The sequence below is a fragment of the Vibrio sp. JZG120 genome, assembly GCF_053890955.1.
Window position 1 is genome coordinate 230,687 of sequence record NZ_JBSRRK010000008.1, and the last position, 90,681, is coordinate 321,367.

A 90,681-nucleotide genomic window follows, 5' to 3' on the forward strand; every position below is an offset into this window, starting at 1 on the left:
GCTTACTTTTCGGAGTGATGCTCTCTCCCGAGCATAAGCAAACACGGTGTCAGAACTAACGTTAGCAAAGTCGCAAACGCCAAACCACCCGCGACAGCAGTCGCAAGCTGAGACCACCATTGAGTGCTTGGCGCGCCAAATTCCACTTTTTGGTTAACTAAGTCGATGTTCATTTCTAGCACCATTGGCAATAAGCCTAGTATGGTGGTCACCGTCGTGAGTAAAACGGGTCTTAAACGCTGCACACCTGTACGCAAGATCGCCTCAGATTTCTCTAAGCCACGTTTACGCATCTGATTATAAGTATCGATTAATACGATGTTGTTATTCACAACAATACCTGCAAGCGCAATCACCCCTATTCCCGACATGATGATGCCAAATGGCTTTTGGAAAATAAGCAATCCAGCAAAGACCCCAACGGTAGAAAACAACACAGCACTGAGGATTAAGAAAGCTTGATAAAAGCTATTAAACTGCGTAATTAAAATCAGAGCCATCACACCAAGCGCGACAATAAAAGCATTTTGTAAGAATGCTGATGAGTTTTCCTGCTCTTCATTTTGACCCCGAATCTTATATTCAATGCCTTCCGGTAAGTCGAGCTGTTCCATTCCAGCGGCAATCTTCGGTAGCTCAAGAGCCAAATTGTAACCTTCCACCATATCCGCTTTAATATTGATAACTCGATGACCGTCGACCCGACGAATGGTGTCTTGCTTATGATCTGGTTTGATTTGAGCAAAATTCGTAACCGGTACCAGACCAGCTGCCGTTTTCACTCTCAGTTGGTCAAATCGACCAATATCGCGCTTATCTTGTGGATAGCGTACCAAAATATCGACTTCTTCATCCGCATCATCGGGCAAATAATCGCCTATTTTCAAACCGTTTGTAACAAACTGAACAGTATTCCCGACTAAGGTCGCATCCGCTGCAAAGCGAGAGGCGTCATCTCGCTGGATATCAATTTGCCAATCAATCCCTTCCTTATTAGTGGTATCACTCAAATTGGTCAGTGCAGGATTACCATCAGCCCAGTGTCGGACTTGTTTGGCCGCTTCATCTAACGCACTAACACTCAAGTTTCGCGATGACACTTCAATCACGAGATCATGCTCAACAGGCGGTCCTGCGTCCGGGAATTTATACTCAAGTTCAACACCATAAAAGCGATCTGTGGTCTCTTTTAGCTCTTCAATAATGGTTTTCACTTTGCGTCGATACTGCCAATCCACAGGTGTTATCTGAATCTGTCCGATTTCATCCCCATTATCACTGGAGCCTGTACGCGTGTAGACACTTTCAAACTCGTCATGACCGAGCATCACCTTCTCTATTTCGCGCATAACCACATCTTTTTCGTGAATAGACAGGTCACCATAAGAACGAACTTTAACGGTAAAAAAGGCTGGGTCCACTTCAGGGAAAAACTCTGCACCCAAGCCAGCCTTGTTGTAAGTGAAGCCGACACCTGCCGCTAGCAGTATCGCGCTGAGTAATACTTTCCATGGATGACGAATCGCTACCGACAGAGTCTGGTAATAAAGTTTGGTAATGCCTGTCGCTTTTTCAAAGTTGCCGTTATGCAGCTCAACCATTTCTCGCTGAGCTTTCTGATTGACTACTTGAGGCTTGCCAATGATCCCACCGATGACAGGAACGAACAGTAAAGCCATCATCAGCGAAGCGGCCAAAGTAGCAATTAAAGTAAGTGGTAAGTACTTCATGAACTCACCAGTAATGTCTGGCCAGAAAAGTAACGGAGCAAACGCAGCCAATGTGGTTGCTGTGGATGCGGTAATAGGCCAGGCCATTCGCTTTGCTGCATCTCGATAGGCTTCTTTACGAGGTGTACCCTCTTGCATGCGCCTATCCGCAAACTCTGTCACCACAATGGCACCATCCACCAACATGCCCACCGCCATAATTAAAGCAAACAGTACGACGATATTGACCGTAAGCCCAAATACCGATAACACCAACAACCCAGTCAAGAACGATCCCGGAATAGAAATCCCTACGAGAAGCGCGGTCCTAACCCCCAATATGGCAATAATGACGATCACTACGAGGATAATTGCGGATAAGATATTGTTTTGTAGATCACTGAGCATCAATTTGACATCGTCGGATTGATCCCAAGTGTATTTAACTTGCAAATTACTTGGCCACTCCGCTCGCAGTTGTCCTTGAGCAATCACCTCTTTGACTAACGCTACGGTTTCAATAATGTTCTCGCCCGCACGCTTTTTCACGTCAAGCACAATGGCAGGCTCACCATCTAAACGAGCAAAACTTTCAGGGTCGCGAAATGCACGTCGTACTGTCGCCACATCGCCAAAGGTGATCACCTCTTTGCCATTCACTTTGATTGGCAGTTCAAGCACATCTTTCAGTGAATCAAACACCGATGGGACTTTTACCGAAAAGCGTCCATACCCAGTATCGACAAATCCCGCTGCAACCACTCGGTTATTCAAGGCGATTAAATTATAAATATCCGCTTGATCGAGACCGTAGCTTTCCATCAATAGCGGATCGACAACTATTTCCACGATGTCTTCGCGATCCCCTGCGATTTCAACCTCAAGAACCTGACGGAAACTCTCCAAACGATCACGTAGCGTTCTGGCAATCTGTACAATGGTCCGCTCTGGTACGGTGCCATATAGAACAACAGTCAAAACAGGCTCTTCAGATGCAAACGTGACTTCATTTACCGTTGGCTCATCACTGTCCTCTGGTAATTTTGGCTTCGCAAGGTCAACGGCGTCTCGGACATCTGCCATCGCTTTATCAAGATCCACTCCAACACTAAATTCCAGCGTTACCGAAGCATGACCTTCTGATGCCACAGAGGTCATCTCTTTTACGCCTTCAATAGAGCGCAACTCTTGCTCTATTGGGCGAACTAATAAACGCTCGGCATCGACGGGAGAAATGCCTTGATGCCCAACAGAAACGTAGATAATAGGAATGGTAATATCAGGGCTCGATTCCTTGGGGATTGTGACGTAAGTAATGACACCGGCAATTAAGATCATCACCAGTAATGTCAGCATGGTGCGAGCGCGGGATAACGCAGCATCAATCAGAGTGTACATAAGTGCTCCTTACTGCTCACTAGCCGCTTCAACAACTACGTCATCAACTTTGTTGGCCAGCACCTGATCGCCATCGCGTACAAACCCTTGCCCCAGCACGATAATATCGGCTCGTTCTCCTAACCCAGAGAGCCAAACGCCATCATCTTCGGCCTTAACGAGCTGAATCGGAACAAATTCAACATGCTCATTACGCAGTGTTTTAACACCTAAATTACCTTCTTCATCGAGTGCTAGCATTGCAGCCGTAATCTTTACCGCCAACACTTCACTCAACGGCAGCTGTACTTCAGCGCTCATACCGGCCGGAATTCTTGCGTCTTGGTTATCAATTTCGATTTCAATTGGAAAGGTGTTAGTAGAAGCAGAAGAAACACGCCCAATGTAGCGTACCCGACCTTGATAATGCTGTTGGTTAATGGTTCTTACATCGGCTTGTAGGCCTTCCTTAAGGTATTGTATATGCCGCTCACTGACATCGGCTTCAATCACCAAAGTGTCCAAATCAATGACCGTCGCAATAGGATCGCCAATCCCTACAAAGTCGCCTAACTCAACAAAGTGGTGATCAACAATGCCATCGAATGGTGCTTTCACCTCGGTATTTCTTAATGCCGTTTGCACGTTGCTCAAATTCGCTCGAGCATCCACCAATGCCGCTTGTGCTGTCGCAAACGCAACTTCGCCCTGTAGTCCGCGACTTTTTAGCGATTTAGCTGCATTAAACTCTTTCTCTTTAACCAACAGCATCGCCTGAGCCCGCTTGAGCTGAATACCAAGATCACGCTTGTCGATGCTTGCGATTACTTGCCCCTGCTTGACTGTTTGACCTTTTTCTATACTGAGGCTGACTATTTTACCGGCGACTTCAGCGCCAAGGCGCGCTTGACGATTGGGTGCAGTCCGCCCATACAGTTCGATGGTTTTACTTGTGGGTTCAGCAATAAAGGTGTCGAACATCACCTTTGCAAGTGGCGTGGTGTTCGTTGAAGAGGATGAAGAATTGAGATTATCATCTTGTGCTTTCAGTTGACCGATTGCCAGCCATGCAACAAGAAGCAATATGAGGATAAGAGATACTAGCCACGGGCGCTCGACAATGCGACGTCCGAAAGACGATCCAGACATATAAAGTCCTTTTTATTATTTCTCTGCATATTCTGCGAGAGCGACTTTACGTGACATCCTTCTACGTAAAGTTCAGGCAGCCACTGGCTGCCTGATTGGTGTTAATTACACACTGAACGATGCACCACAACCACATGTTGTCGTTGCATTTGGGTTGTTTACAAAGAAGCGCGCTCCTTCTAACCCTTCTGTGTAGTCAACAATGCCGCCAACGAGATATTGCAGACTCATAGGGTCTACAACCAGTGTTACACCACTGTTTACGATTGTCGTATCGCCTTCGTTTACATTTTCATCAAAAGTAAAGCCGTATTGGAAGCCGCTACAGCCGCCACCAGTAATGTATACGCGCAGTTTCAATGCTGGGTTTTCTTCTTCAGCAATCAATGCTTTAACGCGAGATGCTGCTGCGTCAGAAAAAGATAATGGTACGTTTACTTCGCTCACGAAGACCTCTCTCACTCGTGTAATGCGTCAAGCCTGAAACAAGACGTCAAATTTGTGCTAATTGAGACGATTATCCAATACCTGACAAACTCGTTCAAGTATTCACCGCCGATTCTTTATAACAGATGCGGATATATAAGATTACACTGCGAAACAACACATAAATTAAGCAAAACGTTTCTAACTTGATTATAGCTAGGTACAATGCGCTCCACTTGGTCCGAGCAATCAAAAGAGGATAACCCCATGACCAAATCATCAGAGCTGTATCAAAAAGCTCAGCAAACCATCCCTGGCGGTGTCAATTCACCAGTTCGTGCATTCAACGGCGTTGGCGGCTCTCCGCTATTTATCGAACGAGCAGACGGTCCACTGATTTTTGATGCCGATGGTAAAGCGTACATTGATTACGTTGGCTCTTGGGGTCCAATGATTCTTGGCCACAACCACGCGGTTATCCGCGAAGCCGTCATTGACGCAGCGCAACGCGGCCTTAGCTTCGGCGCACCAACTGAACTTGAAATCGCGATGGCAGAGTTAGTTTCTGAACTTGTTCCATCAATGGAGCAAATCCGCATGGTAAGTTCTGGTACAGAAGCGACTATGAGCGCGATTCGCCTTGCACGTGGCTTCACTGGTCGCGACAAGATCATGAAGTTTGAAGGTTGTTACCATGGTCACGCAGACAGCTTACTAGTAAAAGCGGGCTCTGGTGCACTGACCCTTGGTCAACCAAGCTCTCCTGGCGTTCCAGCAGATTTTGCTAAGCACACGCTAACAGCAACATTCAACGACCTAGATTCTGTACGCGAGCTATTCGCTGCTAACAAAGGCGAAATCGCTTGTATCATCGTTGAGCCAGTTGCAGGCAACATGAACTGTATCCCACCAGTGGAAGGCTTCCACGAAGGTCTACGTGAAATCTGTGATCAAGAAGGCGCCCTACTGATTTTTGATGAAGTAATGACAGGCTTCCGCGTGGCACTTGGTGGCGCACAAGCGCACTACAACATCAAGCCAGACCTAACGACACTGGGTAAAGTGATCGGTGGTGGTATGCCAGTGGGTGCTTTTGGTGGTCGTAAAGAAGTAATGCAATACGTTGCGCCAACGGGTCCGGTTTACCAAGCGGGTACGCTTTCTGGCAACCCTGTCGCAATGGCTGCAGGCTATGCATGTTTGAACCTTCTAAAAGAAGAAGGCAACGAAAAACGCCTAGCTTCAAAAACCAAACAACTAGCAGATGGCTTTAAGTCTCTAGCAGAGAAACACGGTATTCCTCTGGTTGTGAACCAAGTGGGCGGCATGTTTGGCTTCTTCTTCACTGACCAAGAAAAAGTGACTTGCTACGAAGACGTAACGAAGTGCGATGTGGAACGCTTCAAGCGCTTCTTCCACTTAATGCTCAAACACGGTGTCTACCTAGCGCCTTCAGCGTTCGAAGCGAGCTTTACTTCCCTTGCTCACGGTTCAAAAGAAATCGATGCCACGCTAGAAGCGGCTGACCGCTGTTTTGCAACTCTTGCAGAAGAAGCAAAATAATCGCTTAAAAGCTGCGGTAACTAATTTAAAAAAGGACCATCACGGTCCTTTTTTATTGCCAATTCAATATAACCAATACTGCTAAAACACCAATAACAATGCCAAACCACGGTATTCGTTTGGCTTTTTTCTCGGTTTGACACTTTTTATCACCGTTGCAACAACCCATAGTTCATCTCTTGATTGATAACCGACTGATTTGTGGTCATTATAACAAGGTATATTGCTCTGCTCTAATTCGGCATTGTCATAAGCTTGAAAGAGTTAAGAGTGCAAAGTAATAAAGGTTCAACGCCATCTTTGAAGGCGCAAACCGTAAACGTCACCTGTAAGTTGGACTAATCTCATGCCAAATAATGTAAAAATAACGTCGAGTCACCGAGTGCTAATGGTCGCTTTACTCGCCGCTGCTTTTGCTTGCTACTTATTGGTTGAGCCATACATCAATTCCATTGTGATGGCTTTTATCATTTCTTTGCTCATGTTTCCGGTACACGAATGGTTTGAGCGGAAAATTCCCAAGCACCCCAATATGGCCGCGCTGCTGTCATGTGTCGTCTTGACGTTTATTATCGTTATCCCACTGCTATTTGTGTTTGCAGCCATTGTTCAACAAGGCTCTGTTTTTTCACAAAATACGTACAACTGGGTCACTAATGGCGGCATCCAAGATATATTCCAACATCCTTTCGTTATCAAAGGTTTAGCTATAGTTAATGAGTACTTACCTTTCGATAAAATCGAGCCAAAAGCCATTGCGGAAAAAATTGGTCAATTTGCCACATCGTTTGGCTCTAACCTAGTTGCTATCAGTGCCAAAATTTTAGGAGACGCCACCAACTTCCTAATGAATTTTTTCCTGATGCTGTTTGTGCTGTTTTTTCTACTTCGTGATCACGACAAAATTATCTCTGCGATTCGTCATATTCTGCCACTCTCACGTAGCCAGGAAGACCGTATATTGACAGAGATCGAGCAGGTTTCTAAATCAGCCGTGATGGGCTCATTCCTAACGGCTATTGCTCAGGGTCTGGCTGGCGGTATCGGTATGTGGCTCGCTGGCTTCCCTGGGTTATTTTGGGGAACGATGATGGGCTTTGCATCATTCATTCCAGTGGTCGGAACCGCACTAATCTGGATTCCTGCAGCGGCCTACTTGTTCTTAACAGGCGATATGACTTGGGCTATCTTCTTGACGGTGTGGAGTGTGGTCGTCGTTGGTTCTATTGATAACCTGTTGCGTCCGCTGCTAATGCAAGGCAGCGCAGGCATGAACACCTTAATGATTTTCTTCTCGTTACTGGGTGGTCTGCACCTGTTTGGTTTGATTGGTCTTATCTACGGTCCACTGATTTTTGCCGTGACAATGGTACTGTTTAATATCTACGAAGAAGAATTCAAAGACTTCCTCAACCAGCAAGACAACAGCTAGTCACAGCTTAATCACTTCAAGCTTGGGGCAGATTGTGCGAAAATCTGCCCCAATTATTTCTGATGAACCCAATTTATGTCTGCTTATATCGCTCCTAGCCAAATAGCTCAGCGTCAGCTCGAGTACTTCAACGGAAAACATGTTTTAGTTGCAGGTGAAGTCGAAGATCTCTTTCCACTTGAACTGACCAAACACTGTGAATCTGTGGAAGTCTTCACTTCAAACTACAGCTTCTACCGTCAAATTCGCACTCATAACAAGGTTAAAAGCCATTTTGGTTCTGAGTTTAATACTGAGACACAAGCAGACATGGTGCTTTTGTACTGGCCTAAAGCCAAAGCCGAAGCCGAATACCTTCTGGCGATGTTGATGGCGAAACTAGGCGTGAACACTGAAATTGTAGTGGTTGGCGAAAACCGCTCAGGTGTTAAAAGCATCGAGAAGATGTTCAAAGAGTATGGCCCGGTCAATAAATACGATTCCGCTCGTCGCTGTTCATTTTACTGGGGCACTTGCCTCAATGAACCAAAGCCGTTCAATCAAGCAGACTGGTTTAAAACCTATACGGTCACACTTGGTGAGCAATCACTGACTGTTAAGAGCTTGCCTGGAGTATTCAGTCATGGCGAATTCGATTTAGGTAGCCGCCTATTACTCGAAACCCTACCTACTCTATCAGGTAAAGTCCTCGACTTTGGATGTGGTGCTGGGGTGTTAGGTGCTTTCATGGCAAAAGCCAATCCGGAAATTGCGATTGAGATGTGTGACATTAACGCGTATGCCATCACATCGAGTCAAGCCACACTAAAAGCCAATGGATTAACCGGCCATGTATTCGCCTCTGATATTTACTCAGACACTGCCGACGATTATCGTTTTATCATTAGTAACCCACCTTTCCACAGTGGTTTGGATACGAACTACAACGCAGCAGAAACACTCTTGGGTCAGGCTCCAAAGTATCTCGATAACCATGGTGAAATGATCATTGTCGCGAATAGCTTCTTAAAATATCCACCAATTATTGAGCGAGCGTTTAATAATTGCGAGACGCTAAATAAGACCAATAAGTTTTCTATCTACTACGCGAAAAAGTCATAATCTTCCCTCGCGCAGGTACAAACCTGTGCGATTTTTTCTCAAAAACTCAACACTCATAAGAAAAACTGCGTCACCCTGCACGCTTTACAACTAACTTTCTTGTCAAAGAAAAAAAACTCGTTAATTTTGTTAATTCTATCTAGTTGAACATCTTATCCGTTTTTAACGAGAACCTCGGCAGCGAAGTACATTTTAGAACTGCCCTTTATGAGTTGTAATCTTATCCATGTTTAAATTCTACAAAAAACAGAAATTTAAGCGCCTTCAGAGTACACTGATGACCGCATTTCTGGTGCTCAGTATCACACCTCTTACTATTACTGCGATCTTTTTCCTACAGTCCCACAGTAAAGATCTGCAAGAACAAAGCACCTCACACTTGTTGTCTGTTCGAGATACAAAACAACAGCAAATTATCGACTACTTTGAGGCGCGGGAAACCGAAGTCATGGGCTTTGTGCGCTCTGAACTGGCTTACGCCAGTGGTGGTCGATTCTACGGTCTCGTCAATGCTTTTAGTCGTTTAGGTAATGACATTGAAGAATCTCGTAAAAATGCCCAACAGCGCTACATTGAAGGCAGCGGAGATCAAATCAAAACGTCAACGTTACCCGAGTCTTCCAACTATGTCGGAAGTGAACGTTACCGACTCTTACATAAACGTTACCACTGGGCCTACTTGGAGCTCCTCAAGCGCTCTGATTTTAATGATATTTTGCTGGTCGATATCAACGGTAATGTCACCTACTCGATCAACAAAGACGATAACTACGGAACAAACTTATTATCAGGCCCCTACAAAGACTCAGCACTTGGCAAAACCTTCAAGCGTCTAGCTGATGACGTCACTGAACGCCGTAAGGTGAATGAAGACTACACCCCTGTGATTGTGTCTGATTTCGAACTGGAAGGTGGTAAACAAGTCGCTTGGTTAGGTGCTCCAATTGTTCAGCAAGGCTACCTACACAGCTATGCTATGTTCCGCTTACCAAATAATGGCATCACGAAGTTAGTCGCAGACGCCAACCGAGAGTCATCCATTAACACCTTACTGGTTGGAAATGATCACCAACCTCGCACAATTAACACCAAGCAAGATGACATTAAGAACAGCTTAGAAGTGATCGATAAAGCACTCTCTGGTGCATTTGGCGTCGGCACTTACACGAACGGTTTAGGTGAAGAGATCATCGCTGCTTATGCACCGATTGAGACGCGTGGTGTTATTTGGGCACTCGTCGTGCAATTACCAGAAAACGAAGCTTTCGCTCGTATTCATCAACTCGAAAAACTGTTTGTTATCGCCATGCTGATCGCCATCATTCTAGTGGTAATCGCTTCCCATTATTTATCAAACTTTATTACTTCTCCGTTGCTGAAGTTAACTTGGGCTGCCGAAAAAGTGTCTGCCGGAGATCTTGATGACACCACCTTTAATACGGTTCGCAAAGATGAAATTGGCCGTCTTGCGCTGAGTTTTGAACGAATGCAACGCTCTATTCGAGAGAAAATTCAAACCATTAAGAAGCAAAATGAAGAGCTCGAGAGCAACATCCAGATCATTCAAAAACAAAATGATGAACTGCAATTGGCCGACAAACTTAAAGATGAGTTCTTAGCCACCACTTCTCATGAACTCCGCACACCATTGCACGGCATGGTCGGAATCGCTGAGACTTTAGCGTCCGGCGCTAACGGTGCTATTCCTGCTAGCCAAAAATATCAGCTTGATATCATCATTAAAAGTGGGCAACGTCTCGCAAACCTTGTTGATGACTTATTGGATTATCATAAAATGCGTTACGGAAGCATGGATATCCAGAAGTCAGCGGTGAGTTTAGCCAGTGCAACGCGACTGGTACTAGAGCTTTCCAGCCATTTACTCGGAAATAAAACCATCCGTATCATCAACCAAGTACCAGCGGATTTGAAAGCGGTGTCTGCCGATCCTCAACGCCTTGAACAAGTGTTATATAACCTGATCGGTAATGCGATTAAGTACACCTCAGAAGGTAAAATCGTTATCTCCGCCAATGTGGTTGATGATCATGTTCGTGTGCAAGTTGTGGATACTGGGCAAGGTATTCCCGCAGAACATCTTGAACATATTTTCGAGCCACTTATCCAAGCAGGACAAGACGCAAGTCGCTATCGTCAAGGTGCGGGGCTCGGGCTTTCGATTAGCCGTCAATTGATTGAGTTGATGGGTGGCTCGTTATACGTCAGCAGCCAGCCTATGGTCGGCACCACCTTCAGTTTCACGTTACCACTTGCCAGTGAAGAAGAGATCCAAACAACTCAAACCCTTGCAGCACACGGACACTTCCAGATTCCTGAAATCGATGTAGAGAACAATGAAGACTTATCACTGCCAGAGAATCCAGACGGCCCGTTACTGTATGTCGCTGACGATGAGCCAGTAAACCTGCGTGTGCTTGAGAGCTTCTTACGTTTAGAGGGCTATCGCGTACGTACCGTCTCTGATGGACCAGAAACATTAGCACTCGTTGAGCAGGAAAAACCGGAACTCCTATTATTGGATATCATGATGCCAGGCATGAGCGGCTATCAAGTCTGTAGTGAATTACGTGAAACTTATGACCATGCCGAGCTACCTATCATTATGCTCACCGCGCTTAGTCAAACAGAAGATCGTGTACGAGGCTTTGAAGCAGGAGCCAACGACTATTTATCTAAGCCATTCAATAAACAAGAGCTAGCTGCGCGCATCCAAGCGCACTTAACGGCAAGCCAAGCTGAAATGCGCCACATGGAGAATAAGATACTTGAATCTGAACTTCGCCAACGAGCGGCTGTAGAGGCAAGCTTATTAGAAACTCAAGGGCGATTGTTGGAACAACTGGAATCGGCTCCTGAAGCGATTATCTGTTTGCGTGAAGATAAACGTATCCGGTTTGCTAATGAAGCTGCTTGCAAGCTATTCAAGCGTAACTTAGAACAATTAAAACGTTCATCTGCCGATGAGTTGATTGCACCTAAATATCTGACCGTCAAACAACCTCATTACTGTGGCAAGATTGATATCTATATTGAAGATATTCGTCAAAACATCGAAGCAGACATTCTTAAACTACCTGAAGGCTCAGGCTTAGATGTCATGTATATCTTTAATGTTGGCGGAGGAGCCAATGCCGCTCGCATACACAACCTAGAAACCGCAGTAGAGGTGCTTTCAAGTTATGCTTTTGATGGCGATAAAGACCAGCTGCAGAAGCTGAAAGAACTCGGTGGAGAGTTTACACGCCTTGCAGACAAAGCGCTTGGTAACAAAAAAGACAAACAAGAGCTAATGCGAGAAATTCTGGTCGACGCAATGACACATGCCTTAGAGTATTGGGAGTCAGTCACTGGTGAAAGTAAATTCGCATTTGCCGAACAAAGTGGCTTATGGCGCGTTTATCTTGACCGTAGCACTCTGCAAACACGCACTTTGGATAAATACATGCGTATAGAAACGCTGCCGAAAACGCCACGTTGGAGAACAGTATTGAGCTCGATAGAATTCATCCTTGAACACTGTAAAGAACAGAGTCCTGAGCGTGCGTACATCGAAGCTCAACGAGATAAACTACAGCGACTGTTGACCAGCTAATACCTATCAAAAAAACTAGCCCAGCGCATACGCTGGGCTTTTTATTATCCAAGCCTTCTCTTTCTCTAAAGACGAACAATACAGCGACTCTCTACCGTTACCACATTAAGATGCCGAATAAGCCTCTGGACAAAGTTGTCCATGGTAGGCATTCCAAACATACGCTTCTATCGATATAACCTACCCAAACTAGGTTGAGTCGAGCGAATAAAACACTTCATTTTCATAATAAAAAAAGAGCAATAAATGAGAGAAAACTGTCGATAAAAGAGACTATTTTTCAGATAACAAACGGTTTTTAACCAACAATTGACAGAGATTGCGAACTCAATCACAACAGAACGGCAGATTAATTTTTAGCTAATTAATTAACACATTTTCTGCATGTGAGCGAGATCTCCGAACCAGGAAGGGAATCATAAGGCTTTTATTTTAAAAAGATTACAGGTTAGCAACCACTAACACTTACTATTAACAAGGATATAAACTGCGACGCATATCAACGTTTATTTTTTGGTCTATCTCTAGTCAAAATTAGCCAAAATAACGTTTATAACGGAGAGTGACGATATTTTAACGTTTTTAACGAGAATCGAGTTTGATTATTTTCTGGATAAGGTGTTTTCTTACTCCTGCCTAAGGCCTACAGGCCACTCTTGGCGAAACTCAATGTTGTAATGAGTAATGCATAAACAAGAGGTAGGTCTTGGAGAGTGTTTATCAATTGATGACATTCAATTCCATTTAGTGAAATGAAAGCAAATAGTAAGGAACAGCTATGCTTGCCAATATTAAAAAAACAGCACTAGCAACAGCAATTATTGCAACGGCTACTACAGGTTTTGCATCGGTAGCTACTGCGGCTGAACGCAGTGAACTGACTATCCACCCTAAAGAGTTTACAACTTTCGTTCGTAACTTTAACCCTTTCTTGGGTGCAACTAACCTGCACACAACAACCGACTTTATTTACGAGCCGCTCGTTGTTTTTAACGAAATGCACGGTAACACGCCAGTATTTCGTCTAGCAGAAAACTTTACCATGGCTGATGACCTAATGAGCGTGACTTTCGATATTCGTAAGGGCGTACAATGGTCTGACGGCAAAGCGTTTACCGCTGATGACGTAGTTTATTCTTTCAACCTAGTTAAAGAGAAGCCAGAGCTAGACCAATCTGGTATCAACTCTTGGGTTACTGGCGTAGAGAAAGTTAACGACTACAAAGTTAAATTCCGTCTAAGCGAAGCAAACTCAAACGTTCCTTACGAAATTGCGAAAGTACCAGTTGTACCTAAGCACGTATGGAGCAAAGTGAAAGATCCAGCAACATTCACAAACGAAAATCCTGTAGGTAGTGGTCCATTTACCGAAATCGACACTTTTACACCGCAACTATACATTCAGTGTGAGAACCCGAATTACTGGGATGCTGATAACCTAGATGTAGACTGTCTACGAGTGCCACAAATCGCTAACAACGACCAATTCTTGGGCAAAATCGTTAACGGCGAAATGGACTGGACGTCTTCATTCGTACCAGACATCGACCGCACTTACGCTGCAGCAAGTCCGAATCACCACTACTGGTACCCACCAGCGGGTACTCAAGCGTTTGTAGTGAACTTCAAAAACCCAGACGCGGCGAAAAACGAAGCACTTACTAACGTTGACTTCCGTCGTGCGTTCTCTATGGCGCTAGACCGTCAAACGATTATCGACATTGCATTCTACGGTGGCGGTACAGTAAATGACTTCGCTTCAGGTCTAGGCTACGCATTCGAAGCTTGGTCTGACGAAGAGACGCACAACAAGTACAAAGGTTACAACACATACAACGCCGAAGGTGCGAAAAAGCTTCTTGCTAAAGCAGGCTTCAAAGATGTAAACAAAGATGGCTTTGTAGATACACCATCAGGCAAGTCTTTCGAGCTTCTCATTCAATCGCCAAACGGTTGGACTGACTTTAACAACACTGTACAACTAGCTGTTGAGCAACTAGCAGAAGTAGGCATCAAAGCACGTGCTCGTACTCCAGATTTCTCGGTATACAACCAAGCAATGCTAGAAGGTACATACGACGTTGCTTACACCAACTACTTCCACGGTGCGGATCCACACTTGTACTGGGACAGCGGCTACAACTCGAAGCTACAGTCTGGTGACGGTATGCCTCGCTTTGCAATGCACTTCTACAAGAACGATAAGTTAGACGGTCTTCTTAACAGCTTCTACAAAACCGCTGATAAGCAAGAACAGCTAGAAATCGCTCATGGTATCCAGAAGATCATTGCTCAGGACCAAGTAACCATTCCTGTGCTATCTGGCGCGTACATGTATCAATACAACACAACTCGCTTCACTGGTTGGTGGAACGAAGAAAATCCTAAGGGCCGTCCAAACATTTGGGCTGGTATCCCAGAGCGTCTACTTCACGTACTGGACCTAAAACCAGTTAAATAAGTAGAAGTTCATTTCAAGCGGCATACATCCCGTGTGCCGCCTATAAAAATCCCTTGTTAACGAAACCAAGATGTGGCGCTCGTCGTCAGGGGATTTTTCGCTCTAAATTTCGCTAAGAGCGACCTGAAACCAGAAACAGGGAAAAAATCTGGGTGAGTAAGGTGTGAGTTATGGGTTATTTTTTAAGACGTTTGTCGTTCTATCTTGTCGCGCTCTTAGTTGCAGCGACGTTAAACTTTATTATTCCGCGAGCAATGCCTGGTGACCCAGTTACCATGATGTTTGCTAACGCTTCTGTACAGGTGACACCAGAACGAATCGCAGCAATGAAAGAACTGCTCGGTTTCGTTGATGGGCCGATTTACATTCAGTACTTTTCGTACATTAAAAACATTCTAAGTTGGGAGCTAGGTACATCAATCCAGTTCTACCCTCTTTCAGTTAACTCTTTACTAGGTAGTGCATTTGGCTGGTCTCTCTTCCTAGCTGGTACTGCGGTTGTACTTTCTTTCTCAATCGCTTCTGTACTCGGCATTTTTGCCGCATGGAAGCGTGGTAGTAAGTACGATGCATTCGTAACGCCTGGTACATTGATCATTCAAGCTATCCCACAGATGGTTATCGCAATGTTAGCGCTGTTTACCTTTGCGATTGGCCTAAAATGGTTCCCATCTGGCTATGCTTACACGCCAGGTACTATCCCTGATTGGTCAAGCTGGGAGTTCATCAAAAACGTGGGTTACCACGCAGTACTGCCTCTATTCTGTGCAACCATCGTTCAGATCGGCGGCTTCCTCGTCAATATGCGTAACAACATGATCAACCTTCTCGCCGAAGACTACATCACGATGGCGAAAGGCAAAGGGCTGAGCGAGAACCGTGTCGTCTTCAATTACGCCGCACGTAACGCGCTACTTCCAAGTGTAACCGCGCTATCTATGTCTTTGGGTATGGCCATTGGTGGTCAATTGATCATCGAGATGATTTTCAACTACCCAGGTTTAGGCACCGTGCTACTTAACGCAATTCACGCTCGTGACTACCAAGTACTTCAAGGTCAGTTAATTATCATGACGATGTTCATGCTGTGCTTCAACTTAATGGCTGACATGCTGTACATGATTCTAGACCCTCGCCTACGTACGGGAGGCAAATAATCATGAAAGAACTATTCAAACTTATTTTAGGTAACTCATTCGCTCGAATCGGTCTTGGTATTGTTACCGTATTCGTATTCGTTGCGATCGCAGCTCCTTTACTTACGAAACATGCGCCAGACAAGCGAACCGGTAATCCACACGAATACCCTAGCTTTGTCGTAAAACAAGCGCAAAATAATCCTGATGGCTGGGTAGCTAAAAATCTAGCAGATGATCGTCGTACGCTGATTATGTCGAAAAAGGCTGATCACGTTCTGGGGACTTCACGTATGGGTCGTGATATTTGGTCACAAGTGGCTTACGGTGCTCGCGTATCGCTGGGTGTCGGCTTTGGTGCTGGCATCATCGTATGTTTCCTAGCAACGGTCATTGGTATCTCGGCAGGTTACTTCGGCGGCAAAGTGGATGACATATTGAGTGCAGCGATGAACATCATGCTGGTAATCCCTCAATACCCATTGCTCTTTGTACTGGCAGCCTTTATTGGCGAAGCAGGTCCACTCACCATTGCCTTGATTATCGCTGGTACCTCTTGGGCGTGGGGCGCACGTGTTGTCCGTTCTCAAACCATGGCTCTGCGCGAGAAAGAGTTTGTGAAAGCCGCTGAAGTATTGGGCGAGTCTTCATTCCGCATCATCTTCGTTGAAATTTTACCAAACCTAATCCCGATTGTCGGTGCAAGCTTCATCGGCTCAGTAATGCTCGCTATCAATACTGAGGCTGTAATCTCGTTCTTGGGCCTGGGCGATGCCAACACCATCAGTTGGGGCATCATGCTTTACAACGTGCAAACCTCATCAGCAATGTTGATTGGCGCATGGTGGGAAGTATTAGCACCTTGTATCGCCTTAACTCTTTTGGTGACTGGTCTTGCTCTACTTAACTTTGCCGTTGATGAAATTGCTAACCCACAGCTTCGTTCTCACAAAGGCATGAAACGCTGGAAGAAACTGGCAGAGAAAGACAAGAAAGAGCGCGCGCCTGAAATGGCACCACAAAATGCACTATGGAGCGGAGATAAATAATCATGACTGCACCACTAATTTCTATCCGTAACCTATGCGTAGATTACATCACAGATGCGGGCGATGTCCGCGCCTGTAACAACGTTAGCTTTGACATTGCGCCTGGTGAAGTCTTTGGCCTGGCTGGTGAATCTGGCTGTGGTAAATCCACAGTTGCTTTCTCGCTCATGCGTCTTCATAAGCCGCCAGCATTCATCACTGGTGGTGAGGTCATCTTCAACGGTGAAGACATCATTAAGTACAGCGATGAACGTATGCAATCATTCCGCTGGAGCGAGATGTCGATGGTGTTCCAAAGTGCAATGAACGCATTAAATCCGGTGCTTACGATGGAAGAGCAGTTTTGCGATGTCATCATGCGCCACACCAACATGACACGTGAACAAGCGAAAAAGCGCGCCGAAGGATTGTTGGAAATCGTTGATATTCACCCAAGCCGCTTGAATGACTACCCACACCAATTTTCTGGTGGTATGCGCCAGCGCTTAGTCATTGCGATTGCTCTGGCTCTCAATCCAAAAATGATCATCATGGATGAGCCAACGACGGCACTCGATGTTGTGGTTCAGCGTGAAATCCTACAAAAGATCTATGCACTAAAAGAAGAGTTCGGCTTCTCGATCCTTTTCATTACCCACGACTTGTCACTCATGGTCGAGTTCTCGGATCGAATCGGCATTATGTACTCCGGTGAGTTAATTGAAGTCGCCCCTTCTAAGCAAATTCTGGAAAGTCCTTACCACCCTTACACTAAAGGTTTGGGTAGCTCTTTCCCTCCACTAACTGGTCCTAAAACCAAATTAACTGGTATTCCAGGCAACCCTTTGAACCTATTAGAGATTCCTCAAGGCTGCCGCTTCCAAGCCCGCTGCGACCGCGTCCACGAAGCTTGTACACGAGTACCAACTCAGCTGCGTCAAATTGAACCTGGTCGTTTTTCAAATTGCCACTTATACGGCGACACGATTGCTCAAGCTAAGGTTTAACAACAAAAAATAACGCTAGCTAAGAACAAAATTACACTGGAGAGAATTATGAGCAAACAACTCGGCGAACTGCTGATTGAGGGTAAACATGTCGTTAAGGACTTCCCGTTAAATAGTAACTCAATCAAGCAGTCAAAAATGCGCGCGATCAACGACGTGTCATTCAAGATGTACAAGAGCCGCGGTTTGTCAGTAGTAGGTGAATCAGGCTCTGGTAAATCTACTACCGCTAAAATGATTGCAAAAATGTACGCACCTACCGAGGGTGTAATCGAATACAGAGGTCGTGATATCCAAGATATTACCTCTCGACATGACTTGATGACATACCGTGAAGGCGTACAAATGGTATGGCAGGACCCATTTGGCTCACTAAACCCTACACACAATATCTTTCACCACATTGCTCGCCCGTTGCTAATCCATAAAAAGATTGCACCAGGCAACAAAAAGGAACTGGAAGAGCGTGTGTATGACCTACTAGAACAAGTTGGTCTGATTCCGCCAAAAGAAACCGCGCAAAAGTTCCCACATCAGCTGTCTGGCGGCCAGCGTCAACGTGTAAACCTAGCTCGTAATATCGCTGTAGGTGCAGAAGTGGTATTGGCAGATGAGCCAACATCAATGCTGGACGTGTCAATTCGTGCTGGTGTTCTTAACTTGATGGAAGAGATGAAGTTCGAGAAACAAATGTCTCTGCTTTACATCACTCACGACATCGCAACGGCGCGTTACATTGCTGAAGATCTCGCGGTTATGTACGTAGGTCACATGGTTGAATGGGGGGATACTGAGGAAATCATTCACGATCCTCAACACCCATATACGCAACTGTTGGTATCTGCTGTGCCTGATCCATCGAAGTCTATTCACGAGAAGCTGAAAGGCAACAAAGGGGAAATCCCACTTTGGACACCGGATTCAGTCGGCTGCCCATTTGCAGGACGCTGCGTACACGCAACCGATAAATGTCGCGAACGACTACCAGGCGTCACTCAGCTTTCTGAGAACCACTTTGTTCGCTGTTACTTATTTGAAGATTAATTATAACGAGGGTCAGGTTCAGCCTGACCCATTCCTGTTTTATCGTTTCCCGGAGACATTGAATGCTGCTACTGACTAACCACATTGGTTATGAACATCTGGGCCCAAAGAAAGCCATTGTCCAGACCGAACAACCACACTTGTCTTCTTACACTGCTCAATTGATTTGTGCCACTAGCGAGCAAACCGTGGCAACTTTTGCGGTTGAAGAACAAGGTAAAGTGGCGAACTGGCATCAGGGCTATTTCTACCTCATCGACTTTTCATCTTTCACAGATTCAGGCGACTATTTCCTGCAAGTGGAAGATACGCGCTCTTCCTCTTTCACCATTGGCGAACATATTCTGTTGGATCAAACTTTGTCGGATGTGATCCACTACTTCAAATCACAACGTTGTGGTGGAATTTTCGATCAACAAGATCGACAAGTTCCAGTGCTCAACGCCAACCAAACGGTTGATGTACACGGAGGCTGGTACGACGCATCTGGAGACGTTAGCAAATATTTAAGTCATCTTTCATACGCTAATTATTTGAACCCTCAACAAACCCCAATGGTGGTTTGGAACATCCTAAAAGGGCTTTCATTGCTTGAAGGAAGCGAAGACATTGCAGCCTTCACACGTACACGTCTTATTGAAGAAGCCCTGTTCGGTGCAGACTTCCTTGTTCGTATGCAAAACGAAAAAGGCTTCTTCTACATGACGGTCTTTGATAAGTGGAGCAAAGATACTGCGCAACGAGAAATCTGTGCCTACGAAACGCAACTTGGTCACAAATTTGACGACTACCAAGCAGGCTTTCGACAAGGCGGCGGTGTAACCATCGCAGCGCTGGCCGCGGCGTCGCGTTTAGGTGTTCACGGCGAATACGATCAACAAAAATACCGCAACGCTGCTGAAAATGGTTACTGGCACTTAAAAGAGCACAATACGCAGTACCTCAATGATGGTGAAGAAAACATTATCGACGAATACTGTGCGCTACTAGCTAGTGTAGAACTGTTTAAAGCCACCAAAGAAACTCGCTACTTGGAAGAGAGCCGTTTATGGGCACAGCGCTTAGTTGCCCGCCAAATGAGCGACGAGCAGATTCAACACTTTTGGTCAGCAAACCAAGACGGCAGTCGTCCATACTTTCACGCTGCCGAAGCAGGTCTACCCGTTATTGCCCTATGCGAATACCTAGCAATTGAAGACGACTCCGTACAGACAGAATCGGTAAAACGCATCGTTAACCGAGCGTGCGAGTTTGAGATCAATATATCGAATAAAGTGACCAACCCATTCGGTTACCCTCGCCAATATGTTAAAGGCGTAAATGAGTCAAAACGCGATGCATTTTTTGTCGCACACAACAATGAATCCGGCTATTGGTGGCAAGGCGAGAATGCTCGATTGGGCTCACTCGCGACCATGGCGTATCTCGCTCAACCGCATATAACGTCGCAAGAAATACAGCAACAACTTTCCGTGTTTGCTCAAGATGCATTGAACTGGATTGTAGGCTTAAACCCATATGACATGTGCATGCTTGACGGCCACGGTCGTAACAACCCTGATTACCTTCCTAAATATGGTTTCTTCAATGCTAAAGGCGGTGTGTGTAACGGAATCACTGGCGGCTTTGAAGACGAGGAAGACATCGCATTTAACCCACCAGCACAAAAAGACGACATGTTACAAAACTGGCGCTGGGGCGAACAATGGATCCCGCATGGCGCTTGGTACTTACTCGCGATAATGAGTCAAGCTCAGCATATTTCTCAGTTGGCAACCTCTAAAAATATTAAGGAACAATAATCATGGGGATGTATTTTGTAGGTATCGATGGTGGCGGCACGTCATGTCGGGCCAGGATTAAAGATTCACAAGGTAATTTTCTTGGCGAGGCCAAAAGCGGCAGTGCCAACATCATGCTAGGTGCTGAAATAGCAATGGCTTCGATTCTTGAATCCATCACTTCGGCTGCCGAGCAAGGCGGCCTGACACAACAAGATTTCGCATCGATGCATGTCGGCTTAGCCCTTGCAGGTGCTGAGCACAAAGCATCTTGGCAAGCCTTCATGTCTCTTCCTCATCCGTTTGCCAGTATGACTCTTAATACTGATGCTTACGGCGCGTGCGTTGGTGCACACAATGGCGAAGATGGCGCAATCATGATCGCAGGAACGGGCTCTTGTGGCATCTATCTTAAAGGATTGGAGCAGCACGTTGTCGGTGGTCGTGAATTCCCTATTTCGGATCAAGGTGGCGGCGCAGTGATGGGGCTTCACCTAGTTCAACAAGTTTTGTTAGCAGAAGATGGCATCAGAGAGAAAACGCCTCTAGCACAACACGTCATGGCGCATTTCGAAAATGACGTTGATAACGTGGTGGCTTGGTCTAAACAAGCGCTTCCTCGTGATTATGGGCAGTTTTCTCCTGCAATTTTCCAACATGCAGAACAAGGTGATGCACTGGCAATTGAGATGCTGAAGCAAACTGCAGCTGATATAGAAATGTTTCTCGTGGCATTAAACAAGCGCGGCGCAACGCGTATTTGTTTAATGGGCAGCATTGCTGAACGTATTTTACGTTGGCTTTCGCCACCCGTTCAGCAATGGGTTGTTGAACCACAGTTTGACGCGATTGAAGGCGCAATTATGTTTGCAGGTAAGCCTGAACACAACCTTTACTCGCTCAATGCGGCGTAGGAGTAGATATGGAATATCGTGTTGATCTCGTCGTCCTATCAGAGCAAAAGCAAAACTGCCGTTTTGGACTGACGTTTCATAATTTAAGCGATCAAGATCTCCACAATTGGAGCCTGATTTTTGCTTTTGATCGCTACATTCTGCCGGATAGTATTTCGAATGGTCAGCTCAAGCAAATTGGCAGCTATTGCACTCTCAAACCAGAAGGGTTGGTGCTGGCAGCTAACCATCATTTTTACTGCGAGTTCAGTATTGGTTCGAACCCATTCCGTTACTATTCTGATGGATTCAATGAAGCCTTGGTCAACTTTGAAGTCAACGGCAACCTTCAGCGAGCTCAAGTCGATGTCACGCCGATCGTATTGGCTTCACCGTACCGTGAACGTAGTGAGATCCCTTCCAGCTTGACGCATGCGCAGCCTTTATTGCCAAAACCAAACCATATAGAAGTCAGCGATCATTGCTTTAGCTTTAATCATCAAGCTGGCGTTGCAGTTTATTCAAACCTAGCCAATTCAGCTAAAGAGTGGTTACTTGAAGAGCTTAAGCGCATTCATCAATTTGAGTTCACATCAGACAATGGCAGTCAGATCATCTTCAAAGGCAACCCAACCTTGGATGAAGGCGCTTACAAACTGAAGGCAGCAGAAGAGTCGATCAAAATTGAAGCAGGATCTTCGTCTGGCTTTACCCATGCTTGTGCAACGTTATTGCAACTGATCAAAGTCGGCGATCAACCGAATTCCATGGAAGTGGTTTGCTGTTCAATCAAAGACCGACCACGTTTTCGTTACCGCGGTATGATGCTAGATTGTGCTCGCCATTTTCACTCCGTTGAGCAAGTCAAACGTTTGATCAACCAGTTGGCTCACTACAAGTTCAATACATTCCATTGGCACCTTACCGATGATGAAGGTTGGCGAATTGAGATCAAATCATTGCCTCAACTAACCGATATTGGCGCATGGCGTGGGTTGGATGAAACCAATGAGCCACAGTACACGCACCTTGCTGAGCGTTACGGCGGTTTTTACACTCAAGAAGACATCAAAGACGTGGTTGCCTTTGCTTCTAAACGAGGCATCACTGTAATCCCTGAAATCGATGTACCAGGCCACTGCCGTGCTGCCATCAAGTCGTTACCACACCTATTGGTTGAAGCAGAAGACACCACCGAATACCGCAGTATTCAGCATTACAACGACAACGTCATTAACCCTGCTCTTCCGGGTAGCTATGAGTTTATCGACAAAGTGTTGGAAGAAGTCTCCGCGTTGTTCCCTGCGCCTTATGTTCATATCGGTGCGGATGAAGTACCTAACGGGGTTTGGTCAAAAAGCCCTGCGTGCCAAGCACTAATGGAGCAACAAGGTTACAGCGACTACAAAGAGTTACAAGGGCACTTCTTGCGTCATGCCGAAGACAAACTACGCAAACTTGGCAAGCGCATGCTGGGCTGGGAAGAAGCACAGCATGGCGACAAAGTCAGCAAAGACACAGTGATCTATTCGTGGTTAAGCGAAGAGGCGGCCTTGAACTGCGCGCGCCAAGGTTTCGATGTGGTGCTACAACCAGCACAAACCACCTACCTAGATATGACACAAGACTACGCACCAGAAGAACCGGGCGTGGATTGGGCTAACCCGTTGCCGCTAGAAAAAGCTTACAACTATGAACCACTCGCTGAAGTGCCAGCCGACGATCCAATACGTAAACGCATTTGGGGCATTCAAACAGCATTGTGGTGCGAAATCATTAACAACCAGTCTCGTATGGACTACATGGTCTTCCCGCGCTTAACCGCAATGGCAGAAGCATGCTGGACAGACAAACAACACCGAGATTGGACCGACTATTTATCACGTTTGAAAGGACACCTACCTCTGCTTGATTTGCAGGGAGTGAATTACCGTAAACCGTGGAAGTAATACAGAGCTGATGTAGAAGCATCACGCTTGAAGAGTTTTTAAATTTTGGCTGCAGATGCAGCTTTGTAAAAAGGAAATACACAAATGAAATACGGCTATTTCGATAACGAGAATCGTGAATACGTCATTACTCGCCCTGATGTACCTGCTCCTTGGACCAACTACCTAGGTACAGAAAAATTCTGTACCGTTATCTCGCACAACGCGGGTGGCTACTCGTTCTACAACTCTCCAGAATACAACCGTGTTACTAAATTCCGTCCAAACGCGACATTCGATCGCCCAGGACACTACGTTTACCTACGTGATGATGAGACGGGTGATTACTGGTCAATCTCTTGGCAACCAGTTGCGAAAAGCCTAGACGAAGCGAACTACGAAGTTCGTCATGGTTTATCGTACTCTAAATTCAAGTGTGAATACAGCGGTATTAGCGCAACCAAAACGCTCTTTGTACCAAAAGGCGAAGACGCGGAAATTTGGGATGTGGTCATCAAGAACACCTCTGACAAACCGCGTACGATCAGCGCATTCTCATTTGTTGAGTTCTCATTCAGCCACATTCAATCTGATAACCAAAACCACCAGATGTCTCTCTACTCTGCGGGTACGTCATACAACGAAGGCATGATTGAATACGACCTGTACTACAACACGAACGATTTCGAAGGCTTCTACTACCTAGCGTCAACGTTTGACCCAGATTCGTACGACGGTCAACGTGATAGCTTCCTAGGTCTATACCGCGACGAAGCAAACCCACTAGCAGTAGAGCAAGGTAAGTGTTTTAACACCGCGCAAACGTGTTACAACCACTGTGGCTCTCTGCACAAGCAGTTTACTATCCAACCAGGTGAAGAAGTTCGTTTTGCTTACATTCTAGGTATCGGTAAAGGCAACGGTGAACGTCTGCGCACTAAATACCAAGACCTGGCTGAAGTAGACAATGCATTTGCTGGTATCAAAGCACACTGGGATGAGCGTTGTGGCAAGTTCCAAGTGAAATCGCCAAACGAAGGCCTAGACACGATGATCAACGCTTGGACGCTGTACCAAGCAGAAACGTGTGTGGTTTGGTCTCGCTTTGCTTCGTTCATCGAAGTCGGTGGCCGTACTGGCCTTGGTTACCGCGATACGGCGCAAGACGCAATTTCCGTTCCTCACGCGAACCCGAAAATGACTCGTAAGCGCATCGTTGATCTACTGCGTGGTCAAGTAAAAGCGGGTTACGGCCTACACCTATTCGATCCTGATTGGTTCGATCCTGAAAAAGCAGATGTTAAACCATCTAAGTCTCCAACAGTTGTTCCTACTCCGTCCGATGAAGATAAGATCCACGGTATTGAAGACACTTGCTCTGATGATCACCTATGGCTAGTACCAACCATCTGTAAATACGTGATGGAAACCGGTGAGCACAGCTTCTTCGACGAAGTGATTCCTTACGCGGATGGCGGTGATGCAACCGTGTATGACCACATGAAAGCTGCGCTAGACTTCTCAGCTGAATACGTGGGTCAAACGGGCATCTGTAAAGGTCTACGTGCAGACTGGAACGACTGTCTAAACCTAGGAGGTGGTGAATCTTCAATGGTGTCGTTCCTACACTTCTGGGCACTGCAAGAGTTCATCGACCTAGCGAAATACCTAGGTAAAGAAGCCGACGTTGAAAAATACACGGAAATGGCAGCAAACGTGCGTGAAGCGTGTGAAACACACCTTTGGGACGACGAAGGCGGTTGGTACATCCGTGGTCTGACGAAAAATGGCGACAAGATCGGTACTGCACAACAAGCAGAAGGTCGAGTACACCTAGAGTCAAACACGCTTGCGGTACTTTCTGGTGCGGTATCTCAAGAGCGCGGCGAAAAAGCGATGGACGCAGTCGACGAGAACCTCTTCTCTGAATACGGCCTTCACCTAAACTCACCATCTTTTGCAACACCGAATGATGATATCGGCTTCGTAACTCGCGTTTACCAAGGCGTAAAAGAGAACGGTGCAATCTTCTCGCATCCAAACCCATGGGCTTGGGTAGCTGAAGCGAAACTGGGTCGTGGTGACCGTGCAATGAAATTCTACGATGCACTAAACCCATACAACCAGAACGACATCATCGAAAAACGTATTGCAGAACCATACTCATACGTTCAGTTCATTATGGGTCGTGACCACCAAGACCACGGTCGTGCAAACCACCCATGGTTAACAGGTACATCTGGCTGGGCTTACTTCGCTGTTACCAACTTTATCCTTGGTGTGCGTACAGGCTTCGATGGCCTGACTATCGATCCATGTATCCCAACTAACTGGCCTGGTTTCGAAGTGACTCGTCAATGGCTAGGTGCAACGTACAACATAAAAGTGGTGAACCCTGATTCAGTAAGCAAAGGCGTTAAGTCAATTACTGTGAACGGTGAAGCAGTAAATGGTGCATCTGTACCAGTTCAAGCGGAAGGTTCCGTCAACGAAGTGATCGTAACACTAGGTTAATCGCTTCAAAACGTCCCAATGCACTTTTGCTATTTAGCTTGTGCATTGGGTTCGCTAGCAAAATTTTAAGGCGCGGCGCCTTGCCGCCCTTATTGAGGTTCGAATCATGATCAAATTTGGTACAGGCGGCTGGCGCGCATTCATCGGTGAAGAATTCACTAAAGATAATGTTCGTTTGGTTGCTCAAGCAGTTGCAAACATTACGAATAACGAATCTGTTGCTGATCGCGGCTTTGTCATTGGCTATGACCGACGCTTTCTGTCTGACAAAGCTGGCCGTTGGTTTGCCGAAGTTTTAGCAGCAAACGGCATCGTCGTTAGCTTTATCGATAAGTTTGTTCCAACGCCTATCGTAATGTTTAAAGCGAAGGAAATGGGCTGCGCTTACTCGGCATGTATTACGGCATCGCACAACCCGGCCGATTACAACGGCATTAAAGTCTTCATTGAAGGCGGTCGTGATGCAGATGAAATCATCACCCAGAAAATCGAATCACAAATCAATACGCTCACTGCACAAGATGTAAAAAGTGTCGATTTTGAACAAGCGGTTGAAGATAAGCTGATTCAAATTATCAACCCGATGAACGAATTCGTAGATTCGATCATTAACTTTATTGATATCGAGTCGATCAAAAAAGCCAACCTACGCGTTTTGATTGACCCGATGTTCGGTGTCGCAAAAAATGCGCTGCAAACCGTATTAATCAACGGCCGCTGTGACGTTGATGTGATTAACGATGGAAAAAACCCAGACTTCGGTGGGTTAATGCCTTCGCCAAGTGCTGCAACACTCTACCGTTTGATGCACCTAGTAAAAGAGCAAGGTTACGATATTGGCATCGGTACCGATGGCGATGCGGACCGTCTTGGTATTATTGACGAAAAAGGTAACTTCATTCATCCGAATGAAGTCCTGATTCTACTTTATTATTACTTATTGGAGTACAAAGGTTGGACAGGTTCCGTGGTACGTAACATCGCGACGACTCATCTTCTCGATAAAATTGCTGAAGACCACGGTGAAAAATGCTTTGAGGTACCAGTAGGCTTTAAGCACATCAGTTCTCAAATGGAAGCGGATGACTCACTGATTGGTGGGGAAAGCTCTGGCGGCCTAACCATTCGCGGCCACATCAAAGGTAAAGATGGCGTCTTCGCGTCTAGCTTGTTAGTTGAAATGATTTCAGTAACCGGCAAGAAGCTGTCTGAGTTGCTAGATGAAATCTACGGTAAGTACGGCTATGCCTACATGGCAGAAGGTGATTGCAAGTTCAAACCGGCGCAAAAAGAGGTACTGTTCAACAAAATTTATATTGAAAAGCAGTTGCCTGAGTTTGAGTTTGAAATCGAAAAAGTCAGCTATGAAGATGGTGCGAAAGTCTACTTCAAGAACGGCGGTTGGATCATCGCCCGCTTCTCTGGTACTGAGCCATTACTACGTATTTTTGCAGAAATGCAAGATAAGGACACTGCGGAACGTGTTCTTCAACAGTTTAAAGACTTCTTATCTTTATAACTGACCTTGTGCCCGCTTCGGAGCACTTCGGCTACGCTTGTCATGTAATTCAAGCTGTCGCTAAGGGGGAGAATACTTGCCCGGCATTACTGCCGGGCTTTTTTATTGTGTGTAGGAAGGAATAAGAGAAGTAGTAAAGGTACCCAGTAACGTTATGCGAATGCCAGCACGCCCTGCGTTTCAATTTTCACAGCAACAGACTCACCAATATTTAATGCCTGCGATGCAGTAGCCAACAAACGGTCGCCATTCGCATCAATCACGTAACGGCAATGGTCGCCCATAAAGTGCTGCTCCAGCACCGTTACTGAGCTCTCTTCATCGGATTGAATTTGCACATGTTGCGGCCTTAGCAACAAAGAGCATTCAGACTGCACTGGGATCTCTTGTTGGGCTGTGGCTTCAACCACACCCAAGTGGGTTTCATATTCTGAATCCGAAACTCGTTTAGCGGCAAGATAGCTACCACCACCTAAGAAATCCGCAACAAACTTACTTGAAGGCTGGTAGTAAAGCTCAGATGCCGTACCATACTGCTCGATAACACCATTGTTCATCACTGCCATTTTATCCGCGAAGGCAAAAGCCTCTTCACGGCTATGCGTAACAAAAATGGCAGTCACGCCTTGCGCCTTAAAAATCTTACGGATCTCACTTATCAGCTCATGGCGAACTTGCGTATCAATATTAGAGAACGGCTCATCCAGCAACAATAAGTCTGGGCTGTAAGCTAATGAGCGAGCAATCGCAACACGCTGCTGCTGTCCACCAGACAATTGATGAGGATAACGATCGCCATAGCCTTGCAAATGCACGAGCTCGAGCATCTCTTGGACTTTGCCATTTTTCTCTTTTGTCGAGTAATGCTTTAAGCCAAAGGTAATATTTTGCTCCACCGTCAAGTGAGGAAAAAGCGCATAATCTTGGAAAATCATCCCGATATTACGCTGTTCTGGTGGCAACCAGTTCTCCCCATCGTCAATCGTGACGCAATTTAAGCTCATTTCGCCTGACGTTAATGGTAATAGCCCTGCAACGGCTTTTAATAGTGTTGTTTTTCCGCAACCACTTGCACCTAGTAAACAGACAATTTGCCCTTGTTCCACCTCAAGAGACAATGATTCGAGTACGGTTTGATCATCATATTGGCAAGTCAGGTTTTTAATTGATAATGCGCAGCTCATCAGTGATTTTGCTCCAGTGAACGGTTAACAACAACAAGCGGGATCAACCCAACAAGAACCAACAGAACCGCAGGCAAAGCGGCCAATTCTAAATGCTCATCCGAGGCGAAGTTATAAACGTATGTGGCTAGTGTTTCAAAGTTAAATGGACGAAGTAATAGAGCCGCATTGAGCTCTTTCATCGACTCGATAAACACTAACAGAGCCGCAATCAGTGCACCACGTTTAACCAGCGGAAAGTGCACACGCCACAGCATGGCATTAGGCTTACAACCCATGGTGCGAGACGCCATATCTAACGAAGGCGAAATTTTATTTAAATTACTTTCGATACTACCAATCGCCACCGCTGAAAAGCGCACAACCATGGCAAAAACCAGGGCGAACATGGAGCCAGAAAAAATAAGTCCCGGTCTTCCCCACTCCATGGCTTTAGCAAGGTCGTTGACGCGGTGATCCATAAACAGTACTGCGACCATCACACCAATCGCTAATACGGTTCCTGGCACTGCATACCCCATCGAAGAAAGACGCATAAATGCCAAGCTTTCGCGCTTGCCATTAACGCGATGGGTAAAGTTAACGATCAGTGCGACAGCAACACCAATAATGGCGGCAATAACCGACACGACCAAACTATTCCATGCGTATTCACGAAACTCGGGGGTCCAACTCTGCGCAAAGTAAGTTATCGCATAATCAATCAGCTGTAGTAATGGCAAAATAAACGCGACCGAAACCAAGCCCCAACACCAAACCAGCGCGGTCCACTTTTTCCAGCCCGTCAACTCATAACGAAAATCTTCGTGACTGTTAAATTGGCTTTGAAAAAGCTTTTGTTTACGACGACTGTAGCGTTCGGCACTGAGAAGCAGTACTACAATGACGAGCATCATGGCAGAAATCTTGGCTGCAGCATTAAGATTAGAGTACCCCAACCAAGTATCGTAGACCGCTGTGGTTAACGTATTCACAGCGAAGTAACTTACAGTACCAAAGTCACCGATAGTCTCCATTGCGACCAATGATAACCCCACTGCGATAGAAGGTCTTACTAACGGCATCGAGATGCGCCAAAAGCTTTCCCATGGAGAGCATTTGAGCAAACGCGCGCTTTGCAACAAAGAGACATTTTGCTCCATAAATGCAGCTCGACACAGCAAATACACATAAGGGTACAGCACTAAAGCCAACACAAAGGTCGCGCCAGGCAAGGTGCGAATATCAGGGAACCAATACTCGCCAGGTCCCCATCCGGTTACATCACGCAAAAAGATCTGAATCGGTCCTGCAAAATCAAACCAATCAGTAAAAATATAACCAATGATATAACCTGGCATCGCAAGAGGTAGCACCAATGCCCACTGCAACCATTTTTCGGTCGGCAGTTTACACATGGCCATTATCCAAGCGCTTGGTATACCAAGAATTAAGGACAACACCATTACGCCAATAGTGAGCGCAACCGTGTTAAAAATATAAGTCGGCATGACTGTCGCCATTAAATGGGCAAACAAATCATCCGTTTCACCAATTGCGGTGTAGAAGATCGCTAAGATCGGCAAAACCAGTAACAGAGTTATTACCCCACTACTGGTTTTCCATAAAGAGTGTTTATCTTTCATCGCCTAATTACTGCAAGGCTGTATGAAATACAAATGCTGTTGCAAATACATCTCATATCCTTTAATCAAATGGGGGTACTGTTATACCCCCACAAGGAATTAAAGGTCAAATTTCACTTCGTCTAATAGCTTAATTGCCGCTTCGTGATTGGCTGCAATATCGTCTAGAGAAAGCTTGTCTGCTTTAAAGTCACCCCAAGATTCCACAAGTCCAGAACGCTTCACGCCTTCTTTAACAGGGTACTCGTAGTTAACTTCTGCATACATCTGCTGCGCTTTGTCACCCGTTAGGAATTCCATTAGCTTCACAGCATTGTCTTTGTTTGGAGAGTACTTCGCCATCGCCATACCAGAGATGTTTACGTGAGTACCTGTAGTCTCTTGGTTAGGGAAGTTGATGTAAACTGCATCTGCCCAAGCTTTTTGCTCTTTGTCGTTAACCATTTTACCTAGGTAGTAGCTGTTACCTAGAGAAACATCACATAGACCTTCTTTGATCGCTTTAACTTGTGCACGATCGTTGCCTTGTGGTTTGCGAGCAAGGTTTGCTTTCACGCCTTCCAACCACTCTTTGGTTTCTGCTTCGCCATTGTGAGCAATCATTGCTGAAACTAGAGAAACGTTGTACGGGTGCTTACCGCTACGAGTACAAATTTTACCTTTGAACTCTGGCTTAGCTAGATCTGCATAGTTGAAATCTGCGCCTAGTTTACCTACGCGATCACGTGAAGAGTAAACACTACGTGAGCGTAGAGTTAGGGCAAACCACTCATTCTCTTTATCTTGGTATTGAGCTGGTACGTTTTCTTCAATGATTTTGCTATCTACTTTCTGAACTAAACCTTTGTTTGTCAGTTCAGCTAGACGACTGATGTCTGTCGTAAGGATAACGTCAGCTGGGCTGTACTCGCCTTCTTGAGCTAGCTTTTCTGCTAAGCCTTTTTTAGCAAATTTTACGTTTACTTTGATGCCAGTTTCTTTAGTGAACTCGTTGAACATAGGTTCAACTAGGAAAGGTTGACGGTAAGAGTAGACGTTCACTTCTTCAGCAGCCATTGCTGTTGGAGCTAAGGTTGCGCAAGTTAATGCTGAAAGAGTTAGCAGTTTTTTCATTGTTTAATCCTTTACCATGCTAATGATAACGTTTATCAGTTGCGTTATTATATGTATGTTCAATAAGAAGACAATGACAAATATTAAAAAACCTGCTCATCGGAGCAGGTTTTTATATGTTGAGAGTGTAACTATTTATTACAGGCTATTGATTACTTCACAGTGACAAATTCTGGGTACGCACCGACGCCACAATCATGCATGTCCATACCTTCCATTTCTTCATCTTCCGTGACGCGAATTCCAACGGTTGCTTTCAAGATAGCCCACACCACTAGGCTAGCACCAAATACCCAAGCAAAGATAACGACAGCACCTAAAAGCTGTGCACCGAATGTAGCATCGCCGTTGCTTAGAGGCACAACCATCAAACCAAAGAAGCCACAAACACCGTGCACTGAAATCGCACCGACTGGGTCATCAATTTTTAGTTTATCTAGGCCAATGATGCTGAATACGACTAGCGCGCCAGATACTGCACCAATAGCAACTGCATATAATGGCGATGGTGATAGAGGATCTGCGGTGATAGCAACCAAGCCAGCTAGCGCACCATTGAGAATCATCGTTAAATCCGCTTTGCCCCAAGTCGTTTTACATACAAATAGCGCCGCAATAGCACCTGCAGCAGCTGCTGCGTTGGTGTTTAGGAAGATCTGACCTACCGCTGTTGCGTTCTCAAAGTCTGAAACCATCAACTGAGAACCACCGTTAAACCCAAACCAACCAAACCAAAGGATGAAAGTACCTAATGTTGCCAAAGGCATGTTTGAACCTGGAATCGGGTAGATTTCACCGTTTTTTCCATATTTACCTTTACGAGCACCAAGCAATAACACACCTGCGAGAGCTGCAGAAGCACCAGCCATATGTACGATACCTGAACCCGCAAAGTCGCTAAATCCAGCTTCTGCTAGGAAACCACCGCCCCATGTCCAATAACCTTCTATTGGGTAGATAAATGCGGTCAAAATAGCAGAGAAAACCAAGAAAGACCAAAGCTTCATACGTTCAGCCACCGCACCAGAAACGACAGACATTGCCGTTGCAACGAAGACGACTTGGAAGAAGAAATCAGACTCTAGAGAGTGATCAGCCCCTTCTCCTTGGGTACCAATCAGCGCACCAAATGAAGGTAACCAGCCTCCTTCTCCGTTGTCGACATACATGATGTTGTAACCAACGATTAGAAACATCGTACATGCAATTGCGTACAAACAGATGTTCTTCGTAAGAATTTCTGTTGTGTTCTTAGAGCGCACAAGGCCAGCCTCTAGCATCGCAAAACCAGCTGCCATCCACATTACCAACGCACCGGAAATGAGGAAGAAAAAGGTGTCAAGTGCGTAACGTAACTCGGTTACTGTTGTTGTTAATTCCATAATAAGTTTCTCCAATCCCTTGAATTCTTAAAGTGCTTCTGCGTCCATTTCGCCCGTTCGGATACGCACCGCTTGGTTCAGGTCGTAGACAAAAATTTTACCGTCACCAATCTTTCCTGTTTGCGCAGCTTTTGTAATCGCTTCAACCACTCGCTCAACATTATCCGCGTGAGTAGCGATTTCAATTTTCACTTTTGGTAGGAAATCGACCTGATACTCAGCGCCGCGATACAGTTCCGTGTGGCCTTTTTGACGACCAAACCCTTTAACTTCTGATACCGTCATCCCTTCGATACCGACGTTAGCCAATGCTTCTCGCACATCGTCTAATTTAAACGGCTTAATAATGGCATTGATTATTTTCATTCAATTCTCTCCGAAGCTTTCACCCTGAAACACTTCTAATAATCCAATCTACGTGCCAAGTTTTTAAGTCATTGAATAATAAAAACTAACGTCAATTTACATATCTATAAACAAAAAGGGCGCACCATATCGGTGCGCCCTTTTCACAAATTTAAAGCAACAGAAGGAAAGTTACCCAAAACTGTGCACTAAATGTTCAAAAAGTCTTTCCATCGCTCGATAAGAATCATGAAGTCCTCTATTCCACAGCTTGCTGTACTTTCTGCATTGTAGAAATCGAATTCACTTTCCATCTCAACATCATGGTCATGGGCCAATGCGTTTTCTTGCACTAGGACTTCATCGCCCTGAATCATCAAGCTAATTTCTGTACCTGTTAGGTTATGCTCTTGAGAAGGCGCTGAAAATGACTGCTCAATTAGCTTTTCAACCTGAGCAATCTTCATAGGATCTTTGCCAATTTCTTCTTGTAGCCAGCGCCCAACAATCTCATGCCCCATGCTGCATTTTACGTAGTACTCGCCCATCAACGTGTTACGGATGAATTCAAATTCCATCGAGATTGCCTTTTCGTATCAATTTGGTGCGGAGTATAGCGAATTGCGCCCATAAAAAAAGCACCTCGTTTGAGGTGCTTTTTAATTGTGCAGTTAAACTTATGCAGGCTCTTGGAAGATCACTTCATCCGCTTTCTTGGTGTACTGATCCATTTTATGGAAGTTCAAGTAGCGGTAAGTATCTGTAGCGGTTGCATCAATTTGCTTCGCATACTCCAAGTACTCTTCTTTAGTTGGAATCTTACCAAGGATTGCACCTACGGCAGCTAGTTCCGCAGACGAAAGGTAAACATTCGCACCAGTACCTAGACGGTTCGGGAAGTTACGCGTTGAGGTAGACATCACTGTTGATTTGTCTGCAACACGCGCTTGGTTACCCATACACAGTGAACATCCTGGTGTTTCGATTCGAACCCCAGCACGGCCAAAGATACCGTAATAACCCTCTTCCGTTAGCTGATCCTTGTCCATCTTCGTTGGCGGAGCGATCCATAGACGAGTTGCAAGCTGTCCGTTGAACTTATCTAGCAGCTTACCAGCAGCGCGGAAGTGACCGATGTTAGTCATACAAGAACCGATGAACACTTCATCAATCGCTGTGCCTTGTACTTCAGACAACAAGCGAGCGTCATCCGGATCATTCGGTGCACATAGTACTGGCTCATTGATTTCAGCCATATCGATTTCAATTACATGTGCATATTCAGCGTCTTTATCCGCTTGCATCAGCTCAGGATTTGCTAGCCACTCTTCCATCGCTGTAATACGACGTTCGATAGTACGGCGGTCACCGTAACCTTCAGAGATCATCCACTTCAGCATTACAATGTTAGAGTTTAGGTACTCTTCGATCGACTCTTGCGACAGTTTCACAGTACAACCTGCCGCAGAACGCTCAGCAGAAGCATCAGAAAGCTCAAATGCTTGCTCAACTGTTAGCGTTTCTAGGCCTTCAATCTCAAGGATACGGCCAGAGAATTCGTTGATCTTGCCCGCTTTCTCTACTGTTAGTAGACCTTGCTGAATCGCGTAGTAAGGGATGGCATGAACAAGGTCACGTAGTGTGATACCCGGTTGCATTTCACCTTTAAAGCGAACCAAGATTGACTCAGGCATATCTAGTGGCATAACGCCTGTCGCAGCAGCAAAGGCAACCAACCCCGAACCTGCTGGGAATGAAATACCTAGCGGGAAACGAGTATGTGAGTCACCACCCGTACCGACTGTATCCGGCAGTAGCATACGGTTTAGCCATGAGTGGATAATACCGTCACCCGGGCGAAGAGATACACCACCGCGGTTCATGATAAAGTCCGGAAGTGTGTGGTGCGTGTTTACGTCTACTGGTTTTGGATACGCAGAGGTGTGACAGAAAGACTGCATGACAAGATCAGCAGAGAAGCCCAAACACGCCAAGTCTTTAAGTTCATCACGAGTCATAGGGCCGGTAGTATCTTGCGAACCTACTGTCGTCATCTTCGGCTCACAGTAGGTACCAGGGCGAATGCCTTCTACGCCACACGCTTTACCAACCATTTTCTGTGCAAGCGTGTAACCCTTGCCAGAATCTGCGATTTCACCAGGTTTACGGAATACATCAGAAGGCTCAAGACCTAGCGATTGACGCGCTTTGTCTGTCAAACCACGACCGATGATCAATGGGATACGACCACCAGCACGAACTTCATCAATCAGTACTTCCGTTTTCAGCGAGAACTCAGCTAAAACTTCACCTGTTTCGTGATTACAAACTTTACCTTCATATGGGTAAACATCGATAACATCGCCCATGTTGAGCTTAGTTACGTCGACTTCGATTGGTAGTGCGCCCGCATCTTCCATTGTGTTGAAGAAGATAGGTGCAATTTTACCACCAAGCACATAACCACCAGCACGTTTGTTTGGAACGTAAGGGATATCATCTCCCATAAACCAAAGTACTGAGTTGGTTGCAGATTTACGTGAAGAACCAGTACCAACAACATCACCAACGTAAACCAATTGGTGACCTTTTTCTTTCAATTCTTCAATTTGCTTGATCGGACCAATATTGCCCGGTTGATCAGGATTGATGCCTTCACGCTCGTTCTTCAGCATCGCAAGTGCGTGCACTGGGATATCAGGACGAGACCAAGCATCAGGTGCAGGTGAAAGGTCATCCGTGTTCGTTTCACCTGTTACTTTAAATACAGTTAGAGTGACTTTTTCTTCAAGCTTAGGCTTAGAAAGGAACCACTCAGCATCAGCCCATGACTGAAGCACTTTCTGTGCATGCGCATTGCCTGCTTTTGCTTTCTCTTCTACATCATAGAAAGCATCAAACATCAGCAGCGTATGAGACAGCGCTTCTACAGCAATCTCTGCCAGTGCTTCGTCATCCAATAGCTCAACTAGCGGTGCGATGTTGTAACCACCTTGCATAGTGCCTAGCAGTTCAGCCGCTTTTTCACGGCTCACAAGTGGTGATTTAACTTCACCTGTTGCTACAGCGGTTAGGAAACCCGCTTTTACATAAGCGGCTTCATCTACACCTGGTGGGATGCGGTTTTCAAGTAGGTCAAGAATGACTTCTTCTTCACCTTGCGGGGGATTTTTCAGAAGTTCTACAAGTCCAGCAACTTGTTCTGCGTCTAGCGGTTTAGGAACAACTCCTTCAGCAGCACGCTCTTCGACGTGTTTACGGTAGGCTTCAAGCACGACTTTTTCCTCTCATTGCGGTTCCTCCTCTATTATTACTATTGTTAAAGTAAAGGAGTGAACATCCTTGGAAACTTGGCTCTCCATTGCCCTTGTTTTCATTCAATTATGATTGAGAAACAGCGCCGTAGAGGCCAAACTGTGGGCAAAATAATAGCAAATTTAACCTTAAATTAAAATCTTATCATTTTGACCAACATAGCAACTTACGACTAAAGTTCTGCTAATTTTGACCAAATATGCCAAGTTTTTGCTTTCTTATACCCGGTTAATTAAACGACGTTCCTACGATCAAATACACAGCATCCATATCCTGCTCAGTACGACCATAAGCCAACATAATTGGCCCGATTGGTGAGTCAACACCAAAGAAAATAGAGCCAGCATTGTAAAGTGGCGCTTCATTCAGCTTCAGATCATTATCTGACCACACTCCACCGTATTCCACTGATGCACCTAGGTAGACTGGCGCTTCAAATAGTCCAAAGTCATTATCAAACCATTTGTATCGGTACACCAAGCTACTAAAAAACAGGTTCTGTCCAATCAAGCTATTTCTTGGGATGCCAGATAGGTTTAAAAAGCCGCCTAACTCTCTCGGATCAAGTGGAACCGATGAATTTTTACTTTCTACAAAGCTATATTCTGCATGTCCGACTAAAGTATGACGCTGATGACTGACCGCACCTTTAAATCGCGCGGAGATTTCATACACGGTATCTTCAATCATCTTTTCCGTATCGAGTAGAGTGATACCTTCCGGACTCTTGTCATGGGATACGAAATATTCAAGATCGACCAGCAGTCCGCGAGTAGGAAATGCAAAATCATCAAGCGTATCGAGTCGATAGCTCGCAAATATACCTTTGCGCTCGAAGTCTAGCTGCCCTGCCGAGGCCAAGGTAGACAGCTCAATATCTCCTGTAGAGTAACGAGCACCAAGGCGCAACTCTTGCCATAACGTAGGTTGAATGCCAATCGCCAGTTCTGAAGCAAAGTCATTATAGGAAACGGGTAAGAAGTCGTTAACTGAGCTGAGGTCCGGGTTTTCAAACTCGCTAAAAGGTAAGTTTCTATCTTCACTGCTGTATCCAACACGGCCAGCAACAAAAAGCGTTTGGCTAGATAAAACAGGCGAATACAACTCAGCCTCTATCAGCTTATCCGTGCCCATTTCTACGTTGAACGCCAACTCTGCACCATGCGAGTTTAAATTAGTAAAATTGGTCGACATACCGATGCCGTATTGGCTATCCGTATCGAAGTCATCTTCAAGGAAAAATCGAAAGTTAACGTAATTCGGCCCCCACGACTTTTCGTTAACATCAAAAACCAACAATGTCTTACCATCAACATCTTCAAAGTGGTAAGTGATTAACTCAAAACGATCCAACGCATAGAGATTTTCAACGGCTTTTTCTATTTCAGCCGTTGGAATACGACGACCTGTTTTCAATTGAATACGGTTAGTAAGTAATACATCACTGTAGTGGGTGTTATTCACTATCACAATGTCATCAACAATGCGTTTATCACCGTAAACCAGCGTCTTACGTACCTCTTGCTTGTGATCAATGTACTTTTGGTATTCTGCGTTCGATAAACTTAGACCAAGCAGCTTATCTTCAAGCTGCTTGGTAATATCGTAGCCCGCTTGAAAAGCCCAAGGCATTTTGTCGAACTCGACCGTTTCCATGGTGCCCACATTGGGACGAATATAAATATCTTGTGGTTCAAGCTCGTCCACTTGCTGTTGCGTACTGCGACGAACTAGGTAATTAGAAAGTTGATCCGCTACAGTAAACAGCCCGGTAAACTCATCTTCGGTTTTGTAGTCGGTGCTAATATCGACAGCAATAACGACATCAGCCCCCATGGCGCGAGCCACATCGACAGGCATGTTATTGACCACGCCGCCATCGACAAGCATATGGCCATTGAGCTTATAGGGAGGAAGCGCTCCTGGTACAGACATGCTAGCCATCATGGCGTCCACAAGGTAGCCATTGCCAAGAACCACTTCCTCTAGCGCAAGAATATCTGTCGCCACAGAGCGATAAGGAATGGCAAGATCATCAAAAGAATCGAATCGCCCTAAGTTCCCTGTAGTCCCACGCAATACGCGCAACATGTTCTGGCCTTGCACGACACCCGTTGGGGCACGAACCTCACCAAATCTTAAGCCGAGGTCAGTGTTAATTTGATAGCGGTCTTCATACTCTTTATCACGAACTCGGCGTTGACTACGGTCGACACGATCTCGATAACCACTGCTCCAATCGACGGTGTAGATAAAACTTTCAATTTCATCAGCGCTCATCCCCGTTGCATAGAGACCACCAACATAAGCGCCCATACTGGTGCCCGTTACGATATCGACCGGGATCTGCATCTCTTCTAACGCTTTGAGGACGCCGATATGCGCAGCGCCTTTTGCTCCGCCACCGGCGAGCACAACTGCCACCTTTGGACGAGGCTCCACGTCATCCGTTTTTGCTAGAGAGTTTGCGAGGGAAACTGAAGGAGTGGTGATCAAAAAGGCACTAACCCAAAGCGCGAAATGGCGAGTCGACGGGCTTGATAACAGCTTTTTGAACATTCACTTCTTCCTTTGTTGAATTTCTTATCAAGTAGGGCGTGCTAGCAGCACCGCACTAACACGCCCTAATATGTACTAAGAATTGACCAGAGAGACAAGCTAATGTTGTTGATTTGGCGATGCTACCAATCAAATAAGCTGTTAAGCCAGTTTGATTTCTTCTCACACTGCTGCTTTATTTGACCCGTTTTATCCCAAACTGGCAGTTTATAATCACTACGACAGTTCATTTCTAAACCACCATCTGATGTCGGCTTAAATCCTAACGTGGTGATCTCTCTTGGCCATGGAAGCTCTAAACGCTCAGGAATGCGTTGCTTCAAATACTCTGCGTACACTCGTAATGCACCGCTCGATCCCGTTAGATGAACCGGTTTGTTATCGTCGCGGCCTAGCCAAATTGTCGTCACTTCACGGCCATCAACACCGACAAACCAGCTATCGCGGTTATCGTTACTGGTACCCGTTTTTCCTGCCAGTGCAGCCCAACCAAACTGGCTTTGTAAGAAGCGGCCTGTACCTTGAGCAACCCCCTGTTTCATCGCGTAGGTCGTTAGCCATGCTGCTTGCTCATCCACGGCTCTTGATGAACGAGGCAAGGATTGATAAAGCACATTACCTTCCATATCCATCACTGAACGCAGAGCGGTCAGTTTCGCACGTTTGCCTGAGTTCGTCAGTGTCTGATACATCTGCGCGACTTCAAACGGCGTCAAAGAAAACGAGCCCAAAAACATCGAAGGCACTGGGCGGATTTCGTCTTTGTTGACGCCCAAACGCTCTAAAGTATCGGATACTTCTGGGATACCAAGCGCCATGCCTAAGCGCACCGTTGGCACGTTGAGTGACTTCGCTAAAGCAATGTAGAGTGGCACATCACCACGGTATTTTCGGTCGTAGTTGCGCGGTGTCCATACATTACCTTTACTGCTTTTCAGGCTTAGCGGCGTGTCGTGCAGCGTCGTGCCTAGGTTATATTTTTCCGGCTGTTCTAGAGCCGTCAAGTAAATCGCTGGTTTAACTAGAGAACCAATTGGACGACTGGCATTGAGCGCGCGGTTAAAACCTTCATAACCAACACGTTTACCGCCAACCATGGCACGGATTTCACCACTATGACGATCAACCGCAACAGCGGCAGCTTCCAATTCTTTACCGCCTCGTTTAGCTAGCTCCGGGATCTTTTTCGCGATGGCTTGCTCCATTTTGCTTTGCGATACCGGATCCAGAGACGTAAACACGCGCAGCCCGGTTTCCGCTTTAAATCGCTCCCCCACTTTTTCTTTCAATTCAATGCTCAATTGTTGGAAATAAGCGGGCTGACGGCTCGCAATACGTGGTTTGCTCTGCGTATCAAGCGAACGACTGACGGCTTGCTCATACTGCTCAGATGTCAGCATGTTTTGCTGCATTAACAAACGTAATACAAGATCGCGGCGCTCTTTCGTGCGCTCAGGGTAACGAATTGGATTGTAATAAGATGGTCCTTTTACCATCCCAACTAACATCGCCAGTTGATCGATTCGCAGCTCTTGGATCGGTTGTCCAAAGTAATAACGCGATGCCAAGCCAAACCCGTGGATCGCTTCACCACCGCTTTGCCCCAAGTACACTTCGTTAAGGTAGGCTTCCAAAATACGATCTTTGCTGTAACGGTAATCCAAAATTAACGCGATATACGCTTCTCTAACTTTGCGCCACAGCGTTTTATCACGGGTCAAAAACAGGTTTTTCGCCAACTGCTGAGTTAGCGTACTACCACCTTGAACAGTACGACCCGCTTTAATGTTTGCAACCATTGCTCGTGCAATCGCGAGTGGAGACACCCCATCGTGTTGATAAAAATTCCGGTCTTCGGTCGCAAGCAGTGCATCAACTAAAATTTCTGGGAACTGATCACGACGCAAGAACAGACGCTGCTCATCTTGATCTTTCTCCAGCATCCCCAACATCTTCGGTTCTAAGCGTAAGTAACCAAGATCACCTCGGGACTCTAAAGACTGAATGCGCTGTAAACCAGAATCTGAAAAATGGAGCATCACGTGACGATCCGGTTCAGGACCATCGGCAAATTCAAATGGACGACGGATCAGCTCAATACGAGTGGAAGAAGAAGAGTACTCACCAGGATAGCGAGGCTGACTTACCTTACGGTAATTCAGTACATCCAGCTCGTTGCGCAGTTCTTGAATGGTGATATTTTCACCCGGATTTAAGTTCAAGATGCGAGCATAAACCACCGTTGGCAGTTCAAACAGCTGGCCTTCAAAGCGCTCTTTCACGACACTATCTAAATAAATACCCACAAACAGCAAAACAGCGGCAAGCGCAACACCGGCTTTCCAGCTAAATGACCACAAAACTTTCAGCCACGAACGTTTCTCGTTAGCCGGCTTTTTACTCGGTGTGCGTCGAGTCGGTTTTGTCGTTCCTTTATTGGTTGTACTTTTCTTCGCTGGCGCTTTTTTCGCGCTAGGCTTCTTGCTGTTAGTCATTATTCAATTGTCTTTTTGTTTTCGTAGTTGCTACATGATTGGCAGGATCATCTGGCCAAACGTGTTTTGGGTAGCGCCCTTTCATCTCTTTTTGAACGTCTTTATAGCTTCCGTTCCAGAAAGCCGCCAAGTCAGACGTCACTTGCAGCGGACGTTGTGCCGGCGAAAGCAGTTCAAGCACCAAACGCTTACGACCAAGCGCTACCGTAGGGGAGCCACTCTCACCAAATACCTCTTGCATACGCACCGATAATTTCGGCTCATGGCCATACTGGTAACGGATACGCTTCTTTGAACCTGTAGGCAGTTGGTAATGCTCTGGTAACCATTCATCCAGTTGTTGATTGATTGGCCACCCTAATCGAGCGTTCAGCGCTTCGACCAAGTCTATCTTGCTCAAATCGTTAACCGAACTGACGGACGTCATGTACGGCTCTAACCACTCTTCTAATGAATCCAACAAACTGGCTTCATCAAACATTGGCCATGATTGCTCGGGTAACCATTCCACCGCACAACGAACCCGAGCCAACAAGCTCTCCGCTGCCGGTGTCCAGTTTAGACTCTGTAAGCCCTGGCGGCGGACATACGTGAGTAAAGCTTGTGTCATTTTTTCTTTGCCAGGGCTTGGCAAAAGCTCGCGTTCAACCACCAGCTGACCGAGTTTTGTTTGTCGCTCAGCCATTAGACGCCCTCTTTTTTCATCCCAGTCTACAACTTCTTCAGACGAAAATAGCGCTTCAAAGGTCGCTCGCAATATATTGACATCCAATTCACATGCCGAATGAATTTGACTGGAGTTAGAATGAGAACGCATTAAGTCAACGGCAACCAAATACTCACAGCCACCTAGCATGTCTTCCAGACGACATTCTGCACCATGACCATTAGCCAAAGTAAATCGCCCAAATTGATTTGTGCGCTGCTGCGCAATGCGATCTGGAAATGCCAAACTTAACACCAGCGGTAATGCTTCTTCATCCACGCCTTTCAGGTCAAATACCGTATCCAATTTGTACGCTAGAGATTGAGCACGCTTGAACAACAGCGACTTTTTTGGATGAGTACCAACAAGCCAACGATGCAAGCTATGAGCGATATTGGTAACGTTTCTCTCTGGCTCTTCAATCAGTGCGACCGCCGCCAAAGCAGCATTTAACATCTTATCACTGTAAGATTGCGCTTTAATTAGCATCGCAGCCGCACGAGGCTCGACGCCTAGTTCATGCGCCTGTTTTCCTTCGGACGTTAATTGCCCTTTTTCCGTCAGTAGTCCCAATGACACCAATAGCTGCTTCGCTTGTTCCAATGACGCATTAGCGGGAACATCAAGCCACTTGAGATCGTGGATATCACTCGCTCCCCAAAATGCGAGCTCCATAACTAAACTCGCCAAATCGGAATGCAAAATTTCGGGTTGAGAAACCTGCGGCTGTTGCTTGAACTGGCTTTCAGAATAGAGGCGAACGCAAATGCCCTCTTCTATTCGTCCCGCTCGTCCTGCACGCTGAATCGCTGAAGACTGTGCAATGCGTGTTTGCTCTAAGCGTGTTAAACCGTTTTTCAAATCAAACCGGGCAATACGCTCTAACCCAGAATCAACCACAAGGCGAATGCCTTCAATCGTCAGTGAAGTTTCTGCGATGTTGGTCGCGAGTACGACTTTACGCTTGCCGTGTTCTGCCGGCGTGATGGCTTTTTGTTGCTCAGTAAAGCTCAGTTGCCCATAAAGCGGACACACTTCAATATCATCCGCCAAATGAGATAAACGTTCTTCGACTTGTTTAATGGCCCCAACGCCCGGTAGGAAAGCCAACAAAGAGCCGGATTCTTTGTTCATAAGACTTTCTATTGTTTTTGTCATACTCGTAGGTAAATGATCATTCACACCTAACGGTTGGTAACGCATTTCTACGTCGAAACTGCGTCCTTCTGATTCAATGTAACTGGCTTCCGGCAACAACGACTGTAAGGCTTGTTGATCAAGCGTTGCCGACATTACCACCAGCTTGAGATCGTCTCGCAATGCCTCTTGAACTTCTAAACTGAATGCCAAAGCGGTATCGGCATGAATGCTGCGTTCATGAAACTCATCAAAGATCAGCAGATCAACACCATCCAGTTCAGGGTCAGTTTGAATCATCCTAGTCATGATCCCTTCAGTCACGATCTCCAACTGCGTTGCAGAACTTACCTTTGCCTCGCCACGAACTCGATAACCCACGCGTTGACCAACTTGTTCTCCCAATTGCTCAGCAAGATAACGGGCAATGTTACGCGCCGCGAGTCGTCTTGGTTCGAGCATGATGATTTTTCCAACAACCGAATGGTTTAAGAGGAGCTGTAAAGGGAAGTAGGTCGACTTACCGGCACCAGGCGCCGCTTTTAAGATCACTTGATGTTGATTTTTGACCGCCGTCAGCAACTCAGGCATCACGGCTTCAATCGGCAATTGTGACAAAGGAAATACCTTATGGTGTAATGGTGGCAACATTGTACATAAAAAAATTTTTGTCTAAATAAGCAAATGCATTTCACACCCGCTTTAGAGTCCGCCACTCTACTCAAACGCTATAAACGCTTTCTCGCCGATATCGAGCTCGATACTGGTGAAGTTCGTACTATACACTGCGCAAACACTGGCGCTATGACAGGTTGTGCGACACCGGGAAACAAAGTTTGGTTTTCCACTTCCGACAACCCGAAACGAAAATATCCCAATAGTTGGGAGTTGAGTGAAACCGAACAAGGCCACCGCATTTGTATCAATACCGCGCGCGCCAACCAATTAGCCGTTGAGGCTATTGAAAATAATGTCATTTCAGAGCTTTGTGGTTATGACACACTTCAAACTGAGGTGAAATACGGTAATGAAAATAGCCGAATTGATATCTTGCTCAGCGCAGACAACAAGCCAAAGTGCTATATAGAAGTGAAAAGCGTCACTCTTCTTGATGAGACCGACTCTACTGGACAAGGATACTTCCCAGATGCGGTCACGACTCGGGGACAAAAGCACCTGAGAGAGCTCACAGAAATGGCACAAAATGGAAGTAGAGCCATACTTTTATTCACTGTTTTACATTCAGGTATTGAAAAAGTATCCGCGGCGCACCATATAGACGCGAAATATTCACTATTACTCAAACAAGCACAAGACGCTGGAGTGGAAGTTCTCTGCTACAAAGCTGAACTGAGCGATACTGGAATGAAGCTGATTTCCGCTATTGATTTTATCAATTAAGAGAAAAAATGATGTCGTCTTCACATTGACGATAACTTTGCGATTCAGTATTTGCTTGCACCGCCTCTTTTTGCTATAGATACCCGCCTTAAATTGACTGCGTAGCAGTTGACTAGGTGTAAGTAGGAGATGCTGTATGCCAGAATCAAAGAAGAAAACGATAGGCATCCTAGCCATTGCCGGCGTGGAGCCATATCAGGAAAAACCTGGTGAAGAGTACATGTCACCAGAGCAGGTTGAACACTTTACGAAAATCTTAACAGCTTGGCGCGACCAGCTGAGAGCTGAAGTGGATCGTACCGTTCACCACATGCAGGACGAAGCAGCAAACTTCCCAGATCCAGTTGACCGCGCCTCTCAAGAGGAAGAGTTCAGCCTAGAACTGCGTAACCGCGACCGCGAACGCCGTTTGATCAAGAAGATTGAAAAGACTTTGGATAAAATCAAAGAAGACGATTTTGGCTTCTGTGAGTCTTGTGGCGTAGAGATTGGCGTTCGCCGTCTTGAAGCACGTCCAACCGCTGACCTATGTATTGACTGTAAAACACTTGCAGAAATCAAAGAGAAGCAAATGCAAGGTTAATCAACCAAGCATTATGATTATTGAAGGGAGCTCAGGCTCCCTTTTTGTTTTGACTACCTTTGCATCCCATTTGTTTACTAAATTCGAGATACACGCATGACACGCTATGTAGGTCGATTCGCCCCATCTCCTTCTGGTCCTTTACATTTTGGTTCACTGATTGCCGCTCTTGGCAGCTATTTTCAAGCGAAAGCACACAACGGAACTTGGTTAGTACGTATTGAGGACTTGGACCCACCAAGAGAAATGCCAGGTGCGGCGCAACTTATCCTAGATGCGCTCAAAGCCTATCAGCTGCATTGGGATGGAGAGGTGGTATACCAGAGTGAACGTCATGACCTTTACCAAGCCCAAATAAACACATGGCTCGAAAATGGTGAAGCCTATTATTGCCAATGTACTCGAAAGCAAATTAAAGAGCATGGCGGGTTTTATCCTGGCACTTGCCGCGATAAAAACTTGAAAGACGGCGCGATTCGCCTAAAAATGACCAAGCCTGTCGCTCATTTCTTCGATCAGAAGCGTGGAACAATTAAGATTCCAGAGCAACTCGTTAATGAAGATTTCATTATTAAACGTCGAGATGGATTATTTGCTTATAATCTTGCGGTAGTATTGGACGACATCGACCAAGGCGTCACCGAAGTCGTGCGTGGTGCAGATTTAATCGAGCCAACAGGGCGTCAAATCAGTCTGTACCAGATACTTGGGCAGCCTGAAGTCAGCTACTTGCATTTACCATTGGCGATGGACAACAACGGCAATAAACTGTCGAAACAAAATCACGCGACGGCTATTGATATAGAGACACCAAAGCCTACTCTATTACGCGCCATGACATTTTTGGGCTTCGAGATACCGGAAGCCATAAAAGCGGCCAACATAGAAGAGATTCTTCATTGGGGCTGCGAAAACTGGCGCTTGGAACAGCTTCCAACAGAGATCGAGATCACACCGTGATTCTCAAATGGCATTGTGTAGGCTATCATTAGCCGCAAATTAGGCCCTAGAGGCGCAAAAACTAACCAAAGCAAGATTGGACTAAACCCAGTTATTGCCAGATGCACATGAATACAAACGACTATACACCAAGCGAACCTGCCACTATTCCAGAGCTCGCTCTCAATGTAATAACTCGTGAAGAGCACAACATTTCGCGTAAGCAGATCAGTGATAATGCACTGAAGGTACTGTACCGCCTAAATGGTGCTGGTTTCGATGCTTTTCTTGTGGGTGGCGGGGTTCGAGACTTACTGCTTGGACAGAAACCAAAAGATTTTGACATTGCGACCAACGCAACGCCGGAACAGATCAAACAGCTATTTCGTAACTGCCGTTTGATTGGTCGCCGCTTCCGCTTGGCTCATATTATGTTTGGCCGAGACATCATTGAAGTAGCGACATTCCGCGGTCACCACCAAGAGCAAAAGAATAAGAGCATCTCTCAGCAATCGAAAGAAGGAATGCTGCTGCGGGACAATGTCTACGGCACCATCGATGAAGATGCTGAGCGCCGTGATTTCACGATTAACTCGATGTACTACAACATCGCGGATTACTCGATTCACGACTACGCACGTGGTATTGAGGATTTAGAAGATCGCCTCATTCGACTGATTGGCGATCCAGAAACACGCTACCGTGAAGATCCAGTACGTATGTTGCGTGCAGTTCGCTTCGCAGTAAAACTGGACTTTGATATTGAAGAAGACACCGCGGCACCAATCGAACACATGGCACCGTTGCTCGGTGACATTCCGTCAGCGCGTCTTTTTGAAGAGTCACTCAAATTATTGCAATCCGGTCATGGCTTAGAAACCTACCACCTACTGCGTGAGTACAACTTATTCCAACAGCTCTTCCCGACGATTGCAGCGCACTTTACAGAAGATTACTCCTCTCACACAGAGCAAATGTTGGATCTCGTGTTGGATTCTACTGACATGCGCATCGAAGATGGTAAACGTATCAACCCTGCATTTATGTTTGCTGCGATGTTGTGGTACCCACTGTGTGCGAAAGCCGATAAGCTGATGGAAGAGCGCAACCTAGGCCATTACGACGCCATTATGGAAGCGAGTAACATCATTCTTGATGAACAAGTTCGTACAATTGCCATTCCAAGACGCCATACCGCAACCATTCGCGAGATTTGGCAGCTGCAGCTTCGTCTTCCACGACGCAACGGTAAACGTGCATTCCGCCTGATGGAGCTCAATAAATTTAGAGCTGGCTTTGATTTTCTTGAAATGCGCGGTGAAATTGAAGGTGGTGACACTCAGAAGCTTGCCAAGTGGTGGGAAACTTTCCAAAATGCAGGCCGAGAAATGCGTCAAGCAATGGCTGCCGACCTAGACGGTCAATCACCGAAGAGTGGTCAGCGCCGCCGTAAAACCTATCGCAAGAAAAAGAGTAAGCCTAAGTCATGATCACAGCGTACATTGCGGTAGGCAGTAACTTGGCTGATCCTGTCAGCCAAGCGAAGCAAGCGATTGAAGCGTTAAAAACGCTGCCTAAATCAGAATTTGTTCAGGCTTCTTCGCTATACAGCAGCACGCCAATGGGACCACAAAACCAACCGGATTACATTAATGCGGTTGTGTCGATTAACACCAGTTTGACGCCTCTTGAATTACTCGATTGCACACAAGCCATTGAGCAAGAACAAGGGCGTGTCCGTAAAGACGAACGTTGGGGACCAAGAACCTTGGACCTCGACATTGTGCTTTATGGCAATGAGGTGATTAATTCCGAGAGGCTGATCGTTCCTCATTATGGAATGAAAGAGCGTGAATTCGTACTCTACCCTCTTGCGGAAATTGCACCAAGTTTACAACTCCCCGATGGGACCGAGGTCTCTGAACTACTGGAACAAGTAGATAGAAACGGCCTCAGTATCTGGCAGTCATAGCCAACTCCTAGTAAGGATAAAACCATGAAAAAAATGACCATCAACGACCTAATCAAGTGGAAGCAAGAAGGTCGTAAATTTGCTACTTCAACCGCTTATGATGCGAGCTTTGCCCAACTGTTTGAAAGCCAAGAAATGCCAGTACTTCTTGTTGGTGATTCTCTAGGTATGGTTTTGCAAGGTCACAACGATACTCTGCCAGTAACGGTCGATGATATCGCTTACCATACTCGTTGCGTACGCGCAGGTAGCCCAAATTGTTTGTTGATGGCTGACATGCCATTCATGAGCTACACCACGCCAGAGCAAGCTTGCGAAAATGCGGCTACACTGATGCGTGCTGGTGCCAATATGGTGAAAATTGAAGGTGGTGACTGGCTAGTCGACACTGTAAAAATGCTCACTGAACGCTCGGTTCCAGTTTGTGCTCACCTTGGTTTAACTCCTCAAGCCGTGAATATTTTTGGTGGTTACAAAGTCCAAGGTCGCGATCAAGAAAAAGCGGACCGCATGGTGAAAGATGCGTTAGCACTGCAAGAAGCAGGCGCTCAAATCGTCTTACTAGAGTGCGTGCCTGCTGAGCTTGCTGAGCGTATTACGCAAGTGCTCGACGTCCCTGTTATCGGTATTGGAGCTGGTAACGTGACAGATGGTCAAATTCTCGTGATGCATGATATGTTCGGTATCTCTGCCAACTACATGCCGAAATTCTCCAAAAACTTTCTTGCTGAAACAGGTGATATGCGCAAAGCCGTTGCTAAATACATTGAAGATGTAGCCAACGGTGTATTCCCAGACGACGCTCATACCATTGCCTAGAGGATAAATGCATGCAAACTTTTGCGGAAATCTCAGCAGTTCGTGAACACCTTAAAACCTTTAAACGTGAAGGTCGTAAAATTGCGTTTGTCCCAACCATGGGCAACCTTCACGAAGGTCACTTAACTTTAGTGCGTAAAGCACGCGAATACGCTGATATCGTTGTCGTAAGCATCTTTGTTAATCCGATGCAGTTTGATCGTGCAGACGATTTAAATAATTACCCGCGTACGCTAGAGGAAGACTTAAGCAAGTTAACCTCTGAAGGGGTCGATGTGGTATTTACGCCGACACCAGAAGTTATCTATCCTGAAGGGCTTGATAAACAAACGTTTGTTGATGTTCCGGGTCTATCGACTATTTTAGAAGGGGCTTCACGCCCTGGTCATTTCCGTGGCGTCACAACCATCGTAAACAAGCTATTTAACATCGTTCAGCCAGATGTGGCCTGTTTTGGTGAGAAAGATTTCCAACAACTTGCGGTTATCCGCAAGATGGTTGTCGATCTTGCGATGGACATTGAAATCATTGGTGTACCAACCGTACGTGAAATGGACGGTTTAGCTATGAGCTCTCGCAATGGCTTACTCACGCTGGATGAGCGTCAGCGTGCGCCAGTACTTGCTCGTACAATGCGTTGGATCAGCAGTGCCATTCGCGGTGGCCGTGATGACTACGCATCGATCATCGAAGATGCGAGCGACCAACTTCGAGCTGCAGGTTTGCACCCTGATGAGATCTTCATTCGTGATGCTCGTACTTTACAAGTGATCACGCCAGAAACGACACAAGCCGTCATTCTGATGTCTGCGTTCTTAGGCAAAGCGCGTCTTATCGATAACCAAACGGTAGATATGGTTGTCGAAGCGAAGGAAGAAGCAGAGTCTAGTAATACAAACTCAGAGAGCGCAGAGTAAGCTCTGAGCCATCAAGACGTAAAAAGGTCGACTCTTAGTCGACCTTTTTTATTTTCTACGTATAGACGCAATCTAACCCTTCAGGGCGTGTTTTAAACCGCTTGTGCAGCCACATCCACGCTGGAATATCACGTTTTATCATTTTCTCAAGCTCTTGGTTCAAGATACTTGCCGCTTTAATCGCATTACGCCTCTCGAAACGCTCACTGATATCTTTCCCAATATACAACGTGTAATGGTGATTCTTGCTCACTGTGACGCCAGATATGACCGCGCACTTTGTTGCGTCTATAAGCACACTAGAGCCCATGGTACTCGCGGCTTGTTCAACAGCAAAGAACGGCGCAAAAACAGAATGGCTGACGCCATAATCATGGTCGGGCAAATACCAAAGTCGATGACCATTTTTCAGAACTTTGAGCATTGATTTAACGTCTTTTCGATCAATCATTTGATGCCCAAAACGAGTTCGACCTCGATGTTGAATAAACTCATAAGCAGGATTCGAATTTGGGCGATAAACGCCATAACCTTTGGCAAACTGGCTAAAAATACGAGCGGTTATCTCCAAGTTTAAATGGTGACTGCACACCACCAACACACCACGGCCATTCTTTTCCTCAGCGAGTAAACGATCTTTTCCAACAATAGAGGTTATCCGACGTATCCGCCAATCTGGCCAAAACCAGGCTATGCCCGTTTCGATGATCGCCATTCCCGTATATTGAAAGTTTTTTCGTACTACGTCCTTACATTGCCAATCCGTAAAATCAGGGAAACACAGCTGGAGATTACGCAGAGCGATCTTGTGTCGGCGCTTCATTACATGCATCGCAATACAGCCGATGCTTCTACCTAAGATTCGCAATACTATGTATGGCAGTACATTAACAAGAATCGCTAAAGATCCAAATGCCAGCCATACAGACCAATATTTGGGCTTAAGTAACTGATAGGAGAAAGGCGGCGGCGGGACAATATTCATAGGATCACTCATTTATTACAAATGATTGAAACCTAACATGATAAAAACCGAAAGATTGTATGGGAGTGTATTGTTATGCATGCCAAAGAGCAGCATGATTCGCTGCTCTTTGTTGTGTGGGAGAGTCTTAGCTTCTTAGCCCAATACCTTTCGTTACTAAGTAATGAGCAACGGCATACAACGCTAACACAAACACCGCAAGCACACTGAATGAAGTGACAATACCCACATCCGATACGCCTAAAAAACCATAACGGAACGCATTCACCATGTAGACGATTGGGTTAATCTTAGAGACACCTTGCCAAAATTCAGGCAGTAAGCTGATGGAATAAAAAACACCACCCAAGTAGGTTAACGGGGTCAACACAAATGTAGGAATGATCGAAATATCATCAAACGTTTTTGCATAGACCGCATTGATCAGCCCGCCTAGAGCAAATACAACGGATGTCATGAAGACGGTCGCAACAATAATGCCCCAGTGTTCAACTTGCAGATCCACAAACAATAGAGACACACAGGTAACAATAGCGCCTACTAACAAACCTCGAGTCACACCGCCCATTACGTACCCAGCAATGATCACGTAATTTGGCACTGGTGCCACCAGCAGCTCTTCAATGTTCTTCTGTAGTTTTGCACTAAAGAACGAAGACGCCACATTCGAGTATGAATTGGTGATCACCGACATCATGATCAAACCTGGAACTATGTACTCCATGTAGCTAAAGCCGCTCATCTCACCGATTCGAGAGCCAATAAGATTACCGAAAATGATGAAATACAGTGTCATTGTGATTGCAGGCGGAACTAAAGTTTGCACCCAAATGCGCGTAAAACGGGTGATCTCTTTGCTCAGCAAGCTACGAAATGCCGTCCAATATAAACCGTACATTTACTTACTCCCTTCTCTTACAATGCTGACAAACAACTCTTCCAGTCGGTTGGCTTTGTTACGCATTGAAAGAACTTTAATACCATGCTCTGTTAACTGACTGAACACTGAATTCAATCCTTGGCTTTTATCTAGCTCTATCTCTAAAGAGCCATCAACAATACTTTGTCGATTGACGCCTTCAAGCTCAGGCACCTCGCCTTCAGATTCAATGTCTAGGATAAATGTCTCGACGCTTAACTTACCTAGCAACGCCTTCATGGTGGTGTTTTCGATCAACTCACCTCGGTTAATAATGCCGATATTTCGACACAGCATCTCCGCTTCTTCTAGGTAGTGCGTCGTCAAAATAATCGTAATCCCTTGCTCTTGGTTGATCTCTTTCAGAAATTCCCACATTGAGCGGCGTAGTTCAATGTCCACCCCAGCCGTTGGCTCATCCAAAATGAGCAACTGCGGCTCGTGCATCAAAGCTCGGGCGATCATCAAACGGCGCTTCATCCCGCCAGATAAATTACGGGCACGCTCTTTACGTTTTTCCCATAAATCGAGTTTTTTCAGGTACTTTTCAGCTCGTTCTTTGGCTAATACTTTAGACACACCGTAATAGCCCGCTTGCTGCATCACGATTTGTTCAACAGTTTCAAACTGATTGAAGTTGAACTCTTGTGGCACCAAGCCTAAATTCTGTTTGGCCAACTCAAGGTCGGTATCAATGTCATAACCGAAAACTTTCGTCGTCCCAGAAGTTTTGTTCACTAAGGAAGAGATGATGCCGATCGTGGTCGATTTTCCTGCACCATTGGGACCTAGAAGCGCGTAGAAGTCACCCTTTTTCACTTGGAGACTAATACCTTTTAACGCCTCAAAGCCACCTGCATACGTCTTGCGCAACTGTTCAATTTCTAATGCGTACATAAGGTCGTGATTGCCGTTTGTTTGTGATTACTAATACCGACTCGATGTTTATCAGCGGTTTACTACGAAATCGCCTTGGGTATTGTACTGGAGGTCCATCAGTTTATCGTTGAATAACGATGATTACAATTAAACCTTTCGATAATATTGGAAATATAGTCCCTATCAACGTAAAGGTTATCTACAAGTAAGGAAAAGTTAGGGAATAAAAAACGCAACAGAGCGCTGTTGCGTTTTTAACGATCAGAGTGATTACGCCGTTATACGCTGATACTGGTCCGCCTCGACATGAGCTACCGCCGCATTTAATGCTTCATAACGGAATTGGTACATATTGTCATTCGGGACAAGATCAATAACGTGGAACTTTTCTAGCTGTTCTCGCGTGCGCTCATTTGGACACAACAAATACACGGCACAATTAGCATCGAGCGCATCTTTAATCGCGTTTTCTAACGCTAAACCGACAGTAACATCAATCATAGGTACATCGGTAAGATCGAGAATCATCACATCATAATCCGAAATACTGGAGTGCTGGCGTGAAATTGCCTTAGAAACACTGAAGATCATTGGACCCGAAAGATAAAAGAACAGTACTTTGCCATTGGCGCGATCAAGCAAGCCACGCTCGCTGTCAGTTAGCGGCACATCGTCTTCATCCGCGTCACTGATCGCTTTCACTTGTCTCGCCTGTTCTCGGCTCAGACGCTCAATGATAATAATGTTGGAAATAAAGACGCCCAAGCCCACGGCAACGATAAGATCAACGAACACTGTGAGCAACATAACGCCATACATTACCGCCATTCCGGAAAAGCTAACCTTGTGTGCTCGTTGAATAAAACTCCAATCCAAAATGTTAAAGCCGACATATACTGCAATGCCAGCCAACACAGCCATTGGGATCGGCTCCGTTAATCCACCCGCAACCAATACGACCAATGCAAGCATAAGTGCACGAATCACACCGGACAATGGCGAACGAGCCCCAACTTGAATGTTAGTCACCGTGCCCATCGTTGCGCCCGCGCCAGGTAGTGCACCGAACAAGCCTGAGATCATGTTGGCAAGGCCTTGGCCTCGCAGTTCTTTGTCTGAGTCGTGCTCTTTACGAGTCAAGGAGTCACCGATAACCGCCGTTAACAAAGTATCGATACAACCTAAGGTGCCGAGCACCAATGCATCAATAACCATCTCAACAAACATATCTGGATCAATATGAGGTGCAACGAGAGAAGGCAATCCTGCCGGGATTTCACCGATACGACGAATGTCTTCCGTATCGAAGAACATCACAGACAATAAAGTCACCACAACCAACGCCACGAGTTGCGCTGGTACATATTTTCGATATTGCTTAGGGAAGAAAAAGAGAATCCCCAAAGTCAGTAGACCTAAAAACAGTTCACTGAACTTGAGGTTAGAAATGGTCTCCGGCAAAGCAGATAATGTTCCGAGCACTCCTCCAGAAGGAGCAGCATGCCCCATCAAAGGTGATAGCTGCAAAATGATAAGAATCACGCCAATCCCTGACATAAAGCCCGAAATCACGCTATAAGGCATCAAGGTAACGTATTTACCCAGTTTTAACGTCCCTAATAGGATTTGGAACGCACCAGCCATCATAACAACCGTGAAGGTCATGGCCATGCCCGTTTCTGGATACTTCGCCATCATACTGGTTAACACAGCGGTCATGATTACCGTCATTGGCCCTGTTGGTTCTGATATTAACGTATTAGAACCACCAAACAACGAAGCAAACAAACCGACCATTATTGCGCCCCAGAGGCCTGCTTCTGCCCCTGCACCGGATGCAACACCGAACGCTAACGCCAAAGGAAGAGAGATAATCGCTGTGGTTACCCCGCCAAATACATCCCCTTTGAAATTAATATCTTCAAAACGACTACCGAACACTGCTGATTTCCCTGCATTCAATTTTAAAAAGTAAAATGTCATTACTTTAACGAGCCAGGCGAAAATTTAAACCATAAATAGATTAAGGCTAAATTCACACCACAAATAATTAGGCCTAATTTTACGTTTTTATTGATGAAAACTAGTCAGATGAGTCCTGTCTGACGAATATTTAACGAGATCGAAATTGTAACATTGTGTATAGTTACAACACTGATCGCTTGCATGTTCATATAAGCGGCAGCGCTTTTGTCTTTTAAGGGAAGTAGTTTGCAAGATGCCGGAAATTAAACAGTTATTTGAAAACAATTCAAAATGGTCTCAAGAGATCAAATCTGATCGACCTGAATACTTCGCAAAACTCGCAGAGGGTCAAAAGCCCGATTTTCTTTGGATTGGCTGTTCTGATAGCCGTGTCCCTGCCGAGCGACTAACCGGACTATACTCGGGTGAACTATTCGTTCATCGGAATGTTGCAAACCAAGTCATCCATACTGATCTCAACTGTCTGTCCGTCGTTCAATACGCCGTAGACGTTCTTAAGGTTAAGCACATCATTGTCTGTGGACACTATGGCTGTGGTGGCGTAAACGCTGCCATTGATAACCCTAAGCTAGGTCTTATTAATAATTGGCTGTTACATATCAGAGATATCTATTTCAAACACCGCACTTACCTAGATCAAATGCCGCAGCAAGATCGAGCAGATAAACTAGGCGAGCTTAATGTCGCAGAGCAAGTGTACAACTTGGGTAACTCAACCATCCTGCAAAACGCTTGGGAGCGTGGGCAAGATGTTGAAATTCATGGCGTGGTATACGGAATTGAAGATGGTCGTTTAGAGTACTTAGGCATTCGTTCTAACTCTAAGGAAACCGTAGAAGCGTCTTATCAGAAAGCCCTTTCGACGATTCTAAATACAGACAATAAGCTGCTTTGTCGCTAAGCTACATCTAAGAGTTGAACAAAAAACGCCCATCTGAGATGGGCGTTTTTTTATATTTTTAATGCTGCTCTCAATGATTATTCTTGAGGTACAACTTTACCGATGTATGGTAAGTGGCGGTATTTCTGCGCGTAATCAATACCCACACCAACGACAAACTCATCTGGGATTTCGAAACCAATCCAATCCACAGGAACATTCACTTCGCGACGAGATGGCTTATCTAGGAGCGTACAAATCGCGATAGACTTCGGCTCACGCAGCGATAAGATCTCACGGATTTTATTTAGTGTGTTACCTGTATCAATGATGTCTTCAACAAGCAAAATGTCTTTGCCTTTGATGTCATCATCCAAATCTTTCAAGATACGAACGTCACGTGAACTTTCCATTGTGTTGCCGTAGCTTGACGCAGTCATAAAATCAACTTGGTGAGTCAGTTCGATAGCACGTGCCAAGTCTGCCATAAATACAAATGAGCCACGCAATAAGCCTACCAACACAAGATCTTCACTACCTTGATAACGCTCTGTAATTTGTTTGCCTAATTCACGAACTCGTTCCTGAACTTCTTGCTCAGAAATCATGACTTCTATTGTATGTTTCATACTGTGCTCAATCTAATTTGTGGGTTGAGGTAAGTCGCACGCAAACGATCACCTAATCTTACGGCGTGTAGTGTATCACCACGTTCATTGGGTTGAAAGTCACATCCTGTTGCCAAAAAATCTTGGAAGAAGGTCTTAGTTTTATAAAGTTCATAGCTAATTTTATCAATAATAATGACATTACTGTATATAAATTGTTCTACAGATGTTGACCTTGTTGATATGCACCATTACACTCATCATTGCTTTAAGCAACTATTAAAATAATCAATTAGGGGGTTACCCCCAATATCAACTCAAATGGCAAGGAAAATGGATATGGACTCAATTGCAAAGAGACCTAGAACTAGGCTTTCCCCGATTAAGCGTAAGCAACAGTTAATGGAAATCGCATTGGAAGTGTTTGCGCGCCGCGGCATCGGTCGTGGTGGTCACGCAGATATCGCAGAAATTGCTCAAGTTTCTGTGGCGACCGTTTTTAACTACTTCCCGACTCGTGAAGACTTAGTGGATGAAGTACTCAACCACGTCGTACGTCAGTTCTCGAACTTCCTATCGGATAACATTGACTTAGACTTACACGCACGTGAAAACATCGCCAATATTACTAATGCAATGATCGAGCTTGTCAGTCAAGACTGTCACTGGCTAAAAGTTTGGTTCGAGTGGAGTGCTTCAACACGTGACGAAGTATGGCCATTGTTTGTTTCAACTAACCGTACTAACCAGTTGCTGGTACAAAACATGTTCATTAAAGCGATTGAACGTGGCGAAGTGTGTGACCAGCACGATTCAGAACACTTGGCAAACTTGTTCCACGGTATTTGTTACTCACTGTTTGTCCAAGCGAACCGTGCAAAAAGTGAAGCGGAACTTAAGCACCTTGTTAGTTCATACTTAGACATGCTTTGCATTTACAACCGTGAACACTAAAGCTTAACTCGCAATATATGTCAGCCCACCGTTTGGTGGGCTTTTTATTGTCTGCTGTCAGCCGAGCACACGTTTATATTCCTACCTAACAAACATAAAAAAACCGCTGCAATGCAGCGGTTTCTATCATTAAGTCAGAAAAAGCTTACTTCTTCTTAACTGCTTTTTTGTTTGGCAGGTCAGTGATTGAACCTTCAAATACTTCAGCAGCTAGACCTACAGACTCGTGTAGAGTTGGGTGAGCGTGGATAGTCAGAGCGATATCTTCTGCATCACAGCCCATCTCAATTGCAAGGCCGATTTCACCAAGTAGTTCACCACCGTTAGTACCAACGATAGCACCACCGATTACGCGATGAGTTTCTTTGTCGAAGATTAGCTTAGTCATACCGTCTGCACAGTCAGATGCGATTGCACGACCTGATGCTGCCCAAGGGAATGTTGCCACTTCGTACTTGATGCCTTCTTCTTTCGCTTCTTTCTCAGTCTTACCAACCCAAGCCACTTCTGGCTCAGTGTACGCGATTGAAGGAATAACTTTAGGGTCGAAGTAGTGCTTCTTACCAGAGATAACTTCAGCAGCTACGTGACCTTCATGCACACCTTTGTGAGCAAGCATTGGTTGACCAACGATATCACCGATCGCGAAGATGTGAGGAACGTTAGTACGCATTTGCTTATCAACGTTGATGAAGCCACGCTCGTCAATTTCTAGACCCGCTTTTTCACCGTCGATTAGCTTACCATTTGGTACACGACCGATAGCAACTAGAACCGCATCGTAACGCTCAGCTTCAGCTGGCGCTTTCTTGCCTTCCATTGAAACGTAGATACCGTCTTCTTTTGCTTCAACTGCTGTTACTTTCGTTTCTAGCATTAGCTTGAACTTGTCTTTGATACGCTTAGTAAATACTTTCACGATATCTTTGTCTGCTGCAGGAATTACCTGGTCAAACATTTCAACAACTTCAACTTTAGAACCTAGAGAGTGGTAAACCGTACCCATTTCTAGACCGATGATACCACCACCCATGATAAGTAGTTTTTCTGGCACTTCTTTTAATTCAAGAGCGTCAGTAGAGTCCCAAATACGTGGGTCTTCATGCGGGATAAATGGCAGTTTGATTGGACGAGAACCAGCCGCAACGATTGCGTTGTCAAAGTTAACAACTGTTGGCTCACCTTCGCCTTCTACAAGGATAGAGTTAGGGCCAGTGAACTTACCGTAACCGTTAACTACTGTTACGTTACGCATCTTAGCCATGCCGCTTAGGCCGCCAGTTAGTTGGTTAACAACTTTTTCTTTCCAGATGCGGATTTTGCTGATGTCTGTTTGAGGCTCACCGAACACAACGCCGTGGTCAGCCATCGCTTTCGCTTCTTCAATTACTTTAGAAACGTGAAGCAGTGCTTTAGATGGGATACAACCCACGTTCAGACATACACCGCCAAGCGTGCTGTAACGTTCAACTAGTACAGTTTCAAGACCTAAATCCGCACAACGGAATGCAGCGGAGTAACCAGCAGGACCAGAACCAAGTACAACAACTTGGGCTTTAATTTCTTTGCTCATTTTGACCTCTTGTAGTCATTATCCCTAACAGGCTGAGTGGGTATCGATTTTTTATGTTTAAGAGAGATTTGTTTTAAACAGTTATTTTCAGACCGCTAACAGTTTACAGAGATGTTAATGGTGTGAAAAGTAAATCAATTTAGCCTGTGAGCTAGACAACAATTCGATTGTGAAAACCCTGAACGAAGCAAGGCTGATAACCAAATTGTCGGTAATTATGATTAGCAGAGGCGGCTAAGTTGCCGCCTCTCATTCATCTAATTTCTATTACAGAACTAGACGACGAATGTCAGATAGACATGAGTTTAGGTAAGTGATGAAGCGCGCACCTTCAGCACCATCGATCACACGGTGGTCGTATGATAGAGATAATGGAAGTTGTAGACGCGGTTCGAACTCTTTACCGTTCCATACCGGTTTCATTTCTGACTTAGACACACCTAGGATACCAACTTCTGGCGCGTTTACGATTGGAGTAAACGCCGTACCGCCGATACCGCCTAGGCTAGAGATAGTGAAACAGCCACCTTGCATGTCAGCAGCAGTTAGCTTGCCTGCACGTGCTTTCTTAGAAACAGCCATTAGCTCTTCAGATAGCTCGTAGATGCCTTTCTTGTTCACGTCTTTAAATACAGGAACAACTAGACCGTTTGGTGTATCTACCGCGATACCAACATTCACGTATTTCTTCAGAATTAGGCTCTCACCGTCTTCTGATAGAGAAGAGTTGAACGCTGGGAACGCTTCAAGCGCTTTAGCTACCGCTTTCATGATGAACACAAGTGGCGTGATCTTCATGCCAGTGTCTTTCTTCGCTTCAATCGCGTTTTGCTCTTTACGGAATGCTTCAAGAGCCGTGATGTCTGCGTTATCCCACTGTGTAACGTGCGGGATCATTACCCAGTTACGGTGTAGGTTTGCACCAGAGATCTTCTTAATACGAGATAGCGGTTGAACTTCTGTCTCACCAAACTTGCTGAAGTCCACTTTTGGCCATGGTAGCAGACCAAGAGCCGCGCCGTCGCCTTTGCCTGATGCTGCTGCACCTGCGCCAGACTCAAGACGCTTAAGTGCATCTTTCACGTAAGCTTGAACGTCTTCTTTTAGGATACGGCTCTTACGACCAGAACCTTTAACCTTAGAAAGATTAACGCCAAATTCACGCGCTAGACGACGAACAACTGGAGACGCGTGAGCGTACTCATCGTTTTCTTTGAAATCGCCAGTCGCTGCTGGAGCTGCTGCCGCTGGAGCTTCTGCTTTAGGAGCTGGAGCTGCAGGTGCTGCTGCTTGAGCTGGAGCCGCTGCAGGAGCTGGAGCTGCGCCCGCCACTTCGAATACCATGATTAGTGAGCCAGTAGACACTTTGTCGCCAGCTGCAATCTTGATTTCTTTCACTGTACCAGCAAATGGTGCAGGAACTTCCATAGAAGCTTTGTCACCTTCAACAGTGATTAGAGATTGCTCTTCTTCCACTGTGTCGCCAACGGCAACCATGATCTCAGTAACTTCAACTTCGTCGCCGCCGATATCTGGAACGTTCACTTCTTTTGCCGCAGACGCTGCTGGAGCTGCTGCCGCAGGAGCTTCAGTTGCCGCTGGTGCTGGTGCTGCTGGAGCGCCTGAACCTGCTGTTTCGAACACCATGATAAGTGAGCCAGTCGATACTTTATCGCCTGCTGCAACTTTGATCTCTTTTAGAGTACCTGCGAATGGCGCTGGAACTTCCATAGAAGCTTTGTCGCCTTCAACAGTTAGAAGAGATTGCTCTTCTTCGATGCTGTCGCCAACGGCAACCATGATTTCAGTAACTTCTACTTCATCACCACCGATGTCTGGTACGTGAACTTCTTTTAGTTCTGCCGCTGCTGCTGGAGCTGGAGCTGCTGCTGGAGCTGCTTCTGCCGCAGGAGCAGGTGCAGCGTCAGCTGCACCCTCGGCTTCGAAAATCATGATTAGAGAACCAGTAGAAACCTTGTCGCCTTCTGCAACTTTGATTTCTTTAACGATACCCGCTTGAGAAGCAGGAACTTCCATAGAAGCTTTATCGCCTTCAACTGTGATCAGAGACTGCTCTTCTTCAACCTTGTCGCCAACGCTTACAAGAATCTCAGTAACTTCAACCTCATCCGCACCGATGTCTGGTACATTAATTTCGATTGCCATTTCTTATCTACCTTCTTAATTAAGCGTATAGCGGGTTTGTTTTCTCTGTGTCGATGTCGAATTTCTTAATTGCTTCTGCAACTACAGATTTCTCAACTTCGCCACGTTTCGCTAGTTCAGTTAGCGCTGCTACTACTACGTAACCTGCGTTCACTTCGAAGTGACGACGTAGGTTTTCACGGCTGTCTGAACGACCGAAGCCATCAGTACCAAGCACTTTGAAAGACTCAGCAGGAATGTATGCACGAACCTGCTCTGCGTAGTTCTTCATGTAGTCAGTTGCTGCGATAGCAGGCTCAGTACCCATTACTGTTTGGATGTAAGGTACTTTCGCTTCCGCTTCTGGGTGAAGCATGTTGAAACGCTCTGCATCTTGGCCATCGCGAGTTAGTTCGTTGAATGACGTTACCGAGTAAACATCAGAAGCAACACCGTAATCTTCGCTTAGGATTTGAGCTGCTTTACGTACTTCATTCATGATAGTACCAGAGCTCATTAGCTGAACTTTCGCTTTGTCGCCCGTGTAAGTTTCTAGCTTGTAGATACCTTTACGGATGCCTTCTTCAGCGCCTTCTGGCATTGCTGGCATTGCGTAGTTTTCGTTCATTAGCGTTAGGTAGTAGAACACGTTTTCTTGTTCTGGGCCGTACATGCGACGGATACCGTCTTGCATGATTACTGCTACTTCGTACGCGAATGTTGGGTCGTAAGAAATACAGTTAGGAACCGTACCCGCCAAAATGTGCGAGTGGCCGTCTTCGTGCTGTAGACCTTCACCGTTCAACGTTGTACGACCCGCAGTTGCACCTAGTAGGAAACCACGTGCTTGTTGGTCACCAGCCATCCACGCCATGTCGCCAACACGTTGGAAGCCGAACATTGAGTAGTAGATGTAGAACGGGATCATTGGTAGGTCGTTTGTCGAGTATGAAGTCGCAGCAGCAACCCATGAAGACATAGCACCTAGCTCGTTGATACCTTCTTGTAGAACCTGACCTGAAGTCGCTTCTTTGTAGTAAGAAACAACGCCACGATCTTCTGGTGTGTAAGTTTGGCCGTGCGGGTTGTAGATACCGATTTGACGGAACAGACCTTCCATACCGAATGTACGCGCTTCGTCAGCAATGATAGGAACGATGTTCTTACCAATGTTCTTGTTCTTAAGTAGAACGTTCAGTGCACGTACGAATGCCATAGTAGAAGAGATATCACGCTTCTGTTCTTCTAGTAGTGGCTTGAATTCTTCTAGCTCAGGAACGATGAATTCTTGAGTGAATTTTGGTAGACGCTGTGGTGTGTAGCCGTGTAGCGCTTTACGACGAGCGTGTAGGTATTCGTACTCTTTTGAACCTTCTTCAAGTTTCAGGTACGGAAGTTCTTTCACAGCTTCGTCAGTTAGGATGTCTTGAAGACCTAGACGATCACGTAGGTGTAGTACGTGAGTCATGTCCATCTTCTTAACTTGGTGCGCGATGTTCTTACCTTCAGCCGCTTCACCCATGCCGTAACCTTTAACAGTCTTAGCTAGGATTACTGTTGGACGACCTTTAGTTTCTGCCGCGTTTTTGTATGCCGCGTATAGCTTAGAAGACTCGTGACCACCACGCTTAAGTGCGAAGATTTCGTCATCAGTCATGTCAGCAACAAGTGCAGCTGTCTCTGGGTACTTACCAAAGAAGTGCTCACGTACGTACGCGCCGTCTTTTGATTTGAATGTTTGGTAGTCGCCATCGATCGTTTCGTTCATAAGCTGTAGAAGCTTACCAGTCGTATCTTTAGCTAGTAGTGAATCCCAGTTGTTACCCCAGATTACCTTCACTACGTTCCAACCAGCACCTTTGAACAGACCTTCAAGTTCTTGAATGATCTTACCGTTACCCATTACAGGGCCATCTAGACGCTGTAGGTTACAGTTGATTAGGAAACATAGGTTGTCTAGTTTCTCACGCGCAGCGAAAGAGATAGCACCACGTGATTCTGGCTCATCCATCTCACCGTCACCTAGGAACGCGTAAACACGCTGCTCTGAAGTATCTTTAAGACCACGGCCTTCTAGGTACTTAAGGAAACGAGCTTGGTAGATAGAAGCGATTGGACCTAGGCCCATCGATACTGTCGGGAATTGCCAGAATTCAGGCATCAGTTTAGGGTGCGGGTATGAAGGAATACCTTTGCCGTCTACTTCTTGACGGAAGTTGTCTAGCTGCTCTTCAGTTAGACGACCTTCAACGAATGCACGTGAGTAGATACCTGGTGAAATGTGACCTTGGTAGTAAACTAGGTCGCCACCGTCCTTCTCGTTTGGCGCACGGAAGAAGTGGTTGAAACATGTCTCGTAGAACGCAGCAGAAGACTGGAAAGACGCCATGTGGCCGCCTAGCTCTAGGTCTTTCTTAGATGCACGTAGAACGATCATGATAGCGTTCCAACGAATAATTGAGCGAATACGACGCTCAAGTGTTGTGTCACCTGGGTATGCTGGTTCTTGGTCTGCAGGAATCGTGTTGATGTAGTTAGTTGTGATACCTGTTGGCATATCAACACCGTCTAGACGTGCTTTATCTAGAACTTGCTCTAATAGGAATTGAGCACGCTCTAGACCTTCTTCACGTACAACTGACTCAAGCGCTTGTAGCCATTCTTGAGTTTCCAGTGCATCTACGTCATGCTTCATATCAGACATGGCGATCTATCCTTCTGTTGGTTGGATCTACTTATTTAAGTAACGCTCTTACGAGTCATTACCCTGCTGAATTCGACGTAGAGAACGCTCTCGTCGAGACTCTTCTCGAGTCAAATCCAACAATGTTTCTTCGATGTAAGCCAAGTGCGAGTGGGACATTTCTCGCGCCTTTTCAGGCTGACCAGAAACAATCGCATCCACGATATTGGCTCGGTGTTTACTGACTTTCTCGACCGCTTCTGGGCGGCGACGTAGTAATTTAAAATTTTGTAGAATATTTTGCTCAAGCAAAGGTGCTAAGCTTCGAACAATGTGCAACAAAACCACGTTGTGCGCGGCTTCTGTCAAAGCGATCAAAAATTGCATCACTTCCGCAGATTCAGCTTCGATATCGTTGTTTGCTTGCTCTTGGCTAATGCGTTCAAGGCAACCTTGAATACGCGCAAAATCTTCTTCGGTACCACGTAAAGCTGCAAAGTAAGCTGAAATTCCTTCCATTGCATGACGAGACTCAAGCACATCAAGCTGGGTTTCAGAATGGCTAGACAACAAATTCAACAAGGGATCTGAAAAGCTCTTCCAGATATTCTCACTTACGAATGTTCCGCCACCTTGGCGACGAGTTAACAAACGCTTCGCTTCTAAGCGTTGAATGGCTTCTCGGACTGAAGGACGAGACACATCGAACTGTCTTGCCAGTTCACGCTCTGGAGGCAGTTGTTGCCCCGGAGACAATGTTCCTTCCACTATCAACCTTTCTAACTCTTGTTCTATAACATCAGAGAGTTTTGGCTGACGAATCCTTTGATAAGCCATAATTTATTGTTCTTCTACTCTTGCAGGTAATTGGTAATACCAATTTTAAGTTGGTGCAGAAATTAACATAATTAAAACGCCACTGTCCAGCCGAAAATTGACCTAAATCATAGAACGAGCTTACTTCCAACACTCTGATAACAATCGACTGTTAAAACAGCAATAGAATTGGTATGACCAATTACATAAAGCATACAAATGGGAAGTCGACGTGCTAGCAATTTTGGAAAAGAAATACAGAAAATGACAAAATTATCAGTCTATTTCTTCACCAAAATGGCGTATACGAGCGTAAAAATGTAGTTAACTTTTAACAATCATTAATATTTCTGGTATCAAAAAAAGGCATACCTGATCGTATGCCTTATTTATTTCGCTTTTTTGAATTTACACTTTCGCTACAAATCAACGCTGTATAAGCTGTCTATATTTCACCCAATCAAAGCTTAGACCAGGATCGCTTTTTCTCAAGGGCGCAATATATTGATGACCGGTAATTCGTGGCAAGGTGATGTGGGGATAAGACTGCATAATCACCTCAGTGATCTCTGCAAGTGATTGATATTGCGCTTCTGTGTAGGCAGTAAATTCTGTCCCTTCAAGCTCGATACCAATGGAATAGTCATTACAACGCTCCCTGCCCGCGAAACTGGATTGACCGGCATGCCATGCTCTATCGAGAAAAGAAACAAATTGAACAACCTCGCCGTTTCTCTTAATCAAGCAATGTGCAGAAACGCCCATTTTGTGAATAACTTCAAAAAATGGATGTGCGTTTGGGTCTAGCTTGCCAGTGAAGAAGTCCTCTATATATGGTCCACCAAACTGCCCAGGAGGCAAACTGATGTTGTGTACCACCAGCAGAGAGATGTCGTTTATATCAGAGCGGGCATCAAAAAATGGTGACGGAACATGCTTTGCCTGTGTCAGCCAGCCATTCTCGATAATTGGGCGCATATCAACCTCTCTACTTTGCAAATTAACTGCTGAAATTATTGACACCGGAGAGTATCATTCGTTGCCATCTCCCTTTCAAGACAAGATTTGCGATGAAGAACACACACAACATTCAAGAACGCCTAGAATACCTTAAACAACAACTCCCTTTAGAGATCACTCGCTCTGTCGCTGATACCTTAAAAGAAGATCTAGGTGGCAGTGTCGACGCAGATAACGACATTACTGCATCTTTGATCCCTGCCGATGCGGTTAATACCGCAACGATTATTACTCGTGAGCATGGTGTGTTCTGTGGTCAAGCATGGGCTGATGAAGTTTTTAAACAGCTCGGTGGCAAGGTCAGTATTGAATGGCACGTAAAGGACGGCGATAAAGTCGAACCAAACCAAAACCTTTGTACTCTGACAGGCCCTGCTCGTGACTTGTTGACTGGTGAGCGTAACGCAATGAACTTCATCCAAACGCTGTCTGGCTGCGCAACAGTTACCGCAGAGTACGCTGAAAAAATCGCGCATACTGAGTGTCGTCTACTAGACACACGCAAAACCATTCCTGGTCTGCGTAGCGCCCTAAAATACGCCGTGACGTGTGGTGGTGGCTTTAACCATCGCATCGGCGTGTTCGACGCTTACCTCATTAAAGAAAACCACATTATTGCTTGTGGTGGCATCACTCAAGCCATCCAAAAAGCGAAAGAGCTTAACCCAGGCAAACCGGTAGAAGTAGAAACGGAAAGCTTAGAAGAGTTGAAACAAGCGATAGAGGCTGGTGCCGACATCATCATGCTCGATAACTTCACAAAAGAAATGATGCGTGAAGCCGTAGCGATTAACGCAGGTCGTGCCGCTTTAGAGAACTCCGGCAACATTACGCTAGAGACCATCGCAGAATACGCAGAAACCGGTGTCGATTACATCTCGGTGGGTGCTTTGACTAAGCACCTAAAAGCGATGGATCTTTCGATGCGCTTCAAGTAATTCCAGAGAACCAAGCGATACTAACTCTCTTAATCTCATAGAGTTACGCTTTTCAAACCGCAATAAAGAGCCGCAAGGCTCTTTATTTTTATCCGCTTAAAAAATAACACCACTCGCAAAACCTTGCATGCAATATGCAACTACAGTGCAAAGATTTTTATCTCACTCGAGAGCCCCTTCGTTTCCAGTTTCCACTTGTTTCTACTCTTTTTACTCTTCTGCCCCATGCATAAGCATTAACTAAATTAATCTTAAGGAAAGAAGATGAAAACGAATAAACAGAAGAAGCAGCAAGGTTTTACGCTGATTGAATTAATGATTGTGGTAGCGATTATCGGTGTTTTAGCAGCATATGCAATCCCTGCTTACCAAGACTATACAAAACGTGCGACTCTCGGAGAGTTCCCCAAAGCTGCATCTTCCGTAAAGGTAGCAGTTGAATTATGTGGCCATGAAAATGCAGCAGATTCTGACTCATTTAAAGATTCCTGTGTAGGTGGTACTGATGGAAACAATGGAGTTCCTGGCACATTTGAACTAAACCTTATGGAAATTACGACGGCTGAAGGTAGCGCATCAGGAGCGGTAGATATCCGAGTTAAAGCTACTGATGCCAAAGGGCCAATTAAACAAAATGAAACTTATGTATTAACTGGAACCTACTCCCAAAATGGTATTACATGGTCAGGCAAGTGTTATACCGATGCCGCTATGCAAAACGAACAAACAGATTACTGCCCATAATGCTAACCAACCTCTCAACAGTTCTTCGCCAAAAAGGGTTACTGACCTTTTCCCAAGAAGAATCGTTAATAGAGCAAGTCAAAGCTTCTGGCATTTCGATGCCAGAGGCTTTACTCAGTTCTGGATTATTGACATCAAGCGAACTCGCTGAGCACTTAAGTTCTCTCTTTAGTTTGAGTCAGCCCGAGTTATCTCAGTATGAGTACGCTTCGCTTTGTCAACAACTCGGTCTACGTGAATTAATCACTCGACATAACGCACTCCCACTCCAGCGTACGCCTTCAACTTTGTTATTAGCCGTTGCCGACCCGACGAACCAACAAACAGAAGATGACTTTCGTTTTGCGACAGGGTTACAGGTTGAACTAGTCTTGGCGGATTTTCGTCAACTCAGCGCGGCAATTCGACGCTTGTATGGTCGTTCATTGAGTCATGAGAAGTCTGGATTAAAAGAGATCAACCAAGAAGAGTTAGCCAATCTGGTTGACGTGGGCGCAGATGAAATCGACAACATTGAAGACTTGAGCCAAGATGAGTCTCCTGTTAGCCGTTACATAAACCAAATTCTGTTGGACGCTGTGCGCAAAGGCGCATCCGATATCCACTTTGAACCTTATGAAAAGATGTACCGCGTTCGCCTACGCTGTGATGGCATCTTAATTGAAACACAGCAGCCACCAAGCCACTTAAGTCGCCGCTTATCCGCTCGTATCAAAATCCTCTCTAAGCTTGATATTGCAGAGCGACGTTTACCACAAGATGGGCGTATTAAGCTCAAGTTGAATCAAGACACCGCGATTGATATGCGTGTATCCACGCTACCGACTCTATTCGGAGAGAAAATTGTATTACGACTGCTCGACAGCAGCTCTGCGTCACTGGATATCGACAAGCTTGGTTATAGCGAACAACAAAAACAATTGTACTTGGATGCGCTGCGTCGCCCACAAGGCATGATTCTGATGACAGGCCCTACCGGGAGCGGAAAAACCGTTTCTCTGTACACTGGGCTGAGTATTCTCAATAAGCCAGAAATCAACATTTCCACAGCAGAAGATCCGGTAGAAATTAACTTATCGGGCATTAACCAAGTACAAGTACAACCCAAGATCGGCTTTGGCTTCGCAGAGGCATTGCGCTCTTTTCTTCGTCAAGACCCCGATGTGGTAATGGTCGGTGAGATTCGTGACTTAGACACTGCGGAAATCGCCATAAAAGCATCGCAAACCGGTCACTTAGTACTTTCAACCTTACATACCAATTCTGCGGCTGAAACGGTGATTCGTTTATCAAACATGGGCGTAGAAAGCTTTAACTTGGCCTCCTCTCTTAGTTTGATTATTGCCCAGCGCTTGGCCCGTAAACTGTGCTCGCACTGCAAACAATCACAAGAGCTTACCGTTCAGCTACAACATCTCGGAATTCAAGCAAGCGACAACATTTTTAAAGCCGATCCCGATGGATGCAATGAGTGTACCCATGGTTATTCCGGCCGAACGGGGATTTATGAAGTGATGCGCTTTGATGAATTTCTTTCGGAAGCGCTTATTAAAGGCGCCTCGGTACATGAACTAGAAAAACTCGCCATCGCAAATGGTATGAGCACGTTACAAATGTCGGGCATAGAAAAACTCAAACAAGGGATCACAAGTTTTAGTGAACTACAGCGCGTACTTTATTTTTAATCCTTTAATCAGCAGTCTCCTCTATGAAAAGCACTACACCACAACTTAAAAACTTCCGCTGGAAAGGCATCAACAGTTCAGGCAAAAAGACGTCTGGACAAACCCTCGCGATGACAGAAATTGAAGTACGCGAGCGTCTAGACGCACAGCACATCAAGATCAAGAAGTTAAAGAAAAGCAGTATCTCGTTTCTCACTAAACTCAGCCATCGCGTAAAAGGCAGAGACATCACGGTGTTTACCCGTCAAATTTCGACGATGTTGATAACCGGTGTACCCTTAGTTCAGGCTTTAAAATTGGTCTCAGAAAACCATAAAAAAGCAGAGATGAAATCCATTTTGATGAGCGTGACACGCGCCGTTGAGGCAGGTACACCCATGTCAAAAGCCATGCGCACTGCAAGTGAACACTTTGACCCACTCTATACCGACCTTATCGCAACAGGTGAGCAATCCGGTAACTTAGCGGAAGTGTTCGAGCGCTTAGCCACCTACCGAGAAAAAAATGAGCAGCTTCGTGCGAAAGTGATAAAAGCACTGATTTACCCAGCCATGGTAGTGCTAGTAGCGTTAGGCGTGTCGTTTATCATGCTCACCAAAGTCATTCCCGAGTTTGAAAAAATGTTTGTTGGTTTTGGTGCTGACTTACCGTGGTTTACCAGGCAAGTGTTAGATCTTTCCGCCTGGACACAAAACTGGAGCCCATTTATAGCACTAGGCTCTATCAGTCTATTCATCTCGGCGAGAATCCTCTCTAAGCGTTCAGATTCTTTTCGCTTAATGCTCAATCGCTCTGTGCTTAAATTTCCTGTTCTTGGCCCTGTATTATCAAAAGCCGCTATCGCCAAATTTAGTCGAACACTCGCCACAAGCTTTACAGCGGGCATTCCAATTCTAACCAGTTTAAAAACCACATCAAAAACATCAGGAAACTTGCACTATCAACTCGCCATAGAAGAAGTCTACCGTGATACCGCCGCAGGTATGCCAATGTATGTTGCCATGCGTAACTGTAATGTGTTCCCTGAATTAGTGTTACAAATGGTCATGATCGGTGAAGAGTCTGGTCGACTTGACGATATGCTCAATAAAGTTGCAACGATCTACGAGTTTGAAGTCGATAACACCGTCGACAACCTTAGTAAAATTCTAGAGCCGCTAATTATCGTTTTTTTAGGCATCGTTGTTGGCGGATTAGTGACAGCAATGTACTTGCCAATCTTTAACTTAATGAGTGTATTGGGCTAGAATGAGCTGTTAACTCCTTTAAAACAGCATCTTGCTGATTTCACTCATCGCTCAAGAGACAAATATGGAAGTATTCCAGTACTACCCTTGGCTATTCGTTGTGTTTGCCACCATCTTCGGTCTTATCGTGGGTAGCTTCCTCAATGTGGTTATTTATCGACTACCTAAAATCATGGAACTAGAATGGCGACGCGAATGTGCCGAGTCATTTCCTGAATACAAAATAGAACCTCCTAAAGAAGTGCTGACCTTGAGCGTCCCACGCTCCTCCTGTCAGAAGTGCGCAACGCCGATACGTATTCGAGACAACATCCCTGTGATTAGCTGGCTGCTTTTAAAAGGCAAATGCCACAACTGTCAGACAGCCATTAGCGCACGCTATCCACTGATTGAACTGCTCACTGCGTTCTGCTCAGGCTTTGTCGCTTACCACTTTGGTTTTAGTTACTTTACTGTTGCCCTACTCTTTTTCACTTTTATCTTAATCGCCGCAACATTTATCGATCTCGATACTATGTTGTTACCTGACCAATTAACATTACCATTAACTTGGGCTGGCATTGCCTTAGCATTAGTCGAAATAAGTCCTGTTACTCTACAAGATTCTGTCATTGGTGCTATTGCTGGTTACCTATGTCTCTGGTCCGTTTACTGGGGCTTTAAGTTACTTACCGGTAAAGAAGGAATGGGATATGGTGATTTTAAACTACTCGCAGCACTAGGGGCTTGGCTGGGCTGGCAGTCACTGCCGATGATCATTCTACTTTCTTCTGTGGTTGGCATCGTATTTGGCATCATTCAACTACGCTTGCAAAAACAGGGAATTGAAAAAGCTTTTCCTTTCGGTCCTTACTTAGCAATTGCTGGTTGGATAAGCTTAATTTGGGGCGACCAGATTTTAAACTGGTACTTTACTTCAGTTCTAGGAGTGTAAATGGCTTTGGTTATTGGTTTAACAGGTGGTATCGCTAGCGGTAAAACAACCGTCGCGAATCTGTTCAAACAACAATTTAAAATCGATATCGTCGATGCAGACATTGTAGCAAGAGAAGTTGTCGAGCCAGGCACTCCCGGCCTAAACGCGATTATTGAACATTTTGGTCACGATATAGTTCGTGAAGACCAAACTTTAGATCGCGCAAAGCTGAGAGAGAAAATCTTTTCAAACTCAGATGAAAAAGCATGGCTCAACGCACTGTTGCACCCGATAATTCGTGAAAAGATGATCGAAGATTTGCAGCAAGTCACCTCAGAGTATGCGTTACTTGTGGTGCCGTTGCTCGTAGAAAACAAGCTAGACAGTTTGTGTGATCGAGTTCTTGTCGTCGATGTAGAACCGAATACACAGATATCTCGCACGATGAAACGAGACAATGTGAGTGAAGAACAAGCTCGCGCTATCCTTGCCTCTCAAGCATCAAGAGAGCAAAGACTCGCGCTTGCAGACGATGTGGTTAAGAATAATCCAAGTGACCCAGATCTTTTGCTTCAAATCACAGATTTGCACGAAAAGTACCTAGCCATGTGTAAGAAAAATCTGCGAAAATAGGAACGAAACTCACAAAGGCTTATGTCGATGACCACGCACAAATTTGAACATCCGTTAAATGAGAAAACTCGTATTTATCTAAGAGTAGAGTCTCTGCTGCGTCAGGCTCACTTGGCCTCTGGGTTTAGCGAAAATCACCAGTACCAACTGTTTTTCCGTGCGTTATTCGATATGGTTGAAATCTTCGAACAGATCCAGCTAAAAAGTGAACTGGCCAAAGATTTAGAGAAACAACGATTGTCGTACCGCCATTGGCTAAATGTTGATGGCGTCGATCAAGACGCATTAAATACCCTACTACAAGAGATAGATGTCGTTCATAGCCAACTGATGGGTGCAGAGCGTTTTGGTCAAGCACTAAAAGAAGATCGCTTCTTAAGCTCTATCCGCCAACGCTTTAATCTACCGGGTGGTTCATGCTGTTTTGATTTGCCAGCGTTACATTACTGGCTTCACCTACCCATTGAACGTAAAAAGCATGATGCACAGCAGTGGCAAGTAAGCTTAAAGCCCTTATCTGATGCGCTTTCGCTATGGTTGAAACTCACCAGAGAGACCGGACATTTCAAAGCTCAAATCGGTCGTGCGGGTTTCTTCCAAAGTGACGCTGATGAAGCCAATATTCTAAGGCTCCACATCCCAATGGAATATGGCGTTTATCCTATGATTTCTGGCCATAAAAACCGCTTTGCGATAAAGTTTATGTCGTTTGAAAACGGTCAAGCGTGCACACAAGATATTGAGTTTGAACTTGCTGTGTGCAGCTAAGACGACACTAAGCCTCACCCCCACAATCTAAAATTCAACGCTTTATTGTGCGTATATTGGATAAAATTTCGTAGCAGCAATAGCGCGTTGAATAAGCCATCTTGAACTCATTTAGGTATACTACCCTTTAACACCAATTAGTAATGGGACGCTCAACTATGTCTAAAATTACCATCGTTCAATGCCCACAATGTGGCGCCGACGTAGAATGGGGAGAACAAAGTCCTCATCGCCCTTTCTGCAGTAAACAATGCCAAATGATTGATTTTGGTGAATGGGCAGATGAAGAAAACACCATCCCAGGCGCCCCTGATATGTCCGACAGTGATGGCTGGTCTGAAGACCAGTATTAATTGAGGCACTAGGGTAAAGGAATATCCTAGGCTCCTTCTTGGGGAGTCTAAATCACGCTCTGTCGTCGCTGTCCAGAGTGACGAATTTTAACCGCGGAGTCCTGTAATCTTTGATCATCATTTGCCGTCATTCCGAGGAGCCATAGCGACATCAGGAATCTACTCACAGCAAGGATGAAGCTAACAACTTAAACAATTGCATTTTCGACTAGTAGATTCTGAATTACGCTCCTTCGTCGCTGTCCAGAGTGATGAATTTTAACCATTGCGGTCTGCAATCGGTATTCATTCACCCCTTTTCAACTCTGACTATTTTGATGATCTAGCAAAGCTATTTTTATTCGAGCAAGGCGGAAGCGTGGAGAGTACGTCAGTGCATGAGCATCGACAGTGCAGGTCGGGTGAAAAGAAACGAGCAAGCTAATTACACAAATAAAAAAACGGAGCCCTAAAAGGACTCCGTTTAAGATGAGAACGCTAGTTATAGCATTACTTCTTAGCAAGTTTCTCTTTGATACGAGCAGACTTACCAGAACGCTCACGTAGGTAGTACAACTTGGCACGACGTACTGCACCACGGCGTTTAACTTCGATGCTATCAACGATTGGAGAGTGTGTTTGGAACGTACGCTCAACACCTTCACCGTTAGAGATCTTACGTACAGTGAAAGCAGAGTGTAGACCACGGTTACGGATTGCGATTACAACGCCTTCGAAAGCCTGTAGACGCTCACGGTCACCTTCTTTTACCTTAACTTGAACTACAACAGTGTCACCTGGTGCAAATTTAGGTAGGTCTGATTTCATTTGCTCTTCTTCAAGAGCTTTGATGATGTTACTCATTTTTTAAATTCCTAGAATAAACTGATACTAAATAAATTAGGTTACTTTGCGTTATGTTCACTAATGAACTCAGCAAGTAATTGTTCCTGTTCGTCAGTCAGAGCTAGGTTTTCCAGGAGCTCTGGTCTTCTAAGCCAAGTTCGGCCCAGCGACTGTTTTAGTCGCCATTGACGAATGTCCTTGTGATTGCCTGACATCAGTACCGCTGGTACCTCTTTGTCATCCAATACTTCTGGACGCGTATAGTGAGGGCAATCTAACAAGCCATTTGCAAAAGAGTCTTCTTCTGCTGACGCGAAATCCCCTAGTACACCCGGAACAAACCGAGAGACAGAGTCGATTAACGTCATGGCTGGTATCTCACCACCCGTCATCACAAAATCACCAATCGACCATTCTTCGTCGACTTCAGATTGAATGATGCGCTCATCTACCCCTTCGTAACGACCACAAATCAGAAGCAAGTTCTCATTTGTTGCCAGTTCTTCCACTCCTTTCTGGTCGAGCTTACGACCTTGAGGAGAAAGGTAGATGACTTTCGTCTTGCCCGGTGAGGCTGCTTTCGCGGTATGAATGGCATCGCGCAAAGGCTGAACCATCATTAACATACCAGGGCCACCACCGTAAGGTCGGTCATCGACTGTGCGATGTTTGTCGTGAGTGAAATCTCTAGGATTCCAAGTCTCAATCGACAAAAGACCTTTTTTAACCGCTTGACCTGTTACTCCAAAATCAGTAACAGAACGGAACATTTCTGGAAAAAGGCTAATAACGCCAACCCACATGTTTATCTCGCTCTGTAATTTTGGAGATTAGAATCCAGGATCCCAGTCAACTTCGATCCGTTGAGCTTCGCGATCAACATTAATGATCACTTGCTCTTCAAGGAACGGGATTAATCGTTCCTTCTGCCCGAAAGCATCTTTAAGATTTGCTTTAACAACCAGAACATCGTTTGAGCCAGTTTCTAGCATGTCAGTAACGACACCTAGATCGTAACCTTTAGTGGTTACCACTTGCATCCCAAACAATTCGCGCCAGTAGAACTCATCTTCTGACAATTCAGGAAGTACCGCAGGGTCAATAGCAATTTCAAAGTTCGTCATTAGATGCGCGTCTTCACGAATATCCATGCCTTCCAGCTTAGCCACCATACCTTTGTTATGGCGCTTCCAGCTTTCTACTTTGTACTCAACCCACTTACCCTTTTGGTTAATGTACCAAGGGCTGTAATCGAAAATGCTTTCAGCATTGTCTGTGTAGGAAAAAACCTTAAGCCAACCTCGAATGCCGTAAGTAGCACCAAACTTGCCTACAACAATCTTTTCGTTGCTCATTGTTTCTTTACCTTTCATCGACATAAACTAGTTTCTACTTTTCAAGTAAAAATTAAGCCGCTTTTTGAGCGTCTTTAACTAGCTTAGCAACGCGGTCAGATACAGACGCGCCTTGACCAACCCAGTGGTTAACGCGGTCTAGGTCTAGACGTAGACCTTCTTCTTGACCTTTAGCAGTTGGGTTGAAGAAACCAACTTTCTCGATGAAACGGCCAGTTGCAGCGTTGCGGCTGTCCGCTACTACGATTTGATAAAATGGACGCTTTTTAGCGCCGTGACGTGCCAAACGAATGGTTACCATGTCGTCCTCTTTGCTTTCTCAAAAATAAAATTAACCCCAAAAACCATTCAAGAAATTAAATAGTTTGGGGTCTCGTGCCAAAATAAAGCTCCGGAATTTTACTCTTCTCCCGGAGCAATGCAAGGAGTTTAGTTACTTTTTCACCAACATAAATTGAATTTAAAGTTTGTGACGTACCTAACACCCTGAATCTATGCGTGATCGATTAATTAACGACCAAATGGGTTGAAGCCACCGCCTCCACCCATGCCGCCCATCATGCCTTGCATGTTGCGCATCATGCCTTTCATGCCACCTTTTTGCATCTTTTTCATCATCTTCTGCATTTGGGTGAACTGTTTTAGTAAGCGGTTTACGTCTTGAACCTGCACACCAGAACCAGCCGCAATACGCTTCTTGCGCGAGCCTTTGATAATCTCTGGGCGTTGACGTTCTTTCATTGTCATGGAGCTGATGATCGCTTCCATCTGTTTGAACATCTTGTCATCGACTTTGTCTTTCACATTGTCTGGTAGCTGAGACATGCCAGGAAGCTTATCCATCATGCCCATCATGCCGCCCATGTTTTGCATCTGGCCTAGCTGTTCACGGAAATCTTCAAGGTCGAAACCTTTCTTCTCTTTGAACTTCTTCGCCAGCTTTTCTGCTTTTTCTTGGTCAACGTTGCGTTGTAGGTCTTCAATTAAAGACAGAACGTCACCCATACCAAGAATACGTGAAGCAACACGATCTGGATGGAACGGTTCTAGCGCGTCAGTTTTTTCACCGACACCCAAGAATTTGATTGGTTTGCCCGTTACATGGCGTACTGACAGTGCCGCACCACCACGAGCATCACCATCAACTTTAGTTAGAACTACACCGGTAAGAGGTAGCGCATCGCCAAAGGCTTTTGCTGTATTTGCTGCGTCTTGACCCGTCATAGCGTCAACAACAAATAGCGTTTCTACTGGGTTGATAGCTGCGTGAAGATCTTTGATCTCCCCCATCATCTCTTCATCAATCGCCAAGCGACCTGCGGTATCGACAATCAATACGTCGTAGAATTTTTTCTTCGCATGGTCAATCGCTGCATTGGCGATATCAATAGGCTTCTGGTCTGGTGATGATGGGAAGAAGTCAACACCGATGTCTGATGCCAGCGTTTCAAGCTGCTTGATTGCAGCAGGGCGGTAAACGTCGGCAGACACAACCAAGACTTTCTTCTTGTCACGTTCTTTTAAAAGCTTAGATAGCTTACCTACCGATGTGGTTTTACCCGCACCTTGTAGACCCGCCATAAGAAGCACAGCAGGTGGTTGAGCGGCAAGGTTTAGCGCCTCATTCGACTCACCCATTACGGCTTCAAGTTCTGTTTGAACGATCTTGATAAATTCCTGACCTGGAGTCAGAGATTTAGAAACTTCTACACCTACCGCTTTTTCTTTAACGCGGTTAACAAATTCACGAACAACCGGAAGCGCAACGTCAGCTTCAAGTAAGGCCATTCGTACTTCACGTAGGGTCTCTTTAATGTTGTCTTCGGTCAGACGACCTTTGCCACTGATATTTTTCAGCGTTTTGGATAATCGATCCGTTAAATTCTCAAACATCTTTGTCTCTTCGCTAAAATGGCGATTAATTAGTGTGAGTATACATTAGCCAAGGTCTGAGTCATACCCGTACCGCTGCTCTATTCTTGTCTCTATTTCTATATGGTGAGGTAACTTATTAATTTCAATATCTCATCTCTCACGATTGATGTCGGATATAACGTAGCCCCAAAGTGTAATGCAAGGTATAATTTCCTCATTGTGCACAATAATATTTAGGATTCATGGATAGCTTAATAGCCATCGCGGCCGCCATACTTTATGTTTTGGCGATTGCGACCATCATACCCGGACTCTCACAGCAGTCAGGAATCAAAGCAAAAACAGTGTTTGCTAGTGCTGCCTGTGCGCTTGTTTTTCATGCGTGGATTTTGAGTGATCTGATTTTTGATGGTTCAGGTCAAAACCTTAGTATTCTAAACGTAGCCTCTTTGATCAGTTTTATTATTTCTCTGGTCATGAGCCTTGCTATGTTGAAAAATCGGTTGTGGTTTTTATTGCCTGTCGTTTATAGCTTTGCTGCCATCAATTTATCTGCTGCCACATTTTTGCCAAGCACGTTTATCAAGCACCTAGAGAATGACCCTAAGCTACTCATTCACATTTCTTTTGCGCTGTTCTCATACGCAACTTTAACTATCGGTGCACTCTACGCACTTCAGCTGGCTTGGTTGGATCACAAACTGAAAACAAAAAAATCTTTGGCGATTAACCCAAACCTGCCGCCTTTATTAATGGTAGAGCGTCAGCTATTCAAAATCATTTTGATCGGTAACTTATTGTTAACTGGCACGCTCATTACTGGCTTTGTCTTTGTGCAGGATATGTTTGCTCAAGGTAAAGCGCATAAAGGCATTCTTTCTTTCATCGCTTGGATTGTGTACTCAATACTGCTTTGGGGTCATTATCAAAAAGGTTGGCGTGGTAGAAAAGTTACTTGGTTCGCTGTCGCAGGGGCAACGCTGTTAACTCTGGCGTATTTTGGCAGTCGCTTTGTGAAAGAAATCATCTTGAATTAAGGAGCTCTAGGGCTCCTATCCTTTATATTTTAGGCTAGATAAAATACAGTACGCCTTAACCCTTTGACTTAACGGACTTACTCAACCGTTATATAACCCAATACTTACAAGGAACAGCAACGTTTTGGACGACATCTCTACGGGTATCTTGTTTGCGCTACTCGCGTGTCTTATCGTCATATCAGGTTACTTTTCCGGCTCAGAAACAGGGATGATGTCTCTGAACCGTTATCGCTTAAAGCACTTAGCCAAAAATGGGCATAAAGGCGCTAAGCGAGTCGAAAAACTATTAGACCGTCCAGATCGTTTGATTGGTCTTATTCTTATCGGCAACAACCTCGTTAATATTCTCGCGTCCGCTATCGCGACCATTATTGGTATGCGTTTGTATGGTGATTTAGGTGTCGCCATCGCAACCGGTGCACTGACTATGGTTGTATTGGTTTTTGCTGAAGTTACCCCAAAAACAATTGCAGCGCTGTACCCTGAACGCGTGTCTTACGCGAGCAGTATACTACTGACCATATTGATGAAGTTACTATCGCCTTTGGTGATGCTCGTTAACTTTATTACGAATGGCTTTATTCGTTTACTTGGCGTAAAAGCCGATCACTCGGTAGAAGACCATCTTAGTTCCGATGAGCTACGTACCGTAGTAAACGAAGCTGGCGGCTTGATCCCTCGCCGACACCAAGACATGTTGGTGTCTATTTTGGATCTTGAGCACGTCACTGTGAACGACATCATGGTGCCACGCAATGAGATTACCGGTATCGATATTAATGATGACTGGAAATCCATCGTTCGTCAGCTTACCCACTCACCACATGGACGCATTGTTTTTTATCGTGACCAAATTGATGAAGTGGTTGGCATGCTGCGCCTGCGTGAAGCTTACCGCCTGATGCTGGAAAAAAACGAGTTCAATAAAGAGACGCTATTACGTGCTGCGGATGAAGTCTATTACATCCCGGAAGGTACGCCACTGAACGTGCAAATGTTAAAGTTCCAACGCAACAAACAGCGTATTGGTCTGATTGTTGATGAGTATGGCGACATTATTGGCTTGGTGACATTGGAAGATATTCTGGAAGAGATCATTGGCGAATTCACGACCTCGATTTCTCCAAGCCTTTCTGATGAAATCAGTCCTCAAGGTGACGGAAGCTTCCTCATTGAAGGCAGCACCAATATCCGAGATATCAATAAAGGCCTGAAATGGGATTTACCAACGGATGGCCCAAGAACGTTAAACGGTCTTATTTTGGAGCACCTGGAAGATATTCCAGAGAGCCATTTAAGCGTGAGAGTGGCTGGTCATCCAATGGAGCTTGTTGAGATTGAAGAAAACCGCATCAAGCTCGTTCGTGTTTATCCTAAAAAGAAAAAATAGCCTCTATCTACAACTCACGATAAGAAATAAAAAGAAAAGAGCCTGATCATGTCAGGCTCTTTTTAGTTCTGGATAAATATGCTTCTTGATAAGTTTTTTAGCAACTAGTCGATGCGCAGCTCTTTTAGCATCGATTCAGGCAAAGCAAGTTCATCATTTTTGTTCACCGATACACCAGCATCCAAAATGCTCTTCGCGATCTGTTGTGCTTCTTCTAAAGAGTGCATCGCTGCCGTGCCACATTGGTATTCGTTGAGTTCAGGGATCTTGTTCTGGCTTTCTACCTTTAGTACGTCTTCCATCGCCGCAATCCAAGCATCCGCTACTTGCTGCTCTGATGGAGTGCCAATCAGGCTCATGTAAAAGCCGGTGCGGCAACCCATAGGCGAAATATCGATGATCTCAACAGAATCGCTGTTTAGGTGATTGCGCATAAAACCTGCATAAAGGTGCTCTAGTGTATGGATACCTTTTTCAGAAAGGATGTCTTTGTTTGGCGCGGTAAAGCGTAAATCGAAGACAGTAATCGTGTCCCCTTTTGGGGTCTGCATGGTCTTCGCCACTCGCACTGCCGGTGCATTCATGCGAGTGTGGTCCACGGTAAAACTATCGAGTAAAGGCATTACATCTCTCCTGATTGTAACTCCAATACCTCTCGGTACTGGATAAATGTCATTCATCCCTTCAGCACATAAACAGGCTGTGGGTTAAAAGAACCAGCTGCTGTTGTCTTCCAATTCCTGACGACATTGCTTCAGCTGCCAGCCATAAGTTTTTGCAGTTTGTTCAACACGTCGAGCGACTTTGATCAAACTAGGCTTTCGCTTATAAGTACCTCGCTTGTACCCACCTCGACCTTCATGATAAGCCAGATATTGACTGTATGGGTCCCATAACGAAATCCCTAGTTGGCGCCTCGTTTCGTGAGTATACCAACCGACAAACATCATTGAATCATCAAAGTTGGTACGAGAACCGCCCTGATCCGTCGCATCTTGGAAATCTTCCCAAACAGGATCTTGAGCTTGAGCGTAACCATACGCACTGCTAACTCGCCCCCAAGGGATAAATCCCAATAAATAGTCTTTGGGTGGTTTCGCATCGTGCCGAAAGCTGCTTTCTTGTTTAATGATAGCCATAGCGACATGAATGGGGGTTCCCCACTTTTCTTCCATATCTTTGGCATCATCATACCAGCCGGATTTCTCTCGAAATATCTCACATAAATTATTCTGCTGCTTTGGCGGTGCCGTGGCACAACCTGCAAGTAACATGCTTCCGAGTACCGATACTACTAACGGTTTAATGTTCAATCCCACCCAACCTTTACCTATTCACTACTGCTTCAGATAAGCAAAGTAATCTTCCAAAAAATCATCAAAAGATAGCGTGTCACTTTGTTCCGCTTGCTTTTGCTTTTCTACTGACGACGCCACTTCCGTTTCCATCGTATCTTGCGAGTAGTACTGATAACCGTGAGCTAGATTTTCCTCGCGGTACTTCATGCCAAGCGCACAGCCGACTTTACCTAACCCACCAAGCTCTTTCGTCAGCTCTAATAGTTGACCTGAAATCGTTAGTTCTGGGTTATCAATCCATGTCTCGAGTTTATTACACACATCTTGGTATGCACTGCCACCAGCAGTCATATCCATTTGCTGTGCTATCTGACGCAGCTCGACAAACACTCGATGTGCCCAATCTTGCAGAGATAGACGTTCACCTTGGCAACCAATTTGAAGCATTAGCCCTTTTTCACGACCAGAAACAATGACTTTGTTCCAGTTGTCGCGCCAACACTCTAATTCACAGTTGTCCATTGGATCCGAGTCTGACAAGGCCGCCCAAGTCAGGAAGAGATCAAGGAATCGTACTTGCTCTTCATCCAACCCCACTGCGCTGAATGGGTTAACGTCTAGAGAGCGAACTTCAATGTACTCAACCCCACCGCGTCGTAACGCATCTGAAGGTTTCTCACCACTTTTCGACACGCGTTTCGGGCGAATTGGAGCGTATAGCTCGTTCTCAATTTGTAAAATATTGGAATTAAGCTGGCGGTATTCACCGTCCACTTTGACGCCTATTTTCGCAAACTCTTCTGATGGGTGACGAATCGCATCGCTCAAACCATCCAGATACTGATCAATGCTGTTAAAGCCAATTTTCAGTACACTTTGCGCACTATTGGTGTAGCCCAGATCGCTCAAACGCAAAGACGTCGATTTCGGCAAATACAAAGTGCCGCCAATTTTCTCGAATGGCAGATCGGTTTCACGACCTTGAATAAAAGAGCCGCATAACGCTGGCGATGCACCGAAGAAATACGGAATCATCCAACCAAAACGGTAGTAGTTACGGATCAGCGCAAAGTAGGCATCAGACTTAGCATCTTGGCGGGCTTGTTCATCTTGCTCGCCGTATAGCGCATCCCAAAATGTCTCAGGGAACGAGAAGTTAAAATGCACACCTGAAATGATTTGCATCAGGCTGCCATAGCGGCGTTTTAGGCCTTCTCGGTACAGGGTTTTCATTTTTGCTGCATTCGAAGAGCCGTACTGAGCAAGCTGAATATCCTCTTCCGAGCCAACATAACATGGCATAGAAAGAGGCCACATCTTTTCTTCACCCATTTTTGTCTGCGTGAAGTGATGGATATCTTTCAGTTGTGCCATCAGTTCTGGAATTTCATGTGACACAGGAGTAATGAACTCTAACAATGATTCAGAAAAATCAGTCGTGATCCATTGGTTTGTGAACGCTGAGCCTAACCCCTCTGGATGAGGTGTTGTTGCTAGATGTCCATCCTGACGATAGCGCAAAGTTTCTCGCTCAACACCGCGTCCAAACTGCTTAAATACTTCGGGGTTTGATGCAACTTTTTTTAGTCGCGCAGCAAAATCAGTCAAAATGAGGTTCGCTTATATTGGGAGCAGGACACTTGTCACAAAGGGCAAGCGTAAGCTAAGTTATTGATATTTAATGCATCTAGATAAATAACCCACGAAAAGTCGCTTATCTAGATGAATAGCGGAGAAACGTTTCTCCGCTATTAAATGTGTACTCTATCGAATGATTTCAAGCTCTTCTACGTCTTTCCCCAACTTTTCTAATTGAGGACGCAGTGATTTAGCATCACCAACGACGATAATTTGATAGTCATTTGGATCAAACCACTTTTGAGCCAGTGCATTCAAAGTCTGCTTATCAACTTTTTCTACGATAGCGTTTCTTTGCTGCAAGTAATCTTGATCGAGGTTGTACTTAAGAATATCACTAATGAGTTCCGCTTTTTGTGTTGGCGTTTCATATTTCAGTGCATCTTTTTGACCGACCGCTTGACGCATAAATTTCATCTCTTCATCAGTAATTCCTGACTGCGAGTATTCATTTAGCTCATTTTCCATCTCAATGATAGAAGCAACCGTTGCATCCGCTCGTACTTGCGCGGTGAAAACAACCGAGCCAGTTTCTGGATTTCCAGAGAAGTAACCGTAAGCGCCGTATGTGTAACCCTTGTCTTCACGTAGGTTTTGGTTAATGCGGCTATTGAAGTTCCCTGCTAAGTTGAAGTTTGCCAGTTGGCTTAGGTAAAAATCGCCCGTTGCATCGTAAGGCATACCCTGACGAACCATCATGACCACACTTTGCGGGGCTCCTGGTTTATCAACAAGATGGATCTTTTGCTCACCTAATGCAGCGATGCTTTGCGGCGCATACAATGGCGCAGCTTCATCCTGCCAGTTTTTCCAGAACGTCAGCTGCTGTTCAATTTCCTGTTGTTCAATGTCACCAACAACGACGATTTGCGCACTTTGTGGCGTGTAATGCTTCGAGTAGAATTCACGGACATCATCCAACGTTAGTGCACTTACCCCTGCTTGCGTGCCGTCTTTTGGTCGAGCAAAAACAGAGTCTCCATAGAGCACTTGGCGACTCGCTTGTGATGCCATCCAGCTTGGATTTTGGTGCTCATACACAAGACCTTCTAGCGCTTGCATCTTCACACGCTCAAAGTCTGCTTGCTTGAATGCAGGAGACAGCAACATCTCTTCGACAATTTTCAACGTCGGCTCTAAGTTCTTTTCTAAAGCAGAAACGCTGATGTTTGTTGTGTAGCCCGTTGCATTCACGGAGATGACACTACCTAGTTTATCGAGCTCAGCTTGAATCTCTTCGACACTACGTTTCGTTGTGCCTTCTTGCAACATCGCGGCGGTCAATTGGGCAAGACCTTCTTTGCCCTTTTCAACAAAACGTGTTCCCGCAGGTAAACTAAACTGCATCATGACCGTTGGTGTTTCATCGCTAACCGCGCCAAGCAATTCCGAGCCATTATTGAAATGAAGCTCGTACAACTCAGGCATCGTCGCTTTCACTGGCTCCCCTACAGGCGGTTGCACAGAGCGATCGAAGTTATCGGTCGCACGACGATACGCCAATTGATCATCAGTGATCTTCTCGTATTCTGGTAGCGTACGCTTTGGCGTCACAAAGGTCGCTGGTTTTACGACAAGGTCAGTTTTTCCTTTTGGTACCACGCTTAGGGTCACTTTGTTCTTACCTTGGATAAAATCCGTATACGCTTTTTCTACCGACGCAGGCGTCACTGCGCGGATCTGCTCAAGCTGTTGCTCAAGACGGTCTGGATCGCCGAAGAATGTCTCGTTGGATGCCAACTGCGTTACTTTGCCTTTAACGCTTTCTAATGCAAAGATAGAATCCGCTTCCGCCTTACCCTTCAATTGTTCAAGGCGATCTTCTGTCACTCCTTTTTCAGCAAACTGATTGAGTGACTGTAAAAGCTCGTCGTACAGTTTTGATAGGTCGCCTTTGTCTCCAGAATCACCCATTGCGTAAACGTAAAAGTTACACGCCAGTTCTGCACAGTCATGGAATGAGCCCGCATCGACCGCTTTTTGAGTCTTGACTAAGTCTTGGTAGAGCACGCTGTTTGTACCGCCACCTAGCACTTCAGATAGCGTATCGAGAGACGCTTGGCTTTCTTCGCCGTTGTAAGTTGTTGGCCACGCGATCATCACCATCGGTTGTTGAATGCGATCTTCTAGCGTGATGTATTTGTCTTCTTGCAGTTTGGCAGGTTGTTTCGGCGCATTTTCAACCTCAGGACCACGAGGAATCGAACCGAAGTACTTATTTACCCACTCAAGAGTTTGTTCAACGTCTAAGTCACCACCGATCGTGATAGTCGCATTGTTTGGGCCATACCAACGCAAGAAAAACGCTTTGAGATCGTTCACATCAACACGGTCAAGATCTTCAACATAACCAATAGTTTGCCACGAATACGGATGACCTTCAGGATATAGCGCTTCAGACATGCGCTCCCAAATTAAGCCATAAGGACGATTATCGTAACGCTGAGCTCGCTCATTTTTTACAGTAGAACGCTGAATTTCAAATTTGCGTTGAGAAACCGCATCCAACAGAAAGCCCATACGGTCAGACTCTAACCACAACATTTTCTCTAGCTGGTTAGCCGGGACAGTTTCAAAATAGTTAGTGCGATCGCGGTTTGTCGTACCATTTAACGTACCTCCAGCCTCTGTGATGATTCTGAAGTGCTCTTGGTCACCAACGTTCTCTGAACCTTGGAACATCATGTGCTCAAAGAAATGCGCAAAACCAGACTTACCCACTTCTTCACGAGCCGAACCAACATGGTAAGTCACATCCACATGGACCAATGGGTCGGAATCTTCAGGAGCTAAGATCACCGTTAAGCCATTATCAAGTTTATACTTTTGGTATGGAATCTTAACTTTGCCTTCTTCCGCTTTCGATGACTCGACGAAAGTTACCCCCTCCGGCAGTGATGAAACTGGCGTATTTGATACACAGCCCGTGATCACTAACAGTGAGCACGCGCCAACCCAAAACATCTTCATGTACTTTCCTTAAAATAATCCGAGATAGATGGCCGCAAGCAAGCTATACCTAGCAGCCTTTCCTAAAAATATTAAAATCACGCAAGGCAGAAGCTTCATTCTCAGCCACCCTGCGGCTAAACACAGCGGGTCTCCAATCACAGGTAACCAGCTAAAAAACAATCCCCAATAGCCATACTTTGACAGCCACTTTAATGCGGTATGACCGTGCTTTTCTTCTTGCGCTTTGTTGGGAATCCACAAGCCAAGCCAATAATTTGTTAAGCCACCAAGCGTATTGCCGATAGTGGCGACCATAATAATTGACGAAACGGAATATTGATTTAATGAGAGAGTGGCAACTAAGCCCGCCTCAGAACCACCAGGTAACAAAGTGGCACTGAGAAAACCGGTCATGAAAAGCACCCATAATGCTGAATCTGAAAACCAAAGCGCTAAACTTTCAAAGCTCGTATTAAATGCTTCTAGCATGTCATATCAAGCAACACCTTGCCTCTGGTTCTTCCTGATTCTACTTGCTGGTGAGCAGCAATCACATCACTCATCGGATAAACCTGTTGAATTTCAGTCTTCAGTAAACCAACGCCAACCATGTACAACAAGGTATCTAATTGCGCTGGATCTGGCTCAACCAACATGCCGTTAGCCTCAAAGCCTAGGAGTTTGGCTTTTTCACAAATCAGCTCAGCCGTGATGGTTGGAACGGTTATGACTCTCGCACCGTCTTTCAGGCATTTAAGCGCATCTAACGCGGCATCTCCACCTACTAAATCAATCAAAACATCAACGTCTTCAACACGTTCTGACACTGGTGCAAATTGATAGTTCACTGCGTGAGCGCCAAGGGTAGCCAGGTAGTCTAAATTTCGTTCACTGCAGGTTGTAAAGACTTCCGCTTTAGTCGCGACCGCGATTTGTACCGCTAGGTGTCCAACGCCACCGGCTCCTGCGAGGATAAGTACGCGATCGTTTTCTGTCACATTGGCTTTGCTGAGTGCTTGTGCCGCAGTTTGGCCAGCCAACGGTAATGCTGCGGCAGCCTCTAAAGTAACTGAACTGGGAACATGACTTAACTCAGCTTCTGGAACACATACGTACTGACTGTACCCACCTCCTCGGACTGGGAAACCGATAAATCCAGCCACCTCATCACCATCATTAAAACGCGACGCCCCCTCTCCACAAGACACCACTTTTCCTGAGATGTCGTAACCTGGCACCCAAGGTAAATTATCCTTGTTCTGCGCAGCTGCCCAACCGAGTCCGGCTCGAGTTTTAACATCAATAGGATTTACGCCTGAAAAAGCGACTTTTACTAAGACTTCACCAGGCTGTGGTGATGGTGTAGAAGCATGTTGAATCGCGAGTACGTTGGCATCACCAAATTCAGTGATAACGATCTGTTTGTGTTCCATAAACCATTCCCTGCAAGAAAACAAAAAGGGATGCGAAAGCATCCCTTTGACTATAAACCATTTTGTTAACCGAAGTTAATCGTGATTTTGTAAATTGGTTGATCATTCCATTTTCGGTAATGACTAGCCGACAAGTGCTAGCAAGATACCAGCGGCAACCGCTGATCCCAATACACCTGCAACGTTTGGTCCCATCGCATGCATCAACAAGAAGTTTTGCGGGTTAGCTTGTAAGCCGACTTTGTTCACCACACGCGCGGCCATTGGTACCGCAGAAACGCCAGCCGCACCAATAAGTGGGTTGATGTCTTCTTTTGAGAACTTGTTCAGCAACTTAGCCATTAGCACACCAGCACCCGTGCCAATACTAAACGCAACCGCACCAAGCCCTAGAATGCCTAATGTTTCTAAGTTCAGGAATTGATCCGCTTGCAGCTTCGAGCCAACCCCTAAGCCCAAGAAGATCGTCACGATGTTGATCAGCTCATTTTGTGCGGTTTTCGATAGACGATCGACCACACCCGCTTCACGCATTAAGTTACCAAGACAGAACATACCGACAAGAGGCGTTGCTGAAGGTAGGAAAAGAATCGTCATGAGTAATACTGCCATCGGGAACAATACCTTTTCCCATTTACCCACGTGACGCAGTTGCGCCATTTGAATCTCACGTTCTTCCTTAGTGGTTAGCGCCTTCATGATTGGCGGCTGAATGATTGGCACTAAAGCCATGTAGCTGTACGCGGCTACAGCAATCGCACCAAGCAGGTCTGGTGATAACTTACTTGCTAAGAAAATCGCCGTTGGGCCATCCGCACCACCGATGATGGCGATAGACGATGCATCCGCCATGGAGAACTCCATACCAGGTACATAGTTGAGCAAAATAGCGCCAAACAGTGTCGCAAAAATACCAAACTGAGCTGCCGCACCTAGCCACAACGTTTTTGGGTTTGCGATCAAAGCACCAAAGTCGGTCATCGCACCCACACCCATGAAGATCAACAACGGGAACACTCCCGATTCAATCCCAATGTAGTAAACGTAGTAGAGCAAGCCGCCAGGCTCAGTAAAGCCAGCATTTGGAATATTCGCCAAGATAGCACCAAAACCAATCGGCAATAACAGTAAAGGCTCAAAGCCTTTTTTGATTGCCAAAAACAGCAAGGTACAACCAACCAGCATCATACAGATTTGGCCGAACTCGAAGTTAGCGATCCCTGTTTCTGCCCAAAGGGTTAACAATCCGTCCATGATACTCCCTTACGCCAGGCTCAACAGAGGCGCACCTACTGTGACAGCATCGCCTTCTTTAACGTTCAACTCTTGAACCACACCACCACGCGCCGCACGCACTTCTGTTTCCATCTTCATAGCTTCAAGGATGAGTAGTACATCGCCTTCAGCCACTTCAGCGCCAGGCTGAACATTCACTTTAAAGATGTTACCGGCAAGAGGAGCAGGCACCGCTTCAGCAGATGCGCTAGAAGGAGCGCTAGGTGCCGTCGATTTTGCAGGCGCCGCAGAAGGAGCGACAGAGGTTAGCTCGCCTTGAGGACCAACTTCCACCTCATACACCTGTCCGTCAACACGTACGCTATAAGTTTCTACGCCGCCAGTTGCTGGTTGCGCCGCAGGTACGGCAGGCTTCGCGGCTTCTAGCGTTGGTGCAGGTTCAAATGCTTCTGGGTTTTCACGATTCTTAAGGAACTTGAGACCAACTTGAGGGAAAAGCGCATAAGTAAGTACATCATCAACACGCTCACTTGCTAGCTTAATACCTTCTGATTTCGCTTTCTCCATTAGATCAACAGTAAGCGTCTCCATTTCAGACTCAAGCAAGTCGGCAGGACGACAAGTAATAGGCTCTTTGCCATCAAGTACTTTAGCTTGCAGCTCTGCATTTAACTCGGCTGGCGCTTGACCGTATTCGCCTTTCAATAGACCAGCGGTTTCCTTAGTGATGCTCTTATAGCGTTCACCAGTAAGCACGTTAATCACCGCTTGCGTTCCGACGATCTGCGAAGTTGGAGTCACCAATGGAATGAAACCAAGATCTTCGCGTACACGAGGGATCTCTTCTAATACTTCATCAATGCGATCCGCCGCGCCCTGTTCTTTCAACTGGCCTTCCATGTTGGTCAGCATACCGCCAGGCACTTGAGCAATCAGGATGCGAGAGTCTACACCTTTCAACTGACCTTCCCACTTCGCGTACTTCTTGCGTACTTCACGGAAATATGCGGCGATAGGTTCTAGTTGCTCGAGCTTCAAATTCGTATCTCGCTCGGTTCCTTCTAGCATCGCGACTACCGTTTCCGTCGGTGTGTGACCATAGGTACAACTCATTGAAGAAATCGCTGTATCGAGAATATCAATACCAGCTTCAACTGCTTTTACCGCTGTCGCAGTAGACAAGCCTGTCGTCGCGTGACAATGAAGTGCTAATGGCACATCACAAGACGCTTTGATACGCGTAATAAGCTCTTCCGCTTCATAAGGCTTGAGTAAGCCAGACATATCTTTAATACACAGTGAATGACAACCTAAATCCTCTAGGCGTTTTGCCAAGTCAACCCAAGTGTCTGCGTTATGTACAGGGCTTGTTGTGTAAGACAGCGTACCTTGAGCATGTGCGCCAACATCGACCGTTGCTTTTACGGCCTTCTGGAAGTTTCGCACGTCATTCATTGCATCAAAGATACGGAAAACGTCCATACCGTTAGCATGCGCGCGTTCAACGAACTTCTCTACTACGTCGTCGGCATAATGGCGGTATCCTAAAAGGTTTTGACCACGCAGTAGCATTTGCATTGGTGTATTAGGCATCGCTTTTTTTAGTTCACGTAAACGCTCCCAAGGGTCTTCCCCTAAGAATCGAATACAAGAATCAAACGTTGCGCCACCCCAAGTCTCTAGAGACCAGTAACCAACCTTATCCAACTCAGCTGCGATAGGCAGCATATCCTCAATACGCATACGCGTAGCAAATAGTGATTGATGGGCATCACGAAGGACCACATCTGTAATAGCTAGTGGTTTAGACATGCTCTTAAACTCCTTTTTAATCCTGGTTCGGCTACTTCGCGAATGAGGCGCGATGTTTATGAATCGCAGCCGAGATCGCCGCCACTACTTGTGGACTAACAGCTGAAGAGGTTGATTGAATATTAGTATTTGTTTTTGGTGCTGCGATCGGCTCTGGTACTTCTTCTGGTACCAATTTCGACATTAGCCGAACGAGATAAACAAGAATAGTGAGGAAAATAAATACGACCGCCATCCCCGTTAGCATCAGGGTGGCCGCATCTACTAGCAGGCTTCCTATATTAGTCATGTTGCTTCCTTTCTTTGTCATCCTGACAACGTGCAGGACTTTAATAGCGTCAAATCCCGACCAATGGATTATCTCGATTGGTTAAATTTTGTCAATTTTGTTTAAGGAAGGTTTGTAATAATCCTGATAAATGATTATTTATTCACTACCCAGATCACAGTTCATGACAAAATAATTACTGCGAATCTTCTATCTCCTTACGAACAGAGTAAAGGAGGACATAAATAAAAACTGCGATTTGGATTTCAAAACCAAATCGAGATTTACACATAAAAACTAATAAAAACAAAAGGATGCCACTTTACAACAATTAATAAACAAATAAAAAACAAAGAAGTTACATTTGAACAATTGAAGTGAAAGAAACGGAAATTAATATACGGGAGAGATAGTAAGGATGGATTCACAAACTACAGCAGAAACTTTATTCCAAATTGCTTAGATAAGCACATATTCGCTTTTGGAAAAGAAGGGCCTCGCCTCTAACAACTCTAGGCTATAGTTCCTGATGTCCAGATACAAAAAAAGCCTCGCAATTGCGAGGCTTTTTTGTATCTGGCGCGTCCTGGAGGATTCGAACCTCCGACCGCCTGGTTCGTAGCCAGGTACTCTATCCAGCTGAGCTAAGGACGC

At 45.5% G+C, this 90,681-nt stretch carries 70 protein-coding genes and 1 tRNA gene; 33 read left to right on the plus strand and 38 right to left on the minus strand.

Annotation, left to right across the window (positions count from 1 at the left end; all coding sequences use genetic code 11):
• Positions 1–2 precede the first annotated feature (2 nt).
• The 3 genes from vmeK to erpA form a co-directional block, all read right to left on the minus strand.
• Positions 3–3,107 carry a multidrug efflux RND transporter permease subunit VmeK gene (gene vmeK / locus ACWPOD_RS17265; RefSeq protein ID WP_456232083.1) on the minus strand — a complete coding sequence of 1,035 codons (3,105 nt, stop codon included), beginning with the start codon at positions 3,105–3,107 and terminating at the stop codon, positions 3–5.
• 9 nt (positions 3,108–3,116) lie between these two features.
• Entirely contained in the window at positions 3,117–4,235 is a 1,119-nt protein-coding gene (locus tag ACWPOD_RS17270; RefSeq protein ID WP_145473514.1) for an efflux RND transporter periplasmic adaptor subunit, read from the minus strand.
• A 105-nt stretch (positions 4,236–4,340) separates the two neighbouring features.
• Entirely contained in the window at positions 4,341–4,682 is a 342-nt protein-coding gene (gene erpA, locus ACWPOD_RS17275) for an iron-sulfur cluster insertion protein ErpA (RefSeq protein WP_005380031.1), read from the minus strand.
• A 246-nt stretch (positions 4,683–4,928) separates the two neighbouring features.
• Between erpA and hemL the strand changes: the two genes are divergently transcribed.
• The 14 genes from hemL (at position 4,929) to ACWPOD_RS17345 (ending at position 27,681) form a co-directional block, all read left to right on the plus strand.
• Complete coding sequence (gene hemL / locus ACWPOD_RS17280) at positions 4,929–6,224, plus strand: glutamate-1-semialdehyde 2,1-aminomutase (RefSeq protein ID WP_012841437.1); 1,296 nt, start codon at positions 4,929–4,931, stop codon at positions 6,222–6,224.
• A 346-nt stretch (positions 6,225–6,570) separates the two neighbouring features.
• Entirely contained in the window at positions 6,571–7,656 is a 1,086-nt protein-coding gene (locus ACWPOD_RS17285; RefSeq protein ID WP_006743285.1) for an AI-2E family transporter, read from the plus strand.
• Positions 7,657–7,731: 75 nt separating this feature from the next.
• A complete protein-coding gene (gene rsmC / locus ACWPOD_RS17290; protein WP_005394693.1) occupies positions 7,732–8,757 on the plus strand; it encodes a 16S rRNA (guanine(1207)-N(2))-methyltransferase RsmC in 1,026 nt (341 codons plus the stop codon).
• Positions 8,758–8,983: 226 nt separating this feature from the next.
• Positions 8,984–12,370, plus strand: a complete 3,387-nt coding sequence (locus tag ACWPOD_RS17295) for a hybrid sensor histidine kinase/response regulator (RefSeq protein WP_243328177.1) — start codon at positions 8,984–8,986, stop codon at positions 12,368–12,370.
• 778 nt (positions 12,371–13,148) lie between these two features.
• Positions 13,149–14,831 carry an ABC transporter substrate-binding protein gene (locus ACWPOD_RS17300; protein ID WP_456232084.1) on the plus strand — a complete coding sequence of 561 codons (1,683 nt, stop codon included), beginning with the start codon at positions 13,149–13,151 and terminating at the stop codon, positions 14,829–14,831.
• A 170-nt stretch (positions 14,832–15,001) separates the two neighbouring features.
• Positions 15,002–15,988, plus strand: a complete 987-nt coding sequence (locus ACWPOD_RS17305; protein WP_005394705.1) for an ABC transporter permease — start codon at positions 15,002–15,004, stop codon at positions 15,986–15,988.
• Positions 15,989–15,990: 2 nt separating this feature from the next.
• Entirely contained in the window at positions 15,991–17,016 is a 1,026-nt protein-coding gene (locus ACWPOD_RS17310; RefSeq protein ID WP_005394707.1) for an ABC transporter permease, read from the plus strand.
• Between the two features lie 2 nt (positions 17,017–17,018).
• Entirely contained in the window at positions 17,019–18,002 is a 984-nt protein-coding gene (locus tag ACWPOD_RS17315; protein WP_005394709.1) for an ABC transporter ATP-binding protein, read from the plus strand.
• A gap of 48 nt (positions 18,003–18,050) precedes the next feature.
• Positions 18,051–19,046 carry an ABC transporter ATP-binding protein gene (locus tag ACWPOD_RS17320; RefSeq protein ID WP_005394711.1) on the plus strand — a complete coding sequence of 332 codons (996 nt, stop codon included), beginning with the start codon at positions 18,051–18,053 and terminating at the stop codon, positions 19,044–19,046.
• 62 nt (positions 19,047–19,108) lie between these two features.
• Positions 19,109–20,848: a glycoside hydrolase family 9 protein gene (locus ACWPOD_RS17325; RefSeq protein ID WP_456232085.1), complete on the plus strand. Its 1,740-nt coding sequence runs from the start codon at positions 19,109–19,111 to the stop codon at positions 20,846–20,848.
• 2 nt (positions 20,849–20,850) lie between these two features.
• Positions 20,851–21,741 carry an N-acetylglucosamine kinase gene (locus tag ACWPOD_RS17330; protein WP_182019887.1) on the plus strand — a complete coding sequence of 297 codons (891 nt, stop codon included), beginning with the start codon at positions 20,851–20,853 and terminating at the stop codon, positions 21,739–21,741.
• An 8-nt stretch (positions 21,742–21,749) separates the two neighbouring features.
• Positions 21,750–23,669 (plus strand): beta-N-acetylhexosaminidase, encoded by a 1,920-nt coding sequence (locus ACWPOD_RS17335; protein ID WP_456232086.1) that lies wholly within the window; start codon positions 21,750–21,752, stop codon positions 23,667–23,669.
• An 84-nt stretch (positions 23,670–23,753) separates the two neighbouring features.
• A complete protein-coding gene (locus ACWPOD_RS17340; RefSeq protein ID WP_456232087.1) occupies positions 23,754–26,162 on the plus strand; it encodes a GH36-type glycosyl hydrolase domain-containing protein in 2,409 nt (802 codons plus the stop codon).
• 106 nt (positions 26,163–26,268) lie between these two features.
• Positions 26,269–27,681 carry a phosphoglucomutase/phosphomannomutase family protein gene (locus ACWPOD_RS17345; protein ID WP_268979407.1) on the plus strand — a complete coding sequence of 471 codons (1,413 nt, stop codon included), beginning with the start codon at positions 26,269–26,271 and terminating at the stop codon, positions 27,679–27,681.
• Positions 27,682–27,833: 152 nt separating this feature from the next.
• Here ACWPOD_RS17345 and ACWPOD_RS17350 read toward each other — a convergent pair whose 3' ends face one another.
• From ACWPOD_RS17350 to hrpB, 10 genes are all read right to left on the minus strand, one after another.
• Positions 27,834–28,865, minus strand: coding sequence for an ABC transporter ATP-binding protein (locus ACWPOD_RS17350; RefSeq protein WP_124008491.1), 1,032 nt, complete (start codon positions 28,863–28,865; stop codon positions 27,834–27,836).
• Entirely contained in the window at positions 28,865–30,490 is a 1,626-nt protein-coding gene (locus ACWPOD_RS17355) for an ABC transporter permease (protein WP_005396731.1), read from the minus strand. Before ACWPOD_RS17355 ends, ACWPOD_RS17350 begins: the two co-directional genes overlap by 1 nt.
• 99 nt (positions 30,491–30,589) lie before the next feature.
• Entirely contained in the window at positions 30,590–31,603 is a 1,014-nt protein-coding gene (locus ACWPOD_RS17360) for a Fe(3+) ABC transporter substrate-binding protein (RefSeq protein WP_456232088.1), read from the minus strand.
• Positions 31,604–31,755: 152 nt separating this feature from the next.
• Positions 31,756–32,985: an ammonium transporter gene (locus ACWPOD_RS17365; RefSeq protein ID WP_182032760.1), complete on the minus strand. Its 1,230-nt coding sequence runs from the start codon at positions 32,983–32,985 to the stop codon at positions 31,756–31,758.
• A 27-nt stretch (positions 32,986–33,012) separates the two neighbouring features.
• Positions 33,013–33,351: a P-II family nitrogen regulator gene (locus tag ACWPOD_RS17370; RefSeq protein WP_005396729.1), complete on the minus strand. Its 339-nt coding sequence runs from the start codon at positions 33,349–33,351 to the stop codon at positions 33,013–33,015.
• A 188-nt stretch (positions 33,352–33,539) separates the two neighbouring features.
• The gene (locus ACWPOD_RS17375; RefSeq protein ID WP_012841428.1) at positions 33,540–33,908 is read right to left on the minus strand and encodes a YacL family protein; all 369 of its coding nucleotides are present in this window, start codon (positions 33,906–33,908) and stop codon (positions 33,540–33,542) included.
• Between the two features lie 99 nt (positions 33,909–34,007).
• Positions 34,008–36,605, minus strand: a complete 2,598-nt coding sequence (gene acnB, locus ACWPOD_RS17380; protein ID WP_048625959.1) for a bifunctional aconitate hydratase 2/2-methylisocitrate dehydratase — start codon at positions 36,603–36,605, stop codon at positions 34,008–34,010.
• Positions 36,606–36,873: 268 nt separating this feature from the next.
• Positions 36,874–39,204, minus strand: a complete 2,331-nt coding sequence (locus tag ACWPOD_RS17385; protein WP_456232089.1) for a patatin-like phospholipase family protein — start codon at positions 39,202–39,204, stop codon at positions 36,874–36,876.
• A gap of 122 nt (positions 39,205–39,326) precedes the next feature.
• Entirely contained in the window at positions 39,327–41,699 is a 2,373-nt protein-coding gene (mrcB, locus tag ACWPOD_RS17390) for a penicillin-binding protein 1B (protein ID WP_456232090.1), read from the minus strand.
• Positions 41,692–44,160 carry an ATP-dependent helicase HrpB gene (hrpB, locus tag ACWPOD_RS17395; RefSeq protein WP_456232091.1) on the minus strand — a complete coding sequence of 823 codons (2,469 nt, stop codon included), beginning with the start codon at positions 44,158–44,160 and terminating at the stop codon, positions 41,692–41,694. The genes mrcB and hrpB overlap by 8 nt, the downstream gene beginning before the upstream one ends.
• A 66-nt stretch (positions 44,161–44,226) precedes the next feature.
• Between hrpB and sfsA the strand changes: the two genes are divergently transcribed.
• The 7 genes from sfsA to panC all read left to right on the plus strand — a co-directional run bounded on the left by sfsA (position 44,227) and on the right by panC (position 50,173).
• Positions 44,227–44,943, plus strand: coding sequence for a DNA/RNA nuclease SfsA (gene sfsA, locus ACWPOD_RS17400; RefSeq protein ID WP_006743318.1), 717 nt, complete (start codon positions 44,227–44,229; stop codon positions 44,941–44,943).
• A 136-nt stretch (positions 44,944–45,079) separates the two neighbouring features.
• Positions 45,080–45,526: an RNA polymerase-binding protein DksA gene (gene dksA / locus ACWPOD_RS17405; protein ID WP_005386584.1), complete on the plus strand. Its 447-nt coding sequence runs from the start codon at positions 45,080–45,082 to the stop codon at positions 45,524–45,526.
• Positions 45,527–45,622: 96 nt separating this feature from the next.
• Positions 45,623–46,486 carry a tRNA glutamyl-Q(34) synthetase GluQRS gene (gene gluQRS / locus ACWPOD_RS17410; RefSeq protein WP_257888812.1) on the plus strand — a complete coding sequence of 288 codons (864 nt, stop codon included), beginning with the start codon at positions 45,623–45,625 and terminating at the stop codon, positions 46,484–46,486.
• A 101-nt stretch (positions 46,487–46,587) separates the two neighbouring features.
• On the plus strand, positions 46,588–47,955 hold the full coding sequence (pcnB, locus tag ACWPOD_RS17415) for a polynucleotide adenylyltransferase PcnB (RefSeq protein ID WP_456232092.1): 1,368 nt from the start codon (positions 46,588–46,590) through the stop codon (positions 47,953–47,955).
• Positions 47,952–48,437 carry a 2-amino-4-hydroxy-6-hydroxymethyldihydropteridine diphosphokinase gene (gene folK / locus ACWPOD_RS17420; RefSeq protein ID WP_048625962.1) on the plus strand — a complete coding sequence of 162 codons (486 nt, stop codon included), beginning with the start codon at positions 47,952–47,954 and terminating at the stop codon, positions 48,435–48,437. The genes pcnB and folK overlap by 4 nt, the downstream gene beginning before the upstream one ends.
• A 24-nt stretch (positions 48,438–48,461) precedes the next feature.
• Positions 48,462–49,256 (plus strand): 3-methyl-2-oxobutanoate hydroxymethyltransferase, encoded by a 795-nt coding sequence (gene panB / locus ACWPOD_RS17425; RefSeq protein ID WP_005396718.1) that lies wholly within the window; start codon positions 48,462–48,464, stop codon positions 49,254–49,256.
• 11 nt (positions 49,257–49,267) lie between these two features.
• Entirely contained in the window at positions 49,268–50,173 is a 906-nt protein-coding gene (gene panC / locus ACWPOD_RS17430) for a pantoate--beta-alanine ligase (RefSeq protein ID WP_005396717.1), read from the plus strand.
• Between the two features lie 55 nt (positions 50,174–50,228).
• On the opposite strand, the gene ACWPOD_RS17435 is transcribed toward panC, so the two are convergent.
• The 4 genes from ACWPOD_RS17435 to ACWPOD_RS17450 all read right to left on the minus strand — a co-directional run bounded on the left by ACWPOD_RS17435 (position 50,229) and on the right by ACWPOD_RS17450 (position 54,897).
• Positions 50,229–51,158 (minus strand): Kdo(2)-lipid IV(A) acyltransferase, encoded by a 930-nt coding sequence (locus ACWPOD_RS17435; protein ID WP_456232093.1) that lies wholly within the window; start codon positions 51,156–51,158, stop codon positions 50,229–50,231.
• A gap of 127 nt (positions 51,159–51,285) precedes the next feature.
• Positions 51,286–52,056, minus strand: coding sequence for an ABC transporter permease (locus ACWPOD_RS17440; protein ID WP_114323617.1), 771 nt, complete (start codon positions 52,054–52,056; stop codon positions 51,286–51,288).
• On the minus strand, positions 52,057–52,974 hold the full coding sequence (locus ACWPOD_RS17445) for an ABC transporter ATP-binding protein (RefSeq protein ID WP_005396713.1): 918 nt from the start codon (positions 52,972–52,974) through the stop codon (positions 52,057–52,059).
• Between the two features lie 252 nt (positions 52,975–53,226).
• Positions 53,227–54,897 (minus strand): SulP family inorganic anion transporter, encoded by a 1,671-nt coding sequence (locus ACWPOD_RS17450; protein ID WP_134647038.1) that lies wholly within the window; start codon positions 54,895–54,897, stop codon positions 53,227–53,229.
• 277 nt (positions 54,898–55,174) lie between these two features.
• Between ACWPOD_RS17450 and can the strand changes: the two genes are divergently transcribed.
• Positions 55,175–55,843, plus strand: a complete 669-nt coding sequence (gene can / locus ACWPOD_RS17455; protein ID WP_005379996.1) for a carbonate dehydratase — start codon at positions 55,175–55,177, stop codon at positions 55,841–55,843.
• A gap of 77 nt (positions 55,844–55,920) precedes the next feature.
• Here the strand turns inward: can and hpt are convergent, their stop codons facing one another.
• Entirely contained in the window at positions 55,921–56,451 is a 531-nt protein-coding gene (gene hpt, locus ACWPOD_RS17460; RefSeq protein ID WP_005379995.1) for a hypoxanthine phosphoribosyltransferase, read from the minus strand.
• Positions 56,452–56,769: 318 nt separating this feature from the next.
• Between hpt and opaR the strand changes: the two genes are divergently transcribed.
• Entirely contained in the window at positions 56,770–57,384 is a 615-nt protein-coding gene (opaR, locus tag ACWPOD_RS17465; protein ID WP_031780576.1) for a transcriptional regulator OpaR, read from the plus strand.
• A 145-nt stretch (positions 57,385–57,529) separates the two neighbouring features.
• On the opposite strand, the gene lpdA is transcribed toward opaR, so the two are convergent.
• The 5 genes from lpdA to ampD form a co-directional block, all read right to left on the minus strand.
• Positions 57,530–58,957, minus strand: a complete 1,428-nt coding sequence (lpdA, locus tag ACWPOD_RS17470; protein ID WP_005379993.1) for a dihydrolipoyl dehydrogenase — start codon at positions 58,955–58,957, stop codon at positions 57,530–57,532.
• A 267-nt stretch (positions 58,958–59,224) separates the two neighbouring features.
• A complete protein-coding gene (gene aceF / locus ACWPOD_RS17475; protein ID WP_167426252.1) occupies positions 59,225–61,123 on the minus strand; it encodes a pyruvate dehydrogenase complex dihydrolipoyllysine-residue acetyltransferase in 1,899 nt (632 codons plus the stop codon).
• Positions 61,124–61,142: 19 nt separating this feature from the next.
• Positions 61,143–63,806: a pyruvate dehydrogenase (acetyl-transferring), homodimeric type gene (aceE, locus tag ACWPOD_RS17480; protein ID WP_005386612.1), complete on the minus strand. Its 2,664-nt coding sequence runs from the start codon at positions 63,804–63,806 to the stop codon at positions 61,143–61,145.
• Between the two features lie 48 nt (positions 63,807–63,854).
• Positions 63,855–64,622, minus strand: a complete 768-nt coding sequence (gene pdhR, locus ACWPOD_RS17485; RefSeq protein ID WP_005396680.1) for a pyruvate dehydrogenase complex transcriptional repressor PdhR — start codon at positions 64,620–64,622, stop codon at positions 63,855–63,857.
• Positions 64,623–65,027: 405 nt separating this feature from the next.
• Positions 65,028–65,579, minus strand: a complete 552-nt coding sequence (gene ampD / locus ACWPOD_RS17490) for a 1,6-anhydro-N-acetylmuramyl-L-alanine amidase AmpD (RefSeq protein WP_046875077.1) — start codon at positions 65,577–65,579, stop codon at positions 65,028–65,030.
• Positions 65,580–65,671: 92 nt separating this feature from the next.
• On the opposite strand from ampD, the gene nadC reads away from it, so the two are divergent.
• The 8 genes from nadC (at position 65,672) to yacG (ending at position 72,905) form a co-directional block, all read left to right on the plus strand.
• Complete coding sequence (gene nadC, locus ACWPOD_RS17495) at positions 65,672–66,559, plus strand: carboxylating nicotinate-nucleotide diphosphorylase (protein WP_167426250.1); 888 nt, start codon at positions 65,672–65,674, stop codon at positions 66,557–66,559.
• A 264-nt stretch (positions 66,560–66,823) separates the two neighbouring features.
• Complete coding sequence (locus tag ACWPOD_RS17500) at positions 66,824–67,303, plus strand: pilin (RefSeq protein ID WP_167426249.1); 480 nt, start codon at positions 66,824–66,826, stop codon at positions 67,301–67,303.
• Entirely contained in the window at positions 67,303–68,988 is a 1,686-nt protein-coding gene (gene pilB / locus ACWPOD_RS17505) for a type IV-A pilus assembly ATPase PilB (RefSeq protein ID WP_167426248.1), read from the plus strand. The genes ACWPOD_RS17500 and pilB overlap by 1 nt, the downstream gene beginning before the upstream one ends.
• A gap of 23 nt (positions 68,989–69,011) precedes the next feature.
• A complete protein-coding gene (locus ACWPOD_RS17510; RefSeq protein WP_017635918.1) occupies positions 69,012–70,235 on the plus strand; it encodes a type II secretion system F family protein in 1,224 nt (407 codons plus the stop codon).
• A gap of 64 nt (positions 70,236–70,299) precedes the next feature.
• Positions 70,300–71,169: a prepilin peptidase gene (locus ACWPOD_RS17515; protein WP_012841418.1), complete on the plus strand. Its 870-nt coding sequence runs from the start codon at positions 70,300–70,302 to the stop codon at positions 71,167–71,169.
• Positions 71,170–71,784, plus strand: a complete 615-nt coding sequence (gene coaE / locus ACWPOD_RS17520; RefSeq protein WP_047008979.1) for a dephospho-CoA kinase — start codon at positions 71,170–71,172, stop codon at positions 71,782–71,784.
• Positions 71,785–71,811: 27 nt separating this feature from the next.
• On the plus strand, positions 71,812–72,552 hold the full coding sequence (gene zapD, locus ACWPOD_RS17525) for a cell division protein ZapD (protein WP_012841416.1): 741 nt from the start codon (positions 71,812–71,814) through the stop codon (positions 72,550–72,552).
• Between the two features lie 158 nt (positions 72,553–72,710).
• Positions 72,711–72,905 carry a DNA gyrase inhibitor YacG gene (gene yacG, locus ACWPOD_RS17530; RefSeq protein ID WP_005396692.1) on the plus strand — a complete coding sequence of 65 codons (195 nt, stop codon included), beginning with the start codon at positions 72,711–72,713 and terminating at the stop codon, positions 72,903–72,905.
• 489 nt (positions 72,906–73,394) lie between these two features.
• On the opposite strand, the gene rplS is transcribed toward yacG, so the two are convergent.
• From rplS to ffh, 5 genes are all read right to left on the minus strand, one after another.
• Positions 73,395–73,748, minus strand: coding sequence for a 50S ribosomal protein L19 (gene rplS / locus ACWPOD_RS17535; protein WP_005379971.1), 354 nt, complete (start codon positions 73,746–73,748; stop codon positions 73,395–73,397).
• 41 nt (positions 73,749–73,789) lie between these two features.
• The gene (trmD, locus tag ACWPOD_RS17540; RefSeq protein ID WP_005425529.1) at positions 73,790–74,533 is read right to left on the minus strand and encodes a tRNA (guanosine(37)-N1)-methyltransferase TrmD; all 744 of its coding nucleotides are present in this window, start codon (positions 74,531–74,533) and stop codon (positions 73,790–73,792) included.
• A gap of 27 nt (positions 74,534–74,560) precedes the next feature.
• Positions 74,561–75,109 (minus strand): ribosome maturation factor RimM, encoded by a 549-nt coding sequence (gene rimM / locus ACWPOD_RS17545; RefSeq protein ID WP_145532523.1) that lies wholly within the window; start codon positions 75,107–75,109, stop codon positions 74,561–74,563.
• A gap of 28 nt (positions 75,110–75,137) precedes the next feature.
• Positions 75,138–75,386 (minus strand): 30S ribosomal protein S16, encoded by a 249-nt coding sequence (gene rpsP, locus ACWPOD_RS17550; protein WP_005379962.1) that lies wholly within the window; start codon positions 75,384–75,386, stop codon positions 75,138–75,140.
• Between the two features lie 209 nt (positions 75,387–75,595).
• Positions 75,596–76,978: a signal recognition particle protein gene (gene ffh / locus ACWPOD_RS17555; protein ID WP_005385423.1), complete on the minus strand. Its 1,383-nt coding sequence runs from the start codon at positions 76,976–76,978 to the stop codon at positions 75,596–75,598.
• Positions 76,979–77,202: 224 nt separating this feature from the next.
• On the opposite strand from ffh, the gene ACWPOD_RS17560 reads away from it, so the two are divergent.
• A complete protein-coding gene (locus ACWPOD_RS17560; protein ID WP_005396694.1) occupies positions 77,203–77,997 on the plus strand; it encodes a cytochrome C assembly family protein in 795 nt (264 codons plus the stop codon).
• Positions 77,998–78,121: 124 nt separating this feature from the next.
• On the plus strand, positions 78,122–79,390 hold the full coding sequence (locus tag ACWPOD_RS17565; RefSeq protein ID WP_047008981.1) for an HlyC/CorC family transporter: 1,269 nt from the start codon (positions 78,122–78,124) through the stop codon (positions 79,388–79,390).
• Between the two features lie 104 nt (positions 79,391–79,494).
• Here the strand turns inward: ACWPOD_RS17565 and luxS are convergent, their stop codons facing one another.
• From luxS to ACWPOD_RS17615, 10 genes are all read right to left on the minus strand, one after another.
• Positions 79,495–80,013 carry an S-ribosylhomocysteine lyase gene (gene luxS, locus ACWPOD_RS17570; protein ID WP_005396698.1) on the minus strand — a complete coding sequence of 173 codons (519 nt, stop codon included), beginning with the start codon at positions 80,011–80,013 and terminating at the stop codon, positions 79,495–79,497.
• An 84-nt stretch (positions 80,014–80,097) separates the two neighbouring features.
• Positions 80,098–80,703 carry a transglycosylase SLT domain-containing protein gene (locus ACWPOD_RS17575; RefSeq protein ID WP_456232094.1) on the minus strand — a complete coding sequence of 202 codons (606 nt, stop codon included), beginning with the start codon at positions 80,701–80,703 and terminating at the stop codon, positions 80,098–80,100.
• Positions 80,704–80,727: 24 nt separating this feature from the next.
• The gene (gene gshA, locus ACWPOD_RS17580; protein ID WP_456232095.1) at positions 80,728–82,296 is read right to left on the minus strand and encodes a glutamate--cysteine ligase; all 1,569 of its coding nucleotides are present in this window, start codon (positions 82,294–82,296) and stop codon (positions 80,728–80,730) included.
• 156 nt (positions 82,297–82,452) lie between these two features.
• Positions 82,453–85,296, minus strand: coding sequence for a M16 family metallopeptidase (locus ACWPOD_RS17585; RefSeq protein ID WP_456232096.1), 2,844 nt, complete (start codon positions 85,294–85,296; stop codon positions 82,453–82,455).
• A gap of 9 nt (positions 85,297–85,305) precedes the next feature.
• Positions 85,306–85,767 carry a YqaA family protein gene (locus tag ACWPOD_RS17590; protein ID WP_258459728.1) on the minus strand — a complete coding sequence of 154 codons (462 nt, stop codon included), beginning with the start codon at positions 85,765–85,767 and terminating at the stop codon, positions 85,306–85,308.
• Positions 85,761–86,711 carry an NADP-dependent oxidoreductase gene (locus tag ACWPOD_RS17595; protein WP_005396705.1) on the minus strand — a complete coding sequence of 317 codons (951 nt, stop codon included), beginning with the start codon at positions 86,709–86,711 and terminating at the stop codon, positions 85,761–85,763. The genes ACWPOD_RS17590 and ACWPOD_RS17595 overlap by 7 nt, the downstream gene beginning before the upstream one ends.
• A gap of 123 nt (positions 86,712–86,834) precedes the next feature.
• On the minus strand, positions 86,835–87,965 hold the full coding sequence (locus tag ACWPOD_RS17600; RefSeq protein ID WP_005396706.1) for a sodium ion-translocating decarboxylase subunit beta: 1,131 nt from the start codon (positions 87,963–87,965) through the stop codon (positions 86,835–86,837).
• A gap of 9 nt (positions 87,966–87,974) precedes the next feature.
• Positions 87,975–89,759: a sodium-extruding oxaloacetate decarboxylase subunit alpha gene (gene oadA, locus ACWPOD_RS17605; protein ID WP_256935752.1), complete on the minus strand. Its 1,785-nt coding sequence runs from the start codon at positions 89,757–89,759 to the stop codon at positions 87,975–87,977.
• A 31-nt stretch (positions 89,760–89,790) separates the two neighbouring features.
• Entirely contained in the window at positions 89,791–90,048 is a 258-nt protein-coding gene (locus ACWPOD_RS17610; protein ID WP_005379932.1) for an oxaloacetate decarboxylase subunit gamma, read from the minus strand.
• Between the two features lie 556 nt (positions 90,049–90,604).
• Positions 90,605–90,681, minus strand: a tRNA-Arg gene (locus ACWPOD_RS17615).

Bases quoted from the DNA above. Each gene is read 5' to 3' on its own strand.
- vmeK (WP_456232083.1), bottom strand. From the start codon at position 3,107: ATGTACACTCTGATTGATGCTGCGTTATCCCGCGCTCGCACCATGCTG.
- ACWPOD_RS17270 (WP_145473514.1), bottom strand. From the start codon at position 4,235: ATGTCTGGATCGTCTTTCGGACGTCGCATTGTCGAGCGCCCGTGGCTA.
- hemL (WP_012841437.1), top strand. From the start codon at position 4,929: ATGACCAAATCATCAGAGCTGTATCAAAAAGCTCAGCAAACCATCCCT.
- ACWPOD_RS17285 (WP_006743285.1), top strand. From the start codon at position 6,571: ATGCCAAATAATGTAAAAATAACGTCGAGTCACCGAGTGCTAATGGTC.
- rsmC (WP_005394693.1), top strand. From the start codon at position 7,732: ATGTCTGCTTATATCGCTCCTAGCCAAATAGCTCAGCGTCAGCTCGAG.
- ACWPOD_RS17295 (WP_243328177.1), top strand. From the start codon at position 8,984: ATGTTTAAATTCTACAAAAAACAGAAATTTAAGCGCCTTCAGAGTACA.
- ACWPOD_RS17300 (WP_456232084.1), top strand. From the start codon at position 13,149: ATGCTTGCCAATATTAAAAAAACAGCACTAGCAACAGCAATTATTGCA.
- ACWPOD_RS17305 (WP_005394705.1), top strand. From the start codon at position 15,002: ATGGGTTATTTTTTAAGACGTTTGTCGTTCTATCTTGTCGCGCTCTTA.
- ACWPOD_RS17310 (WP_005394707.1), top strand. From the start codon at position 15,991: ATGAAAGAACTATTCAAACTTATTTTAGGTAACTCATTCGCTCGAATC.
- ACWPOD_RS17315 (WP_005394709.1), top strand. From the start codon at position 17,019: ATGACTGCACCACTAATTTCTATCCGTAACCTATGCGTAGATTACATC.
- ACWPOD_RS17320 (WP_005394711.1), top strand. From the start codon at position 18,051: ATGAGCAAACAACTCGGCGAACTGCTGATTGAGGGTAAACATGTCGTT.
- ACWPOD_RS17325 (WP_456232085.1), top strand. From the start codon at position 19,109: ATGCTGCTACTGACTAACCACATTGGTTATGAACATCTGGGCCCAAAG.
- ACWPOD_RS17330 (WP_182019887.1), top strand. From the start codon at position 20,851: ATGGGGATGTATTTTGTAGGTATCGATGGTGGCGGCACGTCATGTCGG.
- ACWPOD_RS17335 (WP_456232086.1), top strand. From the start codon at position 21,750: ATGGAATATCGTGTTGATCTCGTCGTCCTATCAGAGCAAAAGCAAAAC.
- ACWPOD_RS17340 (WP_456232087.1), top strand. From the start codon at position 23,754: ATGAAATACGGCTATTTCGATAACGAGAATCGTGAATACGTCATTACT.
- ACWPOD_RS17345 (WP_268979407.1), top strand. From the start codon at position 26,269: ATGATCAAATTTGGTACAGGCGGCTGGCGCGCATTCATCGGTGAAGAA.
- ACWPOD_RS17350 (WP_124008491.1), bottom strand. From the start codon at position 28,865: ATGAGCTGCGCATTATCAATTAAAAACCTGACTTGCCAATATGATGAT.
- ACWPOD_RS17355 (WP_005396731.1), bottom strand. From the start codon at position 30,490: ATGAAAGATAAACACTCTTTATGGAAAACCAGTAGTGGGGTAATAACT.
- ACWPOD_RS17360 (WP_456232088.1), bottom strand. From the start codon at position 31,603: ATGAAAAAACTGCTAACTCTTTCAGCATTAACTTGCGCAACCTTAGCT.
- ACWPOD_RS17365 (WP_182032760.1), bottom strand. From the start codon at position 32,985: ATGGAATTAACAACAACAGTAACCGAGTTACGTTACGCACTTGACACC.
- ACWPOD_RS17370 (WP_005396729.1), bottom strand. From the start codon at position 33,351: ATGAAAATAATCAATGCCATTATTAAGCCGTTTAAATTAGACGATGTG.
- ACWPOD_RS17375 (WP_012841428.1), bottom strand. From the start codon at position 33,908: ATGGAATTTGAATTCATCCGTAACACGTTGATGGGCGAGTACTACGTA.
- ACWPOD_RS17385 (WP_456232089.1), bottom strand. From the start codon at position 39,204: ATGTTCAAAAAGCTGTTATCAAGCCCGTCGACTCGCCATTTCGCGCTT.
- mrcB (WP_456232090.1), bottom strand. From the start codon at position 41,699: ATGACTAACAGCAAGAAGCCTAGCGCGAAAAAAGCGCCAGCGAAGAAA.
- sfsA (WP_006743318.1), top strand. From the start codon at position 44,227: ATGCATTTCACACCCGCTTTAGAGTCCGCCACTCTACTCAAACGCTAT.
- dksA (WP_005386584.1), top strand. From the start codon at position 45,080: ATGCCAGAATCAAAGAAGAAAACGATAGGCATCCTAGCCATTGCCGGC.
- gluQRS (WP_257888812.1), top strand. From the start codon at position 45,623: ATGACACGCTATGTAGGTCGATTCGCCCCATCTCCTTCTGGTCCTTTA.
- pcnB (WP_456232092.1), top strand. From the start codon at position 46,588: ATGCACATGAATACAAACGACTATACACCAAGCGAACCTGCCACTATT.
- folK (WP_048625962.1), top strand. From the start codon at position 47,952: ATGATCACAGCGTACATTGCGGTAGGCAGTAACTTGGCTGATCCTGTC.
- panB (WP_005396718.1), top strand. From the start codon at position 48,462: ATGAAAAAAATGACCATCAACGACCTAATCAAGTGGAAGCAAGAAGGT.
- panC (WP_005396717.1), top strand. From the start codon at position 49,268: ATGCAAACTTTTGCGGAAATCTCAGCAGTTCGTGAACACCTTAAAACC.
- ACWPOD_RS17435 (WP_456232093.1), bottom strand. From the start codon at position 51,158: ATGAATATTGTCCCGCCGCCGCCTTTCTCCTATCAGTTACTTAAGCCC.
- ACWPOD_RS17440 (WP_114323617.1), bottom strand. From the start codon at position 52,056: ATGTACGGTTTATATTGGACGGCATTTCGTAGCTTGCTGAGCAAAGAG.
- ACWPOD_RS17445 (WP_005396713.1), bottom strand. From the start codon at position 52,974: ATGTACGCATTAGAAATTGAACAGTTGCGCAAGACGTATGCAGGTGGC.
- can (WP_005379996.1), top strand. From the start codon at position 55,175: ATGCCGGAAATTAAACAGTTATTTGAAAACAATTCAAAATGGTCTCAA.
- hpt (WP_005379995.1), bottom strand. From the start codon at position 56,451: ATGAAACATACAATAGAAGTCATGATTTCTGAGCAAGAAGTTCAGGAA.
- opaR (WP_031780576.1), top strand. From the start codon at position 56,770: ATGGACTCAATTGCAAAGAGACCTAGAACTAGGCTTTCCCCGATTAAG.
- lpdA (WP_005379993.1), bottom strand. From the start codon at position 58,957: ATGAGCAAAGAAATTAAAGCCCAAGTTGTTGTACTTGGTTCTGGTCCT.
- aceF (WP_167426252.1), bottom strand. From the start codon at position 61,123: ATGGCAATCGAAATTAATGTACCAGACATCGGTGCGGATGAGGTTGAA.
- aceE (WP_005386612.1), bottom strand. From the start codon at position 63,806: ATGTCTGATATGAAGCATGACGTAGATGCACTGGAAACTCAAGAATGG.
- pdhR (WP_005396680.1), bottom strand. From the start codon at position 64,622: ATGGCTTATCAAAGGATTCGTCAGCCAAAACTCTCTGATGTTATAGAA.
- ampD (WP_046875077.1), bottom strand. From the start codon at position 65,579: ATGCGCCCAATTATCGAGAATGGCTGGCTGACACAGGCAAAGCATGTT.
- nadC (WP_167426250.1), top strand. From the start codon at position 65,672: ATGAAGAACACACACAACATTCAAGAACGCCTAGAATACCTTAAACAA.
- ACWPOD_RS17500 (WP_167426249.1), top strand. From the start codon at position 66,824: ATGAAAACGAATAAACAGAAGAAGCAGCAAGGTTTTACGCTGATTGAA.
- pilB (WP_167426248.1), top strand. From the start codon at position 67,303: ATGCTAACCAACCTCTCAACAGTTCTTCGCCAAAAAGGGTTACTGACC.
- ACWPOD_RS17510 (WP_017635918.1), top strand. From the start codon at position 69,012: ATGAAAAGCACTACACCACAACTTAAAAACTTCCGCTGGAAAGGCATC.
- ACWPOD_RS17515 (WP_012841418.1), top strand. From the start codon at position 70,300: ATGGAAGTATTCCAGTACTACCCTTGGCTATTCGTTGTGTTTGCCACC.
- coaE (WP_047008979.1), top strand. From the start codon at position 71,170: ATGGCTTTGGTTATTGGTTTAACAGGTGGTATCGCTAGCGGTAAAACA.
- zapD (WP_012841416.1), top strand. From the start codon at position 71,812: ATGACCACGCACAAATTTGAACATCCGTTAAATGAGAAAACTCGTATT.
- yacG (WP_005396692.1), top strand. From the start codon at position 72,711: ATGTCTAAAATTACCATCGTTCAATGCCCACAATGTGGCGCCGACGTA.
- rplS (WP_005379971.1), bottom strand. From the start codon at position 73,748: ATGAGTAACATCATCAAAGCTCTTGAAGAAGAGCAAATGAAATCAGAC.
- trmD (WP_005425529.1), bottom strand. From the start codon at position 74,533: ATGTGGGTTGGCGTTATTAGCCTTTTTCCAGAAATGTTCCGTTCTGTT.
- rimM (WP_145532523.1), bottom strand. From the start codon at position 75,109: ATGTCGATGAAAGGTAAAGAAACAATGAGCAACGAAAAGATTGTTGTA.
- rpsP (WP_005379962.1), bottom strand. From the start codon at position 75,386: ATGGTAACCATTCGTTTGGCACGTCACGGCGCTAAAAAGCGTCCATTT.
- ffh (WP_005385423.1), bottom strand. From the start codon at position 76,978: ATGTTTGAGAATTTAACGGATCGATTATCCAAAACGCTGAAAAATATC.
- ACWPOD_RS17560 (WP_005396694.1), top strand. From the start codon at position 77,203: ATGGATAGCTTAATAGCCATCGCGGCCGCCATACTTTATGTTTTGGCG.
- luxS (WP_005396698.1), bottom strand. From the start codon at position 80,013: ATGCCTTTACTCGATAGTTTTACCGTGGACCACACTCGCATGAATGCA.
- ACWPOD_RS17585 (WP_456232096.1), bottom strand. From the start codon at position 85,296: ATGAAGATGTTTTGGGTTGGCGCGTGCTCACTGTTAGTGATCACGGGC.
- ACWPOD_RS17590 (WP_258459728.1), bottom strand. From the start codon at position 85,767: ATGCTAGAAGCATTTAATACGAGCTTTGAAAGTTTAGCGCTTTGGTTT.
- ACWPOD_RS17595 (WP_005396705.1), bottom strand. From the start codon at position 86,711: ATGGAACACAAACAGATCGTTATCACTGAATTTGGTGATGCCAACGTA.
- ACWPOD_RS17600 (WP_005396706.1), bottom strand. From the start codon at position 87,965: ATGGACGGATTGTTAACCCTTTGGGCAGAAACAGGGATCGCTAACTTC.
- oadA (WP_256935752.1), bottom strand. From the start codon at position 89,759: ATGTCTAAACCACTAGCTATTACAGATGTGGTCCTTCGTGATGCCCAT.
- ACWPOD_RS17610 (WP_005379932.1), bottom strand. From the start codon at position 90,048: ATGACTAATATAGGAAGCCTGCTAGTAGATGCGGCCACCCTGATGCTA.